Origin of the sequence: Bacillus sp. CGMCC 1.16607 (assembly GCF_042683745.1) — a bacterium.
GTDB lineage: Bacteria > Bacillota > Bacilli > Bacillales > Cytobacillaceae > Pseudoneobacillus.
Window position 1 is genome coordinate 1 of the sequence record NZ_JBHUJX010000007.1, and the last position, 115,343, is coordinate 115,343.

The 115,343-nt window shown below is 36.1% G+C and carries 108 protein-coding genes and 3 pseudogenes (1 of these 111 running past the window's edge); 8 read left to right on the top strand and 103 right to left on the bottom strand.

Going from position 1 to position 115,343, the window contains the following annotated elements; all coding sequences use genetic code 11:
• Positions 1 to 208: 208 nt before the first annotated feature.
• From ACFSO7_RS01360 to ACFSO7_RS01385, 6 genes are all read right to left on the bottom strand, one after another.
• A complete protein-coding gene (locus ACFSO7_RS01360; RefSeq protein WP_377874654.1) occupies positions 209 to 1,882 on the bottom strand; it encodes an IS200/IS605 family accessory protein TnpB-related protein in 1,674 nt (557 codons plus the stop codon).
• A 485-nt stretch (positions 1,883 to 2,367) separates the two neighbouring features.
• The gene (locus tag ACFSO7_RS01365) at positions 2,368 to 3,024 is read right to left on the bottom strand and encodes an HAD family hydrolase (protein WP_377874656.1); all 657 of its coding nucleotides are present in this window, start codon (positions 3,022 to 3,024) and stop codon (positions 2,368 to 2,370) included.
• Positions 3,025 to 3,137: 113 nt separating this feature from the next.
• Positions 3,138 to 3,770, bottom strand: a complete 633-nt coding sequence (locus ACFSO7_RS01370) for a nitroreductase family protein (RefSeq protein WP_377874658.1) — start codon at positions 3,768 to 3,770, stop codon at positions 3,138 to 3,140.
• A gap of 77 nt (positions 3,771 to 3,847) precedes the next feature.
• Positions 3,848 to 4,207, bottom strand: a complete 360-nt coding sequence (locus ACFSO7_RS01375; RefSeq protein ID WP_377874661.1) for a winged helix-turn-helix transcriptional regulator — start codon at positions 4,205 to 4,207, stop codon at positions 3,848 to 3,850.
• 507 nt (positions 4,208 to 4,714) lie between these two features.
• Entirely contained in the window at positions 4,715 to 5,044 is a 330-nt protein-coding gene (locus tag ACFSO7_RS01380) for an HIT domain-containing protein (RefSeq protein ID WP_377874663.1), read from the bottom strand.
• A 75-nt stretch (positions 5,045 to 5,119) separates the two neighbouring features.
• Complete coding sequence (locus ACFSO7_RS01385; protein ID WP_377874665.1) at positions 5,120 to 5,668, bottom strand: SF0329 family protein; 549 nt, start codon at positions 5,666 to 5,668, stop codon at positions 5,120 to 5,122.
• Between ACFSO7_RS01385 and ACFSO7_RS01390 the strand changes: the two genes are divergently transcribed.
• A complete protein-coding gene (locus ACFSO7_RS01390; RefSeq protein WP_377874666.1) occupies positions 5,668 to 5,784 on the top strand; it encodes a diguanylate cyclase domain-containing protein in 117 nt (38 codons plus the stop codon). The genes ACFSO7_RS01385 and ACFSO7_RS01390 overlap by 1 nt on opposite strands.
• A 912-nt stretch (positions 5,785 to 6,696) precedes the next feature.
• Positions 6,697 to 6,960: a hypothetical protein gene (locus ACFSO7_RS01395; protein ID WP_377874669.1), complete on the top strand. Its 264-nt coding sequence runs from the start codon at positions 6,697 to 6,699 to the stop codon at positions 6,958 to 6,960.
• A 264-nt stretch (positions 6,961 to 7,224) separates the two neighbouring features.
• Here ACFSO7_RS01395 and ACFSO7_RS01400 read toward each other — a convergent pair whose 3' ends face one another.
• The 8 genes from ACFSO7_RS01400 to ACFSO7_RS01435 form a co-directional block, all read right to left on the bottom strand.
• Complete coding sequence (locus ACFSO7_RS01400; RefSeq protein ID WP_377874672.1) at positions 7,225 to 8,283, bottom strand: DUF4179 domain-containing protein; 1,059 nt, start codon at positions 8,281 to 8,283, stop codon at positions 7,225 to 7,227.
• Positions 8,280 to 8,849, bottom strand: a complete 570-nt coding sequence (locus tag ACFSO7_RS01405; protein ID WP_377874674.1) for a sigma-70 family RNA polymerase sigma factor — start codon at positions 8,847 to 8,849, stop codon at positions 8,280 to 8,282. The genes ACFSO7_RS01400 and ACFSO7_RS01405 overlap by 4 nt, the downstream gene beginning before the upstream one ends.
• 234 nt (positions 8,850 to 9,083) lie before the next feature.
• Positions 9,084 to 9,677 carry an NADPH-dependent FMN reductase gene (locus ACFSO7_RS01410; RefSeq protein ID WP_377874676.1) on the bottom strand — a complete coding sequence of 198 codons (594 nt, stop codon included), beginning with the start codon at positions 9,675 to 9,677 and terminating at the stop codon, positions 9,084 to 9,086.
• 57 nt (positions 9,678 to 9,734) lie between these two features.
• On the bottom strand, positions 9,735 to 10,583 hold the full coding sequence (locus ACFSO7_RS01415) for a VOC family protein (protein ID WP_377874679.1): 849 nt from the start codon (positions 10,581 to 10,583) through the stop codon (positions 9,735 to 9,737).
• A gap of 379 nt (positions 10,584 to 10,962) precedes the next feature.
• Positions 10,963 to 11,256: a hypothetical protein gene (locus ACFSO7_RS01420; RefSeq protein WP_377874682.1), complete on the bottom strand. Its 294-nt coding sequence runs from the start codon at positions 11,254 to 11,256 to the stop codon at positions 10,963 to 10,965.
• 683 nt (positions 11,257 to 11,939) lie between these two features.
• Positions 11,940 to 12,659: a hypothetical protein gene (locus tag ACFSO7_RS01425; protein ID WP_377874684.1), complete on the bottom strand. Its 720-nt coding sequence runs from the start codon at positions 12,657 to 12,659 to the stop codon at positions 11,940 to 11,942.
• Between the two features lie 394 nt (positions 12,660 to 13,053).
• The gene (locus tag ACFSO7_RS01430; RefSeq protein ID WP_377874686.1) at positions 13,054 to 13,443 is read right to left on the bottom strand and encodes a hypothetical protein; all 390 of its coding nucleotides are present in this window, start codon (positions 13,441 to 13,443) and stop codon (positions 13,054 to 13,056) included.
• A 203-nt stretch (positions 13,444 to 13,646) separates the two neighbouring features.
• The gene (locus ACFSO7_RS01435; protein ID WP_377874687.1) at positions 13,647 to 13,844 is read right to left on the bottom strand and encodes a hypothetical protein; all 198 of its coding nucleotides are present in this window, start codon (positions 13,842 to 13,844) and stop codon (positions 13,647 to 13,649) included.
• Positions 13,845 to 14,496: 652 nt separating this feature from the next.
• Between ACFSO7_RS01435 and ACFSO7_RS01440 the strand changes: the two genes are divergently transcribed.
• Positions 14,497 to 15,045, top strand: a complete 549-nt coding sequence (locus ACFSO7_RS01440; protein ID WP_377874689.1) for a GNAT family N-acetyltransferase — start codon at positions 14,497 to 14,499, stop codon at positions 15,043 to 15,045.
• Positions 15,046 to 15,268: 223 nt separating this feature from the next.
• On the opposite strand, the gene ACFSO7_RS01445 is transcribed toward ACFSO7_RS01440, so the two are convergent.
• The 24 genes and pseudogenes from ACFSO7_RS01445 to ACFSO7_RS01560 form a co-directional block, all read right to left on the bottom strand.
• The gene (locus ACFSO7_RS01445; protein ID WP_377874691.1) at positions 15,269 to 16,282 is read right to left on the bottom strand and encodes a phosphotransferase family protein; all 1,014 of its coding nucleotides are present in this window, start codon (positions 16,280 to 16,282) and stop codon (positions 15,269 to 15,271) included.
• Positions 16,283 to 16,371: 89 nt separating this feature from the next.
• Complete coding sequence (locus tag ACFSO7_RS01450; protein WP_377874693.1) at positions 16,372 to 17,850, bottom strand: SulP family inorganic anion transporter; 1,479 nt, start codon at positions 17,848 to 17,850, stop codon at positions 16,372 to 16,374.
• 274 nt (positions 17,851 to 18,124) lie between these two features.
• Entirely contained in the window at positions 18,125 to 20,515 is a 2,391-nt protein-coding gene (locus ACFSO7_RS01455; protein ID WP_377874695.1) for an Ig-like domain-containing protein, read from the bottom strand.
• A gap of 558 nt (positions 20,516 to 21,073) precedes the next feature.
• Positions 21,074 to 21,493: an arsenate reductase (thioredoxin) gene (gene arsC, locus ACFSO7_RS01460; protein ID WP_377874697.1), complete on the bottom strand. Its 420-nt coding sequence runs from the start codon at positions 21,491 to 21,493 to the stop codon at positions 21,074 to 21,076.
• Between the two features lie 33 nt (positions 21,494 to 21,526).
• Entirely contained in the window at positions 21,527 to 22,825 is a 1,299-nt protein-coding gene (locus ACFSO7_RS01465; RefSeq protein WP_377874698.1) for an arsenic transporter, read from the bottom strand.
• 65 nt (positions 22,826 to 22,890) lie between these two features.
• Entirely contained in the window at positions 22,891 to 24,123 is a 1,233-nt protein-coding gene (locus ACFSO7_RS01470) for an MFS transporter (protein WP_377874700.1), read from the bottom strand.
• Between the two features lie 69 nt (positions 24,124 to 24,192).
• A complete protein-coding gene (locus ACFSO7_RS01475; protein ID WP_377874702.1) occupies positions 24,193 to 25,572 on the bottom strand; it encodes an NAD(P)/FAD-dependent oxidoreductase in 1,380 nt (459 codons plus the stop codon).
• A gap of 75 nt (positions 25,573 to 25,647) precedes the next feature.
• A complete protein-coding gene (locus ACFSO7_RS01480; protein ID WP_377874703.1) occupies positions 25,648 to 26,100 on the bottom strand; it encodes a MarR family winged helix-turn-helix transcriptional regulator in 453 nt (150 codons plus the stop codon).
• 38 nt (positions 26,101 to 26,138) lie between these two features.
• Positions 26,139 to 27,266, bottom strand: a complete 1,128-nt coding sequence (locus tag ACFSO7_RS01485; protein WP_377874705.1) for an NAD(P)-binding domain-containing protein — start codon at positions 27,264 to 27,266, stop codon at positions 26,139 to 26,141.
• A gap of 216 nt (positions 27,267 to 27,482) precedes the next feature.
• Positions 27,483 to 28,148 (bottom strand): NAD(P)H:quinone oxidoreductase, encoded by a 666-nt coding sequence (wrbA, locus tag ACFSO7_RS01490; protein ID WP_377874707.1) that lies wholly within the window; start codon positions 28,146 to 28,148, stop codon positions 27,483 to 27,485.
• Between the two features lie 74 nt (positions 28,149 to 28,222).
• On the bottom strand, positions 28,223 to 28,825 hold the full coding sequence (locus ACFSO7_RS01495) for an alpha/beta hydrolase (RefSeq protein WP_377874709.1): 603 nt from the start codon (positions 28,823 to 28,825) through the stop codon (positions 28,223 to 28,225).
• On the bottom strand, positions 28,825 to 29,769 hold the full coding sequence (locus tag ACFSO7_RS01500; protein ID WP_377874710.1) for a ring-cleaving dioxygenase: 945 nt from the start codon (positions 29,767 to 29,769) through the stop codon (positions 28,825 to 28,827). The genes ACFSO7_RS01495 and ACFSO7_RS01500 overlap by 1 nt, the downstream gene beginning before the upstream one ends.
• A gap of 16 nt (positions 29,770 to 29,785) precedes the next feature.
• Positions 29,786 to 30,394 carry a flavin reductase family protein gene (locus ACFSO7_RS01505; RefSeq protein WP_377874712.1) on the bottom strand — a complete coding sequence of 203 codons (609 nt, stop codon included), beginning with the start codon at positions 30,392 to 30,394 and terminating at the stop codon, positions 29,786 to 29,788.
• Between the two features lie 4 nt (positions 30,395 to 30,398).
• A complete protein-coding gene (locus ACFSO7_RS01510; RefSeq protein ID WP_377874713.1) occupies positions 30,399 to 31,343 on the bottom strand; it encodes a ring-cleaving dioxygenase in 945 nt (314 codons plus the stop codon).
• Positions 31,344 to 31,373: 30 nt separating this feature from the next.
• Positions 31,374 to 31,994, bottom strand: a complete 621-nt coding sequence (locus ACFSO7_RS01515; protein WP_377874715.1) for a nitroreductase family protein — start codon at positions 31,992 to 31,994, stop codon at positions 31,374 to 31,376.
• Between the two features lie 230 nt (positions 31,995 to 32,224).
• A pseudogene (locus ACFSO7_RS01520) lies at positions 32,225 to 32,311 on the bottom strand (ArsB/NhaD family transporter); the annotation flags it as partial.
• 362 nt (positions 32,312 to 32,673) lie between these two features.
• A complete protein-coding gene (locus tag ACFSO7_RS01525; protein ID WP_377874717.1) occupies positions 32,674 to 33,150 on the bottom strand; it encodes a hypothetical protein in 477 nt (158 codons plus the stop codon).
• Positions 33,151 to 33,676: 526 nt separating this feature from the next.
• A complete protein-coding gene (locus ACFSO7_RS01530) occupies positions 33,677 to 34,870 on the bottom strand; it encodes a PDZ domain-containing protein (RefSeq protein ID WP_377875073.1) in 1,194 nt (397 codons plus the stop codon).
• Positions 34,871 to 35,109: 239 nt separating this feature from the next.
• Positions 35,110 to 36,579 carry a S41 family peptidase gene (locus ACFSO7_RS01535; protein ID WP_377874718.1) on the bottom strand — a complete coding sequence of 490 codons (1,470 nt, stop codon included), beginning with the start codon at positions 36,577 to 36,579 and terminating at the stop codon, positions 35,110 to 35,112.
• Between the two features lie 243 nt (positions 36,580 to 36,822).
• Positions 36,823 to 38,079 carry a murein hydrolase activator EnvC family protein gene (locus tag ACFSO7_RS01540; protein ID WP_377874719.1) on the bottom strand — a complete coding sequence of 419 codons (1,257 nt, stop codon included), beginning with the start codon at positions 38,077 to 38,079 and terminating at the stop codon, positions 36,823 to 36,825.
• A 100-nt stretch (positions 38,080 to 38,179) separates the two neighbouring features.
• Positions 38,180 to 39,073, bottom strand: a complete 894-nt coding sequence (gene ftsX / locus ACFSO7_RS01545; protein WP_377874720.1) for a permease-like cell division protein FtsX — start codon at positions 39,071 to 39,073, stop codon at positions 38,180 to 38,182.
• Positions 39,063 to 39,749: a cell division ATP-binding protein FtsE gene (gene ftsE, locus ACFSO7_RS01550; protein WP_377874722.1), complete on the bottom strand. Its 687-nt coding sequence runs from the start codon at positions 39,747 to 39,749 to the stop codon at positions 39,063 to 39,065. Before ftsE ends, ftsX begins: the two co-directional genes overlap by 11 nt.
• 315 nt (positions 39,750 to 40,064) lie before the next feature.
• Positions 40,065 to 40,382: a cytochrome c551 gene (gene cccB, locus ACFSO7_RS01555; RefSeq protein ID WP_377874723.1), complete on the bottom strand. Its 318-nt coding sequence runs from the start codon at positions 40,380 to 40,382 to the stop codon at positions 40,065 to 40,067.
• Between the two features lie 50 nt (positions 40,383 to 40,432).
• Positions 40,433 to 41,302, bottom strand: a complete 870-nt coding sequence (locus ACFSO7_RS01560; RefSeq protein WP_377874724.1) for a YitT family protein — start codon at positions 41,300 to 41,302, stop codon at positions 40,433 to 40,435.
• 268 nt (positions 41,303 to 41,570) lie between these two features.
• On the opposite strand from ACFSO7_RS01560, the gene ACFSO7_RS01565 reads away from it, so the two are divergent.
• Positions 41,571 to 41,852, top strand: coding sequence for a hypothetical protein (locus tag ACFSO7_RS01565; protein ID WP_377874726.1), 282 nt, complete (start codon positions 41,571 to 41,573; stop codon positions 41,850 to 41,852).
• A 94-nt stretch (positions 41,853 to 41,946) separates the two neighbouring features.
• Here the strand turns inward: ACFSO7_RS01565 and prfB are convergent.
• From prfB to ACFSO7_RS01870, 61 genes and pseudogenes are all read right to left on the bottom strand, one after another.
• Positions 41,947 to 43,048 (bottom strand): peptide chain release factor 2 gene (gene prfB, locus ACFSO7_RS01570; RefSeq protein WP_377874728.1). Its coding sequence is split into 2 segments (ribosomal slippage): positions 41,947 to 42,975 and positions 42,977 to 43,048, totalling 1,101 coding nucleotides; the frame shifts between segments, so codons are not numbered across the junction.
• Between the two features lie 166 nt (positions 43,049 to 43,214).
• Positions 43,215 to 45,725 (bottom strand): preprotein translocase subunit SecA, encoded by a 2,511-nt coding sequence (gene secA / locus ACFSO7_RS01575; protein WP_377874730.1) that lies wholly within the window; start codon positions 45,723 to 45,725, stop codon positions 43,215 to 43,217.
• Positions 45,726 to 46,037: 312 nt separating this feature from the next.
• Positions 46,038 to 46,997: a methyl-accepting chemotaxis protein gene (locus ACFSO7_RS01580; RefSeq protein ID WP_377874732.1), complete on the bottom strand. Its 960-nt coding sequence runs from the start codon at positions 46,995 to 46,997 to the stop codon at positions 46,038 to 46,040.
• Positions 46,998 to 47,009: 12 nt separating this feature from the next.
• Positions 47,010 to 47,168, bottom strand: a complete 159-nt coding sequence (gene sda, locus ACFSO7_RS01585) for a sporulation histidine kinase inhibitor Sda (RefSeq protein ID WP_377874734.1) — start codon at positions 47,166 to 47,168, stop codon at positions 47,010 to 47,012.
• Positions 47,169 to 47,718: 550 nt separating this feature from the next.
• Positions 47,719 to 48,432 carry a response regulator transcription factor gene (locus ACFSO7_RS01590; protein WP_377874736.1) on the bottom strand — a complete coding sequence of 238 codons (714 nt, stop codon included), beginning with the start codon at positions 48,430 to 48,432 and terminating at the stop codon, positions 47,719 to 47,721.
• Positions 48,433 to 48,555: 123 nt separating this feature from the next.
• Positions 48,556 to 49,584 (bottom strand): ABC transporter ATP-binding protein, encoded by a 1,029-nt coding sequence (locus ACFSO7_RS01595; RefSeq protein ID WP_377874738.1) that lies wholly within the window; start codon positions 49,582 to 49,584, stop codon positions 48,556 to 48,558.
• Between the two features lie 2 nt (positions 49,585 to 49,586).
• Positions 49,587 to 50,588, bottom strand: a complete 1,002-nt coding sequence (locus ACFSO7_RS01600) for an ABC transporter ATP-binding protein (RefSeq protein WP_377874739.1) — start codon at positions 50,586 to 50,588, stop codon at positions 49,587 to 49,589.
• A gap of 11 nt (positions 50,589 to 50,599) precedes the next feature.
• Positions 50,600 to 51,523 carry an oligopeptide ABC transporter permease gene (gene opp4C, locus ACFSO7_RS01605; protein ID WP_377874741.1) on the bottom strand — a complete coding sequence of 308 codons (924 nt, stop codon included), beginning with the start codon at positions 51,521 to 51,523 and terminating at the stop codon, positions 50,600 to 50,602.
• A gap of 16 nt (positions 51,524 to 51,539) precedes the next feature.
• Entirely contained in the window at positions 51,540 to 52,502 is a 963-nt protein-coding gene (locus ACFSO7_RS01610; RefSeq protein ID WP_377874743.1) for an ABC transporter permease, read from the bottom strand.
• A 207-nt stretch (positions 52,503 to 52,709) separates the two neighbouring features.
• The gene (locus ACFSO7_RS01615; protein WP_377874745.1) at positions 52,710 to 54,353 is read right to left on the bottom strand and encodes an ABC transporter substrate-binding protein; all 1,644 of its coding nucleotides are present in this window, start codon (positions 54,351 to 54,353) and stop codon (positions 52,710 to 52,712) included.
• A gap of 24 nt (positions 54,354 to 54,377) precedes the next feature.
• Entirely contained in the window at positions 54,378 to 55,676 is a 1,299-nt protein-coding gene (locus ACFSO7_RS01620; protein ID WP_377874747.1) for an S-layer homology domain-containing protein, read from the bottom strand.
• A gap of 551 nt (positions 55,677 to 56,227) precedes the next feature.
• On the bottom strand, positions 56,228 to 56,773 hold the full coding sequence (gene hpf / locus ACFSO7_RS01625) for a ribosome hibernation-promoting factor, HPF/YfiA family (RefSeq protein ID WP_377874748.1): 546 nt from the start codon (positions 56,771 to 56,773) through the stop codon (positions 56,228 to 56,230).
• A gap of 323 nt (positions 56,774 to 57,096) precedes the next feature.
• Positions 57,097 to 57,297 (bottom strand): YjfB family protein, encoded by a 201-nt coding sequence (locus tag ACFSO7_RS01630; RefSeq protein ID WP_377874750.1) that lies wholly within the window; start codon positions 57,295 to 57,297, stop codon positions 57,097 to 57,099.
• A gap of 68 nt (positions 57,298 to 57,365) precedes the next feature.
• Entirely contained in the window at positions 57,366 to 57,716 is a 351-nt protein-coding gene (locus tag ACFSO7_RS01635) for a hypothetical protein (protein WP_377874751.1), read from the bottom strand.
• A complete protein-coding gene (gene fliS, locus ACFSO7_RS01640; RefSeq protein WP_377874753.1) occupies positions 57,716 to 58,114 on the bottom strand; it encodes a flagellar export chaperone FliS in 399 nt (132 codons plus the stop codon). Before fliS (ACFSO7_RS01640) ends, ACFSO7_RS01635 begins: the two co-directional genes overlap by 1 nt.
• A 35-nt stretch (positions 58,115 to 58,149) precedes the next feature.
• Positions 58,150 to 60,042, bottom strand: a complete 1,893-nt coding sequence (gene fliD, locus ACFSO7_RS01645; protein WP_377874754.1) for a flagellar filament capping protein FliD — start codon at positions 60,040 to 60,042, stop codon at positions 58,150 to 58,152.
• Positions 60,043 to 60,058: 16 nt separating this feature from the next.
• Positions 60,059 to 60,439, bottom strand: a complete 381-nt coding sequence (gene flaG, locus ACFSO7_RS01650; RefSeq protein ID WP_377874756.1) for a flagellar protein FlaG — start codon at positions 60,437 to 60,439, stop codon at positions 60,059 to 60,061.
• Between the two features lie 184 nt (positions 60,440 to 60,623).
• The gene (gene pseC, locus ACFSO7_RS01655; RefSeq protein ID WP_377874758.1) at positions 60,624 to 61,805 is read right to left on the bottom strand and encodes a UDP-4-amino-4,6-dideoxy-N-acetyl-beta-L-altrosamine transaminase; all 1,182 of its coding nucleotides are present in this window, start codon (positions 61,803 to 61,805) and stop codon (positions 60,624 to 60,626) included.
• Positions 61,806 to 61,831: 26 nt separating this feature from the next.
• The gene (locus tag ACFSO7_RS01660; protein ID WP_377874759.1) at positions 61,832 to 62,773 is read right to left on the bottom strand and encodes an NAD-dependent epimerase/dehydratase family protein; all 942 of its coding nucleotides are present in this window, start codon (positions 62,771 to 62,773) and stop codon (positions 61,832 to 61,834) included.
• A gap of 12 nt (positions 62,774 to 62,785) precedes the next feature.
• Positions 62,786 to 63,838, bottom strand: coding sequence for a pseudaminic acid synthase (gene pseI / locus ACFSO7_RS01665; protein WP_377874761.1), 1,053 nt, complete (start codon positions 63,836 to 63,838; stop codon positions 62,786 to 62,788).
• The gene (gene pseG, locus ACFSO7_RS01670) at positions 63,835 to 64,881 is read right to left on the bottom strand and encodes a UDP-2,4-diacetamido-2,4,6-trideoxy-beta-L-altropyranose hydrolase (RefSeq protein ID WP_377874763.1); all 1,047 of its coding nucleotides are present in this window, start codon (positions 64,879 to 64,881) and stop codon (positions 63,835 to 63,837) included. The genes pseI and pseG overlap by 4 nt, the downstream gene beginning before the upstream one ends.
• A complete protein-coding gene (locus tag ACFSO7_RS01675; protein WP_377874765.1) occupies positions 64,865 to 65,686 on the bottom strand; it encodes a formyltransferase family protein in 822 nt (273 codons plus the stop codon). Before ACFSO7_RS01675 ends, pseG begins: the two co-directional genes overlap by 17 nt.
• Positions 65,683 to 67,047: a DUF4910 domain-containing protein gene (locus ACFSO7_RS01680; RefSeq protein ID WP_377874766.1), complete on the bottom strand. Its 1,365-nt coding sequence runs from the start codon at positions 67,045 to 67,047 to the stop codon at positions 65,683 to 65,685. Before ACFSO7_RS01680 ends, ACFSO7_RS01675 begins: the two co-directional genes overlap by 4 nt.
• Before the next feature lie 23 nt (positions 67,048 to 67,070).
• Positions 67,071 to 67,796 (bottom strand): cytidylyltransferase domain-containing protein, encoded by a 726-nt coding sequence (locus tag ACFSO7_RS01685; RefSeq protein ID WP_377875075.1) that lies wholly within the window; start codon positions 67,794 to 67,796, stop codon positions 67,071 to 67,073.
• Positions 67,797 to 67,812: 16 nt separating this feature from the next.
• Complete coding sequence (gene pseH / locus ACFSO7_RS01690) at positions 67,813 to 68,349, bottom strand: UDP-4-amino-4,6-dideoxy-N-acetyl-beta-L-altrosamine N-acetyltransferase (protein ID WP_377874767.1); 537 nt, start codon at positions 68,347 to 68,349, stop codon at positions 67,813 to 67,815.
• A 5-nt stretch (positions 68,350 to 68,354) separates the two neighbouring features.
• Positions 68,355 to 69,563 carry an acyl-CoA reductase gene (locus ACFSO7_RS01695; RefSeq protein ID WP_377874769.1) on the bottom strand — a complete coding sequence of 403 codons (1,209 nt, stop codon included), beginning with the start codon at positions 69,561 to 69,563 and terminating at the stop codon, positions 68,355 to 68,357.
• Positions 69,564 to 70,634, bottom strand: coding sequence for a LuxE/PaaK family acyltransferase (locus tag ACFSO7_RS01700; protein ID WP_377874771.1), 1,071 nt, complete (start codon positions 70,632 to 70,634; stop codon positions 69,564 to 69,566).
• On the bottom strand, positions 70,631 to 71,992 hold the full coding sequence (locus ACFSO7_RS01705; protein WP_377874772.1) for an AMP-binding protein: 1,362 nt from the start codon (positions 71,990 to 71,992) through the stop codon (positions 70,631 to 70,633). Before ACFSO7_RS01705 ends, ACFSO7_RS01700 begins: the two co-directional genes overlap by 4 nt.
• A gap of 363 nt (positions 71,993 to 72,355) precedes the next feature.
• On the bottom strand, positions 72,356 to 73,099 hold the full coding sequence (locus tag ACFSO7_RS01710) for an SDR family NAD(P)-dependent oxidoreductase (protein ID WP_377874774.1): 744 nt from the start codon (positions 73,097 to 73,099) through the stop codon (positions 72,356 to 72,358).
• 11 nt (positions 73,100 to 73,110) lie between these two features.
• Complete coding sequence (locus tag ACFSO7_RS01715; RefSeq protein WP_377874776.1) at positions 73,111 to 73,350, bottom strand: acyl carrier protein; 240 nt, start codon at positions 73,348 to 73,350, stop codon at positions 73,111 to 73,113.
• Positions 73,351 to 73,398: 48 nt separating this feature from the next.
• Positions 73,399 to 74,280, bottom strand: coding sequence for a UTP--glucose-1-phosphate uridylyltransferase GalU (gene galU, locus ACFSO7_RS01720; RefSeq protein WP_377874779.1), 882 nt, complete (start codon positions 74,278 to 74,280; stop codon positions 73,399 to 73,401).
• 193 nt (positions 74,281 to 74,473) lie between these two features.
• Positions 74,474 to 75,652 (bottom strand): glycosyltransferase, encoded by a 1,179-nt coding sequence (locus ACFSO7_RS01725; RefSeq protein WP_377874781.1) that lies wholly within the window; start codon positions 75,650 to 75,652, stop codon positions 74,474 to 74,476.
• A gap of 16 nt (positions 75,653 to 75,668) precedes the next feature.
• The gene (locus tag ACFSO7_RS01730; RefSeq protein ID WP_377874783.1) at positions 75,669 to 77,207 is read right to left on the bottom strand and encodes a glycosyltransferase; all 1,539 of its coding nucleotides are present in this window, start codon (positions 77,205 to 77,207) and stop codon (positions 75,669 to 75,671) included.
• A gap of 49 nt (positions 77,208 to 77,256) precedes the next feature.
• Complete coding sequence (locus ACFSO7_RS01735) at positions 77,257 to 78,207, bottom strand: hypothetical protein (RefSeq protein WP_377874785.1); 951 nt, start codon at positions 78,205 to 78,207, stop codon at positions 77,257 to 77,259.
• Entirely contained in the window at positions 78,197 to 79,441 is a 1,245-nt protein-coding gene (locus ACFSO7_RS01740) for a glycosyltransferase (protein ID WP_377874787.1), read from the bottom strand. The genes ACFSO7_RS01735 and ACFSO7_RS01740 overlap by 11 nt, the downstream gene beginning before the upstream one ends.
• A gap of 7 nt (positions 79,442 to 79,448) precedes the next feature.
• Positions 79,449 to 80,522, bottom strand: coding sequence for a non-hydrolyzing UDP-N-acetylglucosamine 2-epimerase (gene wecB / locus ACFSO7_RS01745; protein ID WP_377875077.1), 1,074 nt, complete (start codon positions 80,520 to 80,522; stop codon positions 79,449 to 79,451).
• A 13-nt stretch (positions 80,523 to 80,535) separates the two neighbouring features.
• Entirely contained in the window at positions 80,536 to 81,432 is an 897-nt protein-coding gene (locus ACFSO7_RS01750; protein ID WP_377874789.1) for a dTDP-4-dehydrorhamnose reductase family protein, read from the bottom strand.
• Positions 81,433 to 81,453: 21 nt separating this feature from the next.
• Positions 81,454 to 82,626: a glycosyltransferase gene (locus ACFSO7_RS01755; protein WP_377874791.1), complete on the bottom strand. Its 1,173-nt coding sequence runs from the start codon at positions 82,624 to 82,626 to the stop codon at positions 81,454 to 81,456.
• Between the two features lie 46 nt (positions 82,627 to 82,672).
• On the bottom strand, positions 82,673 to 83,833 hold the full coding sequence (locus tag ACFSO7_RS01760) for a glycosyltransferase (RefSeq protein WP_377874793.1): 1,161 nt from the start codon (positions 83,831 to 83,833) through the stop codon (positions 82,673 to 82,675).
• Positions 83,834 to 83,941: 108 nt separating this feature from the next.
• Positions 83,942 to 84,805: a methyltransferase domain-containing protein gene (locus ACFSO7_RS01765; protein WP_377874795.1), complete on the bottom strand. Its 864-nt coding sequence runs from the start codon at positions 84,803 to 84,805 to the stop codon at positions 83,942 to 83,944.
• An 18-nt stretch (positions 84,806 to 84,823) separates the two neighbouring features.
• Positions 84,824 to 87,676, bottom strand: coding sequence for a motility associated factor glycosyltransferase family protein (locus ACFSO7_RS01770; protein WP_377874797.1), 2,853 nt, complete (start codon positions 87,674 to 87,676; stop codon positions 84,824 to 84,826).
• Positions 87,677 to 87,944: 268 nt separating this feature from the next.
• Positions 87,945 to 88,958 carry a polysaccharide biosynthesis protein gene (locus ACFSO7_RS01775; protein ID WP_377874799.1) on the bottom strand — a complete coding sequence of 338 codons (1,014 nt, stop codon included), beginning with the start codon at positions 88,956 to 88,958 and terminating at the stop codon, positions 87,945 to 87,947.
• 8 nt (positions 88,959 to 88,966) lie between these two features.
• On the bottom strand, positions 88,967 to 89,566 hold the full coding sequence (locus ACFSO7_RS01780; protein ID WP_377874801.1) for a hypothetical protein: 600 nt from the start codon (positions 89,564 to 89,566) through the stop codon (positions 88,967 to 88,969).
• Between the two features lie 691 nt (positions 89,567 to 90,257).
• On the bottom strand, positions 90,258 to 91,376 hold the full coding sequence (locus ACFSO7_RS01785; RefSeq protein ID WP_377874803.1) for a flagellin N-terminal helical domain-containing protein: 1,119 nt from the start codon (positions 91,374 to 91,376) through the stop codon (positions 90,258 to 90,260).
• A gap of 156 nt (positions 91,377 to 91,532) precedes the next feature.
• Complete coding sequence (gene csrA / locus ACFSO7_RS01790) at positions 91,533 to 91,760, bottom strand: carbon storage regulator CsrA (protein ID WP_377874805.1); 228 nt, start codon at positions 91,758 to 91,760, stop codon at positions 91,533 to 91,535.
• A 3-nt stretch (positions 91,761 to 91,763) separates the two neighbouring features.
• Positions 91,764 to 92,213, bottom strand: a complete 450-nt coding sequence (fliW, locus tag ACFSO7_RS01795) for a flagellar assembly protein FliW (RefSeq protein WP_377874806.1) — start codon at positions 92,211 to 92,213, stop codon at positions 91,764 to 91,766.
• Positions 92,214 to 92,231: 18 nt separating this feature from the next.
• Positions 92,232 to 92,813: a DUF6470 family protein gene (locus ACFSO7_RS01800; RefSeq protein WP_377874808.1), complete on the bottom strand. Its 582-nt coding sequence runs from the start codon at positions 92,811 to 92,813 to the stop codon at positions 92,232 to 92,234.
• Between the two features lie 99 nt (positions 92,814 to 92,912).
• Positions 92,913 to 94,061 (bottom strand): flagellar hook-associated protein FlgL, encoded by a 1,149-nt coding sequence (flgL, locus tag ACFSO7_RS01805; protein WP_377874810.1) that lies wholly within the window; start codon positions 94,059 to 94,061, stop codon positions 92,913 to 92,915.
• Between the two features lie 15 nt (positions 94,062 to 94,076).
• On the bottom strand, positions 94,077 to 96,116 hold the full coding sequence (gene flgK, locus ACFSO7_RS01810; RefSeq protein WP_377874811.1) for a flagellar hook-associated protein FlgK: 2,040 nt from the start codon (positions 96,114 to 96,116) through the stop codon (positions 94,077 to 94,079).
• Between the two features lie 15 nt (positions 96,117 to 96,131).
• Positions 96,132 to 96,617, bottom strand: a complete 486-nt coding sequence (locus ACFSO7_RS01815) for a flagellar protein FlgN (protein ID WP_377874812.1) — start codon at positions 96,615 to 96,617, stop codon at positions 96,132 to 96,134.
• An 11-nt stretch (positions 96,618 to 96,628) separates the two neighbouring features.
• Complete coding sequence (flgM, locus tag ACFSO7_RS01820; RefSeq protein ID WP_377874813.1) at positions 96,629 to 96,892, bottom strand: flagellar biosynthesis anti-sigma factor FlgM; 264 nt, start codon at positions 96,890 to 96,892, stop codon at positions 96,629 to 96,631.
• Positions 96,893 to 97,064: 172 nt separating this feature from the next.
• Positions 97,065 to 97,502 carry a YaaR family protein gene (locus ACFSO7_RS01825; RefSeq protein ID WP_377874814.1) on the bottom strand — a complete coding sequence of 146 codons (438 nt, stop codon included), beginning with the start codon at positions 97,500 to 97,502 and terminating at the stop codon, positions 97,065 to 97,067.
• A gap of 105 nt (positions 97,503 to 97,607) precedes the next feature.
• A pseudogene (locus ACFSO7_RS01830) lies at positions 97,608 to 97,859 on the bottom strand (flagellin); the annotation flags it as partial.
• 780 nt (positions 97,860 to 98,639) lie between these two features.
• A pseudogene (locus ACFSO7_RS01835) lies at positions 98,640 to 99,047 on the bottom strand (flagellin N-terminal helical domain-containing protein); the annotation flags it as partial.
• Between the two features lie 36 nt (positions 99,048 to 99,083).
• Entirely contained in the window at positions 99,084 to 99,512 is a 429-nt protein-coding gene (gene fliS / locus ACFSO7_RS01840; protein ID WP_377874815.1) for a flagellar export chaperone FliS, read from the bottom strand.
• 70 nt (positions 99,513 to 99,582) lie between these two features.
• A complete protein-coding gene (locus tag ACFSO7_RS01845) occupies positions 99,583 to 99,882 on the bottom strand; it encodes an EscU/YscU/HrcU family type III secretion system export apparatus switch protein (RefSeq protein ID WP_377874817.1) in 300 nt (99 codons plus the stop codon).
• Positions 99,879 to 105,050 carry a hypothetical protein gene (locus tag ACFSO7_RS01850; protein WP_377874818.1) on the bottom strand — a complete coding sequence of 1,724 codons (5,172 nt, stop codon included), beginning with the start codon at positions 105,048 to 105,050 and terminating at the stop codon, positions 99,879 to 99,881. Before ACFSO7_RS01850 ends, ACFSO7_RS01845 begins: the two co-directional genes overlap by 4 nt.
• A gap of 209 nt (positions 105,051 to 105,259) precedes the next feature.
• Positions 105,260 to 105,667 carry a TIGR03826 family flagellar region protein gene (locus ACFSO7_RS01855; RefSeq protein ID WP_377874820.1) on the bottom strand — a complete coding sequence of 136 codons (408 nt, stop codon included), beginning with the start codon at positions 105,665 to 105,667 and terminating at the stop codon, positions 105,260 to 105,262.
• A gap of 95 nt (positions 105,668 to 105,762) precedes the next feature.
• A complete protein-coding gene (locus ACFSO7_RS01860; RefSeq protein ID WP_377874822.1) occupies positions 105,763 to 106,476 on the bottom strand; it encodes a ComF family protein in 714 nt (237 codons plus the stop codon).
• A 104-nt stretch (positions 106,477 to 106,580) separates the two neighbouring features.
• Positions 106,581 to 107,993, bottom strand: coding sequence for an ATP-dependent helicase ComFA (locus tag ACFSO7_RS01865; protein ID WP_377875078.1), 1,413 nt, complete (start codon positions 107,991 to 107,993; stop codon positions 106,581 to 106,583).
• A gap of 99 nt (positions 107,994 to 108,092) precedes the next feature.
• A complete protein-coding gene (locus ACFSO7_RS01870; protein ID WP_377874823.1) occupies positions 108,093 to 108,932 on the bottom strand; it encodes a DegV family protein in 840 nt (279 codons plus the stop codon).
• 160 nt (positions 108,933 to 109,092) lie between these two features.
• Between ACFSO7_RS01870 and ACFSO7_RS01875 the strand changes: the two genes are divergently transcribed.
• Complete coding sequence (locus ACFSO7_RS01875; protein ID WP_377874824.1) at positions 109,093 to 109,641, top strand: hypothetical protein; 549 nt, start codon at positions 109,093 to 109,095, stop codon at positions 109,639 to 109,641.
• A 61-nt stretch (positions 109,642 to 109,702) separates the two neighbouring features.
• On the opposite strand, the gene ACFSO7_RS01880 is transcribed toward ACFSO7_RS01875, so the two are convergent.
• The 3 genes from ACFSO7_RS01880 to ACFSO7_RS01890 all read right to left on the bottom strand — a co-directional run bounded on the left by ACFSO7_RS01880 (position 109,703) and on the right by ACFSO7_RS01890 (position 112,384).
• Positions 109,703 to 109,846, bottom strand: coding sequence for a YwzD family small protein (locus ACFSO7_RS01880; RefSeq protein WP_377874826.1), 144 nt, complete (start codon positions 109,844 to 109,846; stop codon positions 109,703 to 109,705).
• 660 nt (positions 109,847 to 110,506) lie between these two features.
• Positions 110,507 to 111,193, bottom strand: coding sequence for a response regulator (locus ACFSO7_RS01885; protein WP_377874828.1), 687 nt, complete (start codon positions 111,191 to 111,193; stop codon positions 110,507 to 110,509).
• A 45-nt stretch (positions 111,194 to 111,238) separates the two neighbouring features.
• A complete protein-coding gene (locus tag ACFSO7_RS01890) occupies positions 111,239 to 112,384 on the bottom strand; it encodes a sensor histidine kinase (RefSeq protein WP_377874830.1) in 1,146 nt (381 codons plus the stop codon).
• Between the two features lie 298 nt (positions 112,385 to 112,682).
• Here ACFSO7_RS01890 and ACFSO7_RS01895 point away from each other — a divergent pair, with 298 nt between their 5' ends.
• Positions 112,683 to 113,324, top strand: coding sequence for a YigZ family protein (locus ACFSO7_RS01895; RefSeq protein ID WP_377874832.1), 642 nt, complete (start codon positions 112,683 to 112,685; stop codon positions 113,322 to 113,324).
• Positions 113,325 to 113,524: 200 nt separating this feature from the next.
• Entirely contained in the window at positions 113,525 to 114,550 is a 1,026-nt protein-coding gene (locus ACFSO7_RS01900) for an LCP family protein (protein WP_377874834.1), read from the top strand.
• Between the two features lie 143 nt (positions 114,551 to 114,693).
• Here ACFSO7_RS01900 and ACFSO7_RS01905 read toward each other — a convergent pair whose 3' ends face one another.
• Positions 114,694 to 115,116 (bottom strand): hypothetical protein, encoded by a 423-nt coding sequence (locus ACFSO7_RS01905; RefSeq protein ID WP_377874836.1) that lies wholly within the window; start codon positions 115,114 to 115,116, stop codon positions 114,694 to 114,696.
• 182 nt (positions 115,117 to 115,298) lie between these two features.
• Here ACFSO7_RS01905 and ACFSO7_RS01910 point away from each other — a divergent pair, with 182 nt between their 5' ends.
• Positions 115,299 to 115,343, top strand: the start of a protein-coding gene (locus ACFSO7_RS01910; RefSeq protein ID WP_377874838.1) for a helix-turn-helix domain-containing protein. Its footprint extends 822 nt past the window's final position; 45 of the gene's 867 nt are visible here — the first part of the coding sequence; the start codon lies at positions 115,299 to 115,301; its stop codon lies beyond the right edge, outside the window.

Here is a 115,343-nt window from a genome sequence, read left to right on the forward strand (position 1 = left end):
TATAATCATGATAGATATCAAAAACGATTAAACGGCCTTAGCCCTATGGAATATAGAGCTAAAGCCGCTTAAATCATTTTATTATTTCCACTGTCTACTTGACAGGGGGCAGTTCATTGTTGAGGTGGGGGATTCCTTTGTAAAGGACAGGGACTAGCTGACCACCATTCGTTCAACCAAATGGTGGATTTCTCCCCTTGTTGTTTGCCTACAAACCTTTTTCTTCCCAAGGCGATAAGACCCTAGGCGGAAAGAGTGCCTTCCATGAAGACAACTTGTGACAAACGGTAAGGTCTATACGGTAGAACGACGCTGTTCGTACTCCCGATAGGCGTGAGGAAACCCACTTCCACTGCGCCCCATGAGGCAGACCGATCATCTTCTCTGGTAATAGAGAATGCCAAACAGGTGGAAGTTTTTCTTGAAAGCCCATCGCTCTTCGAGCAATCACATAAGAGGCGGACTGGTGAATCGAAATACCCAATCGTTTCATGTATTTCATTTTGCCGATTTGACTGGTGTACGCAGGATTTACAATGAATACCGCCACCCCTTGCTTCTTGGCACGATTTTGGATGGATTGCTGAAATTTTTTGTACGCAAACAAACTCATCAAGCGATTGGCTTTTTTGTTGCCGTACGGATGACGAGCCTTCGAAAGGGTGGTGTCCAAATTCTCCATGGCAATGGGTTTATTTAGCTTAACGGCTACATCAACCATCGCAACCGCTTTCGCCTCGATGAGTTTGGTGATTTGTCCTGATGTTTTTCCTTGTAGATCAAAGGAGAACTCGCCACTTTTAACGAGTTGTCCTTTACTATTTACATTAGCCCATGCGAGGTGATTGACGTTGAGGTCGATGCCCAATACGCCATCCGTACGACTGTTGTTTACAATCGGATTACTTGGCACATCGACCATACATTTGACGATATAGTACGTTTCATGGTCTTCTAAGGACCACGCAATCGGTTTTCCGTATTTCGTTTTGTCTTTGCATTGCATTTGCGTGGTGATGGCTTGATTCACTTGTTCCTGCCCATACGGAAACAGGAGTTGTGGAATGATGACCGCTACTCCGCTTGGCGTAAGAAAATGAAGTTCTTGTTTATCTGGGAGATACGTAAAGACAAAATTGCCATATTTCGCATCCTTTCGTCCACTAATGGTCATGCGGGAGTAGCGAGCATCCTGCCACTTCTCTCGCCAAGCCGTGTGGTCCTTTTGATAGCATTCTTTCGTATATTGGGATTGGAAGAGTTTCTTTGTGCCAAACACCACACTACGGGTGCGAAGCGCAAGGGAGGCAAGTTGCTTTTGCAGGCGATCCAAACGAAAATGAAGTTGCCCTACTTTCGCTTTTGTTTTTTGTATTTCCAGATTTAAATACGTATGTTCAAAAGAATAGGCATGGTAGTAAAGATCTGTTCTATTTTGAAATTGTACGACAAAGAAACGACCTCGTTGTTGTTCTCTGGATGTTTGATTAAACGTGGGTTTGCCTTTTATAAAAGAGGTTTTGATTTTCTGTAGAGTGGTTAAGCGCCCTTTCGTCGATTTGATTTTCTTTTTGACAGCTTGAATTTGGGAATCTTTCTTATCGATCGAAAGTTTTTGACATTCGTTTTGAGCTTTTAGCATTCCATTCGCTTCCTGAACGGCACTGTTCGCATAATAATCGTTTAAACCAAAACGGTCTTTCACGGTTAAATGGATGGATTGGGTGAGTCTGCTGGAACCAGATCGTTTTTCCATGACCTGTGTTTGAAAAGCAACATGTTTTGCTTGATTAAACATCAAAAGGGCATGAGTGATGGATTCCACCGATGATGGCGGTAAATGGCACTTATCGATACGGTTGGAAAAATAGGTTTTCATCATCGTTCACGCCCTCCTTTTTCAGAACGTTTGTTTGTATGTAGTATATCATACGTCTTCTTCTTTTGCCATGGTCTTGGATGTCGAATCCTTCGGAAAGAACCAAGAGGCGATTCATCCCCTCCTACTTTGTTGAGGAAAGGGGTCTTCTTGCCATAAATGATAAAATCTTGGATAGTGTTAGTGTTACAAATTAAAATGGTGATTACTGATAAAGCAAAAACTTTAGTTTAATACCGACTTCCCTGGCAACAATAAAGCCCCTCCCAAAATTAAATCGGAAGGGCTTTTATACATTTATTAATATTCATCAACTACAAAACTAACGATGTCTTCGAACATAATAGATTCAATTCAAGCTTCAACATTTCCAACAGATATATTTAGATTAAATTTGAAATAAGATTTACCTATATCTTGTTCTCGTCCATCCAGCTTAGTGATGACCTCACTATATGTAAATTCAATTAGGAATATGAATGACTTTACTAGACTTCTACCAATATTCTCGTCAACTCTTCAACACTTTTTACAAGATATGTAGGGTTTGAATGACTCAGTTCTTCAAATGAACCGTATCCATAAGTTACCCCAATAGAGTCTATACCAGTATTCATTGCACCAATAATATCGTGTTTCCTGTCACCAATCATAATGAAATCTTCTAGCTTATACTCTGTGTATTTATCTAATATGTATTGGATTATTTCTGTTTTTGAAGACCTTGTTCCATCAAGATTACTTCCTACAACAAGATCAAAATACTGGTCAATATTAAAATATTTAAGTATTTTCTCAGAAAATACAGTGGGTTTAGAAGTTGCAACTACTAGTGTTAATTGTTGCTCTTTTAACAATTTTAATAGAGTGCTAATGTTTGAATATAATTCATTTTCAAACATGCCCTTCTCTTCAAACCTTTCCCTATAGTACTGGATTGCTTCTTGAGCTTTTTCCTCATTGAAACCGTAAATTTCAGAAAATGAAATTTGAAGTGGAGGTCCTATGAAACATTCAAGTTTTTCAAAATCTTGTTCTATAATGTCCATTTTCTTTAAAGCGTATTGAACCGATTTTGTTATTCCGACCTTAGGGTCAGAAAGTGTTCCATCTAAGTCAAATAAGATTACTTTATATTTTTCCATTTTAAACTCCTTTCTATTTTTTGCAAAGTTGAGAGTTAGAAAAAATGATTTTTTCTGTTTTCTCATAGTCAAGACAAAACATATTTTACTCAACAACAAAACTTCCCAAATATTTAATATTCCTTTAATATTACTTTCTCTACCGGTAGTCTAACTGTTGAATACGCAGGCTGGGAAGCATATCCCAATGAAATCATCATAACTGGTAGATAACGCTTGGGAATCTGTAATTCTTTCATCAACTCATCTTCCTTAAAGCTCAGCATGGGGCAGGAATCGATCCCAAAACTTTTGGCGGCTAACATCAGCTGCATGGCGGCAAGTGAACTATTTCGAATTGCATCGTGAATTTCATACTTTTCTTTATTCGCATGATAAGCATATAAAATATTATCGATTTGAACATTTTTAGCCGATTGCGACATATACCCTTTTTCCACTTGTATCGAGAGAATTTCATATGCATTTTCATATGCTTTTGTGTCACCCAATATGATGATTAAATGGGAACATGTCGTTACTTGCACTTGGTTAAAGGCAATTGGAAAAAGTCTATCCTTCACCTTCTGGTCACTAACGATGATGAACTTCCAGTGTTGAAGATTCCAAGATGACGGAGCAGTAGTGGCTAATTCCATGATCTTATTTATCGTTTCCTGAGTGACTTTTCTCGAGCTATCATACTTTCTTACGCTTTTTCTTGAAGTCATAACTTCCCGAAGAGTAGTTAATCCTGATATAGACATTTCTTTGACCCCCTTTACTTAACCCAAGAGTATCAAAAAAGGAGAATTCAACCAATAAGTTACTTTTTTGTTACCTATTAGATAGATTCATTATCTTTAAGAAAGTTTGTTTCGTTGTTAGTATCTAAGGAAGACCGATGATTTGATCCCCACTCACTCATGTATTCGATTAATGGAATCGTTTCTTTTCCATAGGGAGTTAGTTCATATTGTACCCTTATTATTTTCCCTGGATTTTCGTTTCTTTTTACTAATCCACTCACTTCTAATTCACGCAAACATTGGATAAGCATTTTTTTAGTAATATCAGGAATCATCTTTAATAATTCGTTGAAATAACATTTCTTTTGAAAAAGCTCCCAAAGAATTCTAGTTTTCCATCTTCCCCCCAAAACTTCCATGGCAATTTCAACAGGACAATTATATTTCGCTCTCATCATTTCACCCCCACAGCGTTAGAGAAAAATGGTTAATTACATTAATTTTCTTAAGAATGGCGCTTTCCGCCATACATATTGAGCTAACGTAAAGCTGACTATTACTCCCAAAACAGAAGTGAGGATAAATTTTATCCAAACGGATACTGGAAGAAATGAAATGTTGTATTGAGTAGTTGAGTTTAAGATTTAGAACCACCTTCTGTTGTACGCCATTATTCCCAACATAAAAAAGCCATGGAAGAAAGTATGCGGATAGAAAGAAAAATAAACTCATAAAAAAGGCAGCGTTTATACTGAAAAATCGTTTCAGCCAATTAATTGTTTCACTTTCTTGAAAATACCACTATCCACCAGGACCATATGCTTGACCTGTATGGTGTATAATAACAAGAATGATCAAAGCTATATTTAAATTATCGATAAAATTAAGATGCTCTACCTCTTTTTTCACTGATCGATTCCTTCCAATTCTAGTGGAAAATTAAACTTTTTCCCGATTCAGTACTATTCCAATGGTTTTCCGGAGACTATATGCCAATGAAGATGTTTTGAGTCTTGATATTTACCTAAGTTTGTAATAATCCTACAAGCACCGTTTGATTCCGTTACCAAAGCAGCAACCTTTTTAATCACTCCTAGTAGTTCAAGTAATAATTCGTTATCACTTTCTTCTAATGTAATGAAAGAAGGGATATGTTTCTTAGGTATCGCTATAATATGTACTGGATAAAAAGGTTTTGTATGGTGATAAGCTAATACATTTTCTGTTTCCCATACTTTACTTACTTTTGTTTTACCACTTAATACTTCATCACAGTAAAAATCCTCAGTCATGTGAACCTCCTAAAACGTATTTTCTTCTAATTAAAAGCTATCACTCATGAATAGAAGAAAAGTAAGTAATTCCTATCAAGTATTTATGCCGTCAACGCTGCATCTTATATGGTAAAATTCCAATATCAATGGATGAGTTCCTTCTGGTAAATTCAATTCTTTTAATCTTCTTTTTCCTAACCTTTTATCCAACATTGAAAAAGCCCGAATGATGATATTCTCTGATTTCAATACATCCTCAATAGACAAAGAACTATATTTCATAAAAGGTGCAAAAAGATGATAGCTTTCAAAAATACTTTGTTTGATCAAAATTTCTTCTGCATCATCTGATGCCTTTGTTAATTCTTTTCGCTCTAGTGAGTTATACCTTACATTGAAATCAGTGTTATAAGGAATCCTTTTTAGTTTCCTATCCTCTTTTATCTGTTGATATATTTTTTCATGAGCATTAGAATATGAAACGTCAGAACCACTTAAGATTTCCCTTTTATCAAATGTTATCCAAACTCTACTAGGACCGTCATGAAATTTACGATATATCGTTGCATATATTTTGATACGTCCCCTTAAACTATCACATAAAAAACCTTCAAGTGTTGCTTTCGTCTTACTCCATTGCAATGAAATCACCTCAATTTCTACGTATAATCATTACCATCATTCTTTTTGATCTCGATTATTTTAAGAATTACAATGATACTTATGGACATTTAAAAAGAGTTTTTCTTTTGAAATAGTTTTTCTAACTGGAACGATTTCTTACTGATTTTATTACAAGCCAGCCTGTTACGATTAAAGCTGTAATAAGAATACCTGTAGTAATGATCGTCTCTATCTTAAATAGCAAATGATGAAATTTCATTAAAATAACTCCTCTCTTTTTATAAAAGATTGGTTATTCATATGGTAGCTTCTTAAAGAAAATTACACAGTGTTTTGGTACGGAAATGATTGGAGAAGTGCCCTCCACCAAAGGAATTCACTCCTCCAATCATTTCCTTTAATTCTCATATTATATAGACAAAAAAACGAAATATTTAAGAACCATTTAATCCTCTACTTTAAAACTTTTTGTTGCATCTCTAATGATTCGGCTCCGATAGATCTCTTGATCTCTTAATCATTTATTCCTTTTTATACTAAAGTTAGTTTTGCTTTGTAGCTGTTGTTCAATATATTCTTCTCGAATAACATTGCGTTGAAAAGTTAACTGAACCATTTCAAATTCTTTTTTCAATATAGATCCCCCCTTAATTTTAACATTTATCCTTCTAAACCTTATGTATACATTTGGAAGTTTAAGTTGATTTCAGACCTAGAATTTTTATTAATTAAATCAAGTGAATCAATTATATTATCATTGACTTTGTTACTATTATTATAGCTTTTTGTTAATAAACTGACTAGATAGTTTTTATTTTAAATACCCATTACACCGAGCTTGTGAAGGAATACATCGACAAATTAGCTTAATTATAAAGAAAATAATTTGCATAAAAGTTTCCTTTTTAAGCAAAAATAGACTATCACGTCATTTTAAAGAGAAGAACAAAAATGAAGATTTTATATCCATATTATGATGCTTCTTTCCTTTTTTGTGGTAATGATTTGTGTTTAGCTTAAAAACACTATGAAGGAGAATCACATCATTGAATCCTAAAATATTTTTAACATTTTCTTATTTAGCCGTTATTATCGGAATTCTATCATGGGTTATTGCCATCCCTAATTCCGAAAACTCTCTCGGAACATTGTGGATGGTTACTTGGATCGTTAATCCATTAGGTATTCTTTTTTCCATAATTTCAGCTAAGAAAGGGATACATTGGTCATGGTTATCAGTCATTCTCAATATTTTATTAACCATTAGTGTAGGACCTATGTGGTTCTTAGGTGCCTTATTTGGCCTTTAAAGTAATTTCATGGTCAGAAAAATGTTTCAAGTGAAAAATGATATGGTACACAGAATGAAATAGTGGAGGTTACTATGGATAGGCACTACACCCAAATTCTATTTGTGAGAAATTTTTTAGAAAAAAAGTAAAAGAAGCTGTTCAAAAGAATCAGCTCCATTTACTTGTTCATCAATAGTTAAACCATCACTTCCCAAATACTTTATATGAATATCAGTTTCTGTACAAATCAGAAATATCATTACCTCATCATTTCATTAATTGCTATTTCTTTAAATCAACGATAATGTTTTCCAATATAAATGTTTCTTCACCAATAAATAAATCTTTCCTATTCCAATCTTTATATAATCTTATCTGAGGAGTAATAATAAGTTTTGTTGCTTTCGGATCTAATTTGCCAAATGTTTTGCTACTTCCGTGTATTTCTTTCTCTTCATTTGACCATCCTCCCAATATATCCCCTTGATAACTATTACCTAGATTATCTTTTATTTGGAGATCAGCGATTTCAGCACCTGGCCATTTACTTTTAACCGTTTCGGAAAGCTTTTGGTTGTAATAAACGGTGAACGACATCGGCGTAAATGTTAGTTTCTCAACCTCTACCTCAATTCCATTTTGTTCTGAGCTTTGTTTGATTACCTGCACGTTGTTTTCCGTTGCATTCAATTCAAAATCGAAATTCCAATTACCATTCATCTTTTCCTGTTTATTTTTAATCATATTATCTGGCATATACAACTTCACCTTAACAGCTTTCTTTTCAATATAATTATTTGTACTAGCAGTGCTAATGCCAACATATTGATTTTTACCCACTTCCGATATTTGTGAAGTTACTGACCAGCCTGTTTCTCCCTTTATTATTAATAATGGTACATTATCTATATCTTGTTCTACATCTAATGCATGATCACTCTCGATTGTATAGGTAATGGAAACTGATTTCCCATCAAAAATTGCATCATTAAGTGTGAAATGGATCCCATTACCTTCCTTTGACCTATTTATCTCAGTAGAATACTCCTTATATTGATCATAGGTTCCCGTTTTTGCGTCGTCTAAAAATTTGAAAATATCCCCTATTAGCGGAATATTCACAGCATATGCGGGGAATGTTAGACCTACCGAAAATACAGACAAGCAAATGATAGCAATACCGGCCACTGTCCTTTTCCAACCAATCCCTTTTTTCTTTTGTTGAATGGACTTTTTTAAACTACTTTTAAGTTTTGCCCTTTCAAATTCACTAACTTCCATTTCCTCAAAATCATCTTCATCTATTTCAACATCATTTAATAATTCATAAATATCCTTCATACAGTACTCCCCCCTACATTTAGGTTTATAGCCTTGTTATACAGTTTTTTCTTACCTCGATAAATTCGATTATCAATCGAAAAGTTTGTCATACCAAGTTTTGATGATATCTCCTCCGTTTTTAAACCGAGAAAATATTTCATTATAAAAATATTACGATCAACAGGTTCAAGCAGATTTATTAATTTGATTAACTCAGCCTTGTCCTCCATTAATATAAGTTCATCTTCTGCTGTACTTTCAACAATCGCATCTAAAACCTCTGAACTATACTCCATCTTTTTTCGAGCCTTTCTGTAATAATCTATCGCCTTATATTTGGCAATGCTACAGATCCATTTCTTAAACTCAGTAGTTGATTCTCCTTGAAACTTATTCGAATGATTCCATATTGAAAGAAAGATATCGTTCATACACTCTTCGACAATTCCACTGTTCTCTAAAGGGGAAAGAACTTTATATGTAACCCCTTTTATTAATGGAAAATACTGATCAACGATAAATTCTAAAGCGTCTTCTTTCTGACACTGCAACCGCATTATAAAATTTCTTTCATTACACTGCATGTACAACTCCCCTTGCTTACAATCTAAAAACTTTTATACTTTATATAACGAAAGAAATAATTATTTCTCTCGCATTTTTTCATGAATTTCGGGAAAAAAATTAGAAAATAGAATAGAAAACGCTCTGGACTCTATTTTACTTCAAAATAAGGGGGTTATTGGGGATTGGGGATTTCGGATCGGTGGTGCCACAAAAAAAAGAGCCCCCTCAAGGAGCTTCTACTTCCACCGTAATTATCTTAAAGTTTTTAACGCTCCACTCCAAGCATTCACCTGGTCAAGCATTAAATTCACATTATCAAGGTGTAAATCTTGAGGTTTAAATTCAGAGCCATTTACAAAATCTGTGAATAATGACAATGTTGGGTGTGTACGAACGTCTGCAATCATTAATTCTCCCATGATTCCGCGTAAATGCTCTGCTGCACGAGCTCCACCTGTTGAACCATAGCTTACAATACCAGCCGCTTTGTTATTCCATGCTTCACGTGCTAAATCAAGGGCATTTTTTAGTGCCCCTGTAATACTGTGATTGTATTCTTGAACGATGAATACAAAACCATCCAAACTAGCAAGTTTTTCATTCCAATTAGCTATTCCCGGTGCATCCGCTTCACCTAAAAATGGTAATTTGAAGTCTGCAATATCGACGATTTCATAATTAGCATCACTGCGTTTATCTGCGATACCTTTTACCCATTCTCCTACTTGTGGACTTACTCGTCCTTGACGTGTGCTTCCTAAGATGATTCCGATATTTAATTTTCCATTTGTCATTGTTTTTTCCTCCTTAGATGATTTCCCAAATATTTTGCCTAAAAAACTCATAATCAACACCACCGATTTTTATTAGATTCTCAAACTTTTTAAAGAGCAATGCTTGAATTAAACAAGTAAGTGAATTCGATTCCCCGAAGGGTCTGAGGTAACAAATGAACCATTTTGTTCTGTGATAGATGCACCAATATTCTTTAAATTAGCAATTACATGATCTTTTGCTTCCTCATTTGGCAATATCAATGTATAGGATTCAATTCCAACACTATTTATAGGAGGTGTCGGTGCTCCCACACCATTCCATGTATTTAAACCAATATGGTGATGGTATTTACCAGTTGAGAGGAATAGAGCCTGAGATCCGTAACGGTTAACGACTTCAAAACCGAGCCCCTTAGTATAAAATTCTTCTGTCTTATTTAATTCGGATACATGCAAATGAATATGTCCCATGACGGTACCAGCTGGTAAACCTCTCCATGACTGTTGTTTACCTTGAGATAGTAAATCGACAAAATTCAAGGGATCGACAGTCATTTCCACTTCTCTGTTTTTCCAGTTCCATTCTGAAGGAGCGCGATCCGTATAGATTTCAATTCCGTTTCCATCTGGGTCTGATAAATAAAGAGCCTCACTTACAAGATGGTCTGATGATCCAAATCGCAAACCGATATCGATAAAATGCTGTACAATTTTAGCTAAATCGGACCGTTTTGGTAGTAGAAGGGCAAAGTGATATAATCCCGTAGTCTTTCCGAGCTTCGGTACAATGTTTTCTGGTTGTTCAATGGACAATATAATTGTTTTTCCATCCGCGGTTAGACTAGCCATTCTATTCGTTTGGCTCAATACCTTAAAGCCAATTATTTTCTGGTAAAATTCAAGAGCTCGATTTAAATCTTGTACCTTTAAGTTTACTTGACCTACAAATGTATTAGGTTCGTCATGAAAATTCATTAACTATTCCCCCTATTTTGCTGAATTAAGCTTCTTTTATACGAAGAATGACATTATCTAGAGATAAAGAGGATCTATTGGTATAAGCAAGATAAATAGTTAACTATAATTTGCTTTAAGCACCTTTATTACAAAGATTTTACTCACTAAACTATTTCGTTAGTTAATTACTTTATGTAAGTTATTATATTTTTATAATCTAATTGTGTCAAGTAAGTAAAAAATAATTCAATAAGTTTCATTTTATTTATATTGAAGATCCATTTTATAAATAGATAAAAAAACTGGAGCTGTAATCTTTGATTACAGCTCCAGTTTGCTAATCACAATGATCATAAAAAAATAGTGAGGTCTCATAATAAAAAGACCTCACTATTTTTTATTCGATAATTAAAGTCGCTTTGCCATTTACAAAGGAAACCGTGTCAAAGTTGGAATATACCCAAACCTCGATTGTTTTCCCAAATGAATTACTAATACTCGTAGCAGCTGGAGAACCCCATGACAGCTTTACCTGATCCTTAGTCATCCCAAGAGAAACCTGCTCAGCATTAATCTGATTCCAAATGTAGGAGGACCAATTATGCTTCTTATACGGATCATAGGATACAAAGTTTTTCCCATCAGTAAGTAACTGTGTGACATTACTAGAAGACATCGTATAACTTTTCAATGTACTACTTTTCCACTTTCGTACAATATTGCCACACAATCTTCATAAACAGCTAGTTCTTTGACTGACGATGGTTCGGAAATGGTGACCATTTTTTTAGTTCCCCTTGGAATAACCCTCCCCTTAGAAATATCAAAGGCAACTATCAGTGATAGAGGTGGCATTGTAATCTGGGATGTTTTTCATGCAGATGATAGCTGGGTAGTCGTAAGCCACAATCTTAGAGAAGAAATTCAGGACTTTTTTTAAAATCGGGAGAAAGTATTTCATATGAATTGAAAGATAATGAAGAACTAATATCAATTGATGCAAGGAATCACTTTTATTTTTTGAGATGGAAGAAGGAGGCGTCTTAAATATTTCGGGGGCAATTAAACAGGATGATAATATTCTTTCATTTGATTTGAGAGGAAAAAATGTTTCAAAGGAAATTCTAATTGATTTGATAAGTTCTTATCATTAAAAAATGTAAATCTAAATGGATTATACTACTCTAGACAAACTAGAAATATCTTTAGCCTCTATTAACTGATAATAGAGGTATTTAAATATATAGAAAGAGGTGCCCATTGCTATAGTAATTAAATATCAATATTTATCTTACTTTAGCTATTGAAAAGTACCTCTTAGAATGCACACTTGAACAGTTAAAAATCCATACTCTAAATGAGTAAGGATTTTATCTATTTAAATTGTTCCTCTGTTATTACTTTAACTAGTCCGTCTTCTGGTTCGTCTTGACAACACCATTCCAAAACGGCAATAGAGTAATAACCTTGGACATTAGTCCCATACGCGTCCAATCTAATACCACTATCATTTTCTTCCAATCCTTCTCTTGTTAAACCTACATATTCTGCATTTACTAACAAATCATCCTTAATAAATTCTTCACCAAACAAGTTTACTTGGATAACTTCTGCTCTTCCTTTTACAAAGATAATTTCAACCCGTCCCAGGTTCATTTTATGTTGTTCAATAAGCTCTTTATAGAAATGTTTTGTTACACGTCTTTTTTCATATTTTGGTCCCATTATTAAATCTAGTATCTCAGTATGTAGTGGTTCTCCAAGAATTTTGGCAACTTCTTCTACTGTTCTCCCAGCAATTTGATTTATATCAATTTTGGGCACTACCTTAATTAATTGTTCCGTAGGTTTATTCGTTGTTCCAGTAGTTTCTGTTTCTATTTCCTCTATCTTCTGAGCATCATCGGTAACTTTAGTTTCATTAACTTTAGTCAAAGCAATAGTTTCATTTTTGGTCTTTTGGGGTAAGGAGAAAGCTTCTGTCGTTATCGGTTCACTTTTCTCTTGAATAGCACTTATTGTACCTATAGCTCCTAAAAAAACAATAACAACTAGCCAAAACCACCATTTCTGATAAACAGCTTTTTTTTCCATAATAGCCTCCTTGAATAGTTTACTCGATATACAGACTTATTCGTTCTTAGGTTTATAGTTACATATTATCTTCAATTTAAATTTAAGACAACCAGTCAGTTTTTAAGAAACAGTTAATAGTTTAATTCACTTTAGTTAGCAAAGATCCTTTTTACCATCAGTTATTTAGATATTTTCAATATGAATTTTTTGAATTATGGCAACTATGATAAAAAAGGGAATAATAATTTATTATCCTTCCATTAAAAGTTGTTTATTTATCATCTCAGTACTTAACAGTTGGATTTGCTGATTCGGTGTCTCTTTACGATTGCCTGGTTCATTTCTACATATTTAAAGTAGGCTGCATGCCCAAATTCATGGAGTTTGGTACCCATCCAGTAAACATCATCCTCTAGGTTACTGAGAACTCGAACATCTCCTTCACGATCGATATCTGAACAAAATGCTTGGAATTTTTATTCTCTCTTGGATATAAGCCACTCTTTCCGTAAAGGTCAGGAACTTCAATTCCTATTGCTTGGAACGTATCTGTCGACAACTGTAAGATATCTTTCCTTTTAAATAGTGGATCTAAGTTCGTCTTGTCTGAAGCTGGTACTTCCTGAAAGAAAGGGTCAACATAATGCCAAGGACGGATGTCAGATGGCTTGATACCAAACTTAGCTTCCAACTTTCGTCTAATTCCTGTTTCATCGAACGATAGGCACCATCTGATTGTAATTAAATCTTTGAAAACCTTAAACACTTCTTCCTGATTTAATTCTTGTAGATCAATGCTCATTTGATCGTGGTTCTCATATCCTAGTAATTTAGCAGCCTCAATTCATTTTTTGACGAGCTCAAGCAAGTCTTTTTCAACCACTTTACCGACTTCTATACTTGCATACCATACCTTCTTACGTAACTCTTGATCATTACATCTCATTAGCCGAATATTTCTTTTCATCTACCTTTGGAGTATGTGTTTTAAATAATACAATTAAGTCAGAAGAACGTACTGACAAGTCCGCAATGATTTCCTAAGGTAAATGGTTGAAAAGGAACAATCAGCGTCGTTCCACCTCTGTTAAATTCTCTTCTTCTAAATATTTTCTTTGCTTTTTCATAGATTTCTTTTTGTTCGAAAAATAAGTTATAGCTAGTATCCGCTTCACTAAGCTTTTCAAGCCCATTCCTGGTCACCCTTTGTTTGTGCCTTCCAGCTATCCTCTGTTACATCTGTACAATTTTTGCAATTGGTCATTTAGTTCTTGTAAAAAGGGATTGTACGGTCATAGTCATTAATATTCCTAACCTCCATTACGATTAATTCTAGTTCAAAATAGGAAAGGAAATAGTAAATGTAAAATTCGATCCATTTTGGCTTGTCTAGTTAATTATAGACCAATTGGTCAGTTAGTATATCACAAAATGTTATTTTTCAGGAAAAAATAACAACTCGCAAAAACAATATTCCAATTGTAAAAAGTGTATTTTTAATGAGAAAATATTGCTCATGAAACCTTTATAAAGGTATACAGATGTATCTATACATTGTCCTAAATACTTTTTTTAAACTTCTAAAGGGCAATGATGTTCAGTCAATTGGGAAATTTCTCGTAACATCAACAAAATAGATAAATAGTGTTACCCTTAAAAATCCCTTCACTAATTCTAAATAACCAGCGATATTTTCTTAGGAAAACAGAGAAGAAAAATTAGTATATTTTATTTTATTTTCAGTATAAAATACACTTAAACGAGTAAAAAACTGACTGTATAGTTTAGTAAGGATGGATTCACGCGAATGTACTAGAGTTTTTTCTTAATAATTATGAAAAATGGGGTGTTAAACATGTTGGATTTAGAAAATAAGCCCACATTACTTGGAGAAAAAGTGATTCTTCGACCTTTTAGAGAGGATGATTTTCCTTATATTGAGGAATGTCTAAAGGATCCTGAGGTTATTAAACTAACTGGGAGTTCATCCGATTTTGATAGAGAAACAATTAAACATTGGTATAACACTAGAAATGAACAAAAAGATCGTTTGGACCTCGCGATTGTAGATCCAGCTCAGGATGTTTTGGTAGGAGAAGTCGTCGTCAACATGTATGACGAACAAAATAATAGCATGAATTTCCGAATTCTTATTGGTCCTAGGGGGCGGAATCGTGGTTTAGGTACGGAAGCCACCCAACTAATCATTGATTATGTATTTACACATACGGATATAAATCAAATAACTTTAGGTGTATATGCCTTTAATCCCAGAGCGAAGATCGTGTATGAAAAGGTAGGCTTTGAGTTTGATAGTATCGACGAAAAGGATTTAGAGTTTGAAGGAGAATGGATCGATACTATTATTATGAAATTGACTAGAGAAGCATGGTTGAATAAATAATTCAACCATGCTTCTAGATTTGCCACAATTCGCTAAAGAACTTAAAAGTTAATCTTTAACATTGTTTTTCTGCATCCGGGTAAGCTTAAAAGCGATAAACTGCGGAAAATGAACCCTTATAAACTGGGTGATCCGATAATAACTTCTTTGCAGCCAAAGTATCCGACTAGATTCAATTTTTATTGATACTAACTATAAACAAAATCTTATATATTAGGGTAAATTATTGATTAGGAACTATTACACCACTTAAGACTCGCTTATCATTTACAACATTTTGCATTTGATTGACTTTAAAATTAATCACTTCTACAATCCTACTTTCAGAAACGAGCCCTTTAAAGTATTTTTCAATCTCCCAAGCCAACATCATTAAAGTATGATCAAAGTATAAATAATTAAAATCTTCTTTAAAAATGATATCCTCAGTAAATAAACCTGCGTCCAAAGCTAATTGAAAATATGTATTTTTGACAAATTCTATTGTTTCTACATCATATATATCCTGAAGCAAGATCGTTATATCTCTCAGAGGGGAAGCAATGGCTGCCCATTCCCAATCAATAAACAAAATAGAACTATCTTTTAGAAAAATATTCTCTAGATGAGGATCACCATGCGTTAATACTAAAGGTCCTTTAATCTTGTAATTTTTAGCATTTATCATTTTAAAAGATTGATTTACAATGTCTATCCAAGAATTGTTGTACCACTCTAAGTTTTGTAATTTTAGTTCATTTAATTGTGAGCAAGCCCATTTATACCATTCACTCGTTACTTTATGTGTAGGTAAATCTACATGGGGCAAACATTTGTTTACTTCATTATGTAGAAATAATAGTTTATGTAATATCATTTCTAGCAGGGAATATTTCTTGCTTTTTGATAAATCTTTAAAATTCTCTTTTATTGATTCCCCTAGATCGTCCATGATTACAGCCTCTGGTGCGGATGAAACAACCTGTATAATAGGAACCATCGACTTAATCGTTGGAAGAAGTTTGGCGTATACATCCATTTCATTTTTCCTACTATTAGCAAACTCTTTATAGATTATTTTTTTAACCTTGTTGTTTTCATCTTTAATAGTCATTCTAGCAATATTTCCAGCATGAATTCCCTCTAGCTCTTCTTTATGAATGAGCGTCCAATTGTATTCATAAAATCTATTTTCTATTAAAGTCAAAAATGTAACCTTCCCTCTAATTATTTGAAGTTCCACACTATACTTCTTCATTAAATGGCCAATTCCTTTTCGAAAGGATTTAAAAGGTAGCTATTTTTTTAAAACAAAAACACGCTGAACGAATTCAACGTGTTTTCTCTTTAATGGCTTGATGCTTTCTTAAGTCCACCAGGCTTGTTATGAACGGCCATTTTGTCGATTAGCTTATTGCTTTCCATATTTAATCCTTTTAGATTTACATGTACACCGTTTTGATGGTACTTGATGACCACTTTATCAATAGCTCCAACAGCGGAATCGTCCCATAGGTGAGCGTTGGAAAAATCTAAATCAATTTCTTTTACTTTTTCTTTATAATCAAAACTGTTTACAAAGTCTGTTACGGATGCAAAGAAGAGTTGTCCAGAAATATGATAAACCCTTTTATGAGAAGCTTTTGCTGAAAGACTTGTTACTTTTATCTTTGAAATCTTTGATGCAAAAAATACGGCGCTTAAGAGGATACCAACTAGAACGCCCTTAGATAAATCGTGTGTTTCAATCACAGTAATAACTGTCACGACCATTACAATTGTATCAGTAATAGGAACCTTTTTTAAGTTTGTAAGGCAAGACCAGTCAAATGTTCCTATCGATACCATCATCATTACGCCAACTAAAGCAGCCATTGGGATTTGAATAACAAAGCCTTTTAATGAAACGATTAATATCATTAGAAAGACACCAGCTACTAACGTAGATAATCGACCTCTCCCACCAGATTTAACATTTATGACGGATTGACCAATCATTGCACAACCAGCCATACCACCAAAGAAAGCAGAAACGATATTTGCGATCCCTTGGCCCCTTGCTTCCTTATTTTTATCACTAACAGTGTCCGTCATATCATCCACAATCGATGCGGTTAATAATGTTTCAACTAATCCAACAATAGCAATAGATAAGGAATATGGGAAAATAATTTGTAACGTTTCAAAGTTAAGTGGAATATCTGGAATCAAGAATACAGGTAATTTTGAAGTTAATTCCCCCATATCTCCAACAGTACGAACATCACTTCCTGTAAAAATAGCGATAGCAGTCATCACAATAATAGCAATTAACGGTGACGGAACCGATTTTGTAAAGCGAGGTAGGATATAAATAATAGCAAGAGCACCAGCAACCATCGCATACATTTGCCAAGACTCCCCAACAAAATGGGGTAATTGAGCAGTGAAAATCAAAATGGCAAGAGCATTAACAAATCCTGTCATAACAGATCGAGGGACAAATTTCATTAGACGACCTAATTTTAATGCTCCCATAATGATTTGGATTACACCGGTTAAAATCGTTGCAGCTAATAAATATTGCAAACCGTAGTCCTTCACAAGGGTCACCATTAATAACGCAGTTGCGCCCGTAGCAGCTGAAATCATTCCAGGTCTTCCGCCTACAAAAGCAATGGTAACAGCAATACAAAACGAAGCGTATAATCCTACCATCGGATCGACACCTGCAATTAATGAAAAGGCAATAGCTTCAGGAATTAAAGCAAGGGCAACAACAATCCCTGCCAATACATCCCCTTTAATGTTTCCAAACCATGAATATTTAATTGTACTTAAATTCAATCTCAACACATCTCCCTTTGTTTTGTTTTTTGACTTTCAACTCTCATGAAAGTCGGGTCCGTTGTTAACAAAACAAAGTATAATGGATTGTGATAAATTAGTGAAATACTATGAAAACGGGAACATCTTGAAAAGTTGCGAAAAAATTTTAAATTCAGGAAAGCGAAGGTATAGTATATAAGAATAAAAATGATGGTAACTGATATTATTGTATTTATTTTCTTCACAAAATAAAGATTAAATTGCAATTATCCTCTTATTCGTTATTGCCCACTTACTTAAACCGTTCATCCATCGCCCTTGCCATAAAAGCAGAGAAATCTGAGCGAATCACTACACGCTCTGGTTTAAAGGTTCCATCAGGATAACCAGTTGTAATCCGATCAGCTAATATCCTTTTAATATGGACCGATGTTTTACTAGCTTCTGGAACATCGGGGAAACTAACTTCTGCTTGCAACTGTAGATTAAATGCTCTTGAAATAAAGATAGCCATTTGCCCTCTTGTAACGGGGGCATCGGGGCGATAAGTTTGATCAGGAAAACCCGTGATAATTCCTCGTTCAACGGCAGAAGCAATATACCCAGATGCTTTTGAAGAAGAATCAACATCTTTCAGTCCTGTTTCTCTTTGTGTTCCGTTTAATCCTAATGCGCGGCCAATCATAATTGCTGCTTGAGCACGTGTAACTTGTTGACTTGGTCGAAAAGTTCCATCAGGAAAGCCTGTAATCACTTCTTTTGCTAAAAGGAAGTTAATCTCGTTAAAGAATCGATGCGTACTCAATAGATCATTAAAAGATAGAGTTGCTAGCTTTTGAACCGTTAAAGATTGAGTCGGACTTATATTGCCTGTTACATCTCTTGCTGTAACCTCGAGAACGGTACCTTCTTCTAATGGATTTATTACAACTATAAAGGTCCCATCACTTTTTGTTACGGTAGAAGCAATCTCAACTTGATTAACCTTTATTGAGATTGTGGAGCCTGATTCAGCCAAACCATTTATATTTACACTTTGATTTGTAATGGGACTGATATGCTTAATCGCTGGTGGAGTAACATCACGGACTGTTAACCATTCAGGTTGGCTCACATTCCCTTCACGATCACTTGCGATAACTTCCAGTGTTGAGCCTGCCTTTTGAACGGGAATATGAACGTAAAATGTACCAGTTTGATTGACAATCGCTGTTGCCAGAACCATGCCTGAATTTTTAACAAGAATGGTTGAACCATGTTCACCGGTACCACTAATAATCGTTGTTTGATCTGTCACATCTGTTGTCGTTAAAACCGGTTTGGTAGGTGGCATTTTGTCTGTAACCAGAATAGTGATGGTGTTGCTTTTGTTTCCCGCAGTATCTGTACTGTAAATACTTAATTCCTGACCCAATACTTGTTGAGGAATCGCTATCTCAAAAGTCCCGTCTACTAACGCTACATTACTCCCGATAACCACACCATCTTTAACAACAGTCACATTTGCTCCTGCTTCAGTGATCCCTGTTACTTTTGTTGAAAGGTTCGTTACATCATTTACTTTTAGTATCTTAGGTGGCGTCGTATCCTGAACGGTCAACGTTCCTTCCATACTCTTACGCCCGTAACTATCGACAACTGTAATGGTTAATCTCGTTCCAGCTCTCTGAATCGGAATGGTAACACTAAAGTTTCCATTGGAATCGGCTATTCCGTTTCCAAGCAGCTGTGAGCCGCTATAAATAGAAATCAAACTATCACCATCGGTAAAGCCACTAACTCTTGATTCGTTGTCACCTACTGGTAGAAGTTTTGGTGCAGCAAAAGCCCCATATTCCATTCCGTTTTGAATAGGTTTGTAGGCAATCGTTTCGATATTTAATTTATTTTGGACTTCACCAATTTTTCTACGAATTACTTCTAGGTCTGTTGTTCCCCAATAATTATTTAGACCATTGAAAACCATTTGGTTAAAACCCTCGAGGTTAACAGCCAACTTATTTACATCAAAAAAATTATTTTGAGTGATTTCTACATTTGGGTAATTACCTTCGGGTTCTCGGCTCGAAACTGAAATATCAGCCTGGTTTTTTCCTTCATTTAAAAAGGTATTATTCCGAACGACTACCTTCCCAATTCCATTATTAATATTTAAATATGAACCATTCGTAAAAAGGTTATATTCAACTATTTGTTCATTCGTTGGATAGGAGAGATGAACTAATCCATTTGAAAAACGATTATGACGGAGAATCACTTCTCTACGTAGAGATGAAACTAAAAAACCACCATTAAAGTTCTCATGAAATAGATTCGTATATTCTAAGTGAATCGATTGATTTGCCCAGTCCCAGCCATTTACATAGACATCCCTTAATAGGATTCTTTCTAGAGGAGTCCCAACAGCCTTTAATTTCCCCTGTACGTCAATCACTTTTCCACTTCCAGCAATCACTTCAACCCCTGGTTCTATCGTGAGTGTAACATTAGGGGTAATGATAATGCCCCCACTTATAGTATACGGGGAACCTTGCTTTGTCCAAACCGTATCGGAGGTAATCGTTCCTGAAACGATCGTCCCAGCTGCACTAGTTTGAATTGGATAGGACAGTAGAGAAATAAATGATACTAGAGTCATTAATATCGTTACATATATTTTCATTGAGTAATTAAGTTTTTTCATGATCAACCCTCCAGAGTTGGTTTAGATTAGTAGATTATGAGAGTTCGAGCATGTTTTATTACCTATATCATTTACAGTAAACTCCTATAGTTTAGTAGTAAAAAGTAGAGAAAACAATGGTATTTTTTGTTTAACTTCTTCCCTTCTTTACGTGTATAAATAGATAAAAGGGCAAATATTAGTAGCCTAATGCAAAGAAGTTAGAGAAGTCTACGAGTCAGTACCTGAACTTCGTATTGTACTACCTAATTTGACCTTTGAAGATACACTTATTATCATGGGAGTTCTCGAGTAATTGAAATTTATTGCTATAGTAGCGGGCATACTCCTAGAGAGCATTTTTATATGTACCTGTAGAAAAAAGATGCATTAGGATGACATTGCATTTAGCTTCTCGTAACTATAACTAAACGAGGTATCCCCCTCCTATTTCAGCAAGGCCTGCTACAATAAATAATACCAATGGTAAAACCATGTTAATCACTTCCATATCTAACAATTTAAAAATTAGACTTTAAAATGACTAAGATTAGTTTACTTTCAGTTATTCCCGATCCTTTACTCACCTGTTTTAGCAAAACGCTCCATTCTTTCTCCAATTTCATTACGTACACGTTGGAAGATCGCCCATTTCTCTTCTTCAGTTCCTTCTGCTTTGGCTGGATCGTCGAATCCCCAATGAACTTTCTTTACATGTGGTGGAGTAATTGGACAGTGATCCGCCGCATGACCACATAACGTGACAATTAAACTTGCATGATTTAATATTTCTGTATCAATCTCATCGGATGTTTGGTTGGAAATATCAATACCTGCTTCTCTCATCACCTTTACCGCATTTGGGTTTAATCCGTGTGCTTCAAGTCCTGCACTTTTAACTATCCACTCATCACTTAAATACTTTTTAGCCCACCCTTCCGCCATTTGGCTTCGGCAGGAGTTACCGGTACACAGAAAATAGATTGTTTTTTTAACCATGACGCATTGCTCCTCTTTTGCAAAAATGTATGTCTATGAAATAAGTAACAGCCATATATAAAGACCGACTAAAGTAATAAATAAAGTTGGTATGGTTAATACAATTCCAGTTTTAAAATAAGTCCCCCAAGAGATTTTGACCCCTTTAAGTGAAAGAACATGTAACCATAATAAAGTGGCAAGAGAGCCTATTGGTGTAATTTTCGGACCTAAGTCAGAACCAATTACATTTGCATAAATCAGTGCTTCACGAACAACTCCTGTCGTATTCGTCTCCGCAATCGCTAAAGCATCAATCATTACGGTTGGCAAGTTATTCATAATAGAGGAAAGAATGGCTGCAATGAACCCCATACCAATTGTAGCAGTAAATAATCCTCGATCTGCAGCCATCTGGATTAAATCTGCTAAGACGGTTGTTAGACCAACATTCCTTAAACCATAGACGACGACATACATTCCAATCGAGAAAAAGACGATTGACCAAGGTGCTCCTTTAATAACCAATTTGGTATGAACAGCAGGACTTTTTCTTGCCATAAACAGAAAAGAAATCGCTATAATTCCAGCGATGATGGATACAGGTACACCAGTAAATTCACTTGCAAAATAACCAATCAATAGGATTCCTAACACAATCCATGAAAGACGAAACATTTTGTGATCTTTGATTGCATGGGCAGGCTTTTTTAATTGAGACAGATCATATTGTTTTGGAATACTTTTTCGAAAATAAATATATAAAACCAAGATACTTGCCCCTAGAGAAAAGAAATTAGGAACAATCATTCTAGAGGCGAATTCTGGAAAACTGATTCCAAAATAATCAGCAGAAACAATATTCACTAAGTTACTCACAACTAGGGGAAGCGAGGTTGTATCTGCAATAAACCCACTCGCTATGATAAAGGGAAATATCATTTTTTCTTCAAGCTTGAGGTTTCGAACCATAGCTAGGACAATGGGTGTTAGGATAAGTGCTGCCCCATCATTCGCAAAAAATGCTGACACTAATGCACCTAATACGGAGACATAAACAAACATCAATACTCCATTCCCTTTAGCTGCTCTTGCCATGTGAAGAGCGGACCATTCAAAAAATCCAATCTCGTCTAGAATAAGCGAAATAATAATGATAGCAATAAACGTTAATGTTGCATTCCACACAATCGAAGTTACGTCGATCACATCATGAAAATCAACGACTCCTACGATTAAAGCAAGAATAGCCCCTCCACAAGCTGACCAACCGATCGATAATTTTTTTGGTTGCCATATAACAAGAATAAGTGTAATTAAAAATATCAATGATGCAAGTATAGTTGAAACCAATGGTGCAACCTCCAATTATTTACAAGAATGTCAAATGAAAAAAGGACCTAGTAGGCCTTTTTTGATTACATATTTTGAAAAATGGTCTGCTTTGCTCGTTCATTACTCGGAATGATCCATGTAATGGATAAAAATAAACAAATACCTGCCCCTAACCAGAATAAATTCGTCAATCCGAATTTTTGTTCCAAGGTATAACCAGCAATTGGTCCAAGAGCCGCTCCTAAATCAACAATGATCGTAAAAATGGTCATTATTAATATTTTGTTCGTCACCTTTGATGCATAATCACCAGCAAGAGTATCCATAACCATCGTTAAAATCGAGGCAATTAAAACATGAACAAGCAAAATTGGTAACCAAAGCAATAATGGAATATTTGATGGGATAATCGCAAGCAAAATGAAAGCACTTGCCAGAAAAATAGCTAGCATTTTATTTTTATGTACAGCCTTATCAAGCATGTTCCCGACCTTAGGTACGATAAAAGGTGCTAGTCCCCATCTTAACGCCTGCAGCATTCCAGCAAGCGTAGCCGCTCCTACAATAATACCCAAAATATCTATTTTATTTGTGAATTTAACTTCGATGACGTGACTTAACGTCGCTGTTAACATGCCATCAAGGATCATAGTTAAAAGAAACGCCGTAATCAATATTAGAATGAGCCTTCTATTTAGAATTAATCCGATTTTTGTTATTAATGAAGGCTTTATTCCGATACTATTATCAGATTGTAAGACTTTTGGAATATATTTAAAGATGATAGGAATGCTCATAAATGCAAAGATTCCTAAAACCATACTAATGACTTTTATGCCAAATAAATCAGCAAACAAACCACCTAAAAGCATTCCAAACAGACTACCTAGACGGTACAATCCGTTATAAGTGCCCATGAAATTTCCTCGATTTGTATCCTTAGAAAGTTGTAAAATCAAAAGGAAGGCACCGAGTTTAAAAAGTGACCACGAAAGTCCCCATACAGAGCGAAGAATGATCCAGATACTAAAATCGGCAACGAATCCGTAACTTATCGTAGTTATCCCACTCAATATAACGGCAAGCAAAATTCCATTTCGAAGGTTTACTTTCTTATATATAAATCCAATTAATGGGTTTAAGGGAAGTCTTACAAATCGGTTAACAGAAAGCAGGATGCCTACTTGAACTAAAGATGTTAAACCCACTTCCTTCCAATGCGTTGGTAAAACAATATAGAGCATGGAGTCCCCCGCTAAACAAATAGCGGTGACTAAAGCAATGGCAATAATGGGTTGTTTTGTTTTCAGAACCATTCGACACCCTTCTCCTTGTAAACCTTTAATAGACCAGTCCGTCGTATGGCAGACTGGTCTTTGGCTTCATTATCCACAACAAGAATGACTTTTCACTTCTAATTTAACAGAAATTGGGCTATTACAACAAGAAATTGCATTTGAATCTTGGACAGGACTTTCATCACAACAGCTAGTAATGATATTCGTACTACAAACTCCTGTTTCCGGTAACTCTAAATGCACTTCTTTTGCTCCTTGGAAATCTCCGGTTAAATAGGCGACGATGGATCTTATTTGCTCATAGCCTGTTGCTAATAAAAATGTCGGCGCTCTTCCGTAACTTTTCATCCCAACTATATATAACCCTTTTTCAGGTTGTCTTAACGTCTCTTCACCATGTGGTCGAACAGTGCCACAACTATGAATATTCGGATCTATCAAAGGTGCAAGAGCTTCTACACTTTCAACAGCACTGTCTAGATTCAATCGAACCTCATTCAAGAAAGAGGTATCAGGTCTAAACCCCGTGCTTACAATGATTTCATCGATTTCACGAATAATCTGTTCTTCTCCATTGAACTCACCTTTTACCACGATGGCTTCACCTGATGATATTACCTCACTAATATAGAAGGGTGTAATGACGTTGATCATATCAGACTCAACTAACTTTTGAATTCGAATTCCTAGTTCCCCACGTGCTGGTAGGCCATCTCTTTCTTGTCCTCCGTAAACCGCTGAAACTTGAGTCTTTCTTAATACCCAATGGATAATGGTACTGTTATGCTTTTCCTTTAATTTTGCTAATTCAAGTATGGCATTGATAGCTGAATGTCCACTACCTATAACCATGACCGTCTTGTTCCCATATTTTGCTTCTAAATCCCCTAGAACATTGGGAATACCGTAATGGATTTTGTCTTTTAAATTTCTTTCTGCTTTTGTCCATAACCCATTGGAAAGCATGGGATTAGGATTTTTCCATGTTCCTGAAGCATCAATTACAGCTTTAGCTTCGTATACCTTTGTTTCTTCATCGGTTTCAACGTAAATTTGAAAAGGTCGATCTTCTCTCTTTCTCGTTTTTAATTTATCTAGTCCTTTTTTTGCAACACCGACTACCTTCGCATTCAATACGATGTTTTCTTGAATTTCAGGTAGTTGGCTTAGTGGAAATAAATATTTGTTTACAAGCTCTTTTCCATTTGGGATTTCATCTGGATTGGGTGCGACCCAGTCAGTCTGTTCTAGTAAAACCTTTGCACTTTTATCCATATTGTATTGCCAAGGAGAAAACATTCGAACATGTCCCCATTCTAATATGCTAGAGCCGATTGTCTCGCCGGACTCAAATAGGACAAACTTCTCTCCTTTTATTACTAAATGAGCAGCCGCAGCCAATCCGACAGGTCCTCCACCGATGATAGCGATTGGCAATGAACTATTATTACTTTCATTTAATTTCATTATTTACACTCCTCTACTAATATTTTTTCCATTGCCTTTCGAATGATTAGATCACCCATCTGTTTCTCCCCCTGTTTAACACTTACTCCCATTTTCCGTTTTACATCCGATCGTCGTCGTTCGATTCATGACCTCTGCTAATAACTGAATGGACCTTGCAACAGTTTCTCTTTCAAAATCAGACATTCCATTAAAAATGTCTTTAATAAATTCATTTACCTGACAATCTATATCACAGGCTACATTTTTTCCTAATTCGGTTAACATTAGGATGGTGACCCTTTTATCTTCAGGAGATGGAACCTTTTCGACTAATTCCATTTTAACTAGTGTTTGAATTTGCCTACTGAAAGTAGTAATGTCGATACCCAATAACTCAGCTACTTGTTGCATGGATGGATGATTATTTGAATCAATTTCATAAAGGATATGGCTTTGGATGACAGACAAGTCAATTCCATCCACAGAGCAGCAAGTTTTATTCAGTAACCCGAATTTACGAATGATTGTTTGAAAATGTTCTCTCATTTGATGTCCTCCAATTTTGTACTTTCATATTCACTATTTTACACAGTTATAGCTTCACCCTTCTTTACAATGGAAGGAATAATCGAAAATGATGTTTTTCTTAATCCTAGAATAAATCTAAACGTTGGTCCATGACTATGAGAGGATAAAGGTCCTGCAAAGTATAATCCTGGTACGTTTGATTCAAAGGATTCGTTTAGTTTTGGAAATTGAGAGTAATCTTCTTCACGTTCAATTTTCATTAATAATGATTGATCAAAGAATGGTACTTTATCAATGTTTATATGAAAACCAGTAGCAGCAATAATATGGTTGACGATTTTTTCCGTTCCATTTGAAAGTACTAAACGAATTTCGTTTTTATTTATTTGTTCCATTTTCTCAATTGCCACTCCAGCATTTTGCGGAACAATCCCCTCCACATATGGTTTTAAGAAATGGGCAACACTTCCTGCTGACTGGCCCCAGCCTTGTTTTTTCTCTTCTAAAGGAAGCTGATAAAAAATGTCTCCTACATCACGCAGGGTAATTTCATTCTCTCTGCTTCCTGCGTAATTAGGCCCTTCTTTTCGGTAAACTAATTCGACATCCGCACCATCTCGATGCAGTAAGCCTGCTGCTTCCCATGCGCTTTGGCCGCTTCCAAGAACAACTACTTTTTTGCCTTTAAACTGAGAAAAACTTGTATAACCTGACGTGTGTGAAACAAGATGTTCCGGGAATTCCTTTAAGAAATTCGGAAGATACTTATAATGCTCTACCCCAGTTGCCACAATGATATTTTTTGTTGTAAAAGTTGCCCCATTTTCTGAAGTCACCTCGTAAAACTCTTCTTTGTGCACAACCTTTGTCACTAATTCAGGAGTAAACTCTATTCCTGCCCTTTTAGCGAACCAGCTTGCATACTCAACAAAGATGGGTCTTGGAAGGGGCGTAACTAATTCCTTACCTGTTTCTTTAGAAAACTGTTGAACCGTTAATTCATCCTTTGAGTCTGAGAAACTAACAAACTCGTGTGGAGTTCGAATGAACATATCCTGCGGCATTTGATTTTTCCAAAAGTCCATTGGATACCCGAATAATTTGTACTTAAGATTATTTGCTACTGCATGAGCTCCTAAAGAAATTCCGAATGGACCTGAACCAATAATAATGACATCTAACATCGTGAACATCCCCTTATTAATTGTAAATTACAACTTAAATTTTATTTTAATTATTTATCCAGTTGATTATATACATAATTTATACCATTTATATTTGTAAATTACAAGTAATTAAATTTACTTTTTTATCTAATTTTTTTATTTTTCCTCCAAAAAGGCTAAAAAAAAGCAGATACCCGACTATTTTAAGTCGAGTATCTGCTTTGTGATCATGAATTATTGATTCGCTTTTTTCACCCATTCAGCTACTGTAACCGTACGTTTTGCTTGATGTTTAACAGCGGCTTCTACATCTTCAATCATTTTCCCATCTTGACCAATGGTTACACTTGTCCCATAAGGATTACCCCCTGATCCAAATATAACAGGATCTGTATACCCAGGAGCAACTACAATGGCACCCCAATGGTACATCGTAGTATAAAGAGAGAGAATCGTTGCTTCTTGACCACCATGAGAATTTTGTGCAGAGGTCATCGCACTTACAGCCTTATTAGCTAGCTTCCCGTTAAACCATAAACCACCTGTTGTATCTAGGAATTGTTTCATTTGCGATGGCATATTTCCAAATCGAGTTGGTACGCTGAAAATAATCGCATCTGCCCATTCTAGATCCTCTAGTTTCACTTCTGGAACATTACTTGTAGCCTCCACATGAGCTTTCCATGCGGCATTTCCTTCTATTGCCGATTGTGGAGCAAGTTCAGGTACTTTTAAAACTTTCACTTCAGCCCCTAATTCTTTCGCTCCTTCTTCAGCCCACTTTGATAATTGATAATTTGTTCCACCCATACTGTAATAAATGACTGCTAATTTTACATTTGTCATTTTTTCAATCTCCTCGTTTGACGAATTTCCAAATAGTTTGGACAAGAAGCCCATTACTACACCACCTATTATTTCTTATTTCACATTTAAAATACATTTATCCATTTCCAGTAAATGCTTCATTCGGGTTATAACTTCCGATACCAATGTGCTGCAGCTTCTACTTCTTCCATCGTCAATTGATGACCTCGATTTTCCCAATGAAGTTCCACATTTGCATTCGCCTTATCTAATAATGACTGAAGCTCTGTCGATTCCATTGGTGAGCAAATAGGATCATTCGTCCCAGCTGCAATAAACACAGACTTTCCAGTCAAATCCGGAAGATTGATTCCCCTTCTCGGTACCATAGGATGATGAAGAATCGCGCCTTTTAAAGCATTTTTATAATGAAATAATAAACTTGCTGCGATATTCGCTCCATTGGAATAACCAATGGCAATGATATTATTTCGGTCAAACTCATACTTTTCTGCTGCTTCATCAAGAAACTCATTTAATTCTTTTGTACGGAACACAAGATCCTCTTCATCAAATACACCTTCTGCCAATCTACGAAAGAATCGTGGCATTCCATTTTCAAGGACATTCCCACGAACACTTAAAACAGATGCTTCCTCATCAATTCTTCCCGCTAGAGGTAATAGATCTAATTCATTACCACCTGTTCCATGCAGTAATAGTAAAGTTGGTTTTGATAAATCTTTTCCTTTATTAAAAATGTGTTTCATTACTTATCTTCCTCCAGAACACGAACTTCTACATTCGGTAATGTTTCTTCTAATTTTACTCTATTTGATTCTAACCATGTCGGTAACATTAATTTTTCACCCAGTTCATTGATGGGTTCATCCACCGTAAACCCTGGTGGGTCGGTTGCGATTTCGAAGAGGATTCCCCCTTCTTCATGGAAATAGATAGCTTTGAAATAATTTCGATCACGAACTTCTGTTGGATAATATCCTTTTTCATGAAGAAGCGCTCTCCATTTAAGAAGATCTTCTTCATCCTTTGCTCTAAATGCTATATGATGAACAGTTCCAGCTCCCATTAACCCTCGAACAGAAGGAGTTAATTTAATATCGATCGTATTTCCAAGAGAAGCCTCTGATTTAAATCTTAGGAATCCTTCTTTATCACCAACACATTCTAGTCCTAAAACGTTTTCGAGCACATCCGCCGTTTTATTTGGCTGAGCCGAAATTAATGTCGCTCCACCGAATCCTTTTATCGCATTCTCTGACTCAATTCCTCCAAAAGTCCATTGATTCAAAGGACCTCCTTGTCTTTCTACCAGTTCAAGTTCGAGGCCGTCTGGATCATTAAATGTCAAATATTTTTCTCCAAACCGCACAGAGGAACGATATTCAATGCTAAATTGCTGTAATCGATTTTCCCAAAATTCCGCCTGGCCAGTTGGTATCATATAGCTAGTTGTGCCGACCTGAGCTGTTCCGATTCGTCCTTTAAGCTGCTTAGCCCAAGGGAAAAAAGTAATCACTGATCCTGGTTGGCCCGATTCATTTCCAAAATAAAGATGATAAACTTCAGGTCGATCGAAATTGATTGTTTTCTTAACAAGTCTTAAACCAAGTACACCTGAATAAAAGTCAATATTTCTTTGGGCATCGTTAACCATCGCCGTTATATGATGTATACCTGCGGATTTTTGCAAGTGGATCCCCTCCGGTTTAATTTGGTCGTTCAATTGAAAAAATCTCACCTATTTTGGCATAATTTGTACCTGCTAATCGGCTAACAGCTGCCAGTCTACTTGGATCAATTCTTCCATTTTCATATATATCATTATCAATATGGAATTGAATGACCTTTCCAATAATCAAATCACACCCTGGAGATTCCAAACCTCCCAATTCTAATGAATGTTCTAAAATACATTCCATTCTAATTTTTGCTTCTTTAACCCCTGGGACGGCAACTTTTACACTATCAACTGGAGTTAATTTTGCTAATTCGATCTCACTTTGATCAGGAGGAATACTTGCAGCTGTCATATTTATTTTTTCAACATTCTGTTCATCGACAATATGAACAACAAATTCTGTTGATTCGATAATATTCCTTGCTGTATCCTTCTGTCTCCCCGCTGCACGTTGTATCGATAAAGAAATCAGCGGAGGATTGGAGGAAACGATATTAAAATAACTAAACGGTGCTCCATTTAAAACGCCTTCTTTAGATAAGGTTGTCACGAATGCAATGGGTCTTGGAATAATACTTCCAATTAATAATTTGTAATTCTCTCTTTCCGTATTTGAACTAGGATCAATTGAAAGCATTAAATCATTCCTTTTCGAGTTCTCTCACTTTTATCGGCATTAATCTACGTTCAAGCTGTTCTCGATATTGTTCATACTGGTTAGGTAGCATTAACTGCTCTCCCATTGTCTCTTGCGATTCATCATGGGCAAATCCTGGAGGATCCGTGGCAATTTCAAAGAGAATTTCTCCATGCTCTCTGAAGTAGATGGCATTAAAATAATTTCGATCTTGGACTGGTGTAACACCATATCCGTTCTCTGCCACATACTTTTGCCAATCCAATTGATCCTGATCATCTATCGCTCTCCACGCTATATGGTGGACTGTACCGACACCCATTGTCCCTCGGCCAGTTGGAGTCAATTTTAGATCGATGATATTTCCGATGTCAGCGGATGACTGGAATCGAATAAATTCTCCTTCTTTACCTATTAATTCAAGTCCCATTACCTTTTCTAACAGCTCAGCTGTTTTGTTTGGCTGAGCAGATAATAGGGTGGCTCCACCGAAACCTTTGATCGCTACTTCAGGCGTAACCCCTCCAAATGTCCATGTATTGACTTCGCCTTCTTCTCGTTCAACAATCTCCAAATGAAGTCCATGTGGATCATCAAATGCTAAATACTGCTCACCAAAACGCTCCATTTTAGTAAAAGATATACTAAACTTCTCTAGTCTATTTTCCCAAAATCCAAAAGCACCTTTGGGAACAACATAAGAAGTCACCCCAACTTGCCCGTCTCCTATTTTCCCTTGATACGCATCAGCCCACGGAAAGAAAGTGATTATTGTTCCTGGTTTGCCACCTTCATTACCAAAGTACAAATGATACGTACCTGGATCATCAAAATTGACTGTTTGTTTCACTAAACGCAAACCTAAAACGCCTGCATAGAAATCTACATTCTCCTGCGGATGACCGACAATTGCTGTAATATGGTGAATACCCATTGTCTTTTTACTCATGTTTTTCACTCCTTAAATATTTTTTCAAATTTAGATATATGTTACGAATTCGTTTACTGGCTTACGATACCCACGCGGTTTTCTACTTTGTACTTTTTCTTTCCCTAAAGTAATCATTAATACTACTTCGTATTGCTCATCTATGTTTAAAATATCTTTAATAGCCTCGGTATCAAATCCAATCATTGGACAAGTATCCCAACCTTTTTCCTTAGCTGCTAACATAAATAGCATCGCTGATAAGGAAGCATTTCGAATTGCTTCGTCTTTTTGAAATGCTTCTCCTCTTGATTCATAAAATGAAACCGTATCCTCAACCATTTGATCGTATTCTTGTTTGTTAACGATTCCTAGCATCTGTAAACCTTCGTATATTTTAGATGCCTGTTGAAAAGCTTTTTTATCTCCCAAAACAAGGATAACTGCTGATGCACTGGATACTTTATATTGTCCGTTTGCAGCCACTCTTAATTTCTCTTTCATACTAGGATCAATAACTACTGCATATTTGGAATGCTGAAGGTTAAAAGCAGATGGTCCCAGTTTAACCAATTCAAAGATTTCATTGAGCTCTTCTTTTTTTATCGAATATTCTGGTAGGAAATTACTTGCAGATCGTCTTTCTTTTATCAATTGGATAAAATCAGTCATCGTTGTACATCCTTTTACATTAAAATTTTTCCTATCGAATGATTAATAAACCCACATTCATCCTGTTTATTTCATTCTCAATACTTTTGATTATCTCGAATTCGAGATAATTATTTAAAAAAATTTATTTTCTTCATTTCTTCAAAAATGAGGTTAGCCTCACTTGCAAATTGTTCTTAATTTAAATATCTTGAATATGAGATAATGATACTACCTCAGCATTTTTATGTCAATAGGGTAGCTAAAAAACCTATTAGTGTAATCTTTGGTCCTAAATCAGAACAGATTACATTGGCATAAATGAGTGCCTCACGAAGCCATGCTATTAAATGATGTGAATGACCTTTTTCTTATTGTTGTTTAAAATAAAGTTTGATCAAAAACCCCTTATAATCCTATTTTCTCGGTAAATAAATTTATTCATTTTAAAAATAATGATCAAAATGGATTCTGCTTCCATAGATTTAAGTTTGATTTTTATAAAAAATTTGATCATCTTCTACCTATGCTGTTCAACAAGCGCGCCCGATTGTTGAAGATCAGTGTGAAGATGGCCCGCGCTTATTGAACTTTGGCACCCGTCAGTTTAAGTGAAACCCTTCACAATCTTCTTCTATAGCTTAATATAACTCCAACCCCTAATAAGTTTTATAAGGGGGCATAAACAACATTACTTCTTCTAATATTTCTTTACCTCTTTTACAATAGTTCGTTCCACTAATAATTGATAAATATAAATAACGATTGCTGTTACAACTGACAATATGTAAAAATGTTTTGGTCGCATTTTCTTGAATTCGAATACTCCAATTTTTGTAAAAAATTTTGCTATAGGGAATGCGAGAACATAATCTAGTACAACATTTAATGTTATGTACTTAATAAAGCTACCGTACGTTAATTTAAATACCCAAATAGTGGTTATAAAAAATAAACCTAAAAGGTATGAGAAATCTAAACGATAATTTGGAAATAAAGCATTTTTTACTTTCCACCACTTACGGCTATCAGCAATTTCACTTAACAAACTAAAGATATAACCAATAAAAGTTGCTACTGGAAGAAAGCGAACAAAAGAATTTTTCCCTAGCAATGGAGTAGTTAACCAAGGAATAACTAATGTATTAAATGATAAAGCCTTTCTTTTATTAATCATAGTTGCCTCCACAAGATACAATTTATCATTTAATATTCCCTTTTGTTCAGAAGTTTTATTCCACTAAATGCCCGATTGTCGAACAAGAAAAAAATCCTGTATATCAACACAAGATTTTTAATCAAACTCAATTATAAATTATCAACCTTTTTCAAATAATCAAACTTTGTTTTAAATGATCGATCTTTTTTTAAAACTACACTTGTCATTCGTTTCTCCGATATACCTCTTTTTCGAATTAATAGTTACTTTGATTTTTTTGTATGATTATTTTCTAAATCAAAGTAATCGAATAAATTAAAATCACTATTATTAAAAGGATTTTCAAATAAGGACGTTTACTTAAATTAATTTTTTGATAAGCATATTGAAAATCTACTTCAATTAAACTAACTTTACCGCTCTTAATAGCAAAAACGGCATGTTTTCATTATTTTGTCGTGATGGAATTAATAATTTCATTTCATTAACCCTTTCAATAAACACTAAAAAAGAGCCTAAAGGCTCATTTTTGAAAATCACAAATTTATACAACTTCTGTCTCCCACTTATTCTCATCCACAACGAATAATACACCAAGTTCATGATGTTCCCCTTCGTATAATGCGCGCTGAACGAAACGGATCTGACCATAAACATCAATAACCTCGAGCTTGCAGTGAGCTCGGTTTCGCTGCAACGCTTCGTAGAATTCAGATTCATTGTACACGACGGTACCATTTACTTTTGTTATTAATTCCCCTACTTGCAACGCCATTTTATGTGCTGGCGAGTCAGGGAGAATGCCTAATATCATCACACCTTGATTTTTTTTAGAGAAATAAAAGGGCATACTTTCTTCGGATAAGCGTTGGCGTAATGTTAATGTTTCACGGCCAATCATCGCTAGTGCAACCACGATTATGGTAGCGACGGGAATCCAGTACCCGATGGTAGCCAATAGTAGAGTGAAAACTCCCAGTGTCGTCACTCGTTTTCCAAGTAGCTGTATGGCTTCTTTCGGTAATTGAGCTTGAACTTGCTGATGGAAACCAATCGCAAATGGAACTAGTAATAGAGAATAATTGTCACCACCAATAGAGAACATTGGCCACCAATCAAATGGTAGAGAGAGGGTTCCTTCTGGTATAAGCAAAAACAGCGGCACAGCCCATAGTCGTTTTGCTTCGTGAATACCAACCCATTGGCCTCGTTTACTTTTTACTAGCTTTGGTGAAGTAGCGACCGAGCCATTTCGAATGATTAGAATGCCCTCAACGATAAGTAAGAGAGCTAATAGGATGCCAATGGCAGGGTAAATTTTTTCATCAAGGCTTGTAAAGGTTTTTGAAAATAACGGGATCGGCAGCGTCTGTCCCGCTGCAAAAATCATGGCAAAAAAAGTGGCGCCGACAATGTAAACGGGCGATATCAATCGAACTTTGGTCGTTACACTCCATAAAAACGTAAAGAGAGTGAATAGTAGAACTGCACCAAGTGGAATCACGAGTCCTGCAGCAATCCCTATGATAGACGTTACTAGACCAAGTACGATTCCTAATGGAAGAAGCTGGCGAAGTTCAAAATAAGCATCCTGAATTCGTATATGAAAGTTTCTTCTCTCCCGCTTCACCCGAAGAACCCCAAGAACACCAGCTAGAAAAAATAAATAATAAAACAATGGATTCCCGAATAATTTACCAGTCCCTCTTAACAACTCCCAAAGCCAATCCTGCACCATGTCCATCCGATCCACCTTCTTTCAATCATAAAATAATCTATTAAAACGTTATTTATTTAGTCTATTGAATCTATTAAACCTATTTTACCAAATATATAGAAACTAAGCATCACCTTTAAATAATCCAAATGCAAAAAGAGTACGTAAAAAAGATTAATCCTTTAACGCATCACCGTACCGGGGGTCAGACCCCCGATGCGTGAACGCGTTAAAGCGCTGGGGGACTGACCCCCAACGCTTTAGTGTGTTGCAGTGGTTGTTGCGGCTAGTTTTAGGGCGGTTTGCAGTTGGAGGTCGTTTTGGTCTTTGCGCATTTCCTTTACGACTTCTGCTTCCAAGGCCGCGGCTGTTTGTTTGTCGATTTTTCCAGTTGTTTCTAACCCTGATTGATTTTGAAAGGCTTTGACGGAAAGTTCTGTGCGACTGTTAAAGTAGCCGTCTGTGCGTCCTGGTTCATACCCTAATCCCTTTAAAATAATCTGTGCATTTTTCACTTGCTCATTGTTCATATCAAGCACTAAAGGCTTTTCAACCTGTAACGGGTGCGTCTGATAGAGCTCTGGCTGCTTCACTTCGATATCTGGCTTGATTCCCTTCTTATGAATCCAATTCCCGTCAGGCGTTAACCATTTCATTAACGTCAGCTTGATATTGCTGCCATCCCCCATATCCATCGCCTGCTGAACGGTTCCTTTTCCAAACGTCGTTTCACCAATAATAGGATAATGCTCTGCCTCTTTTAACGCCCCTGCTAAAATTTCTGAAGCAGAGGCACTTCCTTTATCGACTAAAACGACAACTGGATAGTCCTTCTTTTTCTTCAATGTGGAGAAAAAGCGCTTTTTCTTACCATCCCGTGTTTCTGTTTGAACATATGGTTTTTCATCAGTGACTAGCTCGCGTAAAATCTCTTGTACACTAGATAAAAATCCTCCTGGATTTCCACGTACATCAATGACTAGCCCTTCAATACCATCCTTCTCCAAACCGCTAAGCTGTTTCTTAAAATCTTTCGCTGTATCCTCTGCAAACGAGCTAATCTCCATGTACCCAACCTTTTCTCCGCTATCCTTCTTCACATCGGAATGAACGGTTTCTAGCGGAATCTCATCACGCTTTATGTTCACTGTGATTGGATCCTTTAATCCTTCTCGTAAAATTTCCAGCTTCACCATCGTCCCTTTTTTCCCCTTGATTTTCAAGGTTGTCTCCATCAAACCCAGTCCTTCAACAGAGGAATCATCTACTTTAAGAATCTGGTCTTTCGGCCTAATCCCTGCCTTTTCAGCAGGTGAATTTTTAAAAGGAGAGACAATAATGATTTTGCCATCGTTTTCACTCACTTCCGCTCCTATTCCTTCAAACGAAGATTCGAGCGATTGATTGAATTGGGCTGCGGTTTCTTTATTCATGTAGACGGAATATGGATCTTCTAATGTCGTCAGCATTCCTTGAATGGCGCCTTCAATTAGCTTCTTATTGTCCACTTTTTCCACATATTGCTGCCGAATCAGCTCATAGGCTTGCTCGACTTTTTTCAAATCAGTGGAGTTCATCCCATTTGATGCCGATGATCCGGGTAGCTTCATCAGCTGTTGCTCAAGCTCAGATTGAGAAGCACGATCCCACCATTTCATCCCGGCGTAGGTTCCACCAGCACCAGTTATGAGTGAACCCGTCATGAGTATTGCCAACCATTTTCGGTTCATAGTTTATCCCCCTAATCTATTGCCACTAATCGCTGTTCAATTCGCCAACTCGTTACTTATTTTTTTTGGAAAAATGCCACTCCAAACGTGAATAGCTTTGGTTATTAACTTATATGATTCTTCTGGACGAGTTATTCTTACTTAGTGATCTACAATCCTTTTAAGAAAAAGAAAAACGAAAGAATCTATGAAAAGACTCTTTCGTTTTTTAAGCTTTGGTTGGGCCTAAGCTTACTATGGTCCTTACATCGAAATATAATTCAATGGGTTGACGGCATTGGATTTAGCGTCATTCCATGGACCTTTGTGAATCTCGAAATGTAAATGTTGGCCTGTTGAATAACCAGTGTTACCCATTACGCCAATTTGTTGCCCTTTCGAAACGACAGCACCTGTTCCAACAATCCTACTACTCATATGAGCGTACACGGTTGTGTAGATTTGTCCATTGATCGAGTGGGAGATAAAGATCGCATTACCATAGCTACGAGAATAGTAGGACTTAATAACAACGCCATCTGCCGCAGCCACAATTGGCACATCAGATCGATTCGCAATATCAATTCCGAAATGATTTTCTCCCCAACGATGTCCGAAACCAGAAGAGAAACGTCCATTTGCAGGTTTCATGAAACTCCCATCCGTGACAGGTGGAGTGGAATCGGTGCTTCCTCCATTTTTCGCTGCTTCTTGACGCTGTCTTTCTAGTTCAGCTAAACGTGCCTTTTCTAATTCAATCGCTTTCTTAATAGCTAATTCCTGAGCGGCTAATAATTCATTTCGCTCCTGTTTATTTAAAACTAATTCATGCATTTCGTGCTCTTGCATTTTAAGTGATGCCATTAATTTATCTTTATCTGCTTTTTGTGCATTTAATTTTACCTTCATTGATTCTAAGTCTTTAAGCATCTTTTCCAAATTAGCAAGCTTTGTTTCTACTTCTGTTTTCTTTTTCTCAAGAAGTTCTTTATCTTCGGTATGCTTTCGTAAAATATCTTGGTCAGCCTCAACAATTGTTGCAACGGCGCTCACACGGTCAATAAAGTCGCCAAAGGATTTCGCCCCCATCAACACGTCTATGTAACTAACCATTCCTCCTGTTTCCTGGAAGTTTCGAGCACGGTCTTTTAGAAGTTCATTCCGCTTGGCAATACGTTCTTCTAATTCTTTAATTTCAATTTTTAATTGTTCAATTTCTTTGTTTGTATCTTCAATCTGTTTATTTTTTTCACGAATTTTATCCTCTGTGTCATTGACAGCTAAATCCAGTCGCTTAATCTCGTCACGAACCTTTGATTGTTCCCCTTGTAGGCGGTCGATTTCATCGTTTGCTTTATCAATTTCAGATTCCAAATCATTTCGCTCGTTCGTGATTTGATTTTTCTGACCTTTTAAGTCTGACAGTTTACTAGCAAATGCTTTGTCCAAAGGAGTACCCGCTAGTAAACTACCAATACCGATCATCACGGCAATTAGTAGTATATTTAATGGTCGTTTCAAATTCGATTTCTCCTTTCCACTTTCCGAGAGTTGTACAGGTAAATCGTGGTTGGTTTGGCTTGTCCAAGTAAGGAGCAGGGTAACCTACTCCCTTACTGTTTTATATCTTCAAAAACTTTCTTACTGACATTAAGCTTCCCCATACGCCAATCAAAGCACCCATTAATACGAGCAATCCTGAAACTTGATATATAAACGGATCAAAGGCTAGAAGCTGGATAAAATGTCCTTTTAGCTTTGGTGCCATATAGTCGTATGCATAATAGTAGGTTGATGAAACTAAGATAATTGGCAAAACTGAGCCGAGAATACCAAGCCATAAGCCCTCTAGGAAAAATGGCCAGCGAATAAAGGCATTCGTTGCCCCTACTAATCTCATAATCTGAATTTCTCGTCTTCTAGCGACAATCGTTATTTTAATAGTGTTGGAAATGAGGAACATTGCGGTAAATAACAATCCAATGATCAAAGCAATCCCAACATTTCGGCTGGCACTAAAGAATTTAAATAGCTTCTCCACCGATCCTTGACCATATTTTACTTTTGATGCGTATTCTAATTTTTCAATCTGCTTGGCCACCTTCATCGTGTCGGTAGGCTCTTTTGTTTTCACAATGAAGACATCATTAAGCGGATTTTCCTGTTCTATCAGCTTAAATGCCTTTCCCTCTTCACCCATACTTTTAATCAAATTATTGAGCTCGGTTTCTTTAGAGGAAAATACAATCGACTTCACTTCAGGAATATGATCAATCTTTTGCTTCAACGCTTCCTGATCCGTTTTGTTTGCCGCTGTGTCAATATGAACACGAATAACAACGTCTTCTTCAATATTTTTAGCTACTTGATTTAAATTCATCATAATCACGAAAAAGACTCCGACTAAGATAAGTGTGACAGTTACGGAGCTAATGGATGCAAAGGACATCCAGCCGTTACGGGCTAAGCTTTTTAAACTTTCTTTCGTATGACGGCCAATGGTTCTAATTTTCATAGCCGTAATCACCTCTTTGTTCGTCACGAACAATTCTTCCGCCTTCAATGGCTATGACACGGTGTCTGATCGTGTTGACGATTTCTCGGTTGTGGGTGGCCATGACGACCGTTGTCCCTCTTGTGTTGATTTCTTCAAAAATATTCATGATTTCCCATGAAGTCTCTGGGTCCAAATTCCCAGTCGGCTCATCGGCAATGACGACCTTTGGAGAATTAACAATTGAACGGGCAATCGAAATCCGTTGCTGTTCTCCCCCAGAAAGCTCGGTTGGAAATACTCTTGCTTTATGCTTTAAATTAACTAGATCAAGAGTTTCCATGACGGCTCTCTTAATATACTTTGGATTTTCTTCAGTTACTTCTAAGGTAAATGCTACGTTTTCATAAACGGTTAGTTTCGGAAGTAATTTAAAGTCCTGGAAGACGACCCCTATATTTCGGCGAAGTAAAGGGACCTTTTTGGGACGTAGTTTCGAGAGATTGACACCATTAATGATAATATTTCCTGATGTTGGTACTTCCTCACGGTACATCATTTTTATAAAGGTCGATTTACCAGCACCACTAGGGCCAACGACATACACGAATTCACCTTGCTTAATATGAACATCAATCCCGTTAACAGCTCGGACACCGTTAGGGTATTGTTTATAAACATCCTGCATTTCTATCATTTATAATCACCTTATGGGTATTAAGTATTTTTGTTTCGACAATTTTTTCATTTATCATCATAACATGCCGACGTTTTTTTGGCACAAGACCATTATAACATCATAAACTGACAAAATACCCGCCAAAAATATTACAGTTTCTTTTCAAAAAAGTCGAAAACTGGTAAAACCCTCCTACACCACCAATAACATGGCACAAAAATAGGTCCTTTAGCACTTTAAAGAGCCGGGGGACTGACCCCCAGCCCTTTAAAGCGCTAAAGACATTATTTAAATAAAAAGCGCTTTGCGAGGATGCAAAGCGCTTTGTTTCTATTATTTTTTTGATGCAAGCCATTCAGCTACGGCAGATGCTTCGTCACCTTTAATCAGGCCACCAGGCATGCCGCCTTTACCGTTTAAGATGATGTCTTCAATTTCGTCTTTTGAGTAGCGAGATCCGACATCACTGATTTTCGGAGCTCCGCCTCCGCCATTTAGACCTTCACCATGGCAAGATGAGCATTTTTGCGCAGTGATTTTTTCAGCGTCGATTGTATCTCCGCCACCTGTAGCTTCGTCATCACCGCCGCCCCCGCATGCAGCTAAAACTAAACCTGTTCCCATTAATAATGCTAGAAGTTTCTTTTTCACGATAATCCCCCTAAGATATATTTGGTATATCACCCCATATTATACCAATGTTATGCGCGTTTGAAACCCTCTCCTAGCACCTCGGAGGCGTCCATAACGATGATAAATGCAGTCGGATCAATGGTTTTCACTAATTGTTTCAATTTTGTGAACTCAGTTTGATCAACGACGCACATTAATATGGGTCTTTCGTGGTCGGTGTAACCACCATATGCTGATAGTTTTGTCACACCACGGTCAATTTTATTCAAAATTCCTTCTTGAATTTCTGCTTGTTGATTAGAAATAATTAAGAAAGCTTTTGATCTTTTGAACCCGACCTGTATCAGGTCAATAGTTTTTGTGGTGACATAGAGCGCGATTAGGGCGTAAAGGCCTCTCTCAATGTCAAAAACGATCGCAGCTGTTAGTACGATGAGCCCGTCAATTAAAGCGACACAAGTTCCTAAAGTGAAGCCAGTGTACTTATTAATAATTTGGGCGGCTAAATCAGTTCCACCTGTCGAAGCTTTTCCGCGAAAAACAAGACCAAGTCCCAGCCCCACTCCTATTCCTCCAAAAAGGGCGCCTAGAAGTGGCTCCATGGTCCAAGGTTCAAGTGATTTTGTTAAAAAAACAAAAAACGGTAGAAATATCGTTCCTACTAATGTCTTAATCCCAAACTGCTTTCCAAGGAGGATAACCCCAGCAATAAATAAAGGAATATTAAAAGCCCATTGGACAAAAGCAGGCTCCCAGCCTAAGACGGCATCTAAAATGGTACTAATCCCACTAACACCACCTGAAGCAATGCGATTAGGTAATAGAAATACATTGAATACAGTACCGATGATGGCAGAGCCTATTAATATGTATAAGTATTCGGTAATCCACTCCAGTTTCGGAGGAAAAAGTGAGTCAGATCCTCGTTTTCGTTTCATATTGTCGTCCCCTTATTTAGTCGGCTCACCATAGATTAAGTTTTACCAAAATCATTGTTCCGCCGCTATTTTTCATTTTTCACCGAAAGTGAGTATAGCACGGGGCTGTAAGTGTGTAAATAACAATGGACTAACGTGTTAAAGGGTTGAAACAGTATTTTTGTTTGGGTTTAGGATGTGTTGGGTAAGAGGAATTTATCCACAATAATGCAATGGTGACTAAATAGCTTGTATGATATAATTTTTTTCTGAAGGGGAGGTGGAAAAATTGGAAAAACTACTGAACGAATTAATGATGCAAATGAACCGAGGATTTACAAAAATTGATCAAAGATTTGACCATCTTGAAGGAAAAATAGATAAAATTGAAACACGTATGGATGGAATAGAAGGGCGATTTGATGTCCTTGAAGGAAGATTTGATCATTTAGAAATTAAATTGGATGACCACGCTACTGAGTTTCGTAATTATTTTAAATATATTGGGGATCGACTTGATATTCATCAATCGAACTTTATTATTATCGATGATAAGTTGAAGCGTCATTAACCTCAGTTTCCTCGGGATTAACCTCATGGCAAAGCAAAATTAAATCTCAATAAGAAACCTTTGCCGTCATCACTAGGCAAAGGTTTTAAATTTATTAAGCCAACTTAGATCTTAAATAAGCGTTGATAAAGTTATCCAGCTCGCCGTCCATGACTGCTTGAACGTTTCCGACCTCTGTATTGGTACGATGGTCTTTAACAAGGGAATACGGATGGAAAACGTAAGAGCGGATTTGACTTCCCCAGCCAATTTCTTTTTGTTCGCCACGAATTTCTAGCAATTGTTTTTCTTGCTCTTCGATTTCTCGTTGATACAATTTTGCTTTTAACATCTTCATCGCTCGATCGCGGTTTTTGATTTGGGAGCGCTCTGTTTGACACGTCACGACAACCCCTGTTGGAGTGTGCGTAATACGTACAGCTGAATCTGTTGTGTTAATATGCTGTCCACCAGCTCCACTTGCCCGGTACGTATCTATTTTCAGGTCTTCCGTTCGAATATCAATTTCAATTTCATCATTAAATTCTGGCATTACTTCACAAGACACGAAAGACGTGTGGCGACGGCCAGATGCATCGAATGGAGAAATCCTAACGAGGCGGTGAACCCCTTTTTCTGCCTTCAAATAACCATAGGCATTATGTCCTTTAAATAGAAGCGTAACACTTTTAATTCCAGCTTCATCACCAGGTAGGTAGTCAAGTGTTTCCACCTTAAATCCGCGCTTTTCACCCCATCTAGTGTACATGCGAAGGAGCATAGAACCCCAATCTTGAGATTCCGTCCCACCTGCACCTGGATGTAGCTCAAGGATGGCATTATTTTTATCATATGGCTCACTTAAAAGCATTTGGAGCTCGTATTCACCGAGACGTGAAACCAAGTCTTTGATTTCCACTTCTAACTCAGCTTGAAGCTCAGCATCTGGTTCTTCCTTAACTAGCTCATAGGTTAGCTCCAAGTTCTCATGGGACTCGCTAAGTGCATAGTATTCATGTACTTGATCCTTCAGTCCGTTTGATTCATTGATGTATGCCTGTGCCGTCTGCTGATCATTCCAAAAATCAGGCTGCAACATGATGTCATCAATCTCAGCGATGCGCGCCTCTTTATTTTCTAGGTCAAAGAGACCCCCTAAAGTCCGCTAATTTCTTAGCTGTTTTTTCCAATTCATTACGAATCTCTGCTAATTCCATTCTCGTCACCTCATAAAACTTTATTTTCTTATTATAGCGTTAAAATAGTGAAACGACAAAAAGAGAGTCAGCAAGAGCTTAAAAAGCTTTGCTAAACTCTCTTTCTTTAACGCGTTAATGCACTGGGGGTCTGACCCCCACTACTTTACAGTGCTAAAGCACTATATTATTTGCCGCAGCAGTTTTTGTATTTTTCGCCGCTACCGCATATGCAGTCGTCGTTTCGACCGATGTTTAGTTGTTTGACAATTGGCTTTTTCTTGACTTTACCGCCTTCGCCTTCTTTAGGATCAACGGCATGGCCTTGTGCGACTTCTTGACGTTGAAGATTATTGCGAATTTCTGCTTTCATGACGAGCTTAGCTGCATCTTCTTCAATCGACGCAATCATCTCTTCGAACATAGCAAATCCTTCATGCTGGTATTCGCGAAGAGGATCGATTTGTCCGTAAGCGCGAAGGTGGATACCTTGGCGAAGCTGATCCATTGCATCGATATGATCAATCCATTTCGAATCAACTGCACGGAGTACAATAACCTTTTCAAATTCGCGCATTTGCTCTTCAGAAAGAATTTCTTCCTTCTCGTTATAGCGCTCTTTCACCTTAGCAAAGATGGTTTCCACCATTTCCTCAGGCTCTTTGCCACGTAAATCATTTAAGGTAATATCGCCTTCATGAAGTAGATTTCCTTGTACATAATCCACCACACCTTGGAGATTCCACGTATCAGAATCTTCATTTTTAGGCGTATGTACCTCAATATTACGTTCAATCGTTGATAAAATCATCGCTTCAACAATCTCACGTAAATTCTCTGATTCTAACACATCATCACGTTGTTTGTAGATGATTTCACGTTGTTGACGCAATACATCGTCGTAAGATAATAACTGTTTACGAGCGTCGAAGTTATTCCCCTCTACTCGTTTTTGAGCTGATTCAACAGCTCTGGAAACCATCTTACTTTGAATTGGCTGGCTATCATCCATTCCTAATCGTTCCATCATCGTTTTCATATTATCAGAACCGAAACGACGCATTAACTCATCTTCCATGGATAGGTAGAATTGAGTTACCCCAGGATCCCCTTGACGCCCTGAACGTCCACGCAGCTGATTATCAATCCGGCGTGATTCATGTCGCTCTGTACCGATAACAGCAAGACCGCCTAATTCAAACACACCTTCACCTAGCTTGATATCTGTACCACGTCCAGCCATATTCGTCGCAATCGTTACGGCACCACGATGACCAGCTTCGGCAATGATTTCAGCTTCGCGCTCATGATTTTTTGCATTCAAAATATTATGTTTAATCCCTTTTTTCGTTAAATAACGTGAAATTAGTTCAGACGTTTCAATCGCAACCGTACCAACTAAGACCGGCTGCCCCTTTTGATTCCGTTCAGCAATGTCTTCACAAACCGCACGGAATTTTCCGTCAATGGAGGCAAAAATTAAATCTGGTCGGTCGTCACGTAAAATTGGTTTGTTTGTAGGAATAACGACAACATTCATATTATAAATGTTACGGAACTCTTCCTCTTCCGTTTTCGCTGTACCAGTCATCCCAGAAAGCTTTTCGTACATACGGAAGTAGTTTTGGAACGTAATTGTCGCCATCGTCATACTTTCATTTTGTACTTCTAAACCTTCTTTTGCTTCAATTGCTTGGTGCAAGCCTTCGCTATAGCGACGCCCTTTCATTAAACGACCAGTAAATTGGTCAACAATGACAATTTCACCGTCTTGAACTACATAATCCACGTCTAAATGCATACTAACATGTGCTTTTAAAGCTTGGTTAATATGGTGATTAAGTGTCACATGAGTGATGTCAAAAAGATTATCAATGCCAAAAGCCTTTTCCGACTTTGTAATACCTTCTTCAGTCAACTGAACACCTTTTGTCTTTTCATCATACGTATAGTCTATATCCTTTTTTAACATACGAACAAAGGCATTTGCTTGAAAATATAGGGATGTTGACTTTTGTGCTTGGCCCGAAATAATGAGTGGTGTACGTGCTTCATCAATTAAGATCGAGTCAGTTTCGTCGATGACAGCGTAATATAAAGATCGTTGTACTTTTTGATGGTTATAAAGCACCATGTTATCACGCAAATAATCGAAGCCAAACTCATTGTTCGTTCCGTAAGTAATATCAGCTGCATAAGCAGCTTGCTTCTCTTCCTTCTGTAGGCTGTTTAAATTCAATCCTACTGTTAAGCCAAGAAATTCATATAATTGACCCATTTCACTCGCGTCACGACTTGCTAAGTATTCGTTTACCGTGATAACATGAACACCTTTACCGGAAATCGCATTCAAATAAACAGGCATCGTCGCTGTTAGCGTTTTTCCTTCCCCTGTTTTCATCTCAGAAATGTTTCCATCATGCAACGAGGCACCACCCATAATTTGAACAGGATATGGGAACATTCCAAGTACACGTCTAGCGCCCTCGCGAACAACGGCAAACGCTTCCACTAATAAGTCATCGAGCGTTTCTCCGTTTTGATAACGCGTTTTGAACTCCTCCGTCTTTCGACGAAGCTGGTCATCTGATAATTTCTCTGTTTCAGCAGCTAGTGCCTCAACTTGCTCAGCAATTCTCGTTAACTTTTTTATCTCGCGTTTATTTTGATCAAATACTTTATTCAAAATCCCAAGCATGATAAACGCTCCTTTATGTATTAAGATAAGAAGATTCGTTATGAAAAAACATCCACTAGAAAAGATTCTCTCTTTATGTGTAGAATCCTCTTAAAATCATTCGATATATTCTTTATCAATATTACCACTTCCGCCAAAGTGTGACAACAAATGCAAGTTACGGGCAATAATTTTATCTATGTTCTAAAAAAATAAACCAACATCAACCTACTTTAAATAGTTTGATGTTAGTTTATCCATTTTGCAAAAAATTGAACTTAAAAATTTTTATATAACGTCAGATTTCTAACTAAATTCCAATAAAAACTACCCTTATTCCTTGTTAAAAGTTGTCACTTGCTTAATCGCTTCTTCTAGTTTCATATCCACAACATTAGCATCTTCGATATGTTTGATAATCATTTCATTTACATCGTCAAAAATCGATTTAGTGCTAGTAATCTCACGCATGACTTTCTGAGACTGCTCCTTTTGTTCTTCAATTTTTCCAATTACTTCACTTACCTCTGTTTCCACATGATGAATGACCGAGGCAATGTAATCAATTTTATTTGTCGTATTCGTGCTTAATTCGATCCCTTCTCGGATTAACCCTGTACTTGTAGTGGTAGATTGCAATGTCTCTTGGATATCCTTTTGAATATTTTGAGTAAGAATGCTAATGTTGTTCGTACTTACGGCCGTATTTTCTGCAAGCTTACGAACTTCCTCTGCCACAACTGCAAACCCTTTTCCGTGATCTCCAGCTCTTGCCGCTTCAATCGAAGCATTTAAAGCCAATAGATTCGTTTGCTCAGCGATTTCTTTAATAACTTTTACAATTAGTTCAATCTCCCGAGAACGATCATTTAAATGATTCATTTTATTCGATGTTTCCTCGAGCTGATTCCCCAGCTGTGTAATAAGCTGCTCAACCTTATTTACTTGATCTCGACCTTCATCCGATTTCAAAACCATATCTTTAGCTGACTGAATTAAATCATGCCCTTTAAGAGAAAGGTCCTTAGAATTGTCAAAACTTAACTGGCTTAAATCATTTACCTTATCAAAACGTTCTTTAATTCTCCCTACCATTTCACCCATTACATGATGTTGACTGTTCACTTTTTCATGTTGATGAACCGTTTGTGTCAATTCCTGATTAAAACGCTCTAAAAAGACCTCAAAAAATGCCTCTTTTTCCTTACATTCTGAAAATATTCGATCAAATTTCTCTTGTAAATCCTGCTTTTCCACTTCAATTAAGGATAGTCTTTTCTTAGTCGTAAACATAGGTTCCTCCTGTTATCCTAAAGGCGATATGAATTCTTCGTCAAAAGCTATATGTCTTGATAATATTTCCAACTCAAGGATCGAAATAAATTCCGGATCCAAGTTTAACTCTTTGGCTTGATCATATGTTTGCAATAATATTTGGTCGTCTAGGATTGAAAAAGAACTCACTGGACAAAACCTCACAATTTGGGATTTGGAACAAACTGTTTCAACTTTTCCGTTGACAATTTTGTTCCATGTCTTGGATCATTTTAATCCCTAGGTTCATTTTGAAATTCCACCTAGTTTTTAACCATTTTACCAAGTTCCCAATTGACAAAACGTGACAATTATCACAAATAAAAGATTAATAGTAATATAAATATGTCGAAATTACTAATAGAAAAGCGCAGGCGCCTTGATCAGCCCCGATAAAGAAGACTGGTCGATTGGCGAGTGTAGCGAAGCCAGAGACCTAGTCGCACTTATGCAAACTGTTCTTTGATTTGCCAAGCACATGCTTCGCAACCCAGAAAGTCGTTCTTTGACTTTTTGGGTTACGAACATTTGACTTCGAGGTCGACAAGAGCGCGACGTCCTGTCGCATTGTCGACACTAGTACATCCTATACGTCGGGGCTAGGACGCTTGCGCTGGACAATTTTCAAAGTTCAAAAAATGCTTTTTGACCTTATAAAATTAAAACCCTGCTCAAATGGCAGGGCATTTAATAATATTGTTTATTTTTCTGCTACGATTTCAATTGGTTCATTATCATCTACATGTAATTTGTAGCCAATACCCCAAACCGTTTTAATGTTAATGTTAATATGGTTTTGCTTTAACTTTTTCCGAATTCTGTTAAGATGTGTATCAATCATACGGTCGTCATCAAGGTGCTCGTAGCTCCAAACGACGCGAAGTAGTTCTTCACGGGTGACAACCGCATCTTGTTTCTTAACGAGCGTCCAGAGAATTGAAAATTCCTTTTTGGTAAAGTTTAGCACCTTTTTATCATAATGAACTTTATAGGTTATTTTGTTCATCGTTAACTGACCAAATTGTATTTTATCTTCTTCTACTGTTTTTTTAGCGGCAATATGATCGAGCAAAACCCTAATTTTACATAATAAAACCGGAAAGGTTATCGGATAGGTAATTACATCATCCGCCCCTGCTTCGAAATACTTGATTGTCGCCTCTTCTGATAGGGGTTTTCCTAATACGATAATAATAGAATTTAATTTTTGCCTCATTTGTCGACATAGCTCAAGGCTATTTACATTCAATAAGCTGTGGTTGATTACAACGATGTTAGGTTTAGACTCAATCGCGGTAATTAACCCTAATAAACCGTTATTAAATGTATGCACCTCGTAGTAATGTTCGAAAAATTGAGATAATTTATTGCTAGATTGGCTATCTTCTTCGATTATCAACAATTTTTTTTCCATTAGTACTCCCCCATACAGTACTAAAGACAGTTAAGCCTTCGTTTTATCATACCACATTACAGCTTCTTGGTAAATATCACCTTACGCTGATGTGGTATGACACATTTTTTATCTATTCTTTATTTACGCTAACGGATAATGACATGCCACATAATGGTTATCATCCGTTTTTACAAACGCAGGTGCTTCCTCGCGACATTTCGGTTGTGCATAAGGGCAACGTGTATGGAAGTAGCATCCTGAAGGAGGATTGATTGGACTTGGAACGTCCCCTTCTAAAATGATTTTCGGCTTATCGCGCAATCTAGGATTGGCAATTGGATTGGCAGAAATCAACGCTTGTGTATAAGGGTGTTTTGGTGACTCAAACAAAGTATCAGAGTCTGTTAATTCCACCATTTTCCCTAGATACATAACCCCAACGCGGTCACTTATATGACGTACAACATTCAGACCGTGTGAAACGAATAAATATGTTAACCCTAGGCGATCCTGTAACTCCTCAAGCAAATTAACAACCTGGGATTGAATCGAAACGTCAAGAGCAGATACTGGCTCATCCAAAACAATTAATTTCGGATTCAGTGCTAATGCACGTGCAATCCCAATCCGTTGTCTTTGCCCACCACTGAACTCATGTGGATATCTTCTCATATGAAACGGTCTTAAACCAACAAGCTCAAGGAGTTCCTTTACACGATTCTCACGTTCTTGGGCGTTCCCCATTCCATGAATTTTAAGAACACGAGCAATCGTTTCTCCCACACTTAATCTTGGATTTAAAGATGAGAACGGATCTTGGAAAATAAGCTGCATATCACGTCTTGCCACACGCAGTTCCGATTCCGATAATTTATAAATATCTTTTCCTTCGAATTGGACTGTACCGCTAGTCGCATCTAATAGACGCAATAGTGCACGACCAGTGGTTGATTTTCCACAACCACTTTCCCCAACAAGACCAAAAGTTTCGCCTTTGAAAATTTCAAAACTAACACCGTCAACTGCTTTAACATGACCGACTGTGCGGCCAAGTAATCCCCCTTTAATCGGGAAGTGCACTTTAACGTTGTCCGCCTTTAAAAGGACTTCCTGTGACTTTTTACTTTTTTCCTCTGTTGTATGTACTGGTTCTACCACTCCACTTACCATGTCTACGCCTCCCAACGATCCGTGTATTTCCAGCAGCGCACTACTTCGTCATCGTTCATTTTTTGAATTTCCGGCATTTCCTGATGACATAATGCAGTTGCGTATTCACAACGGTCCGCAAAACGGCAACCAGGAGGAAGATTTAATGGATTCGGAACAACTCCATCGATCGCATAAAGCTTCCCTACGCGCTTTTCAGAGCTTGGCATGGATTTAAGCAAGCCTTCTGTGTATGGATGCTTCGGATTTTCAAAGATGGTAAAAATATCTCCTTGTTCCACCACTTGACCTGAGTACATAACGACAACACGATCTGCCATTTCTGCTACCACCCCAAGATCATGGGTAATCAGCATAATCGACATATTTGATTTTTCTTTTAAATTCTTCATTAATTGAAGAATTTGATTTTGAATCGTTACATCAAGTGCTGTCGTTGGCTCGTCCGCAATTAAAAGCTCTGGATGACAAGCTAACGCAATTGCGATCATGACACGCTGTCTCATTCCCCCAGAAAGCTCATGTGGATACTGATTGACACGGCGTTCTGGCTCAGGGATACCAACTAGAGTTAATAGATTAATTGCTTCTTTCAGCGCTTCTTTTTTATTTTTATTCTGATGAAGAATAATCGTCTCTGAAATTTGATCGCCAACTTTATAAACAGGATTTAAGGATGTCATCGGCTCTTGGAAAATCATTGAAATCCGATTTCCACGAATCGTACGCATTTCCTTATCCGTTTTCGTTAATAGGCTTTCACCTTTAAATTTAATATCACCCTCTAGAATTTTCCCAGGAGGTGAAGGGATTAAACGCATGATAGATAGAGATGTCACGCTTTTTCCGCTTCCTGATTCTCCAACAATGGCTAGAGTTTCACCTTGTCTTACTTCAAAGCTCACTCCATCAATAGCAGGAACAGTTCCATCTTCTGTATAAAAATAAGTTTTTAGATTTTCAACTGAGACGAGTGTGTCCGTTTTTGTTAGTGTCGTTGACATGATGGTTCCTCCTATTCTTTCATTCTTGGATCAAGAGCGTCACGAAGACCGTCACCCATAAAGTTAACCGCTAAAACAGTTACGATAATAAAAGTACCTGGGAAAAGGACAATCCAAATATAATCCATTACCGTCGTCAATTCTTGAGCGGATGTTAACATATTCCCCCAGCTTGGTGTTGGCGGTTGAATTCCTAATCCTAAGAAGCTTAGTGATGCTTCTGCTAATATATTTGCAGCAATATCTAATGTCGCAATAACCGTGATTGGGGCAATGGCATTTGGCAACACATGATAAAAGATTGTACTAAACTTCTTTTCTCCTGTCGCTCTAGCTGCTTCTACATAGTCCCGTTTCTTAATCGATAAAATTTCCCCACGAACGATACGAGCCATTCCTGTCCAACCAAAAGCACTTAACACGAGTACTGTTGACCATAAAGACGGTGTAATTAGGGCTGCAACAATTAGTAATAAGAAGAAAGTCGGAATCGATTGAATTGCGTCAACAATACGCATCATCATATTGTCAACGAAGCCCCCAAAGTAACCTGAAACAGCTCCGTAGATGATACCGATTGAAACCGTACATACCATCGCTAAAAGCGCAACACTAAGGGAAATTCTTCCTCCGAATACGATACGTGTCCAAATATCGCCACCCATGGAATCCGTCCCCATAATATGCTTTTTGCTCGGTGCTTGGAATTGATCTAAAATATCATACACATCAGGTCTAAATGGTGTTAGTAGTGGCGCAAAAATGGAAATTATACACATAATCAAAAATACAATCAAACCTGCTACAGCAAGTTTATTTTTACGAAAACGACGCCAAATAACGGTAGCTTTACTTTCAATTTTATAATCTTGCTCCGTTGTTTTAGGAGTTTTAATTTGAATAGGACTGTTAACAGATGGATTTGGTACCCCCATTATTTTTCGCTCCTCTCTAGTTCTTGCCTAATTGGATACGTGGATCCACTATTGCATAGAATATATCTGCGATTAAATTACATAGTACAACGATAACACCAGCGATCATTGTTGTCCCCATGATGACTTGATAGTCACGAATAAAGATCGCATTAACAGTTAATCTTCCCATTCCAGGCCATGCAAATAGCTGTTCAATGAAGAGTGAACCACCAAAAAGGGCTGGAAGCTGTAATGCAATAATCGTAATAAGTGGAATTAAGGCATTTCGTAAAGCATGCTTGAAAATAACTCTTCCTTCTGGTAAACCTTTTGCTCTTGCCGTTCTAACAAAGTCCTGTTTAATAACTTCAAGCATACTTGTTCGTAGAAAACGGGATTTTGATGCGATTAATCCGAATGCAAGGGTTAACGATGGCAAAATTAAATGATGGACTCGGTCCCATAAATCAAAAGTATCAAAGTTTTCTCTCATTCCTGATGCTGGGAACCAGCTTAACTTTAATGAGAACACAAGAATAACCATTAGTGCGATAAAGAACGCTGGAACGGCTATTCCTAAAAAGGAATAAAACGTAAAGAAATAATCAAAAAAGGAATATTTTTTTATCGCTGAGTATACCCCAATTGGAATCGCGATAATAATAGAAACAAGAATAGCTACTCCCATTAATAGCATGGTAGCTGGTACCCTTTGCATGATTTTCTCCATAACAGGCTGTCCATCTTGGAAAGAGTAGCCAAGATTACCCTCTAATACTAGTAATTTCAACCATTTATAGTATTGAATATAAATTGGTTGGTCCACTCCTAATTGTTCTCTGATAGCAGACATATCTTGCTCACTACCTGCCTCTGGATTTTGATACATCGCTGTCGGATCTCCAGGTGCGAGTGACATGAGTAGGAAAGAGATGATTGAGATTATAAATAATAGAGGAATGGCTTGAAGTGTTCTTCGAATAATATATTTAGTCAAAGGTCTCACTACTTTCTGTTAAACTTGTTTAGAATGATTTATTCTTGCAGCTTCTATTTAAATAGAAGACTTTCTTTCAAGGTAAGTTTAAAAAATACAATGAGAAGATAAGGTTTTCTATTTTAAGTACTACTAGTATTCTTTTATTCTCTTAAAAAGAGGGCCGTTAGCGATTCCAGTCGCTAACGGCCGCTTCAAATCTACCTACTATTTTCTTTTCTTTGGATCTCCCCAATACCAATCTGATAGATTGAATAATGCAGAGTTAAGTGTTGTTTTAATACCTTTTAAGTCTTTGTCGTGACCCATGTTTTTCATTGGGTGAACAGTCCAAATTAATGTTGCGTTATCAGCCATGTACTTGTGCATATCTTGGTACATTTTAATACGCTTGTTACGATCTTCTTCTTTTAAGTAATCATCTAACCACTTATTGATTTTCGGATCATTGATACGGTTACGGTTATTACCTACACCACCAGATTTAGGAATACCATCAGAGTGGAAGAATCCTCTGTGCTCAACGTTTCCATCATATCCGCCCCATCCTAGAGCAAATGTGTCTAGTTCCCCAGCAGCATATCTGTCAAGGAAGATTGACCATTCTAGACCACGAACGTTTACTTTCACGCCTAATTTACCCCAGTTTTGTTGAGCAAGTAGACCGATTTTTTCACGTACTTTGTTACCATTGTTGAAGTAGAAATCGAATTCCATCTTCTTGCCGCCTTTTTGGCGAACTCCGCCTTCCATTTTCCAGCCAGCTTTATCTAATAACTCAGCTGCTTTCTTTTGGTCAAATGGAAGAGGTTTTACAGCTTTATTGTATTGTGGAATTTTCGGATGGAATGGTCCGCTTGCCACATACGCTTTACCTAACATAAGCTTAGATACGATTGATTGACGGTCTAAACCATACGTTAATGCTAAACGAACATCTTTATCGTTGAATGGTGCTTTTTCAGCATTGAATCCAACAAAGTCAAATTGACCGTAATCCCACTTCGTAATTTTAAGATCTTTATCCTTCGCAACCTGTGCAACTGTAGATGCTGTTAATGCCTCAACCCAGTCAACATCCCCTTTAATTAAGTTGATTGCTTCAACGTTTGCATCTGGAAGGATACGTGTAACGACTTCATCCATGTAAGGACGGCCATCCCAGTAGTCTTTATTTGCTACTACTACGATACGCTCGTCTGTTTTCCACTCTTTAAATTTGAATGCACCTGTACCGATTGGGTTACGGTGAACCTTTGTATTGTTGTTGAAATCTTCTACCCCTTTAGGGAATTGGTGTTTAGCGATGATTGGAGACGCTGCAAAAATTCTTGAAACGATAAGTGCATTTGGTTCTTTTAATTTAATCGTTACTTTATATGGATCTACTTTCTTCACTTCACCAATAGCTTTGAAGTTAGAGATATAGCTGTTGATTGACTTTGGATTCATAAACGTATTGTAAGAGAACACCACGTCATCAGCAGTAAATGGTTTTCCATCGTGCCATTTTACGCCTTTACGAAGTTCAAATGTATATGTTTGTGTTGCTTTATTAAATGACCATTTTGTAGCCAAGGATGGAACTGGGTTTCCTTGTTGGTCAAGATTTAATAAGGCATCAAACACCATCGCTTGAATACGGCCTGATGCAGAGTCAGAAGTCGTATAAGGAATTAAGCGAACGGCATCCGAGAAAGATGTCATTACTAACTTACCACCGACTTTTTTCGGGTCAAAACCTTTACGTGCTGCGTCCGCTTTATCAGCACCTAAGAATGTGAATCCACTGAATGCAACTGTTGATGCTAATGCTGTCATAGCTAATTTCTTATTGAAATTTTGCATCATTTATTTTCCTCCTTTATTTGATTATTATTTTTTTACAGGATCTGCAGCTTTTACAGTTAAAACAGTTGCTGTACCATCAGCACCAGCTTCAAGATTTGCAGTAATTACTTTACCAGCAGATTGAAGAGCAACGATATCAGCTAAAGTAGCTTCTTTTGCTTTGTCTTCTGTTTTGCCAGTCGCTTCATCTTTAACCGTTTCTACGATATTGAATTTTGCTCCTTCAGCAAACTTGAATGCTAGATTTTTAAGAGCAAATCCACTGAAGTCAAATGTTACTGTATCTCCAGCAATCTTCGCTGGCTTGAATTTCTCAATTTTTGTAACATAAGGCTCAAGCATCGTTACTTCGTCAGTCACTGTACTTGAATATAGAGCACCTTCAAATTTCACATCTGCTTTAGAAGCATAGTTACTAAATTCAGTGAATGTGAAAGCAGCAGTTGGATTATTTGGAAGGTTTGAAACAATCGCATTTAGGTTGAATTTTTTAGCAGCATCGTTAAATGTTAAGTTACCGCCAGCATAACCTAATTTACCATCGACTAATTCAAGTCCATCACCAGAAACATAAGCTACTTCATTCTTGCTATTGAAAAGAATTTGAACATCAGTTCCAGTTGCAAGATTATCTTTTTCACCTTGTTGAGCATCTAAGAAAACAGAAGCATTAGCAGCAAGCTTATAGCTCACAACACCAGATTCATTCTTAAGTGAGAATCCAGTAGCTGTTAAACCAGCAATAATACCTTTTTTCGTTTTGTAGCCTTCTTTAACAAGCATATATTTGTCAATAGCAACAGCTGCTTCTTCTCTTGTTACTGCTGCATCAAGATCTGTATCAATATCTAGAACACCTTTACGCTCTAAATAGAATAGGTAATCGATTGGACGGTTAGACCAAGCCTTTTTAAATCCAAGTCCGTAAGCTAATGCTTTAGCTAACTCGCCTTGTGTAATATTAGACTTTGGTTTGTACTCGCCATTTTTATTAAGGGCTAATAATCCAGTATTAAGAACTTTTAATACTGCTGCATTTTGACCCTTCGTTGTATTAACATCTTTAATTTTTACTGCTTTTGCAGCACTTAAAGGTACAATTCTGCTTGCGATTTCAGCAAATTCAAGTCGCGTTAATCCGCTTTCCGGGTTAAAATATGTATCTTTATCCACGATAATACCCAGAGTTACTAACTTATGAATTGCCATTTCTCCCTCAGAACCACTTAAATCATCAAAATTTGCAGCCATAGCTGAAAAACTGCTGAATGTAAGTGTTGTTGCTAGAGCACCGGTTACGACAAACTTCTTCCAATTTAACATAATTTACCCCCTTAGGAATTTTTCAAAAAAAAGCTGGATCAGTTGTAAAAATGCGTCCTCCTTTGCCTGTGTTTTAAAGTTGTTAGAAAATTAAGATATGTCTACACATATTTATAGCATAAAAGTCTTAGGAAATATTCCTCAAAAAGTCAACATAAAGATAACAATTTACATAACTTTTAGTTACACGAAATATCTGAATTTCGAAATATAATTTACATTTTAGTCGTAGTTTTTTAATAAAAAATTAATAATAATCAAAAAATTATGAATAATTTGTTGCGAAATTCTTACAAAATACAAACATAAATGTAACATTTGGACTTGTAAGGAAATATATGGAGACATGTATTTTTATTATAATCACGGTTATTTATTCTTTTTTTGGTTAGAATATACATTTATTTTGACAATATTTTCTGTTAATAAAAGTTTATGTTTCTAACAATAAGATTTTTTTCGACACGGAAAATGAAGAGGTTTGAATAGAATTGAATAATTTTTTTCATAAAAAAGGTCCACTCCTAAAATAAAGGAGCAGACCTTAATAATTATTGTGCTTCTATTAATCCGTAGCGGCCATCTTTACGTTTGTAAACGACATTTGTTTGGTTTGAATTGGCGTTTGTGAAAACGTAAAAATTGTGACCTAACATGTTCATCTGAAGGATCGCCTCTTCGCTGTCCATCGGTTTAAGATCGAAACTTTTCGTACGAACAAGCTCTAAATCATCTTCTTCAACATGGATCTCAGGAGCTTCTGATACCGCAAAATAAGCTGGAATATCGCCTTTTTCACGGAATTTACGATTTACTTTCGTTTTATGTTTGCGAATTTGACGCTCTAATTTATCAGAAATTAAATCAATGCCCGCATACATATCATCATTTAATTCTTCAGCACGTAAAACTAAGTGCGGAAGAGGAATCGTCACTTCAACTTTAGCCTTTTTATCATGATATACTTTTAAATTCACATGAACATTTGCTTCTGGTGTTTCAGTAAAATAACGCTCTAGCTTAGAGATCTTTTTCTCAACATACTCTCGAATTGCTGGAGTAACCTCAATGTTTTCACCACGAATGACATAATTCATATGTGACTCCTCCTTTAAAAAGACTATGTATTACTAATTCTATTTTACCCTATAGAAATCCTGCTAACACAGTTAAAAAAATTTGTCGTTATTTTGACGATTTTTGGTGAATATTGGGTGAATTGATGGTTGAGACCTTGACAAAGCAGGATTTTAGAATATGAAGTTGTCTTATATGATTATGGTTTATGTGGTCAATATATGACATGATTAAAGGAAAAAGCTTTCCATGAGGGAAAGCTTTTAGGATGATGAGGTTAAAGTTATTATATAAATGTTCTAAGCTAACTGGATAGGAATGAACTCTATTTAAAAGTAATGAATTAGCCTTTAAGGTCGATCGTTCCACCTAAATGTGGTTGTGCAGCGTATTGAAGAGCTCTTAGGTCTGATTCTTCTAACATTTTGTTTACGAAATCAGCATTTCCTTCTGCTTGGTCCATCGCTGTCTTCAAAATCGATATAGAAGCTTGTTGTTGAACTTGTCCTTGGTTTAAAGCCATGGAGAGTAGGGCTACGTCCATATAAACCATCCTCCTTCAATAGATATACACAAAAATCCAACTCAAAGAGACTGAGCTGGATCAATCAATTATTTTCTCTTATCCAAGAACATTCCGTCAGCAGAAATATCTCCATACGGATTAGCATAATGATTATTTTTTTTCTTTTTTAATTGAAGCATTTTCAAATCTTCCTTAATATTCTCCGAAAAGCTGGATAATAAGGCTTGAATCCTTTTTTCGGTCTCAAGCAAGTTATGTTTTACAGTTAAATCTAAAATATTTGTCAAATCTGGAAGACTGTCTAAAAACATCTGCCTTTTCTCTAAAAGCTCGTGAATGACTTGAATAAATTCTTCTCGACTTTCCTCAGGGAGACCTTTTTCCATATGTTCTAGCAGTGCGTTTGATATTTTAATAAATTGAACTAATTCATTCACTAGGCTTGACCACTCTCAGCGTATTGCTTCTTGGTCAGCTTCATAACTTCCTTCCATGTATCACGGAAATCAGTTATGAACCCTTCCGCTTCATTAATAATTTCAATACTATTCTTTGTATTTGCTTCAATTAATCTACGATGTATATAATCATACATTTGTAATAAATGATTAGATACTTCTACATCCATATTGAGGGTGATCATTAATTCATTCACGATATTTTGTGCCTTAACAAGATTCGTGTGACGTTGCTCAATATTATTTTCTTGAATAGCTATTTTTGCTAGTTTCATAAACTTCAAACAACCATTATATAGCATTAATGTTAGTTCCCCTGGTGTCGCTGTATTAACTGAATTCTGCTTATATGCTTGATATGGTTGGTTCATAGCCATATTATTATTCACCTTTCCACTTATATTACTTACTATTATTTATTTCCCATTCCTAACTGCGCCATAAGCTGGGAAGATTGATTATTTAATTTTTGCATAGCACTTTCCATTGCATTAAATTGATTCCAATATCTTTTCTCTCTCTGCCTTAAACGATCTTCAAACGTATCAATATCACTTTTCATTCTTAATAAATCTTTACCCATTGAATAGTTGTGTTCCGTTTTAAACGTATTTCCAGCTTTCGCTTCAACCTTTTCCATTGTAGCTGCTGCGGAATCACGAAGACGACGTGCAAGCCCCTTTTCCTGGTAAGTAGGTCCGTCAGCCATAAACAGTTGATACACTGCCTCAGGATTATCTTCAATCGCGGCTTTTAACTTATCCTCGTCAAGCTCAAGCTTTCCACGTTCTAAATAATCTTTTGTTGTTTTAATTCCAATTTCTGAAAGCTGATTATACTTTTTATCTGTTAATGTCACTGCATTTGAAGTTACCTCAGCGTACAAATCGTTACGCATTTTCTGAAGACCAGTAGTTAATAGGGAGTCTCGTTTCAACAATCCGCTTTTTGCCTTTTCTTCCCATTGTTCGACTTCTTTTTCTTTCATAGCCGCTTTTTGCTCATCAGTTAATGGAGTAAAAGTTTTATAGCGTTCTTCTGTTAATTTTCCGTTTATTTTTCCGATCATTTCATTATATTTATCTACGAAATCTTTCACCTGTTTGACGATTGAATCTGTGTCTGTTTTGATGTTGATGGATGCGGATTCCGTACCAACTGAATTCTTTTTTAGCGTGAAAGTTACGTCGTTCATTGTGAAGGTATTGGATTTACGAGTTGTACTTAATCCATTAATTGTAAAAACTGCATCAGTTCCAGACCCTGGAATGTCTGATGATAAACCTAAAACACTCGTAAAAAATATATGATTACCAATCTCTCCTGTAACTCTACCATTTGCATCACGAGTTACATTAACAAACCCCATTTCATCTCCAGCAGTATTAAAATTTCCAGTCTCTGTTCTTGTTGCTACAACTTTATCTGTTCCACTATCATAAAAGAGATTGACCCCAGCATTCGCTTTATTAACTGTTGAAAACATGCTATTTAAGGAAGCTGTTCCATCTATTTTGAAGTTCTTATATTGAGGTTGACCATTTTCATCAAAAGTTTTAACATCATATTCCAAGTAATTATTTTTAAACTTCACTTCAAATTTATGACCTTCAGCAAGTGTGTCCCCAAAAGCCATTTTGCCTGTATTATCATCTATATAAAGTTTGCCTGTTACTCGTGTTGCCGGTATTTCACCGATAATAACATCACTAGAATTATAAGTTTTAACAGTATTCCCTTGATCATCTTTTACTGTTATTGGAAAAGTAATATCTGAAATAGCACCCTTGTTCAATTGAAAATCTTTTGCACCACCTTCAGGAACAATAAATCCATTAGTGATCTCGGCAGACTTTTTCCAAGGTATCGTTGGTGTAGGCGTTTCTGTAGCAAATTTATCCTTTTGCGACCATATGCTTTTCGTTGGGTCAATTTTATTACTGGGAGACACACTTACTGAAGCTACACTCTGCCTTCTTGCAGCAGTAGCGAGTGTTACGTTCTCAATCTTATATGACACATTTCCAGCAGACGCAGAAGCTGTTGCCGTTACAAACTCTGAATTTGAACTAGTTGATGTTCTAGCTAACATCTTAGATTGCTTATAAACATTATCAAAAATATATTGGTCGAAATCTTTAAGAAGTTTGTTCATGCTACGATAATCGTCACGTTGCCATTCAGTCACTTGTTTTCTTTGCTTTAATCGATCCAATGGTATTCTCTCAGCCTTCATTAAAGAATCAACGATCGACTGTGTGTCCATACCACTGGCTAATCCTGAAAAACGAATAGATTCTACCATTTATATTCCTCCTTCTTTATAACTTTTTATCAATAAATAACCCTAAAAACTCTGTCATTTTCGCATACATGTCTAAAAGTTCTTTTGAAGGGATTTCCCTAATTACTTTTTTTGTTTCTTGGTCGATCACTTCGACGTAGTACTTATCTAATTCCTCGTGCATTTTAAAATTTAACGAAGTATACTGAGGCTTTAAAAACTCATTAATTCCATTAACTATTTGCTCTGCTTCGTCTTTGGTTAAATCTTTTTTCTTATCTTCATCTATTTTAGATTGAATACTCTGCTGTTTATCATGTTGCTGACTTTTTAATGTTGTCTCTTCTACCTTCTGTGTTACATGGTGAGAAAATGAATCTACGGCATTGGAAGAGGACACTAGACTCGTTATTTTCATTTTAAACAACTCCTAGTTAGATTCCTAATCATTATATCGGCTGGAACAAATTGTTTTTTAATATAAATAGGTATTTTTCATAAACAGGTTCAAAAGCACGTTGAAAAAATTTTTAAAATCTATTTCTTTTTCTCAATTCTATATTCAACTTTAGCCTACAAAAAAACGCGGAAATAATCCACGTTTACTTAAGAAAATATTTAGTAACTTTATCAATAGCTATAATCACTGTTTCAATATCATAATTGGTCATTTTCGGATACAAAGGAATTGTTAAAGCCTTTTCATACCAGTTTTCTGCAATCTTGCATAGCCCTTTCTGATAACCCAATCCTTGATAGTAAGGATGCCTATAAACAGGTATGTAATGAACATGTACCCCAATATTCTCCGCTCGTAATGCTTCAAAAATCTCTCTTCTTCCGACATTGAATTTATCTAGTTCGAGGGTGAGCATGTATAAATGCCAACTAGAGTTTGACTCGTCCAATTGATAAGGAATTCTAACCCCTTCAAGTTGGTTGAATTTTTGGTTATATATTTCTGCAATTTCCCTTCTTCTTTGCACGAACTGATCAATTTTCCGCATTTGAGAGATTCCTAGCGCCGCGTTTAAATCGGTCATTCGATAATTATAACCTAGTTCCACCATTTCATAGTACCAAGGACCTTCATCCTTGGATAAATCATGGTTTTTGATCCCATGTGAACGAAACAACCGAAGCTTTTCAGCATACTCTTCTGAATCGGTAGCAATGATTCCACCTTCTGTTGTCGTTATATGCTTTACAGGATGGAAACTAAACATTGTCATGTCAGCTAATGTTCCGACTTTTTTTCCTTTATAGGTAGCACCTAAAGAATGCGCAGCGTCTTCTATGACCACCAAGTTGTGTTCCACAGCTATTTCTCGGATCAGATCCATGTCCACAGGTTGACCTGTAAAATCAACAGGAATAATCGCTTTTGTTTTTGGAGTTATTGCCTGTTGAATTTTATGAGGATCAATATTGTAAGTCCGTTCATCAATATCCACAAAAACTGGCTTGCCTCCACAGTATAAAACGCTATTTGAACTAGCAGCAAAAGTTATTGGTGTCGTAATAACCTCGCCACCTTCACCTATTCCCGCGGCATAGCATGCACCATGTAAAGCGGCCGTTCCATTGGAAAAAGCAACAGCGAATTTAGCTCCGACGTATTGGGCGACAGATTTTTCAAATTCTTCGATTTTAGGTCCTTGTGTTAAAAAAGGACTTTTTAAGGTCTCCATTACCGTTTGAATATCTTCATCATCGATCCATTGTTGACCATAAGATAAGAAGGTATCACGGATTGGTTTTCCACCCATAATGGCTAATGTCATGACAACCCCTCCAAAAAGAGCCACCCTTACATTAGGTGACTCGTCTTAATCCATTCCTCTGTTCTTCTAATTCCTTCTTCTAAGCTAATCTTAGGCTCCCAGTCTAAAAGCTTTTTGGCTTTATCATAGTTACATAAAAGCTTTTGTATCTCACTTTGTGGATGAATATGCTCCATATGCTCAATTCTTGCTGAATCTTCAACTACTAATAAAGCTAAGTCATTAACAGAGATATCTCTACCTAATCCTGCATTGACTATTTCTCCATTCACTTGATCTGAATATCCAGCTTGTACCACAAACTTTGCACAATCATCTACATACAATAGATCCCGAGTTTGCGTTCCATCACCGTAAATATTTAATATTTCACCTGCAAGTTTCTTTTTAATGAAAATGGCAACTACGCCACCTTCTCCTCCTGTTTTTTGAAAAGGCCCATATGTATTAAATGGACGAATGACAACAGTTGGCAACCCGTATGCGTGATAATAGGACAATACCATATTTTCCGCAGCAATTTTTGATCCAGCATAAGGGGAGGCTGGCTTGATAGGATGTAATTCTGTGATTCCTTTTTCATCTAAACAGCGATCATACACCATACATGTACTCATAAACACTACTTTCACTTGGTGTTTGCGACATTGTTCCAAAATGTAAAATGTGCCTAATGTATCATTATTAAAAGTTGTCCTCGGATCGTCAATCGAATCTTGAACATTAATGGAAGCACCAAGATGATAGCAAATGTCAAATTTGTTTTTGTTAAAAAGATCTTCTAACAAGGCTTCATTTTTAATATCTCCAATGATAAAATCCTGTAATTCTTGTTTGAATTCATCCAAATTATCTTCTCGACCATTTGATAAGTCATCTAATACCCAGACCTTATGATTATCAGCAAGAAGCTTTTTCGCGACAGCACGGCCGATGAAGCCTGCTCCGCCAGTTAGCAATATATTCATTTCATTCCCACCTTATATTAGCTCCCATGAGAGTGGAGTCCCTTTTTTCACATCCATTTTAACCTCTTTACCTATTACACTTTTCAAATGTTTAGGAGGTAAGCCAAAGCCTGGGCGAATGGCACGAACATTTTCTTTCGTAAACACTTCTCCAGCCTTTATATCGTTTGCAATATATAATGATCGACGATCCTTTAATGATGGTACTTCAGCGTTGGTTAGTCCATAACTAATATGTCCCATTGCCTGCCAAGCTCTTTCCGTTTCCATCACAAGAGCTTTCATTTCGTCTGGCTCCATTGAAAATGCTGCGTCCGTACCACCTTCAGCTCTTGAAGTGGTAAAATGTTTTTCAATGACTGTCGCCCCAAGAACAACGCTCGCAACACCTACTCCTGTTCCCATTGTGTGGTCAGATAATCCTACCTCACATTGAAAAAGCTCTCTCATATGAGGAAGGGTTAGTAAATTAGAGTTTTCGGGTGAGGCTGGATAGGTGCTCGTACATTTCAAAAGAATGATATCTTTACAACCAGCATTTTTCGCCGCTCTTACGGATTCATCTAATTCCGCAACACTAGCCATTCCTGTTGAAATGATTAAGGGCTTTCCAGTAGAAGCTGCCTTTTCAATCAACGGAATATCGGTATTTTCAAATGAAGCAATTTTATAACAAGGAACCCCTAGGCCTTCTAAGAAATCCACAGCTGTTTCATCAAAAGGAGAGCTGAACGCAATTATTCCTAATTCACGGCAACGTTTAAAAATAGGTTCATGCCATTCCCAAGGAGTATAGGCTTCCTTATATAAATCATAATAGGACTTCCCTTTCCATAAACTATCGGGGTTATCGATAAAAAATTCGCCTTCTTTAATATCTAGTGTCATCGTGTCAGCCGTGTAGGTTTGAAGCTTTAGGGCATCTACCCCCGCTTTCGCTGCAGCTTCGACTATTTGTAAGGCTTTGTCTAATGATTGATTATGGTTGCCAGACATCTCCGCTATAATAAATGGTTTTTGATCTCGTGCAATCAATCTGCCTGCAATATTTATTGTATTTGTCATGATTCTAAAACCTCCATCATTGCTTCCACAACAGGATGAGTTTCGTACTTTCGATCCGATTGCATTAATTGTTTCGCTTTCCTTGACATTTCCTGAAGGTTTCCAGGTTGTTCTAAGGCTCTATTTACTATATCGGCTAAATCGACTACTTTTACATCTTCATACCAGCCTATATTCCATACGGCACCAAATTCTGCTGCAGCCTGGGTAGACTCTAACTGATTCTCGGCAACCACAGTTACAATGGAAGGTAAACCTAGGAAACAACGCTCCCACATCGTCACGCCACCTGCTCCCAATGATAAATCAGCCTTTCTCATTAGTTGTGAGAGATAATTGATTTGAACATAAAAATTGTAGTCATTTTCCATACATTTAAGCTTAATTTCTTCTAGCTTTTCGTTAGACAAACCTACAACTACATGAATGTTGTAGCTCGAACAGTCTACAACCTCTAAAGCTTCTAATGCTTTTAAAGTTTCACCAGTAGGGTCAGAGCCACCATAAAATACTAAAATACTTTTCGTATCATTTTCTTTTATGTACTTTTCTTCTTCGTAAAATTCGGGTCGTAACAGGAGATAAGAAGGACCGAGAAGTTTTTTACAATTCCCAATCAACAAATGCTCATATCGCGTTTCATAATTATTAAAATAGTTTTGATCAAGAAGAAGATCACAATCATGCTTTCGATTAGCTAAATCGTCAATTACCATTATTTTCACATGAGGAAAAGCGATTCTTACTTCCTTTTCCCATTTCCAGTCGAGTTGGTAGTGATCGATAATTAATAAATCAATATTATGGTTTTCTATCAAGTGAATAGTGGATTGAATATCTCTAATAGAATCTTTTGTAGCTCGTATTTTATAAACCTCGAAACCTTCGTTAATTATGTAATCGATTAGGTTTCCAGACCCATTTATACAATTAAAAATTATTTTTGCTCCCTTGTTCCTCAATAAATTTGCTAATGTAAGACACCTCATTACATGGCCAGTTCCAATTTCTACTGAAGCATCTACTCTAATTAAAGTATTCATAGCTTTTAAAAGCCTTCACAAGTGGAGGTTCTTCTATTTCGAATTCACCATCCAGAAACCGATCGATAAGATCATTATTATAATAATTATAAATTGGTCTTAAATGTTGAGGTTTCCAATCTCGACTTACAAATAGTTTACCATTCGAACCTTGTGGGGTTCCTTTCATTTCTTTCCCTTGATCTAATAGTTTTAAAATAGTTACTAGATCCCGAGCTACCTGTAAAACAGCCTTACAAGCAACATCATGAATTCCATCCCCTCTTTCGAGGTCTGGAACTGAATGATGAATGATATCTCCACCATCCAGTTTAGAAGTTAATTGGTGGATAGTCATACCTGCCCAGTTTGGCTGGAGAAAATAGAAAGGCCAGAATAAAGTGATATTGCCTCTATACCATGGAGAAAGTCCTCCGTGGATATTCCAAGCATTTTTCGGGAAATCATCCAGCATATGATTACTAATTTTATGAACACCATATGATACAACCATTTCGACTTTTCTCTCTACTATCCATTTCTTCGTATTTTCACTATTAAGTTCATCTCTACTTACTTCTAATATATAAACGTCTTGAAAATCGGTCAAAGAAATATCTTTAAAAAACTTTTGTTCTGATTGATCGCGATCTTGAAAATGACGGATAAAATTCTCGCGGTCAATCGTTTCTAAATTACTTGGAGGTTGTGGGATAAATTCCTCACGCTGTTCAATTACAAGAGCGTGAAGAAGTCCAGCTTCATATAAAGTCTTCGCTATATATAAATGGCGCGGGTGGGATCCGCACATAAAAATCAGTTTCATTTGTGTAGCCCCCTTTGATTCGTATAAGGACCCTCTAATATTCCTTTACTTTTTAAAATATCGATTACTGGCTCTAAGTCCAAAATAGAACAATTGCATTTTTCTGCAATTTGTAACAACGTATGTTCCCCATCAGAATAATTTAATATAGATAACACCCAGTTTAAGATTTCTCTATGATTAATAGCCTCATTATCAGCTCGAGTCCAGCGATCTTGACTATTAATATCTGGATATAATCCATGTTTATCTAATTTTACTTCACCAAAGGGAGATAGATTGACATAATAACCTTCAAGCTCCAACCCTTGTAATATGCATTCTATCTCGTTAACACTTTTCTGAAGGGATTTAATTGTAATCAATTCTTTATTATCTAATGAAGTATGATATTCCTTATACTGTCCATACGTTAGTCTTGCCATTTGCCCGACAGGAAGGTTAAAACCAGGTGAACAATACTGTCTTTCATCTGATCCATTATTTGGGGTAAATGCTCTGGTACTTCCTTTTAAACCTCCTTCAAAAAAATGATTAACAACTCGGTCAATCGGTGCATTTCCCTGCCTTGAATGCTTGTAGCTTAAATCAACTTTTCCGCCAAGACAAGTTAAGACTAATCCACTATATGTATTCTTTTTAAGCTCGTTTCCAAACTTATATAAATAAGAAATCGAACCTATTGTTTCGGGAACAAAAACGAATCGATAAGTAAACCTTCTTTTTTTCCACTTTTTTAAACGATTGTATAAGAATGTTGCAACAATCGGACCACTTAACTCATTATTCGCCATTGATGGATGGCATACATATGTACTAATTAAGATTTCTTCTTTACTTTCACCAGGCAAAATAGCATGTGCAAAGTTTAATACGCCGTCAACATGCTCGCTATCAATATAAGCATGATATGTTCCTTCCTCTAAGGATTCGTACGTTGAATACGGAAGACATAAACCCCAACGTTCACGATAGTAAGAAATGACATACGGAATTGCTTCAGGCAAATTTGGAATAGTATATAAATTAGGTTTCAACTCTTCTAAAGATAGTTTTCGATCAACAGAAGTACTATAATTCACAACATGCAAATTATGATCTGAAAAATCCACTATCTTCTTACCATCCGGACCTTTTAACCAACCTTCATGAATTTTCCATTCTTTTGGGATTTCCCAATCAAAGACCTTAGTACCTGTAGGAATAAAAAAAACATCCAAGGGGATAATCTCCTTTAATATATTAAAGGTTTGCCTTACCCCTTCACCAGTAATACTTCTATTAATTGGATATAAAAGATCAAATAATTGATCCATTTGTTGTAATTCTTCTATTAATTTTTGTTCAATATGTGTGTCCATGTTTTACCTACCAATTATTTATTTTACTGAACCGGCTTTTGTTCAATGTGAGCATTGATTTTTGCTACATCTGGATTTTCTTTCAGGTATTTTACTACTTCTTCTGTCTTAACAAATAAATCCCCATCAAAATGTTGAGCAATTTTTTTGCAAAGTTCATAGTCTTCTTCTGTATCTAATGTAATCCGCAGTTTAGGCTCTTGGATCAATTCTTTTGCTTTAACCATTACCCAAGAAAATTCCTCTTTACATTCATATCCATAATAAGTAACATGCTCACGGTGACGAGGTTCTTTACCATGTTGATGAATATATTTAAGGGCTCTAAAGGAAAATAATTCAACCGCTAGTCCTCTAGGAAGCTGACCAGCCAATTGAACAAAATCGGCTGGAGCTTCCATCATTTTTTGAACCATTTCTGTTGCCAATTCATAATCTACAAACGGACAATCTGCTGTTACCCTTATGACATAGTCAGGTTGGTGAAGCATGGCCGCTTGGAGATAACGCTCAAGAACATCATCCTCTGACCCTCTAAAATAATCTACTTTGTTTTTTTCACACCATTCTTCCACAACATAATCTTGAGGAAGTACAGATGTAGCCACAATCACTTTGCTAACACCTTTAATTTTTTTGCATCTTTCGACTACATATGTAAGCACATCATACCGACCAAGTGGCTTTAATATTTTTCCAGGTAACCTTGCGGAACCCATTCTGGCTTGAATTATGACAATCGTCTTCATCATTTTCTCCCAACCTTTAAATATGGACAACTGGAACGTATTTTGCAAACTTAGCTCCCGCTTCTTTCCACATTTCTTTTGTCATTTCAAATACATATACATTGTGGTATTTTCCGTATTTATAAATATGATCTGTAAAATAACCAACTTCCCTGGCACCTTGTTTTACATGAAGCTTTCGAACACCTTCATTCTCTTCCATAACCTCACCCATTAGCTTTTGGATATTTAAGTTTTGGAAAACAAAGTTATATACATATGGTCCAATAAAGCCTCCTAGCATACTAAAGGAAGGCTCTCCAATATAAAAATTCCAATACGCCCGCTTATCTCGTTGATTGATGTCGGTAATCGATACTAATCCAATTGGTTCATTTTTATATTCCAGCACCCAGTAATGACTGTTTGGATCACTTTTTATAAACTGATACCAGTTTCTCTGTTTATCCAGATCATACTCAATATCAGAATACATATAGCGTGTAACGAAATCACTCGTACGCCATTTTAAAATTAGTTCTAAATGTTCTTCTTTTACTGGAACAAATTCCATCCCCATCACCTAATCACTATTTCTCTCATAAATCGCATTAATAAATCATGACCATCCCATACACCTTCAAAATCAAGCGCTTGACCAATCGGTACGATACGATCGATGCTTCTATTCACCAATTTCCCCGCAAAGTTCACTAACTGTTCATGAGTAAATCCAAAATAAGATAGTGTTTGATCTTTATCATCAAGAAAAGGGATAAGTGCATTTAATTCAGAAAGTTCTAATTCTAAAAACAAGCCACCACCGCAATGTCTCTCTCTAAAATCTCCGCTCATATGTTGGATTTTTAAGCGGGAGAAATTGGGTTGATGTTGAAAAGCTATCGAGTGATCACTAGCACTTAGTAAGTATCCGGTTGTTAATTTTTGTACTTGTAAAGCCGGAGAAAAATCGGTTAACTGCTCATTTAAATAAGTATCTAAATGATCCCAAAATTTTTGCTGCGCCGCATCGATCTTATTCTTTTCTCCAATCCATCCAATCATCCTCGGTGAAGAACAGGCCATTTGTGCAAACCAAAATCCATCATTATAAAAGCGATGGATTACGTTTTGGAAATCCACCTCATTTGCTGCTAATATCGCTTTGGCATCCAATACAGATAACGAAAATCGGTCTGGAAAAGCAAGCTCTGTTGCTAAAGGAGCTAACGGAATGGCACGAATGGTCTTAACCGTTTCATCTCCACCCCAAATGACACGTATATGACAACGCTCCGATAAAAATTGTGTGATTTCCTTTTGATGCTCGTAGGTTAGAATCGCGGTTCGCTTTGCCACCTCAGGAAATTGATCCAATCCATTTATAATCGCATCAATAAGAAGCTCTGTTTGTTCTTGTTTTCTTCCGGAAATTCTCAAAATATTATTATTGCCAGCAAGCAATGAAAGCACCCATGAATAGACGAAAATCGTATCGACATTAGATGGAGCAAAATGAAGTGCCGTTCCACGTGCTACAACCATTTTTGATTGAGTTTGCTTTTCATATAACTCTTTCATCTCATGTAAATGAGCTTTTCTTAACCAATAAGCTAGAGCAATTAATTCTGGAAATTTCCGATAAGTATGCTCTTTTAGAATCGTTTTTGAGATTGATTGTAAAAACATTAAAACTTCTGGATGAAACGGTGAAAGCGGGGAAGACTTTACTACCGAATCAATCGTTTCTTCCCATTGTTTAGAATAAAGTGGCCAAAAAAACTTCATCTATTCATTCCCCACTTTCTGATCAAACGCAAAGGTATCACTACATCCCCGCAATTCAGCTTTGGGTATACGACCTGCTATGGAAAAATACTTGCCCTTCCACCCACATGGGCAATCATCCTCCCCGTGAATCGTTCCTAAATCTTCTGTTAATAAACTATGTCCTGGGTAGCTTTTAGGAAGTGTACTTAGAACTTGTATCAATCCTTGCTGTCCAAACGAAAGAGGAGTAAAGGAAATGGGGTCTCGGATAATGACATCCGCATACTTCGGAGTATGAAGATGTCCATGCGAGCACTCCACGAATATCGAACCAACCTGCTCTACCATTCCATAATAATTATGAACAGAGCGAATACCAAACTGATTCCGGAGTGATTCTTTAAAAATCTCATTACTTACGGATTCTTCCTTTAACTTTTTCCATCCGCCTCCGTGAATGAGAAGACTATCGCCTAGATCAAGTTTTACCCCTTGCTTAACCGCTTCCTGATAAAAATGCTTCCAAATCATAAAGGTGAATCCAAATAATAATATTTTTTCACCTTGATGTTCTTGTACATACTCGTCTAACCCTTCCCAATCCACACTCATATCCTCATGGAACAAATAAAAAGGACGTCGACCAAAATTAGAAAAGCCTAAAATCCCAGCACCTCTTGCACTAAAAGAATGCCGATCCTTTAACACATTTTTCGTATCAATGATTATCATAGGCATACGTTTCGTTCCTAGTAATGGCTTCATAACGGAGACGAGTGCCTTCGTTTGTGCTTGAGCGGTATCTTTATCTAAGTAAATTTTAGATACTTGCTGACTGGTTGTGCCGCTAGATGTTAGTACCTTAAACACTTCCTCCTTTTTAAACGAATATAAATCCATCAACTTAAATAATTGAACAGGTAAATATGGAATCCGTTCAAGCGTTTCCGCTATTAATGGGCTACCTGTTTTGTTAAGCATATGTTGGTAAGGCTGAGAATGTTGATAATGAAATGCTGTTAATGCATTTAATTCGTTTAATAAATAAATGACTTTACGTTCATGATCTAATTCATATGGCTCTATCATATTACCAATTCCTTTAACGAATCATAATGGACCTTCCCATTTGAGAGACGTGGTATTTCTTCCAATACCTTGACTCGAAACGCACTTCTATGAAGCTTATATACATTTTCTACAAAACACTGAACGGTATCCTTATATTTTTCTTCGTGAACCACTACAACCATTTTATCATCTGTACCTACGCAAACCGCAGCGGACTGTATTTTTAATTCTATTTGCTTTTCAATATCGTCTAAATTTAAACGTAGTCCGAAAAGCTTAATAAACCGTTTCATTCGACCTTTTATATAAAAGTAGCCTTCTTCATCCACTTCTGCAAGATCACCAGTGTGCAACTTACCTTGAAGCTCATCCCCTTTTGCAAGATCCATAAAATGAGTAGCGTAACCAAGCATGACATTTGGTCCTTCATACAAAAGCTCCTCCGTTTCAGGATCAATACTTAACATTCCATCTGGAATCGGTTTCCCAATACTTGATGATTTTTGGAGAAGAGCTTCAGGAGGCACATAACTAATTCGAGCTGTAGCCTCTGTTTGGCCATACATCACATAAAATTTTTTCTCATGTTCTTTCGCGTATTCTCCAAAAAGACGGACAAGTTTTTCATTTAGCCTCCCACCAGCTTGAGTAAAATACCTTAAAGCAGGCAAGTCCATTTTCTGAAAATTGATTCTTTGTAATATTTGATACGTATAAGGAACACCCGCAAACGATGTCGCCTTCTCCTTCTCCATAAACTCCCAAAATGACTTCGTTAGTACACCTTCATTCGTTAATAAAATTGTAGCTCCTGCAAATAGATGGCTATTAATAATCGAAAGCCCGTACGAATAATGAAAAGGTAGATTAGCCAGTCCTCTATCATCTTTTGTAATCTGCAAATATTCCGCAATCGATTTCGCATTTGCCAAAATGTTAGAGTAAGATAATCGGACAAATTTTATGCTTCCTGTTGTACCAGATGTGCTTAATAGGACAGCCAAGTCTGGATGGATCTCATATTCTGGGGCTACCTGCCTTTGCCAAAAGCCTTCTTCCACTTCCGCATAATCATTATGGGGGTAGGAACCCATGATGGTGGTTGGCTTGTACGTATGTATAATCGTTTCGAGTAAATTTTTATCTAGGTCTGCATTTAGTAGCATGACGGCATGGTTAGTGTGTAAAGATGCTAGATACCCCAACAAACTATTGTAATCATTTCGTGCTAATAAGAGTATAAGCACTTTTCTCTTTGTTTGAATTTTTTCGCTCATGCTTTGAACATCTATTTGTAATTGTTCATATGTATATATTTTCCCACCTGGCTCAATAATTGCAATTCTATTTGCCTCAGTAGGAAATTTCCATAACATTTTCATTTTCTCACCTGTTCTATAAGTGATTCGTTTTTTCTATTGGTTTTAATTGGTTTTACCATATAGATTGTTGTTTATAGTCATCATTTTGTCCGTTGATTTCTACTCCAGGCACTTGCTTTCCGCGGGGAGGGATGGGAGCCTCCTCGGCATTCTTCCTGTGGGGTCTCCCACTTCCCTCTTTATCCCGCAGGAGTCAAGTGCCCTCCGTTCCAATCAACTCAGTAAGTTAAAAATAAAGAAGCAAAAGCAACAAAGGTTACAAGAATATTTTTTTCCATAATATGTTATCAGTTTATCCAAAACCCCTTCACTTATTTTCATCGACCAAAAATAAAAAAAGTGTAGAAAAAGCATGGATTAAATCACCATGCCTCCATCTACACCAATCACTTGACCTGTTACGTAGGAAGAAAGGTCAGAGGCTAAAAAAAGTAATACATTTGCAACCTCTTCCGGTTTGCCTACTCTTCTCATTTTTATATTTCCAATCACTTTTTCTAAACGTTCATCTTGATAATGATTCGTCAAATCGGTGTCAATAAATCCTGGAGCCACCGCATTCACTCGGATATTATATGGGGCTAGCTCTTTAGCAACCGATTTTGTAGCACCAATGACACCGGCCTTGCTAGCAGCATATACGGCATTTCCTTCACTACCATTTAGTCCTATTATAGAACTAACATTAATAATAGAACCTTCTTTTTGTTTCATCATTAGACGCGATGCATATTGCATGTGATAAAGAACAGATTGTAAATTCGTCTGCATCGTATTTTCGACCATTTCTTCTCGAATCATTCCAAGTAGGGATTCCTCCATGATTCCAGCATTATTTATAAGAATATCTAGTCTACCTTTTTCTTTTCGAATCTGTTGGAAACAGTCTTTTATTTGAGTATATTCATTCACATCATAAGGAATCACTAGAGGAGTGATACTACTATAATCGCTAACTTTTTCTATCGTTTCTCTAAGTGAGCCCTCATTTCTAGCATGTAAAATAAGCTGTGCACCATATTGTGCAAATAAAATGGCTGCGGCTTGTCCAATTCCCCTGGATGCTCCAGTAATAAAAACTATCTTATTCTCTAAAAGCATTTTAATCTTCCCTATTCAAATTTAATATCATATTTTTGAAGGATTTCCTTTGCCTTTGCAAATGAACTTAAGTCTAATACATCGTCTGTATCGAGCATAATGTCAAATTGATCATCGATTTCGGCAACGAGCGCCATGTGTGCGACGGAATCCCATTCGGGGATACTATTGTATGATAAATCACTTGTAACTATACTTTCATCAATTCCAAGTACTTCTATAAAAATTGCTTTTAATTTTTGGTCTTTCATTTTTTATCCACCACCTAAATATAAATGTTTTTTGTATGTATGTATCTATCATTGATTTATTTCGTAATCCAATAAGTACCTCAAATATTGCAGGAATTCTTCCCTAATTTCCTTTCTTTCTAAAGCAAACTCTACGGTAGCTTTTAAAAAACCTAGCTTATCACCAACATCATATCTCTTTCCTTCAAAAGGAAATGCTATAACTTGTTTCACCCTTGCTAATTGGCAAATGGCGTCTGTCAGTTGTATCTCTCCTCCAACCCCAGGTTCCAAATCTTTTAGAAAATCAAATATCAATGGATCTAGTATATACCTTCCCATAACTGCAAGATTTGACGGAGGGGATACAATAGGTTTTTCAACCATGCCTTTAATTAAAATATACTCATCATATAAAGTTTGAATAGGATCAATAACTCCATATTTATATAACAATTCATTCTCGATTGTCTTTACTCCTAGTACAGAAGATCCAACCTTGTCATAAACCTCCATCAATTGCTTAATACAAGGTTTATTACTAGATATAATATCATCACCCAAAAGAACAGCAAATGGTTCATTACCAATGAATTTCCGTGCACAATAAATAGCATGTCCTAAACCAAGAGGTTCTTTTTGTCTAATATAATGAATATCGGCCATATTTGAAATGGATTTTACTTTCTCAAGAAGGTCGTTTTTTCTGTTATTTTTCAAGTTTAGTTCTAGTTCAACAGAAACATCAAAATGATCCTCAATTGAGCGTTTATTTCTTCCAGTAATAATGATAATATCTTCAATACCAGAGTAAATTGCTTCTTCAATTATGAATTGAATTGTAGGTTTGTCTATTATTGGAAGCATTTCTTTTGGCAGAGCTTTCGTTGCTGGTAAAAACCTTGTCCCTAAACCAGCAGCAGGAATTATTGCCTTTTTTATTCTTGACATTGGAATCACCCTCTTTAAACTAAAACAATAATCTTTTTAAAAGTTTCTGGTTTCTTATTAACCATATATGTATTTATTCTTTGCTTTTACATAGTATAATCTCTTTCAAAACCTATTAACAATATTTTTACATACAAAAAGAGTACAGGCTTTCATATTCAAGTACTCTTTTTGTAATATTTCACCTATCTTCTTATTGTCTATATCTTAATAGTGTTTTTCGAAGTTCTCTCCATGTAAATCTTACATCACTATATTTTATTGTTTTTTTTATTTGGCATAGTTCGAGATTATGGGATGCATCAATATAACCTGGGAAAAAATTAATCGCCTTGTTTAGATAAAAAGTTGCATTATCTAATGAACCATTTAACAGATGAATACAACCCAAATTATTTAAAGCACTTCCATGTTGTGAGTCATATTCTAAAATTCTCTCAAACATTCTAAGAGCTACATTTATTTCTTTTTTTTGTAGGTAATAGATTCCTTGATAAAAATAAATATTATTTGGACAATCTTGTCTATCCTTTATTAGGATAATATATTTACTTACTTCTTCCCAATAATTTAATCTAATAAGCATAGAAATAAAATCAATAGTATTTTGAACAAATGATAAATTTCTTTTATATAGTGCCTCTTTGATTGTGTCAATTCCATATTGATTTAAAATAAATGATTCTGCATTTAGCATTCTGTTTATATTACTTGAAGCGTTATTTTCGTGTCTACGGATTTTCACTAGTGGTTTATCTAGATATGCAAATCCATTTTGTTCAGAAAGCCTTAACCATAGATCCCAATCTTCGCTGTATCTTAGTTCCTCATTAAACCCATCTATTTGTTTTAACTTTTCTTTACTAACTAGGACACCTGAAGGGGAAATTAAGTCATTTCTGATAAGTTCATAACCGAAAACTTCTTCCGGCATCACTTGTTTACTTCTCATTACCCCTAGTGAGTTTCCGTTTTCATCAATTTGTTCGTAGCTTGGATATACTAATACAAGTGAATCTCCCATTTCCATCTGCATAGTATGTAATGTGCAAATTTCCTCTTCTAATAAGTTTGGTAATACTATATCATCTGCATCTAAAAAAAGTACCCATTCTCCTTCTGCAATATTTAAACCTATGTTTCTTGCCTTTGACGCACCAACGTTTTCACTTAATTTTATTATCTTTATTCGCTTTTTAAACGCCTTCATAATTTCTTTTACTATCTTAACCGTTTGATCTGAACTATTGTCATCAATTACAATTATTTCGTGAAGTAAATAAGTTTGCTGTAATAAACTCAATAGAGAATCCCTAATATATTTTTCACCATTAAACACAGGCATAATTGCTGAAATCTTAATTTCACTCATTTTTAATCAACACCGCCTAACACTTTTCTGATAAAAGGCTTTTCCATGAAATAATACGATTTTTATTATAATATCTACTCAATTCTTCTTTTAGTTCTTTATCATGTTTACTTTCAATAGATAATATAATCATGTCAATCAAGTCATTATTCTTGGATAACCATTCATATGGCGTTGCTATGGGTATTCCGTTTATAGTTGAACCAAACAATTCTTTATTATTGTCAAGAAAAACCAGGACATTAATAGACTGTTGATTTAGGTCATGTAATAAATAATGTGAGGTTTTAAGTGTTCCGAATATAGCTACATTTTTTATACCTATTCGACTTAAAGGTGCAGTGATACCTACACCATCTTCATACAGTTTCCTTATCCAAATTCCATAAAGACTAGCTAATTCTAGATCGTTGCTTGTTGAAATAATTTTAATTGTCTTGTCTAACTGAAATTCAGGACATGAATGATACCAGCATGGTTTAGATACTCTTATATCATTAATTAATTTAAGATATTTTGATCCAAACGAATTCATTGAAAACTTTTCAATTGCATTTTTTTGAGCTTTTTCACTCATTAACTTAAGTAGATAATTATTTTCTGTTAACATCATTATTTTTTCAACAAACAAACGTGGATTTCCCATTTCAACTAAAAAGCCATTCTCTTTATCATTAACAATATAATCAGTAACATCTTTAATATAAGATGCAACAGGAACACATCCATAAAGCTGAGCCTCAGCTAACACCAAACCAAATCCTTCTCGTAAGGAAGGAAAGATTAAAATATGGGAATTGCTCATTCTTTCGTATACTTTTTCAATGGGAAGCATTCCAAAAAATTCAACATTTCCTGTTAGACCCAAATTATTAAATTGTTCTTTGAGTTCTCTTTCATCTGTCCCTGCACCAATTATATCTAAAAATACATTATTGTTTTTACTTACAATTTCTTTTAAAATTTCAGGTAATAAAAAGATTCCTTTCTCTTCATGAAAAAGTCTTCCAACAAACAATAACTTAATCTTATTATAATTTGTTTGAAGGATACTTCTATTTTTAGGAAAAATATGTTCATTGATTCCATTTGGAATTAAATATACTTTTTCTTTTGGAATCCTTTTAATTAATTCTTTATAAATGAGAGGACTCACAGCAACATATCCGGAGCATCTTGAACTATAAAATGAATTTAATTCATAAGTTAATGGATCATTATTATGGATAATAGGAATTACAATAATATTTTTATTTATTAAAGGTATGCTTGCTTGAACAAACCTAGCATTATTAATAAATACAACATCATATTTGGAGTAGTTTATATAAGAAGCTACTTTAAATACATGCGAAACTGGACAACTGTACTCTAAGCTATCTATATGGTATGAATTAATACCATTTTCACTTATATTAGAGAACCAGCCACCTTTAACCTCAGTTGTAACGATAGTGATATCAATATTTTTGCTTTTTAAAAATGAAGCAATATTTATTAGAATACTTTCCATACCACCGCCAAGCATACCATAAATAAATAATCCGACTTTCATTTTTTCGCCTCAATTAATTTTATTTGAATTTTGTTATTGTTAACTCAAATTAAATTTCCTCCAACTTCCATAGACCTAAGCTCTTATCCGCAAAACGACCATTATCTTCCGTACATCCCTCATTTATTAACAATATTGGGGATGGGAGATTAAACGGTTCCAGTTCCAAATTTATAGGTCTCCATTCTCCAACCATAATATTTCTATTTTTGGTTACAGAAGGAAATGTAGTTGTTAATAAGTATCGAGAGTTACTTTTTTTAAATAGATCTAATACTTTAAAAATATCTTGATTTGGTAAATGTACAAGACAATCTCTTGAGAATATTAGGTCTACTTTAGGAACAATATTTTTTGTTATATCTAAGCATAAAAATTTTCTATTATTATTTGAATAATTTTTTTTGTTACCCTCAATTAATTCTTCAACAATATCACAACCAAAATAATTTTTAAAAGGATAATTAATATGCTGGAACCAATTGAAATCACCACACGGTGCATCAACAATAGTATGAATATTAAATTTTTGAAATACACCAGGTAAATCTTCCACTAATTTTGATGTTTGCACTCGGTTTGATCCTGTACCAGAAACTGATTCTTCATCTTGCCAATCATTTCTTTTATATATATTTGTAAATACGATTTTATTATCTTCCACTATTTCTATTACTGGTTCAAAATTTAATTCTTCTTGTAATCCATATCCATGCAACTGATCTTTTATATCAGCATAAAAGCTACTCGCAACTAAGAGAAAAAATTCAGATTTATTTTCTAATAATAAAACTTCTGGGTTTTTAATTGGAAACGAATTAAGATTAGTTGACCAATTTGGGGGATTGTTATCCACAAAATAAGCTACTTCTAGTTGCAAACTCTCTAGAACACTTAATGTCATTTCCCCAACACTTCCACATCCAAAGATAATGACTTTTTTATTGATAAGTTTACATTTTATTAAATTCAATTTATTACTAATATCATTAATGTTCATTCTTAACATTCACTCTTTTCTCATTAGACGCTGCAAAAAAATTTATATTTTCTTTGAAATTTATGTTGATTAGTTGCTCAGCAATTTCGAAATAATACATACTAGAGATTAACACTACGAAATTATCATTCCTTTCAAGTAAGGATAATGGATTCTTTATAATATAATTATCAAAATAAGTTCCCCACTTTGTAGAATCATTGTCAACGCAAAATTCAATACAAATTGATTTCTCATTTAATTCATTTATTAGTAATTTGGCACCTCTCCCTGTACCAAAAATAATAACCTTTTTATTATATATAAAATTGAAGATTGAATTTATTTGATTTTTTATCGATAAGGGATTCAATATTATGTAGTTTTGATTATTAAATGCAAAAAATGCCTTTTGGCAAAGTTTCCATGCATATCTTGCTGCCATGGTTAAGTTTTCTTTTCGATAAAATAAGGCTAAATTTAAATATGCAGCTTCAATTGAAGTTTCTTTAGAGATAATTAACAAGTCTTCATGAGAAATTTGATTTAAACAATTAATATAAAAATTATTCTTTTCGACATTAAATTCATTTAGTATGTATGTGCCTTGTTTTTCATGTACCCTAGACTTAATAAGTTCTTCTGAAATAAAATAAAAATCATAATGTTCCGCAAGCCTGAACCACATATCATAATCTTGCGATGTTTTTAACTCTTCATTAAATAATCCCACAATTTCAAAACACTCTTTAGGAATAAGAAATGTACAACCATTAGCAAAATGACTTTTTAATAATTCATATTTAAATGTATTAGAATTTAATTGTTTTAATTTATTAATATCTAACCCACTCTTTGAAAAAAAATTAGAGTTTTTGTCAATATAGAAAAAGTTGCTATACAAAATTATAGGCTTTTGAATAGTTAGTAAAGTATCAACTTGAACTTCCAATTTATTAGTTTGATAAACATCATCATGACTTAGCCATGAGAAATAATCCCCATTCATTTTTTTTATCCCATAATTAAGTGCAGATGCAACACCGCCATTCTCCTTATAAAAATACCTAATTTTGTTACCATAACTTAAAGCTATTGCTTCTGTCTTACCACCATCTGTAGAACCATCATTAATTACTAATATTTCAGTATTTTTATAAGATTGAACTAATGCACTATCAATTGCCTCTTTTAAAAAATTTGCACCATTATAAACAGGTATAACTATCGAGACTTTTGGTGCTTTAGCTTTCATTACATCATCACCGCCAATAACTCAAAACAATTTTTGTAACAATTTCACTTACATTTCTGACTAAGTATTCTTGTGGAGGTGAATAATCATATCTACTAGAAGTAGCAACTGTTATACCTCTAAGAATAGAAGAGCTATTACAACTTGAAATAAAATTACTACCGACTTCCAAAGTCTCTGGGCGCTCTGTGACATCTCTTAGAGTAACATTTGGCACTTGAAAAATAGAACATTCTTCTTGAACAGTTCCACTATCACTAAGTACACAAAAGGCATTTTTTTCTAGTTTCACAAAATCAAATAATCCAACTGGATCTATAGGAATGATTCCATTTATTAATAAATTTTTATTTTGTTTCTCTAACTGTGATTTCATTCTAGGGTGTACAATGCATATAATTGGTAAGTTGTATTTCTCATAAACTTGTTCAAATGCATTTATGAATTGATTAAGACGTTCGCTTATATCCACATTTTCCGTACGATGTAATGTCACTAGAAAGTATTTTTGTTGTTCAATTTCTAATTTTTGTAGTACATCACTTTGATCAATTTCATCACGATAGAATTCAAGAACTTCGAATATTGGATTACCTGTAACATAAACACGATTACTTGAAATACCTTCTTGTAGTAAATTTTCTCGACTTCTTTCAGTATATGGCATTAATACATCACTTGAATGATCGATTATTCTCCTATTCACTTCCTCTGGTACACGATCATCAAAACAACGATTCCCTGCTTCCATATGGAATACAGGTATATTTAATCTTTTGGCAACAAAAGAGCAGAGTGCACTATTGGTATCACCAAGTATTAACAAAGCATTTGGTTTCTCTTGTAAAAATATTTCCTCAACCCCACTTAGTATTTTCCCAACCTGTTGCATAGGTGTGTTAGACTTAGTGTCAAGTAAATAATCAGGTTTACGGATTCCTAGTTCTTCCAAAAAAATATCACTTAAGTTTTTATCATAGTTTTGTCCTGTATGAACAATAACATGTTCACAGACCTGGTCTAAACGTTCGATAATTCTACTTAAACGAATAATTTCAGGTCTTGTTCCAAAAACTGTCATTACTTTCACAGCATTATTCCCTCTTTCTAGACACACTAGATTTATTATAATCCTCAAACATTTTCTTAATTAAATCTTTCCATTGCGGTGGTCTATACCCTGTTTCTTTTTGAAATTTTTCAGAGTTTAAGGACCTGTCACATTTAAATTCATTATTTGGCTCAATTAATATGTCAATTTTATATGTTTCCTTTACTAAATTTAGTAGATCATATTTTGATATTGGATTAGAGGAAACATGATAAACTCCATTTAAGTTTTCATTTGGAATAATATATTCAGAAATAATATGAGCCATTTCTAATGTTGGAAATCCCGAATATATGGCTTTAGTGTATCCCTTTATCTTTCCATGTTGTCCAATAAACCATTCGATTAGTCCATATTTTCCTTTTAGTTCATGTCCAATTATAGATGTTCTTATAGTAAGACTATGAGGATAACTTACTTCTCCAAGGTATTTTGTTCTTCCATATAGATCTTTGGCATTAGAATGATTTTCCTCAATATAATTTCCATCTTTCCCATCAAAAACACAATCAGTACTGAAGTGAATCATTCTTGCACCCGCAGTTCGACAAATTAATGATATGCGATGTGGTAACTGTGCATTAATATTAATTGCTGTTAAAGGGTCATCAGCAATCGGTTGTTGCTTTATTAAACCAATACAGTTAATTACAATATCTGGTTGAACAGACGCAAGTGCTCGAATAATCGAATCAAAATTTGTGGCATCGACACCCGTTCTAATATTCTTTAAAAGTTTTTCATTAAACCAATTATCTTTTTTATCAACTACTCTAGCAGTGCCATAAACTTCATATTTTTCACAATTAGATAACTCTGAAAAAAGAGTATGCCCTAGCATACCGGTTACTCCTAAAATTAGAATCCGTTGTTTTTCCACCAGACTAGTCTCCTTATTTTTTTATTTCACTTGATTATAGAAACCGATAGCTTTTTTCTTTAAAATTTCAGAATCCAAACGTTTTTTTACTATTTCCCAATTCAATATAGAAGCACTGTTAACTAATTCATCATCCAGTAGTACTCTTCGAATTGCCTGTTCTACAACTTCAGGATCATTAGGTGGAACCAATATTCCACTTTTACCATCTTCAATCCACTCATTTGCACAAGATGTCCATGTTTGAATAGGAAAAGCTCCCATTGCAATAGATTCTAAAAAGGATGTGCTTATCCCATCACTTATACTTAATCCAATCGATAATCGTGCTTTAGCATGATAAGACATGATTTCGTTATGGGAGGTTTCTTTGGAAAGTATAGTAACAGGTATCCCTGTATCATGCTCAAATAATTCTGCTGCTATTTTTACATCTTCTGATGCACTATAAATAATAATACGATATCCGTCTAGTATCTCTGCACATCTTTCTAAAGCTCTTAATCCAACTAAGGCTCTACCCGCCCAATGCTGATACCCTTTTAACATAATAAGTTTCCTACTTGATGTAGGAATTTTCCATCTTTCATCTTCTATTTCACAGATTTTGAAACCACCGGTATTAGGAAAAACAGGAAGAATATGTTTATCAAAACCTAAATTAACAGCTAGTTGAGCGTCTCTCTCACATTCACATGAATAATAATCACACTCAGATAAAACCTTCTTTATTTTCGATTTATGCTCAAATAATTTACCAAATAAGTAAATATCACTTCCCCAATTTGTTACAATCCATTTAGGAAAATTAGTAAGTCTACTTTTTGCTTCAAATGCTAAATAACCTGCAGCCTGCATCTCTAAAGAATGAACAATATCAGGTTTTATTTTGTTAATGACATCAACTAACTGTTCAACGCGATAAGAATCATTTTTCTCTTTTAATAATAATCGTTGAATTATACCCATTCTTAATGATTCAACTTGAGTACCACAGACAGTTACTTTAGAATTCTTTCCTTCTTTGGAGGGATAGTAATAAGAATGATGTATTGTCACATTTTTTAAATAATGATGGGTTTGACCATAATCAATACTAGGGAATAAATGAATATCCCAACCCTCATCAATTATTTGTGATATCCAACGTGCAGTATGAATACTGTCAGACATTCCAATAATTAGTATTCTCATAATAACCAACCCTTTATATTGCTGAAATTAAAAACTACCTATTATTTCACAATTTTAAATCTAATAAAGTACAAAATTGATCTTTCTTAAATCCCAATTTTATTAATTGATTTCCTATCTCTAGGTAGTTATCACTAGAAATAATAATAAAGATTTCTTCCTTATTTTCCTCACTTAACCTTGAGGGCGGGCTTATTAAAATATTCCTTATTTTTTTTCCCCACTTCTCATTATCATTATCTACAAAATAACTTATACTTCTGTTTGAATTAATTATGAGATTATAAAATTCACTACCAAACTTTCCAGCACCGAAAATAATTATTTTTTCTTTTTCACTTAGTTTTTCGAAGTTATAATTATTATTCCCTAGACTTTTTTCAAAAATCTCAAGTGCATAGTTAGATGCCTCCATATAACCTTTCCTTTTATATATAATCGCCATTTCTGCGAAAAAAAGTTCTATGTGTTTAATATTTAAGGATTTTTGGAGTTCGTAAATTGAAAATTCCTTCATATAATCAATATAAAATTGATTAGATTCCCTAAGATGATATTCTATTGTTTTGCTCCCTTGCTCACTATGCTGTCTAGATTTTATCAAAGACAGGGGTACGTGGTGAAATTCGAATTTATAAGTTAAGCGAAACCACATATCGTAATCCTGTGTAGTTTTTAATTTTTCGTTAAACAATCCTACCACCATAAAACATAATTTAGGAATTAAAAGTGTACACCCATGAATGGGATGACTTTTTAATAATTCTATCTGAAGTTGAGAATGTTTAATATATGGAGCCTTGTACTTACCAATTACTTTAGATGTTTCATCTATTAAATCATAATCAGTATAGATTATAGTTTTCTTTAAATCATTATCAAATATATAATGAATTTGTTTCTCTATTTTAGTGGGATAATATACATCATCGTGGCTTAACCAGGAAAAATATTCTCCCTTCATTTCTTGGATACCCACGTTTAAAGCAGAAGCAACTCCACCATTAGGTTTGTTAATATATCTTATTTTGTTTTCATAAGACATAGCAATTCTCTCTGTTTTTCCGTTATCATTAGAACCATCATTAATAACAATTACTTCAATATTTTTATATGTTTGAGCCAAAGCACTATCAATTGCCTCTTTTAAATAGTTTGAGCCGTTGTATACAGGGATAATAATCGATACTTTTGGCTGATATTCCATTTCTATCCCCTTTCATATTGTCACTTATTAAAAATTATACTATTTAATACTCTATTGAACTTATTCTATTAATAATAACTATACTATTAGTTAAGGAAATCATATTAACTAATCATCAATAGTTTTAATTCCCCAGAGAGCACTATATGGTTTTACAAATTTTTCACCTTTATTGTTAACTAAGTGGCGTTCTTTATCGATAATAATTTCCCAACTATCATCAAAATCTTCAATAGTCCAACCAGACTTATGCGCCTGCCATTTACCTCCATTCATCCCCCATGCATCTTTACCATTTTTATGTTCTTGAGGCATGAATCCAAAAGGTGTAAAAATAATTATCTGTTTTTTTGCTAAATCCTGTGCCATTTTAAGCAACTCTTTTACTTCTTCTTTTTCGATGTGCTCAATAACATCTAGTAAAAAAATAGTATCAATACTTTTAGGGGGCAATAAATTAAGTATTTGATCAAAAGTTGCCTTAATAAAAATGAATGATGTTTTCCCTTGGTTCTTCTTAACTTTTGTCTGCAGATGTTCAATATACTCATGGAACGGATCGCAGCATATATGAACTTTTGGAACTATAAATTGCTGAGGCCTTATGCCACAACCAATATCTAGAACAATATCAGCACCTTGTATTTTACTTGAAACAAGATTTGCTGTATAAATATTTTCTATATTAATTTCACAACTAAAGAAGTGAATGTTTTCTCTTAATCGAATCTCTTTAAGTTGATTTGAAATCTCTTCATAAAATGAACTTGCAATTATAATTTTACTTTTTTCAAAATTAATATTAGTTAATATACTCGGACTTTGTATGATAAATCCTTCAAAACAGGTACCCCATTTACTCTTATCATTGTCAATTACATAACTTATCTTACAAGTATTTTTTATACTCTCTATTACCTTCTTCGATAATCCACCTGCTCCAAAAATTATTATTTCTATCTCGTCTTTCATAATTTCACTCCATTGAATTTAAATTTTTATCAGTGGACGGAATCCTTTATCCTTATCGGATGAATAGGTAAGAGCTGCAGTCCAAAAACTAAGTTCGACTCCTCCTCTTATTACCTTTGCATTCTCATTCTCTTCCCAAGTAGAATTTGTCCAAGATCCACAAAAATTGTAGTTCCACATAAACATATCAAAATCAATGTTCTCATGAGATGTATGTTCGATATATATATGCCACTCATTTAATTTGTCATAAATTGAAATACCACCAGTTAATAGTCGAATTGTTGCCTGCATTGTTTTATAGAAATCCCCTATAACTTTTCCATCTGTTCCAGTTATACCAGCTTCTTTAAGAGAGTCGTAAGTAACAAAGTTCTGGATATTCCTATCAGAAATTAATATTCGCTCTCCTTTAATTTTATCAACCATGATTAAATAAAAATCACCATTTGGATAAGCAGTAGATTCTATTGGAATAAACTTATTTGTTTCTAAACCCAATCCACTAAATATACCAAATTTGTTAAATTTCGCTTCATATGAGCAGCGTATTCGTTTACCTATTTTTAAGTCTTCTAAATTAAGTACTTCGTCTACATGTAATATCCTTCCGTTTTCTTCTATTTCTGCCCCAGAGAACTCAAATAATTTATCACCTTGAAGTTTTATTTCTACAATATGCTCTCTTTTATCAAGATTCACCTTTTCTAATAACACTTCCGATGGATATGAGTGTTTAGATATTTTTTTCATTATACTCTTTTGTGGTATCACTTCAGATTTGCCGTCTATTGTTATTTGAATTTCACCTAAACTATCTTTATAATTTGAACCAAATAGACGAAGTAAGGATCCTGTAAATTTAAATCTAATTATTGATCCCTTTTTCTTTGAAGTACGCATTAATATTCGATAATCGATCGATTTTCCAGGACCAAGATTAAGTTGTGACCAGTCTCCAATGTATTGAAAGCAACCACAATCACTTGAATAAAATTTATTAGGATTTTCTATTAGTCTTCCTTTATTAATTAACCGATGTATCTTGTAAATACTTCCTTCGATTTGTTCTATCGTTTTATTGCAACGTTCAAGATAAGGTAAAAACGATTCTATTATTAATTTACCTTTTTCTATTTCATTTATTTGTTTTCGAATATTTGCAGATTTTATGCTTAAGGCCTGAAAATGTTCTCTATTGACTGGCTGAATAAATACATTATAGCTATCCATTAAAAGCAGTTTTTTCATTGCTTTATCAAACTTTAAAATATTATTACTAATCTTTTGTTCCTTTTTCATTCTTATGTTTTTCTGTATAGTATCCAAAATATTAATTAGTTCCTTGAAATGCATTTTAATCTCTAGTATAGAACGGTTCATTTTAATTATTGATTCATTTATATTAATTTCCCCATAGTTGTTATTAGACTTATACCATTTTTCAAGAACAACAGGTTCAGTTAAATTATCAGTAATTAAATCTTCCATTGATTTGAAAATTGCACCTTTAATAGCTGCTCCGCCTTTTGTTGTATTCCATACTTTAATATTTGGATATTTTGAAATATACCACTCAATATTCTCCTTCATATTGATGAATGAGGGATTAGACTCCATTTTATTACCCAAAACATCTTCGATAATAATCAGACTTCTTCGATCCCTATCTAATAATTGTTCTGAGCCATTATAGTTTACATCTTTAGAGTAAAACTGGTTATTTTTAAAACCAAGGTTTTGTCCTGAAAAAATAATAGGATTACAACCTAATTTAGCAGCAATTTGAAATGTAACTGCCGCTATTGTAGGTGAGTCTTGCACAACTCTACTTGAAAAATCAATCTGATTATTAAAATAAAATGGTGTCACAGTATCTTGATCAATAATTACATGAACTTTTGGACCTTGATACATCTTTAATGTTTCAAATCCTACACTTGTCCCATATATCATCGGAACTGTTTCTACACCTTTTTCATACATTGTGGAAAATACATTATAGTTATGTTCCTGCGGATCATATGTGCATACTGCATCTGGAATAATATTTTGGGAAATTAATGCCCGATTTGCTGAACCCACCGCAAAGATATAAGCTAACTTATGATTTTTTATGAACCTAAGATTATCATATTCCTCTTCTAAGGATGGCCCAGCAGAAACAATGACTAGAGGTTTATCTTTAAAACAGTAATCGAAACCATCGAAAATATTAGGTGTTGTAGTTGTTGTTGGTAAGTTTAATAAACTATTCAATGTCCATCTAGCACTAAAATTTCTGTTTACAATATGACTTTTCCTCTTTAAATCTAGAACTGATTTGAAATCTTCTAAAAATAATTGGAATTTTTCTTTAAATACTCTTTCATAACTTGGGAGGGTGACAATTAAAACTCTTTCCTGTATATGATTCATTTTTGATGTAATAAATAATTTACCTTTTTCACGTGAAGTTTCTATCAAAACATCCTTCAACCGAGCTAGAGGCAGTTCCTCCAAATGAAAGTAATTCATAAATTGATAAAAAATTTCTACCTCAGGTTCGTATAAAGAGAAAGTAAAGTTAGGAAATTGGGTCATAAAAACTTTAATATGATAACCCAATCCCACACCATAAAATAAAACATGATCATACTGATCTATATTATCTCGAAACTGGGCAATAAATCTTTCTGCTTCATTTTTCGGATCATACTTACTATGAAGTAATTGCATACTGCCATTAACTAATACTTGTAACGTTTTTTGCCCTGATTTTGATTCAAAAACATCTGAATATGCTTCTTGACGATTTTGTTCATAATTATTCAGCGTATTAAATGCATCTTGTGCATATTGACCTAACAATTTAATATTCTCGAGTAACACTTCTCAACGCTCCATCCTTTTTTCCCATAGCACTATTTTTGATTTCACCTTTAATTGCTAACAGGTTATCAAAGATACTCCAAACAAAACAATTCCTATTACAAAAAAGTATTTTCAATTATGACATTTATCTTATTTAAAAATATAAGAAAACAATTTTTAAAATTTTCCAAAAACTAAACTATTATGAAAAAGATTAATGTTTAAATAAAACCCTAGAAAATTAATTTTATAATACAGATTTTGAAAATACCTAACTTAAACTACTTTATTCACCAAGTAAATTTTCTTGTGAAATCCAATTTCTTAGAGTGTTTTTTCCAATTACATGTTCTTCTGAAACAACTGGTATTTCCTTAATAGGGTAGGCGTGTTTATATTTCCGAAAACTTGCAAAAGGCGCATTAATAATGTACATATTTTTTGTCTCAAGTGCTATTCTAATCTCATCTTCCGTCATTAGTTCTTCATACATTTTTTCTCCAGGTCGTAGGCCAATTTGCATTATCTCGATTTCATCTTTTATAGAATTTCTTATAGTTACCTCTTGAATTAATACATCTATAAGATGACTCAGTTTTATTACAGGCATTTTCAAAACAAAAACTTCACCGCCATAAGCCATTTCGTTCGCTTCTAGCATTAAAGCTATTGCTTGAGATGGGGTCATCATATACCTGAGCATATTTTTATCAGTTACAGTAACCATTCTGTTTTCTATAATTTGTTTTCTAAAAAGTGGGATTACTGATCCTCTTGACCCCATAACATTCCCAAATCTTACTGAACTAAAAATTGTCTGTTTAGGTCCTTTTTGATATTCTGCAGAAGATATTAGTCTCTCAGCTGTTAGTTTAGTTGCACCATAAGTATTTGTTGGAGCAATAGCTTTATCAGTACTTGTAAATAAAACTCGTTTTACACCTGCAGATATTGCTGCTTGAATAACATTTTGTGTACCTAATACGTTTGTTTTTACAGCCTCAAATGGATTATATTCACATGAAGGCACATGCTTCATTGCTGCAAGATGAAAAACAAAATCAATATCCTCCATCGCACGTAATAACCGTTTTTCATCTCTTATGTCACCAATTAAGTATCTAATATTTGTGTATTCACGTAATTCCTGTTGCATTTCGAATTGTTTATATTCATCTCTACTAAAAATTCTTATCACACTTGGATTATGCAATAGTAACTCTTCAGTCAAATAACGACCAATTGTACCTGTCCCACCAATAATTAAAATTTTCTTTTGAGAATAAATACTTACTTTCATTGTTTCGCCTACTTTAATATTAATTTTTCTTCAAAAATTTTCTCTGTTTGTACATATATCAATTGAAATTGTGGTAATAGCTCATATTGAATAATATCTGCAATTAGTATTGAATCTTTGACTTCTAGTGCTTCAAGTAAATTAGGAAGTTCGATCTCAAATCTTGCTGCATTTTTAATAAATTCATCCCAACCCAAAATATTGTGTTCTGTTTTATCAATACTTTTTATAGTTTGATAAATCCAATCTACTCCTTCCAATAGTTGATTTAAACTTAACCAACTTTGATTAGAGGGTGTTTGATAAAAATCATTTATTAGTATTTTCACTTCAGGAATAGCTCGATTCAAATAAGTGTTTAGCGAAACCAATAAGCTACCTACAAACTCTTTAATTGAGCAAACAATTATTTTTATTTCGTTAATGTTAGTAATGTTATCCCAAATATAATCTTCAAATTTTTCATATATTTCTTGTCCATTTATAACAAAATGACTGAGGTGTAATTTTTCACCATCAAGTATATGGGAAACCAATTCAATTAATTCCTGAGCACCTTTTTCACTATTTTCATAGGTATAGCTTTTATCTAATATAGTTAGAATCATAATATATCCCTCCGTCATTTCTTATTTATATTATCGACATAACTCAACAATAGTTTACATCAAACGACTAGGTAGTATATGGGTTTCTAAGTATTAAGAATTATTTAAATCAATTAACAAATATATCCTATTTCAATTTGAACATTGAATTACTCTCTTTATTTTTTCACTATTTTGAGGTTCCTAGCGGGATTCACCACATTCACCTTAACGTAATTCCATTAGGCAGATACGGTATCATAATCCTAGTCTTAGTTTCTCATACTTCATAATTGTCTATTCTCCCCTACTACTTCGAGTAGCTAAGGTACCATCACTGCTAACTTCTAACTATTCAACTTCTATTGTTAGTTGGGTTACCACGTGTACCCAGAAAGTAATCTGATCCCCCATTTAAGATTTCAGTATTTTCCTTTATCTGTCTGTTTTAATTAATATATAAGCTTTTGGGAATAAAAATTGTTTTGAATTGTAAAATCATCAATTGTATTTAGCCTAGTATGAAGTTCGTATTTCTGAGGATCGAGGTTTTGCGCCTCCTCTCATTCCAATTTTGCTTCATCACAGACACTCTTGTATATGTCTCAGTTATTTCTATCTTTAAAATCTTGAACTTGCTTCCTTTAGATTTACCCATATATGGAATAAAAATAGAAAAACCCCAACATTTCGCTGAGGTTCTTTCAATTAATTATTGAAGTAATTGTAAAACTGATTGTGGACGTTGGTTTGCTTGAGCAAGCATTGCTTGAGATGCTTGAGAAAGGATGTTGTTCTTAGTGAAGTCCATCATTTCTTTAGCCATGTCTACGTCACGTACACGAGACTCAGCAGCTTGTAGGTTCTCAGAAGAGTTACCTAAGTTACTGATTGTGTGTTCTAAACGATTTTGGAATGCCCCAAGTTTAGAACGCTCTGCAGATACTTGGTTGATTGCTGCATCGATAACAGAAATAGCTGCAGTAGCTTTTTCATGGTTACGGATGTCTAGTGCAACAACTTTTGCACCTGTAGCATTACCTGCATCTGTTAAAACGTTTGCTGAGCCAGAAGCAAACTTCGCATTATCTGATTTAGCAACTAATTCAGCACTAATTGTTGTACCGTTTTCTGTAAGTACACCAGTGCCAGTTGTAGAACCACCGCTTGCTGTATAATAAGTTTCACTTGCAGAAGCTGTCCATGCATTTGTTCTACCAGTAACAGTTGTTACATCACCAATACCTGCATCTCCACCAGAATTAGAAGAAGCTACTCCTAATGCTTCTGCACGCATATCAAATATATCAATTGTAAAGTTTTGGCTTGAGTTTGCTCCAACTTGCATGTGCAAACCGTTCCCACTAGTAGTATTACCAGCAGTTGCAACACGGCTACCAGCATCTAAAGATTGAGAACCATTAAGTAGTTTCTTTTGGTTGAACTCAGTATTGTTACCAATACGGTTGATTTCAGAAGTTAATTGGTTTAACTCTTTTTGAAGCTCGTTACGATCTTGATCTGTGTTTGTATCGTTCGCAGATTGAGTAGCAAGCTCACGCATACGTTGAAGGATTGAATGTGTTTCGTTTAATGCACCTTCAGCTGTTTGGATTAAAGAAATAGCGTCTTGGGAGTTACGTTGAGCTTGGTTTAAGCCACGTACTTGTCCACGCATTTTTTCAGAGATTGCTAGACCCGCAGCATCGTCACCAGCACGGTTAATACGTAATCCAGAAGATAATTTCTCCATAGATTTTGCTGAACTAGCTTGGTTTGCACCTAGTTGGCGATATGAGTTCATCGCTTGTAAGTTATGATTGATAATCATTTTTATTTCCTCCTTGAAATTGGTTTGTTCCACATCCATGTGGTTTTTTATAATTAAGTAACCTACTTTAGTCGGCCGCCTAAAGTAGGTACTACCTTACATTTTTAATATCGGCATGCTTTTGGAGTTGTTTAGTAGTTTTTCTACAAAAAGTTTTTATTTTTTTAATTGATTTGAGAATTGCTTTAGTAGGTCTATTGGTGTATTGGTTGCTTTGTTGTTTTCTTCTTGAATAGCTAGATAAATTTCTTTGCGATGGATTTCGATATTCTTTGGTGCTTCGATGCCGATTTTGATTTGTTCACCTTCTACGGCAAGGATTTTAATTTCGATGTTGTCGCCGATTTGAATGGCTTGGTTTAATTTGCGAGTTAATACGAGCATCCTTTACCCCTCCTTACCTACAGAGGTTAAAGTGCTTGTTAAAAGATGCTTTGTTCGATATGGTGAATCGCTTAAGATGACTTGTTTGCCTAGTTTATTCGCATCATTGATGACGATTGGGCCTTGTAGGTTTGCGGTTGTGTTTTGGAATGGTTCTTGGATAGTTAGGATGGTAAAGATGACGATATCTTCTTGATTTTCAATTTCAAGTGATTCGATGACTTGGTCAGTAAGTTTGACTGAGTAAGCTTTGAAAAAGTCAAATGGACTAACAATGACGAATGCGAGACTTGGTGTTTGGACTGATTGCATAATTAAGAATGGACCTTCATCTGCGAATGGAAGGATAAAAAATTGCTGTTCGTCAAGGAAGCTTGGGATGCCTTGGTGAAAATGGATGATTTTTGATTCATCGATTTGAACTTCACCGTGGTATTTCGTTTGGATTTTCATTTCGTTCACCGTTTTCTGTTATATTTTTTGATCAACAAATGTTCCGATTGCTTTTATATGTATGGATGCTTTTTGCTTTAAATAGATTTGGAGGTCTCCTGGATTGAATTTAATAATAGGATCATGAGTTTTAACGTCTACTTTAAGGTTTTCAGTATTTACTTTTATTTTTATCTCAGATGGTTGATAGTGAAATTTTATGCTGTTAGCTGATTTAGGCATGTTTCCAAAATCGATTTCTGCTGGAGGTGTTTCACTTTCTTGCTTTGCTATTTGTGGAATGACGGTTTCTCTTTGATGTTCGATACTCATTAACTTATTTCCTTCACTTACCTCTTCAGCAATGTTTTGACTTATTTTCCGCTTTGATCTTGCTACCCATTCTTCTATGTTTCGAAAAGCGGTTTTTAGGTTTGCATCTGCAAACGCTTCTGTTTGGTCGATTTCTAATTTACTATTTGAGGTGTACATTTCCACTTCTGGCTGTGGTTGATTCATTTTCACTTCAGCCATTGGTTGTTTGATTTCAATTTTCGTTCTATGTTGGGTTAGTCCTAAAATGGCGTTGGTATTTGTAATTTCTAGACGAGGAAGCTGCATGCTTTCACTCCCCTTCGTTTTAATCTTTATCTCTATTTTAACGAAGTAAATCCTTTATTCAAACTTCTTTAGAAAAAAGCTATCCCATATTGGAATAGCTTAACGTAAAAAGTCCATTAATGTTGGCTGGATGATTCTTGCACCCATTGCTAGAGCAGCACGATGAATACTTTCTTGAACTGTTAGGTCGATAATGGCTTTTTCAAAGTCGATATCTTCATTATCGGAAACGGTTTTTTTCGCGACAACCTCTTGGTGAAGAAGTCGGTTTTGAACCATCTCTGTTCGATTCACTTGGGCCCCAAGCTCTGCTCTTGTTGCTACTACATTATTCATCATACCATCAAGGGAATCTAATGCTTTTGAAATATCTTCCCCTCTTGTTGTTGGATTATTTAGCATTTTTTTGATCGATTCAATTCCGCTAAATAAATCATTCGAAAAAGCATCCTGTGCTCTAATGTTTATCGGAATCGTAACACCTTTCATGACTTCAATTTCAACGTTTTCAGTGTTGGTAGAAACGGCTGTATTTTTAGAAAGTACTAAGTCTGCGCTACTTATTGTTTCTTTAACTGTCGCTTCTTGTCCATCTTGATATTTAAGCTTTTCTTTATACTCGTGATTAATAGCGCCTGTACTAAGATCAATTGAAATTGTATTACCAGTATTAGTCTTAAATGTTGTTCCACTATTATATTTATACGTTTCCCCTTGATAACTAATGACGTAGTCGCTAGGAATGGAAGTGGCCGGTGTTGTTTTTAAACCGTCAACAAATTTTGTGAAATCCATATTCATCTGGTTTGCGTTTATAGGAGCATTGGATGTATCTGTTCCATTAAAAATATAATTGTCCCCAACTTTTGAATTAGCAAGTGCAACTAAATGTTCTTGTAATCGATCAATCTCTTTGGAAATATTTTGACGCGCATTCGCATCGTAACTATCATTTGATGCTTGAACAGTTAGCTCCCTGATCCGCTGAATCACTTGTCCAGCTTCATCAAGAGCAGAGTCCGAATTGTCCATCCAGCTAAAGCCTTCATTTAGGTTACGCTTAAATTGTTCAACCTCAACAACTTGGCTACGGAAACGCATCCCCTTCATAGCGATAACAGGATCATCAGAAGGCTTTGTAATTTTTTTACCTGAATTAATTTGATCTTGAAGTGAACCTAATCGGTTGTAATTTTGACTAATATATTTCAAATTGCTATTTGATAGCATCGATTGCGTTACTCGCATATTCACTCACCTACCTTATCTGCCTACTAAACCCATACCATTAATAATTTTATCTAACATCTCATCAACCAAGGTGATATTTCGAGCTGCAGCATTGTAGGCATGCTGAAATTTAATCATATTGGTCATTTCTTCATCTAGTGAAACGCTACTAATAGACATTCTTCGTTGTTCAACAGAATCCCTTAACACACCTGCCGTATTTTCCATACGATTGGACTCAGAGGCACTGTCTCCTAATCTACCAATCATTCCTTGATAGAAGGTTTGGATGCTCGTTAAATTTCCGCCATAGCTTAAGACAGCATCTTTTACATTGGCTAGTTTTAGGGCGTTTGAACCGTTTCCAATGAAGGCTTCATCACTGGACTTAACACCTTCTGCTTTAAAAGAAGTAGTCCATGTATCACCAGCTGTTTTAGTAGAAACATTAGAAATATCTATTTTAACGCCGAATTTTTCGATAACTTTGTCAGTCGATGATGGGAAGTTTTCAAACGTTCCTGCAGTTGCTGGATACGTTCCCAATACCGTTCCGTCCTCTTTCTTAGCAATCATTTGGTATTGCCAATTACCACTATCAAACTTCACATTCATCTCAATCGTCTTTGCATCTTTCCATGCTAACGGAGCCTCCGTAGATTTATATATTCCTGTGAAAATAGGATTCCCTACAGTTGAGGTTTGAACTTGATTTGGTACACGTGAAAAGGTTCCTGCTAGAACATTTCCTTCCGCTGCGGCAGCTATATTTTGTACATCTTTAATAATAGCGTCGTCTACTTTTATTTTTCCCGCGATACCTTTAAAGCTTGTCTCAGTGGCTCCATTTAGATCAAAGAAATTTTTGTCATCTTGAGCACCATTTCGAATTTCATTTAAACTCCAACCCGCTTTGTGGACTTCGTTAAAATGGTTAGCAAACGTAAAAACCATTTGATCTAATTCCGCTAACATATCATTATAGGTACCTTTTGTTTCTCCGCCTGCTTTATAGCCGTAGCCTTCGATAAAGCCTTTTAATCGACCGTTTGTGTTAAAAGCTGCGAAATCATTTAGTACATAAATTGGATCCTTCGTATCAGAATCTCCAAGTTCTATTTGGTCCGCCTCTGTATCAGTTGCGATGCCAACAAAGCCACTTTTATTCGTTTCTAATTCAAAAAATTTAATCTTTTCAACAGGGCTATCCTGGTCTGTACGATTTTCGTATTGAATGTGAATTCCATATGCCGTTCCACCGTTTAGTTTGGAATCAATGAGTTTAATAGGTTTTCCGGTAGAATCTTTTAATACATCCCCTTGTGGAGTTGTTAAAGAGATATCAAGTAACCCTTCTGCATTGGCAGAAGCCATCCCACCACTCGGTTTTCTATCAACTTTTATATTAACTAATGAAGATAACTCATCTACTAATCGATCTCGTTCATCATACAAATCATTCGGCAAATATCCATGGGGTTCAATCGAAGCAACCTGTTGATTCACCTGATTGATTTGTCGTAAAAGCGAGTTAACTCTTTGCCCAGTGACATCTATTTCTTTGCGATAATCCTTTTGAATCGCCTTCAATGAGTCGTACGTATAGTTAAATGTATTTGCTAGTGAAATCCCACGTTCACGAACAACACGTCTTGCTCCATCATTCTGCGGTTGTACCGCTAAGTCTTGTAAAGAGTTCCAAAACTCGTCCAAAGAATGAGCTAACCCAGTGTCAGAAGGTTCGTTCATGATCCCTTCCATTTGGGATAGCATTTCTGATTTTGCCTGCCAGTAACCTAATTTACTGCTTTCTGTCTGAAATTGCATATCAACAAAATTATCACGTATTCTTTGAATGTCAGAAGCCATTACCCCTGTACCCATTTGTCCAGGAATTTGTGGGCGATTCATAGAGGCAGCAGGATATGGCGTCGTTTGCGTGAAATTCACCCGTTGTCTTGTGTATCCTGGTGTATTTGCATTAGCGAGGTTATGCCCTGTTGTATATAATGCTGATTGCTGGGCCATCATCCCTCGTCTAGCTACTTCTAAACCATGAAAAGTAGAAATCATTCTTTTATACCTCCGTTATGCCTTTGAGTCAAAAATAGAGCGACCCTTTTGTTCCAGCGGTCGTTCATTTGGGTCGTAATTAAAGGAATCTGTATCAGGAATTAATATATCTAATGAAGCATTAACAAATTGTAAGGATTGCTCTAATAATTGCTGATTGACTTTATTTTGTTCATTAACCAAATTGATTTGTTGTGTTAATTCGTTCTTTAAACTAATTAACACAGCTTTTTCATCTGCATCAGCTAGTTCAATGAGTGTATTTAAGTTGTATTGATCATATATTTTGTTATCGGTTTGAAGATGCTTAATCAATTCTTGTATTTCTGCTTCTGTTTTTTTGATTGCTTGAACATGCTTACTTTCTTCTTTTAACAAAGACTGTAAAGCTACTATTTCACCCTTAATGACTATATCCGTTTTATTCTTAGCAAGTTGGTGTAAACTTTTATGCAAGCGAATCATTTCATCTAATGCTTGAATTAAAGGTTCTGTAGACAATCGAAACCCTCCTAGATCAATTCACTCCAATAGGAATACATCTTTTTAGCAACCTCTTTAGCATTAATCTCATATTCACCAGAGTTAACCTTTTGCCTTAATGCTTCGATTTTTTCTTGACGCTCTACATCGAAATCTCCCATTTTTTGAAGTTCAAGTGCTTCAGTAGAAATTTCAATCTTATCTTTACGAACTGCTTTCTCTGTCTTTTCCATTTTTTCCATTTGTTTATTGTAAGGATTGACATTTAGCCGACCTATATGATTAATCTTCACGTTATTCACCTCAGTATTCGATAATTATCTTTACGGATCCGAACACATTCGATCACTTAATTATCATTCTTCTTATTCTTAATATCGGAAAAAAAAACGAATAGTTTAGGTTGAATTATGATTAAAGCTAAAATAATACAAAAAGAACTACTAAATTATTCTCTAGTAGTCCTTACGTATACATATTTATTAATAAACCTTTAATTTCCCCAACCGTCCCCAAAATATCTAAACCTTTTTTCTCCTTGTCAAGAACCATGTTGGTCAAGTCGATTAGTTTTTTGTCCACTTCTTTTACAATTTTGTACACCTTAGTCCGACCACGTCGATTGAAGCCCCTTTGCTCCTCTAACTGCAAGCCGTTTTGTACAGCTTCCTCCATAAAATCTTTTACCATTTTCTTATATTTACGGAGTTCATCTACTGTTCGGTTCTCCGAAAGTTTTTTTCCTTGATCTTCTATTTTCTGAACAAACTGAGTAAGTTTTTCATAGACAGTTTGTTGGCGATTTTTTGACATGACCTCTTGAAAAGAAATACTTTCTGCTGGAACATTTTCTTTTCCTTTTACTCTGTCAACACCTATTTTCCCAACCTTTTGAACTTCCATGCACTTCCCACCTTTTAAGTGCTAATTTATTTTCATTTTATCACAAATTTCATTAAAGATAGAGGCAAGTCCCAAATTTTCAGGACTTGCCTCTTTTACTAAAAATTAACGTTGTAATAATTGAAGAACACCTTGTGGTAATTGGTTCGCTTGAGCAAGCATTGCTTGTGCAGACTGATTAAGAATATTATTCTTTGTGAACTCAGTCATTTCAAGAGCCATGTCAGCATCACGGATACGTGATTCCGCAGCTGTTAAGTTTTCATTTGTTACTTGCAGGTTATTAATTGTATGCTCTAAACGGTTTTGTGTTGCTCCAAGTTTAGAACGGGTTGCAGAAATTTGATTGATTGCTTTTTCAAGTCTAAAGACTGCATCGTTAGCTGATTTATGGTCAAGGACATTGATGTCTTCAATACCAAGCTTCACAGTACTTAATTGTGGTACGTCAATATTTAGATTTTGTCCAGTATTTGCACCAATTTGGAAAGCAAGTGCTTTATTTGTTAATTGGAATCTAGATGTGCTTCCTGCAGCTGTGCTTGGAGCATCAACGTTAACCCCAACTTTAATTTCCAATCCACCATGGGTTATGACACCATTTCTACTTGTAATCTCTTTTTCGAATGTAATTGGTTCAAGAGTGGACGATGAATTTGCAGGATCAACAGCGCGGGATACGGCTACCTTCATTTTCCCTTCAATTTGTACTTTAGCAGTTCCATTTCCAGTTATTAAGGTAGTGTTAATCGTAACTTTTTCCCCTGTTTTTGTTCCGATCGTTAAGGTAGAATTACCAGAAACACCAATTTTTTCAGCCTTTGAACCTACTGAGAAACCGTCTGGATTTAGAACCTCAATGGTTGCACTTTTTGTTGTATCGTCATAATTAGTTACAACAATTGTATATTCACCAAAACTTAAGTTTGAGCCGCTTACACTATTAACTGTGATTACAGATGCATCATTTACCCCTGCACCAGGTTGATTTAATGTATTAACGATACTTCCACTCGTTAATGTGATGGCATATTGCCCTGTTTCTAATGATGGATCCGTTACATTTGGCACATTCTTAATATTTGTTTTAGCCTGTTCACCTGTTAAGTATTGCGTATCCGCCGCACTTGAACCATCTAATAATTTACGTGTGTTGAACTCCGTTTTTGCTGCAATACTATCAATCTCTTTAAGTAATTGATTGATTTCTAATTGAATAGCGTCTCTGTCAGATGTAGTATTCGTATCATTCGCTGCTTGAACAGATAATTCACGCATACGTTGCAGCATGGAGTGAACTTCTGTCATTGCACCTTCTGCCACTTGCATTAATGATACTCCGTCAAGTGAGTTTCTTTCTGCTTGTTTTAGACCGCGGATTTGGGAGCGCATTTTTTCAGAGATCGCAAGACCTGCTGCATCGTCTGCTGCACGGTTGATACGTAGACCTGAAGATAATCTTTCTAAGTTTTTGGAAGTGTTGAATTGATTTTGGTAAAGGTTGCGGTAGGCGTTTAACGCTTGGATATTATGATTAATTTTCATGTTTCTGCTCCTTTTGGTCTATATTCTATTTGAAATTTAGTTATTATCTAGTAAAACATTTTTTTCGTAGGCCATTGCCTTTTTTCTAATTCCAACAGAAGGGTCAGCTGTTTTATTCTTCATCGCCTGATTCCATGCGATTGTTATTTCTTGAAGTGATTGAATGACTTCTTTAATGATTGAGGTATCTTTTTTAAAATTTGCCTCAACAATTTTATCCGCCATATAGTTGTAAAGCATGTCTAACTGATCGGCTATGATTCCAGCATCATAATTAAGGCCTGCTCCCAAACGATGTAAAATATCGTTTGCGTTTTGTAGTTTCTTATTTGCTATAACATAATCTTTATTATTAATATCTTCGATTGCTTCCTCTAAATCTGTTAAACAAGCTTCATATAAAAGCGCTGTTATTTCTTGAGGAGATTTTTGATGGATGGCTGATTCTGTGAAAATACTAGTCAAGTATTTGCACCTCCAATTTAATCATCTGTTTCTTTTATCGGTCTATTATTTAAAGTGTTTAATATTTTTTTTAATAGTTTTTTTCCATTTCCTCAATGAGCAGCAAAATTTCCGCCATCACTGAGTAAAGCTGAGGGGGGATATTGTCCCCCAAGTCCATATCTAGTAGGTTTGCAACTAAAGATGAGTCTTCTTGCATATGAATGTTATTTTTCTTCGCTAGTTCAATAATTTGTTGGGCTACTTGACCTTTTCCTTGAGCGACAATCGTAGGTGATTTTCCAGTTTTCTCGTCATATTTAATGACTGCTGCGGAAGGACCGTTGATTTCTTTACGTTTTTTTTGATTATAAAATTTCGTATAACTCATATTTTGTAGTCCATTCCCTTCTCAGTGAAGACTGGCCGGATTGGTTTTGCGTTTGATTGGGTATCAGAATTATTTTGTTTTTCAACGTTTTGATTTTTAACTGTCATTTTCGCAAAATGAATGCTATGGATATTGTAGCCAATTTCCTGTAGCTTTTCTTTTGCGATCATAGCAACTGGTTGCATCTTTTCCTTAAAGCCAGGTTTGTCGTTCTTGATTGTGATCGATAAATTTCTGTCCGTTGAGTTAAGCAAAATGCCAACGTCGCCAAGTTTTTTTGTTTCTAGTAAGAAGTACAAGTTGCAATTCTCCCAATCTACTTGTTCGCCTTCATTTTTCGAGTTTACGAATACTTGAACGTTTTCTGGTTTTCCTCCAAGCAACATAGGCAAATTGAAAAACATATTTTGCATGCTCCCATTGGAATCCGATTTACTTAATAATTGTTGGCCAGTTAGGTTGTTTAAGGCTTGCTCAGCCTGTTGAGCTACTCTTCCGTTGGTTTCCTCGCCCTGTGTTAGTTTTAGAAGCGCCTCTTTCAAATTGTGTTGCTGTTGTTGCTCCTGTTGGGAGGATTGCTCTCCTTTTTGAAAGACGAGTGAATTGGCTAATTCGTTATCATGATTTAAACCAAGTGATCGAACCATTTCAAACATATTTCTGGCAGTTGGTTCCTGTCTAACAAATGATTGTGTTGTTTCATTAAATTGGCTTAGCAGCTTTTTAGAAGGCTCCATCTCTTCAAGAGCCAAGCTTTCTTTATTTACATAGTGCATAATTTTTTGCTCTGACGGTTTAAATAAGATTTTATCCACTAATGATTTTACGTCTTGAACAATTTTCACTGCTTCTGAATGTTCGCCTTTAGCTAGATGCTTTTTAGCCTGAGCTAATTGGGTACTTGCCTGCATCAGTTGTTTCTCGGTTGTCATATCAGTAAACAGCATCATGTCGCTTTTTAAAATCGCATTGTCTAATTTACTAATCGTCGCTTCTAGCATTGGTTTCACTTGAGGGTAAGCATTTCGTTTAAAAGTTTCCACTAGTCTTTGAACCGTGTCTAAGTTACGGCTAATTTCCCGTTTTAACTCTCTAAATTCATGTGTGGCTTCCGCTAGTTTCTGAGAGACCTTTGTTACTAAAATATCTTTCGATTGGATTTGTAACGGTTGCAGCAGCTCATTGATGTCATACTGAGTTGCAGAATCTTGTGAAATCTGTTGTGTCTGTGCACTTGATTCAGTGCTTGCAAGTTCCTTTTCTAAATCGGTTAGGGCTCCTGCCACTTGCTGGCGAGCAGCAATTTCACGACCCTTTTGTTGTAGCTCCGCAGCATGGTCAAGTGCTTTTTCTACTTTTGAAAGTTTACCAAGATCGATATTCGGGTTTGAAGTGAGTTCTTTTTTCACTTGTTCTAACGCTTTTTCTAAATTTGGTTCGTTTTGTATCGTTTTTAAAGCCTCTTTTAAGAGTTCGCTTGGTTTTTTTTCGATTTGTTCGATTGACTGAAGATTGGCCAGTCTGTTCTGTAATGAACTTTGTACTTCTGCTTTCTGAGTACTATCTTGTGATGCATTAGGTTGCTTTGCGACATTTTGATTTAAAATTTGCTCCGTTTGTTGGAGTATTTTTGTTAATCGATCCCGACCAGATTGATCAAGTTGGTTTGCCTGATTGATCATTTTTTCGATATTGCGCACAATTTCCGGGTCAATACTTTTGTTCGCTGCTAAATGTTCCTTAAGCTTTCCAATAACATTCTGAAGGTTAGGCTCTAATTGTATTTGGTTGCGAACTTGTTTTAATGTTTCACTTTGTTTTTGCTGCTCGGATGGTGATTGAGAATTTTGTGCTGGTTGTTCTGGTCGTGCTTGGTTTGTTTGTTGGCGTGTATCTGTTTGTTCTGATGGTCGAGTTTGGTTCGGCTGTCGCCGCGTTTCCACTTGCTTTAATGTTTCTTCTGCTTCGGTTAGAGCTTGGATGAGGCGCGCTTTGCCTGCTTCGGTTTGACCGATTTGGTTGAGTTGGCGCACTTCCGTTAAAGCCCGCTCTACTTTTTGTGCTACTTCTCGGTCGACTTTTGGATTGTTTACGACTTGCTCTCGGATTTGGTCAACCGCTTTTGGGATATTTGGTTCGCGTTGGACAGATTCCTTTACTTGTTTCACAACTTCGCTTGCGGCTTGTTCCGTCGGGCGTGTTTGGTTTGTTTGTTGACGTGCTTCTACTTGTTTTAAGGTTTCTTCCGCTTCCGTTAGTGCTTGGACGAGGCGGGTACGACCTGCTTCGGTTTGACCGATTTGGTTGAGTTGGCGAACTTCTGCCAAGACTCGTTCTACTTTTTGCGCTACTTCTCGGTCGACTTTTGGATTGTTAACGACTTGCTCTCGGACTTGGTCAACTGCTTTTTGGACATTTGGTTCTCGTTGGACGGATTCCTTTACTTGTTTCACATCGTCGCTTGCGGCTTGTTCCGTCGGGCGTGCTTGGTTCGTTTGTTGACGTGCTTCTACCTGTTTCAATGTTTCTTCCGCTTCGGTTAGAGCTTGGACAAGACGGGTTCGACCAGCTTCAGTTTGACCGATTTGGTTGAGTTGGCGAACTTCTGTTAAGACCCGCTCTACTCTTTGTGCTACTTCTCGATCAACTTTTGGATTGTTGACAAGTTGATCTCGGACTTGGTCAACCGCTTTTTGGATATTTGGTTCTCGTTGGACGGATTCTTTTGCTTGTTTCAGAACGTCGCTTGCTGGTTGTTCCGTCGGACGTGTTTGGTTCTTTTGTTGACGTGCTTCTACTTGTTTTAAGGTTTCTTCCGCTTCGGTTAGAGCTTGGACAAGACGCGTACGACCAGCTTCGGTTTGACCGATTTGGTTAAGCTGGCGGACTTCCGTTAATGACTTCTCTATTTTTTGTGCCACTTCACGATCAACTTTTGGGTTGTTAATGACTTGATCTCGGACTTGGTCAACTGCTTTTTGGATATTCGGTTCGCGTTGGACGGATTCCTTTACTTGTTTCACGACGTCGCTTGCTGGTTGTTCCGTCGTGCGTGTTTGGTTTGTTTGTTGACGTGCTTCTACTTGATTTAAAGTTTCTTCCGCTTCAGTTAGTGCTTGGACAAGGCGGGCTTTGCCTGCTTCGGTTTGACCGATTTGGTTGAGTTGGCGAACTTCCGTTAAGGCCCGTTCTATCTTTTTTGCTACTTCTCGGTCGACTTTTGGATTGTTGACAACTTGATTTCGGACTTGGTCAACCGCTTTTGGGATATTTGGTTCTCGTTGGACGGATTCCTTTACTTGTTTCACAGCATCGCTTGCGGCTTGTTCCGTCGGGCGTGTTTGGTTTGTTTGTGGACGGGCTTCCACTTGCCTTAAGGTTTCTTCCGCTTCAGATAGTGCTTGGACGAGGCGCGTACGTCCAGCCTCGTTTTGACCGATTTGGTTGAGTTGGCGAACTTCCGTTAAGGCCCGTTCTATCTTTTTTGCTACTTCTCGGTCAACTTTTGGATTGTTAACGACTTGATCTCGGACTTGGTCAACCGCTTTTTGGATATTTGGTTCGCGTTGGACGGATTCCTTTACTTGTTTCACATCGTCGCTTGCGGCTTGTTCCGTTGGGCGTGTTTGGTTTGTTTGTTGACGGGCTTCTACTTGCTTTAAGATTTCTTCCGCTTCAGTTAGTGCCTGGACAAGGCGGGTACGACCTGCTTCGATTTGACCGATTTGGTTGAGTTGGCGAACTTCCGTTAAGGCTCGCTCTACTTTTTGTGCCACTTCTCGGTCAATTTTTGGATTGTTAATGACTTGCTCTCGAACTTGGTCAACTGCTTTTTGGATATTTGGTTCTCGTTGGGCAGTTTCCTTTAGTTGTTTTACAACTTCACTTATTTTAATATCCTGTGATGTACCTTTTACCTCCACCACTTGCAGTTCGCTTTCGACACTATTTAATGCTTGAGTCAACGTTTCTTTTCCAGTAGTGATTCTTCCTTGTTTAAGCAATTTAGATACTTCCTGTATATCTTCACTCAATTTCTTTTTTAAATCTTCCGGGAACCTGGAGTTATTTATGATTAAATCATTTACCTTTTGTAGCGATTTTTGTAAATTTGGTTCGTTTAAAATTGAGTTCTTTAGCTCATTTACTATTGAATGAAGTGTTTTTTCTGATTGTGGCTTTTCTATACTTGCCGCTGAAGATGCTTGAACTTGGGTTGATTTTTGTTCTTGATTAGCTAACTGAACTTCAGCTGTTTTCAATGCTTCTAGCAGTCTATCTTTTCCAATCACTTGAAGTTTTTCAGCTTCACTAGCTGCTTTTTCAAGTTGGCTTGCCATTTTTGGATCAAGCTTAGGATTACGAACGAGTTCGTCTCTTACTCGTTGAATGGCTTTTTGTAAATCAGGCTCTGATTGAATCGATTCACGATTTTTTCTCAATAGTTCAATTAATTCTTTTCCCTGTTCCGCTGATACTTTCGGATTGTTATCTTGTTGTACCGATGTGCTTGTGTTCGCAGGTTCTTTCGTTTGAATCGTTTCGCTATTGCTTTTTAAAATGAGCTGTTCACTTTTTGAAAACTCAAAGTTAGGGTCAATTTCCTTCGCGATATTGGTTAGCACTTCCGTCAATGGTTTACCGTGCAATGCTTCATGAATGGCGCGAAGATGTGTTTGAGTGACTTCAAGATTTTTATTACCAAGCGCTTTGACCGTATCTAATTTTGTTTCTAAAGTGCCTGGAGCTTTTTCAAAAAATACTTTTAATTCTGCCACCGCTTCTTTTGTTAATGGCAAACCCTTATCTAATAAAAGCTGAACTGCTTGTTTTAATTGTGGGGACTCTTTCCCTGTTACCCCAAGACTTTGCATCATTTTTAAATCATTAACTTGTTCGGGAACGTCTACCTTAGTAGCCTCGGTCGCAATTGTTTTTACACTGACATTTTGATCATTTTTTTCATTTATTTGGACAGTTACACGATCGTCAGCAGGGACACCGTTCTCGAATTTAACTGTTACGTCTTTTCCTTTTATTTGCAAAACAGCTTCTGAATCTGATAAACGTTCTTTTATTTGAGCGCGATGTATTTCACCTTGCTTAAGTTCTAGAGGGATTTCCGTAGATTTTATTTGAGTTCCAGGAAGATGATTAGTAATCTGCAAAATATTTCTCTCCCTTACAATCGATTAATATCTTTTATATCGGAATCAGAGTCGAGATTATTAACTAATTTGTATTAGTAATATTTTGCTAGAGAGATTTTTGGAGTGTCGTTTCTTTTTTTAAAAAAATTTCTTTAATCTGTTTGCTAAAATTTTTCAATAAAAAAGGCTAAACCGCATTAAGTTGGTTTAGCCTTTGAGTGGAGTAATTACTTTTCTGATAAATATGTACCATGCTCACTTCGCTTTAATTCTTTTTTACGCTGTTCATCAGTATTAAACTGTTTAAGATCTTTACGCAGACTATCCTGACAGCTACCACAAATCTTTCCTGTTCGAATAATATGACCACATTTATCACATGGGTATCCTAAGTTTGGAAAATGAGCCGTTTGTATTCTTCCAGCTCTGACAAACTTATAAATAAGCTCTTCGGAAACTTCTGTTGCTTCAACAACCTGTTCAATGGTTGCCGCTCGATTTTCGCGTTTTCTCATATATTGATAGACGGTTTCATACGCTTTTTCTTCTTCCTTCCAGCAGTTTTGGCAAACGGAGCGGAAGGCTGTTTTCATAAAGATAGCGCCACAATTCGGACAATTGATTACTTCACTCATTGTATGTATACCTCCATGTCGAATAATGTATTACTTATCATTATAGCTTCTAAAGATAACATTGGGAATCGGAATTATTATCCGTCAGAGATTCTCTATCCTCTGGCAATGGTAAGGGAGTAAATCGATTCGGCACCTGCTTTTTCCAGTACTTTGGCAGCATGTCTTAACGTTGACCCTGTTGTATAAATATCATCTACTAGGAGGATTTTCCCTTTTACTTGTTCGGTGGTATGGAACACTCGGGGAAGATGAATTCGCTCCGAGCGAGATTTTTTCGATTGCTTTTCTGAGTGGATTCTTGTTAATAGATTAGCAGATTTGAAGCCTGATTCTATGATTAGGGCTTCTGCTTGATTGAAGCCTCTTTCTTGGAGGCGTTCTTCGCTTAGAGGAATGGGGATGATGAAGTCTGGCTTGATGTTTTTTATTTTATTTTGTATTTCTTCAACGAATATTTTTGCGAGGACATAATCTCCGCGATATTTGTATTTCGCGATGATTTCTTTGAGGAAATCATTGTACTGGTAGATAGAGTGGTTTTGTGTGAGAACCCCTTTATAGTCTGAGTCATCCTCCCAGCGGGTGCAGTCATTACATAGATTTCCGTTCCGATATTGTGGGTCTAATGATTCGAAGGAACGACCACAAATCTGACAAGTCTCTCCTTCCATTCTTTGCAGCTTACTTTTGCACATTTGGCACATGGATTCCTCCTTTTCGGGAAAAAACAAATCCACCCACCCAAACGAAGAATCCATCACCTCCTGACAGACTAAACATCGTTCATGCTGAAATAAATCCAACATCTTACTTCCTCTCCCTTCCTCCTTAGTGCACTGGGGGTCAGTCCCTTTGGCGCTTTAAAGCGCCGGGGGACTGACCCCCAGTGCGTTAATGCGGTAAAGTGATACTAATCCAGAAGTCCTTTTTGGAGGGCTTCTTTGTTCATTTGCTTGATTTGTTTGTGGGCTTTAATCATGGCTTCGGTTTTGCCGTAGTGGAAGAAGGTAATGTCTCCATCTGGATATTGGGCGCTACGACCTACTCTTCCTGCGATTTGGACGAGGGCACTTTCAGTGAAGATGCTTTCTTCTGCCCCTACGACTGCGACATCGATGTTTGGGAAGGTGACACCTCGTTCAAGGATGGTGGTTGTTAGAAGAATCGGTGTTTTCTTGTCGCGCATTGCCTGGACTTTTTCTTTACGAAGTGAATCTTCAGCATGAACTGCTTCGATACGAGAGTCTAGCGCTTGGAAGATTGGCAAGACTTTTTCCATCAATCGGATGTTTGGGAAGAAGAGAAGTGCCTGTTTTCGTTGCTGCAAGCGTGCTATTGTCCACTGGAGTACATTTGGAGGTAGGCTGTTTTTTAACAGCTTCTTTTTCCAATTGCCGCACCAAACGAATTTCGGTATCGGGAGTGAGTGGCGGTGAAATCTGGCGGGGATGGTGACGTAGTTTCGTTTTCCTAATCGACATTCCCGTTGCCATTTTTCACTTGGTGTTGCTGTGAGAAAGATGAGTGAGGATGGTTGTTTCCTTGCTTTTTGGACGGCTTGTTGTAACGATTCATCAGCTGTATAAGGAAAGGCATCCACTTCGTCAACAATCATCATATCGAACGCTTGATAAAATCGGAGCAATTGATGGGTAGTAGCAATGGTTAGCGGGGCAAATACGTGGCGATCCTCACTCCCTCCGTACAGTGATGCAACAGCGATGTTTGGGAATACTTTTCGAAGCCTTGGTGTGAGTTCGAGGACGACGTCGGTTCTTGGTGTGGCAAGGCAGACTCGTTTTCCTAGCTGGAGTGCTTTTTCGATTCCAGCAAACAGAACTTCCGTTTTTCCTGCGCCGCAGACTGCCCAAACCAAACAGTCTTGATTGACTTTTATCGCTTCGACGACTCGATTCGATGCGACTGTTTGGCCAACGGATAATGAACCAACCCAGTCAAGTGGTTTATCTATTGAGGTTATCTCTGCGGGTGGGCCACTCCAATGGAGCAATGACGAACAGGAGCTAACTCGCCCCATCATTATGCATTTCCGGCAATATTGACATGGTTTACAGCATCTTGCGCATGGAAAGATAGCGATCAAACTGGGGTCGTGATTGCCGCAGCGGTTGCATATTGATTTTTTGTTCACTTGAGTTATCCCCTGTTGACTATGCACTAAGCCATGAACGATATGGGACTGAATTTCTTCCTTTGGAAATGGAATTTCATTTAAAAGGAGCTGTCTTCCAGTTAAGAAGAGTTGAAGTTGAGGGTTGAAATCGAAGTTTGTATGCGGGATAAATTCATCTGAATTTTGCAAATGAACACCTACTTTCTTTTTTAATGGAGGCAAAAAAACGCCACTCCAAATAAATATCCGGAATGGCGTCAGTCTAAGAAGTAGTTCTTTCCTTATAAGTTATTTCTTCACCCAACCAAGTCCCATTGAGCCTTCGCCTAGATGGGTACCAATCACTGGTCCAAAATAACTAATCATAAATTCGACGTTTGGAAACTGAGCTTCGAGATCGCTTTTCCACTCGAGTGCTTCCTCCTCACGATTCGCATGAATGATAACGGCGCGATACGCACCACCGCCCATCACAGCGGCACCTAGCAAATCGACAATCCGTTTCATTGCTTTTTTACGAGTACGAATTTTTTCAAATGGCATGATTTTTTTATCAACAAAATGTAACAGAGGTTTAACTTGTAGTAAACTTCCGATAATCGCTTGAGCACTTGAGAGTCGGCCCCCGCGCTGTAAATGAGCGAGGTCGTCTACCATGAAATAAGCTTGAATCGATTTCTTCATTTCCCGGAGGCGATTCATAATCTCGTCTGCTGATCTTCCTTGTTTCGCCCATTCGGCCGCTTCAAGTGCATAAAACCCTTGAACCATGCAGCTTATTTCCGAATCAAACGGGTATACCTTTATGCCTTCCACCATTTCCCCAGCAGCGACTGCTCCTTGGAACGTACCACTGATTCCACTTGAAAGGTGAATGCTAATGACCGCATCATAGTCCTGCGCTAATTTTTCAAAAAGCTCAACAAACTGACCAACTGGAGGCTGCGAGGTTGTCGGCAGCTCCTTCGTCTTAACTTCCTCATAAAATTCAGCTGCACTGATTTCTACTTCTTCTTGATAGGTCTCATTTCCAAAGATGACGCTAAGCGGGATCATATGGATATGAAGCTGCTCGCGCAATTCCTTTGGGATGTAAGCTGTACTATCCGTGACAACTGCTACTTTCATAAAAGAGTTACCATCCTTCACATTTTCTCTGTCCTTCTATTTTAAACGATTGGAAAAGAAATTGCACGGATTTGGATAATCGTACCATACCATACCCTTTTAATAGAAAAATCCAGCATTTTAGGATATATTTTATTAAGAAAAATTTGGAGGGAAAGAGATGAAAAAGCTCAATATAATCGTTTTATTCTTACTCATAGCTATATTGATGTTGGGATGTAATGCTAAAAAGGAGGAATCACCTTCACCTATCCCTGAAAAAACAGCTCCTAAAGAAGAACTTCCAAAGTTCCAAAATACGGGTACCTTTAATGATGTCCTTACTTTTCGTTATCCTAACGGGTTTAATTGGGACAAAGATAACTCACTATTATTAAGTGAAAATGAGGAAAACCCATTATTTAAAGTTTGGTTTATCGAAACGGAAAGTGAAGCAAATAATTTAAGTGAAATTCAGACGGAGTTCCATACGATGATGGAGGAGGAAGGGGATTCAGAACTGATCGAGGAAAAGTTTACTGAAATCAATGGAAAAGAATTTTACTACGCAAAAGAATTCTCAACCTTTGAAACTAGAAGTTACATTATCGGTTTATTTACGATTCACAATGGGAAACAGTATATCATGTTTGGCTACGTAAAAGATACGGAAAAATACGAAGAGGGATTAAAATTGTTAGAAGATATTTATCAAACAGTACAATTTTAATCATTGGACAGTGCTCCAAGTAGCATCGTCTCTTCTTTGCATGAAAAAGAAGCCTATTACCTCAGGCTTCTTTTTCAATGACACGAATTAATTTTTCTTTCATTTCACTTAATAGACCTGCCACCGAAATATCTCTACACGTTGTCCCCTTTTGATAGGCTTCTGTAATTATTTTCAAAAAGAGTTCTTGCTGTTCGTTAGACATTGGCAAAATCCTTCCATATAACAAAATGCGTAAGCGCGCTTGTAAGCCCCGATAAAGAAGACTGGCGATTGGCGAGAGTAGCGAAGCCAGAGGCCTAGTCACACTTATGCAAACCGTTCTTTGGTTTGCCAAGCAAATGCTTCGCGGGCCCGGAAAGTCGTTCTTTGACTTTTTGGGCCCGCGAACATTTGACCTCGAGGGGCTAGGCGCTGGAGCTGGATTCCGAAAAACCACTTCAGAGTTATCCACGACTTATAAGTCTAAAATAAGCTAAGATAGTAGAAATATAGGGAAAAGCTCCAAAGTGTAATCGGAATTTATCGCATGAAATGCTTTCTTATGTGTTTTCTATTTTACCATCGTATTCCATTTTATCTTTTTTGTGATAACTTCTTGAAAAATAGATGCAAAATAAGTCTATTGGACTGCACAAAGGGGATTTTCGGATAGGTTCACAGTTCTATTCGGACTCCTCGAGAGGGTCTATCGAACAATCGAAGTCTTCTATCGGGCTAGTTCACAGTTCTATCGGACATCCCGAAGGCGTCTATCGGACAAGTTCACATTTCTATCGGACTTTGTCACAATTTTGCACAAAAATAGGCCAAACCCCAACAAGTTGGAGCCTAGCCCACACACTACTAGTAACGATACGATTCACTATCTCACAACAACCCAACCATTCTTAATTGCTTCTACCACAGCTTGTGTGCGATCGTTCACGGTCATTTTTTGTAAAATATTGCTTACATGGTTTTTCACTGTTTTTTCACTGATAAATAAGGCTTCGCCGATGCCCCGGTTGCTTTTTCCATCGCAAAGCATTTGCAGTACTTCGCATTCGCGACGGGTTAATAAATGCAGGGGACGACGAATTTCTGTTTGTTGGAATGCCACTACTTCTTCATTACTTTCGCCTACTGCTAAACGGCGGTACTCCTTCACCAAATTATGAGTGACTCTTGGATGTAAATAAGAGCCTCCGTCCGCAACAACTTTCACCGCTTCTACTAGCGCATCCGCATCCATTTCTTTTAACAGATAGCCAGTTGCTCCTGTTTTCAACGCGTGGGAAACATAGTTCTCATCATCATGGATGGATAAAATGATAACCTTTGATTCAGGAAATTTCTCAATTAATTCACGTGTCGCCTCAATCCCATTTAACTTCGGCATATTGATATCCATAAGAATGACATCTGGATGATGCTTCTCCACTAAAGCAAGTGCTTCACTCCCGTCATCGCCTTCAGCAACCACTTCGAAACTAGGTTCGAAATCCAAAATACGTTTAACCCCTTCACGAAACAATTGATGATCATCTATAATTACAATCCTTGTTGTCATCGATTTCGCCTCCCTTTAGCTTCATTTTTTCGTAAAACAAACGATTTATGACTCTACTAACGGAATCTGAATCAACACTATAGTCCCAGCGCCCACTTTCGAGTTAATTGATATTTCCCCATTTAACAGATCCACTCGCTCATTCATTCCTAAAATGCCAAACGATTCAAATTTTACTTGATCTAAATTAAATCCTTTGCCATCGTCCTTTACCATTACCGTGATTCGATCGTGTCCAAGCTCTACCTTCACTTGAATCTCTCTTGCCTCACCATGCTTCAATGCATTTTGGACTGATTCTTGAATTAAGCGAAAAATGGACACCTCATACTTTGTCGCTAAGCGACGATCCTGCCCTACGCTAATAAACGAAATTTTTGAACTTTTATGATATTCTTCGGTCGTTTGTAAGTATTTTTTGAGGGTCGGTATGAGACCTAAGTCATCTAAAGCCATCGGACGTAGGTCATAAATAATCCGCCGTACCTCATAAAGAGCATTACGCACCATTTTCTTAAAGCTTTTAATCTCATCCCATGCCTGTTCGGCCCCTCGTTCACGGTACACTCTTTCGATTAGATCCGAACGCATCATCACATTTGCCAGCATTTGCGCTGGCCCGTCATGAATCTCACGGGATAATCTTTTCCGCTCTTCTTCCTGAGCCTCAATGATTTTCAAGCCAAAATCTTGCTTTATTTGCGCATCCTCAAGGGCTTGTCCCATTTCTTTCAGATCACTAGTTAAATACGACATGACGACTGAAACCTGCGATATTAAAAGATCCGCTCGATCGATCGTTTCTTGTATCCCAATCAATCTTCTTTCCAAATCATCACGCCGATTGCGCAATAATTTTTCTTGTTGGCGACTCAATGACAGGTCCATTTGCAGCTTATGCGCCTTCTCATATGCCTCTCGGACCTCTTCTTCACTATAACGTCCGAAATTACGACTAACATCAGATAATCGATTGCGAGCCTGACGTGCTTGCTCCTCCAATTGATCACCATCATCTATCGCCTTTATCACCGCGATCTTTACTTCTTTTAATTCATCCGAAATGCTTTCGAAATCTTTTCGGCATTGCTCACCAATTTGGAAAATTTCATCTTTACTATTTCCAACAGTATCAATCATATTATTTAATATTGTATCAAGCAGCTTCGAATCGAATTTTTTTTTCGCCATTAGATTACCCTCTTAGCCCTTCGACATTAAAAATATTTTATCGTGAAACCAATGAACTAGCATCATTTACAAATTAAAATATTTCTATATGATACAATTTCGATAGATAGTCACAGTTTACGTCCGTTGCCCATCTATCTTTTTTCCTATTTTTTTTGAAAAATAATCCAAGTAGCTTTTTTTGTTTTTCAGCAATGTTCAACCATTAGTATAGCACGACGCAAAAAGGGCATTACAAACATATGTTTATTCTTCTATAATAAAAGGTAATAATTACAGACTCGAAAGGAGAGATCTTATGCTCTCTCATTATTATACAGTAAAACCTTATGGTGAAAATGAAATTAATATAGAAAGATCTCGTTTTATTGCTTACGTCAGCCGGGCTGAATCAGAGGAACAAGCACAAGAATTTATTCAAACGATTAAGAAAAAGCATTGGGATGCCACACATAATTGTTCAGCTTATTTAATTGGCGAAAACAATCATATTCAAAAAGCAAATGATGACGGTGAACCAAGTGGTACAGCTGGTGTCCCTATTTTAGAAGTATTGAAAAAAAAGAATTTGAAAGACACGGTTGTTGTCATAACCCGCTACTTTGGTGGAATAAAATTAGGAGCAGGAGGACTTATTCGCGCCTATGGTAAAGCCACTTCTGAAGGAATAAAAGCAACAGGTGTCGTTAATCGCCAACTAATGAGAGTCATTCATACACAGGTAGACTATACTTGGCTTGGAAAAATTGAAAATGAGTTGCGAAACTCCATCTACCAAATCAAAGAAATTCACTATCTTGAACAGGTTGAATTCGAAACGTATGTCAAAGAAGAAGAAACAGGGATTTTTACTGACTGGATGATAGAGTTAACAAATGGTCAGTCTCAAATCAAAAAAGGCGATACTACTTATTTAGAAGAGGCAGTAGCAGTAAATTAAGGTAATTAAATCCTCTAAAAACGTAAAAGCACCTAATAATTTGAGTATATTAATTGGAACAATTTGCAAAATTGTGAACTTCGACAATTTCCTCCAAAAAATTTCATTTTACGAAAGTTGAAAAAAACGGTAAAATGAAATTTGGCGAATAAAGAATTTTATTTTGAATTTTATTTTGCTAATAAAGGAGAATAATAGATATGTCTAATGATAGACGCACTCTTAATATACAAAAAAAGAAAAAGGGCCGAAAAAAATGGCTGCTTTGGATATTAACTCCATTACTACTCATTCTAATATCAGGAACTGTTTACGGCACTTACCTATACAATAAAGCTGAAGATGTTGTAAGTAAATCGTACAAACCTATTGATCGAACATCAACTATACGTAGTAAAGATGTTCATCCTGAAGTAGATAATATTACCGTCCTTTTCGCTGGTGTCGATGATAGTGATTCCCGTAATTATAATGCTGGATCACGAACAGACGCCTTAATGATGGCTACTTTTAATAAAAAGCAAAAGTCCGTTAAATTGCTTAGTATCCCACGTGATTCCTACGTGTATATTCCTAGTAAAGGATATGAGGACAAAATCAACCATGCCTATGGCAAAGGTGGGATTGCGTCAACTATTGATACAGTGGAAGGGTTACTAGATATCCCTGTCGATTACTATGTGAAAATGAACTTTGAAGCTTTTATCGATATTGTTGATGCTTTAGGTGGTATCCAAGCTGAAGTACCTTATAACTTAAGTGAAAAAGACTCTAAAGACAGACGTAACGCGATCAACCTAAAAAAAGGGATTCAGAATTTAAACGGCGAACAAGCGCTAGCATTAGCTAGAACACGTCATTATGATAGTGATATTGAACGCGGCAAACGACAACAAGAAATTATTAAATCGATCATGACGAAAGCAACTGCTGCAACTTCAATTACTAAATACTCAAGCATCCTTGAAGCCGTTGGTAATAACATGGAAACGGACCTTTCGTTTGATGAAATGAAATCTTTCTTTGATTATGCTAAAGCTGGTAATCAATTGAACATCGAACAACTTAGTCTGAAAGGCTCTAATTCTACCATTGATGGAATCTACTATTACCAATTGGATGAACCAGAGCTAGAATTAATAAAATCCAAACTAAAGTCACAGCTCGAAATTGGTAGTTCAACCGATAGTAGCGCAAACGACGTAGTAGAAAATACTGCAAGCTAAAGCTGGCCATTGGGTCAGCTTTTTTTCAATTTCGGTTTTGCCCCTCCCCATTTTTCAAAAAAAGATCACTTCGAACTTTCGAAGTGACAAATGAGAGAAATAATAGTGGGTTAATGGAATCACCAATATTAAAAAATTGATAACTATCCATTAAAAACAGATGGCAGCTCTGTCTGAAATACAGACGGTAGTTCCGCTGTAAAAACAGATGGTAGCTCTGTCTGGAACACAGACGGTAATTCAGCTGTAAAAACAGATGGCAGTTCTGTCTGGAACACAGACGGTAATTCAGCCGTAAAAACAGATGGTAGTTCTGTCTGGAACACAGACGGTAATTCAGCCGTAAAAACAGATGGTAGTTCTGTCTGGAACACAGACGGTAATTCAGCCGTAAAAACAGATGGTAGCTCTGTCTGGAACACAGACGGTAATTCAGCCGTAACAGATGGTAGCTCTGTTCCATCGACATCACCATTACCTTTACTTGCTTCAAGTCCACTTGTTGCAGATAAACTTAAAATAGCGAATAGAGCTGTAAATCCGAAAATTAATAAAAGCTTTTTCATTCTTTACCTCCTGCTATAAAATTTTTTAACTACAAAACGACTTAACCTTATTAAACCATAAATTGAAATTAAAGTATTTTGGCGTTATTGACGATTTATTACTATTTTTCGAGTTAAATCTATCATTTACTCTCTAGCATCATCCATAATATAATTATAGGAATATTTAAGAGGTGACATGGATGGATTATTTAGCGATTGGAGAAAAAATTAGAGAACTGCGTAAA

Bases quoted from the DNA above. Each gene is read 5' to 3' on its own strand.
- ACFSO7_RS01525 (WP_377874717.1), bottom strand. From the start codon at position 33,150: ATGATTAATAAAAGAAAGGCTTTATCATTTAATACATTAGTTATTCCT.
- ACFSO7_RS01400 (WP_377874672.1), bottom strand. From the start codon at position 8,283: ATGAAGGATATTTATGAATTATTAAATGATGTTGAAATAGATGAAGAT.
- ACFSO7_RS01590 (WP_377874736.1), bottom strand. From the start codon at position 48,432: ATGGAAAAAAAATTGTTGATAATCGAAGAAGATAGCCAATCTAGCAAT.
- flgK (WP_377874811.1), bottom strand. From the start codon at position 96,116: ATGATTTCTACTTTTCATGGTTTAGAAGTAGCTAGACGAGGGATGATG.
- ACFSO7_RS01370 (WP_377874658.1), bottom strand. From the start codon at position 3,770: ATGTCTATATCAGGATTAACTACTCTTCGGGAAGTTATGACTTCAAGA.
- ACFSO7_RS01725 (WP_377874781.1), bottom strand. From the start codon at position 75,652: ATGAGTGAAATTAAGATTTCAGCAATTATGCCTGTGTTTAATGGTGAA.
- ACFSO7_RS01730 (WP_377874783.1), bottom strand. From the start codon at position 77,207: ATGAAAGTCGGATTATTTATTTATGGTATGCTTGGCGGTGGTATGGAA.
- ftsE (WP_377874722.1), bottom strand. From the start codon at position 39,749: ATGATAGAAATGCAGGATGTTTATAAACAATACCCTAACGGTGTCCGA.
- ACFSO7_RS01895 (WP_377874832.1), top strand. From the start codon at position 112,683: ATGCTCTCTCATTATTATACAGTAAAACCTTATGGTGAAAATGAAATT.
- ACFSO7_RS01765 (WP_377874795.1), bottom strand. From the start codon at position 84,805: ATGAAAGACGAGATAGAAATAATAATTTTTGGAGCAGGTGGATTATCG.
- ACFSO7_RS01410 (WP_377874676.1), bottom strand. From the start codon at position 9,677: ATGAGTTTTTTAGGCAAAATATTTGGGAAATCATCTAAGGAGGAAAAA.
- ftsX (WP_377874720.1), bottom strand. From the start codon at position 39,073: ATGAAAATTAGAACCATTGGCCGTCATACGAAAGAAAGTTTAAAAAGC.
- ACFSO7_RS01620 (WP_377874747.1), bottom strand. From the start codon at position 55,676: ATGTTAAATTGGAAGAAGTTTGTCGTAACCGGTGCTCTAGCAACAACA.
- ACFSO7_RS01425 (WP_377874684.1), bottom strand. From the start codon at position 12,659: ATGGAAAAAAAAGCTGTTTATCAGAAATGGTGGTTTTGGCTAGTTGTT.
- galU (WP_377874779.1), bottom strand. From the start codon at position 74,280: ATGTCAAGAATAAAAAAGGCAATAATTCCTGCTGCTGGTTTAGGGACA.
- ACFSO7_RS01890 (WP_377874830.1), bottom strand. From the start codon at position 112,384: ATGGCGAAAAAAAAATTCGATTCGAAGCTGCTTGATACAATATTAAAT.
- ACFSO7_RS01365 (WP_377874656.1), bottom strand. From the start codon at position 3,024: ATGGAAAAATATAAAGTAATCTTATTTGACTTAGATGGAACACTTTCT.
- ACFSO7_RS01475 (WP_377874702.1), bottom strand. From the start codon at position 25,572: ATGAAATTAAATGAAAGTAATAATAGTTCATTGCCAATCGCTATCATC.
- ACFSO7_RS01845 (WP_377874817.1), bottom strand. From the start codon at position 99,882: ATGAGTTATACGAAATTTTATAATCAAAAAAAACGTAAAGAAATCAAC.
- ACFSO7_RS01695 (WP_377874769.1), bottom strand. From the start codon at position 69,563: ATGAAGTTTTTTTGGCCACTTTATTCTAAACAATGGGAAGAAACGATT.
- ACFSO7_RS01705 (WP_377874772.1), bottom strand. From the start codon at position 71,992: ATGTTATGGAAATTTCCTACTGAGGCAAATAGAATTGCAATTATTGAG.
- ACFSO7_RS01470 (WP_377874700.1), bottom strand. From the start codon at position 24,123: ATGGTTCTGAAAACAAAACAACCCATTATTGCCATTGCTTTAGTCACC.
- ACFSO7_RS01700 (WP_377874771.1), bottom strand. From the start codon at position 70,634: ATGATAGAGCCATATGAATTAGATCATGAACGTAAAGTCATTTATTTA.
- ACFSO7_RS01860 (WP_377874822.1), bottom strand. From the start codon at position 106,476: ATGTTGGATTTATTTCAGCATGAACGATGTTTAGTCTGTCAGGAGGTG.
- ACFSO7_RS01380 (WP_377874663.1), bottom strand. From the start codon at position 5,044: ATGACTGAGGATTTTTACTGTGATGAAGTATTAAGTGGTAAAACAAAA.
- ACFSO7_RS01905 (WP_377874836.1), bottom strand. From the start codon at position 115,116: ATGAAAAAGCTTTTATTAATTTTCGGATTTACAGCTCTATTCGCTATT.
- ACFSO7_RS01755 (WP_377874791.1), bottom strand. From the start codon at position 82,626: ATGAGAATACTAATTATTGGAATGTCTGACAGTATTCATACTGCACGT.
- pseC (WP_377874758.1), bottom strand. From the start codon at position 61,805: ATGACATTAGCCATTATGGGTGGAAAACCAATCCGTGATACCTTCTTA.
- ACFSO7_RS01360 (WP_377874654.1), bottom strand. From the start codon at position 1,882: ATGATGAAAACCTATTTTTCCAACCGTATCGATAAGTGCCATTTACCG.
- ACFSO7_RS01780 (WP_377874801.1), bottom strand. From the start codon at position 89,566: ATGATTCTAACTATATTAGATAAAAGCTATACCTATGAAAATAGTGAA.
- ACFSO7_RS01600 (WP_377874739.1), bottom strand. From the start codon at position 50,588: ATGTCAACGACACTAACAAAAACGGACACACTCGTCTCAGTTGAAAAT.
- ACFSO7_RS01535 (WP_377874718.1), bottom strand. From the start codon at position 36,579: ATGAACCGAAAATGGTTGGCAATACTCATGACGGGTTCACTCATAACT.
- ACFSO7_RS01455 (WP_377874695.1), bottom strand. From the start codon at position 20,515: ATGAAAAAACTTAATTACTCAATGAAAATATATGTAACGATATTAATG.
- fliW (WP_377874806.1), bottom strand. From the start codon at position 92,213: ATGAAAATCCAAACGAAATACCACGGTGAAGTTCAAATCGATGAATCA.
- ACFSO7_RS01855 (WP_377874820.1), bottom strand. From the start codon at position 105,667: ATGAGTGAAGTAATCAATTGTCCGAATTGTGGCGCTATCTTTATGAAA.
- ACFSO7_RS01530 (WP_377875073.1), bottom strand. From the start codon at position 34,870: ATGGTGCAGGATTGGCTTTGGGAGTTGTTAAGAGGGACTGGTAAATTA.
- ACFSO7_RS01760 (WP_377874793.1), bottom strand. From the start codon at position 83,833: ATGGAATATCAGCCAAAAGTATCGATTATTATCCCTGTATACAACGGC.
- ACFSO7_RS01735 (WP_377874785.1), bottom strand. From the start codon at position 78,207: ATGAACATTAATGATATTAGTAATAAATTGAATTTAATAAAATGTAAA.
- fliS (WP_377874753.1), bottom strand. From the start codon at position 58,114: ATGGCTATGAACCAACCATATCAAGCATATAAGCAGAATTCAGTTAAT.
- flaG (WP_377874756.1), bottom strand. From the start codon at position 60,439: ATGAAAATAACGAGTCTAGTGTCCTCTTCCAATGCCGTAGATTCATTT.
- ACFSO7_RS01440 (WP_377874689.1), top strand. From the start codon at position 14,497: ATGTTGGATTTAGAAAATAAGCCCACATTACTTGGAGAAAAAGTGATT.
- flgL (WP_377874810.1), bottom strand. From the start codon at position 94,061: ATGCGAGTAACGCAATCGATGCTATCAAATAGCAATTTGAAATATATT.
- ACFSO7_RS01480 (WP_377874703.1), bottom strand. From the start codon at position 26,100: ATGAGAGAACATTTTCAAACAATCATTCGTAAATTCGGGTTACTGAAT.
- opp4C (WP_377874741.1), bottom strand. From the start codon at position 51,523: ATGGGGGTACCAAATCCATCTGTTAACAGTCCTATTCAAATTAAAACT.
- ACFSO7_RS01825 (WP_377874814.1), bottom strand. From the start codon at position 97,502: ATGGAAGTTCAAAAGGTTGGGAAAATAGGTGTTGACAGAGTAAAAGGA.
- ACFSO7_RS01800 (WP_377874808.1), bottom strand. From the start codon at position 92,813: ATGCAGCTTCCTCGTCTAGAAATTACAAATACCAACGCCATTTTAGGA.
- ACFSO7_RS01630 (WP_377874750.1), bottom strand. From the start codon at position 57,297: ATGGACGTAGCCCTACTCTCCATGGCTTTAAACCAAGGACAAGTTCAA.
- ACFSO7_RS01505 (WP_377874712.1), bottom strand. From the start codon at position 30,394: ATGCTTTCAATTGATCCTAGTTCAAATACGGAAAGAGAGAATTACAAA.
- ACFSO7_RS01445 (WP_377874691.1), bottom strand. From the start codon at position 16,282: ATGAAGAAGTATAGTGTGGAACTTCAAATAATTAGAGGGAAGGTTACA.
- ACFSO7_RS01875 (WP_377874824.1), top strand. From the start codon at position 109,093: ATGAAAAAGCTCAATATAATCGTTTTATTCTTACTCATAGCTATATTG.
- ACFSO7_RS01615 (WP_377874745.1), bottom strand. From the start codon at position 54,353: ATGATGCAAAATTTCAATAAGAAATTAGCTATGACAGCATTAGCATCA.
- ACFSO7_RS01710 (WP_377874774.1), bottom strand. From the start codon at position 73,099: ATGCTTTTAGAGAATAAGATAGTTTTTATTACTGGAGCATCCAGGGGA.
- ACFSO7_RS01900 (WP_377874834.1), top strand. From the start codon at position 113,525: ATGTCTAATGATAGACGCACTCTTAATATACAAAAAAAGAAAAAGGGC.
- ACFSO7_RS01715 (WP_377874776.1), bottom strand. From the start codon at position 73,350: ATGAAAGACCAAAAATTAAAAGCAATTTTTATAGAAGTACTTGGAATT.
- ACFSO7_RS01580 (WP_377874732.1), bottom strand. From the start codon at position 46,997: ATGTTTACGACTAAGAAAAGACTATCCTTAATTGAAGTGGAAAAGCAG.
- pseI (WP_377874761.1), bottom strand. From the start codon at position 63,838: ATGACAAATACAATAAATATTGCAGGCAGATTGATTGCACGAGATCAA.
- ACFSO7_RS01785 (WP_377874803.1), bottom strand. From the start codon at position 91,376: ATGATTATCAATCATAACTTACAAGCGATGAACTCATATCGCCAACTA.
- ACFSO7_RS01870 (WP_377874823.1), bottom strand. From the start codon at position 108,932: ATGAAAGTAGCAGTTGTCACGGATAGTACAGCTTACATCCCAAAGGAA.
- csrA (WP_377874805.1), bottom strand. From the start codon at position 91,760: ATGCTCGTATTAACTCGCAAATTAAACCAAGCCATTCAAATCGGCGAC.
- ACFSO7_RS01495 (WP_377874709.1), bottom strand. From the start codon at position 28,825: ATGAAACACATTTTTAATAAAGGAAAAGATTTATCAAAACCAACTTTA.
- ACFSO7_RS01405 (WP_377874674.1), bottom strand. From the start codon at position 8,849: ATGCAGTGTAATGAAAGAAATTTTATAATGCGGTTGCAGTGTCAGAAA.
- ACFSO7_RS01660 (WP_377874759.1), bottom strand. From the start codon at position 62,773: ATGAATATATTGCTAACTGGCGGAGCAGGCTTCATCGGCCGTGCTGTC.
- ACFSO7_RS01515 (WP_377874715.1), bottom strand. From the start codon at position 31,994: ATGACTGATTTTATCCAATTGATAAAAGAAAGACGATCTGCAAGTAAT.
- ACFSO7_RS01375 (WP_377874661.1), bottom strand. From the start codon at position 4,207: ATGAGAGCGAAATATAATTGTCCTGTTGAAATTGCCATGGAAGTTTTG.
- ACFSO7_RS01510 (WP_377874713.1), bottom strand. From the start codon at position 31,343: ATGAGTAAAAAGACAATGGGTATTCACCATATTACAGCAATTGTCGGT.
- ACFSO7_RS01390 (WP_377874666.1), top strand. From the start codon at position 5,668: ATGAAATCACCTCAATTTCTACGTATAATCATTACCATCATTCTTTTT.
- ACFSO7_RS01415 (WP_377874679.1), bottom strand. From the start codon at position 10,583: ATGAATTTTCATGACGAACCTAATACATTTGTAGGTCAAGTAAACTTA.
- arsC (WP_377874697.1), bottom strand. From the start codon at position 21,493: ATGGTTAAAAAAACAATCTATTTTCTGTGTACCGGTAACTCCTGCCGA.
- ACFSO7_RS01885 (WP_377874828.1), bottom strand. From the start codon at position 111,193: ATGACAACAAGGATTGTAATTATAGATGATCATCAATTGTTTCGTGAA.
- ACFSO7_RS01675 (WP_377874765.1), bottom strand. From the start codon at position 65,686: ATGAAACTGATTTTTATGTGCGGATCCCACCCGCGCCATTTATATATA.
- ACFSO7_RS01680 (WP_377874766.1), bottom strand. From the start codon at position 67,047: ATGGACACACATATTGAACAAAAATTAATAGAAGAATTACAACAAATG.
- ACFSO7_RS01880 (WP_377874826.1), bottom strand. From the start codon at position 109,846: ATGTCTAACGAACAGCAAGAACTCTTTTTGAAAATAATTACAGAAGCC.
- ACFSO7_RS01740 (WP_377874787.1), bottom strand. From the start codon at position 79,441: ATGAAAGCTAAAGCACCAAAAGTCTCGATAGTTATACCTGTTTATAAT.
- hpf (WP_377874748.1), bottom strand. From the start codon at position 56,773: ATGAATTATGTCATTCGTGGTGAAAACATTGAGGTTACTCCAGCAATT.
- ACFSO7_RS01560 (WP_377874724.1), bottom strand. From the start codon at position 41,302: ATGAAACGAAAACGAGGATCTGACTCACTTTTTCCTCCGAAACTGGAG.
- ACFSO7_RS01430 (WP_377874686.1), bottom strand. From the start codon at position 13,443: ATGAGCATTGATCTACAAGAATTAAATCAGGAAGAAGTGTTTAAGGTT.
- secA (WP_377874730.1), bottom strand. From the start codon at position 45,725: ATGCTTGGGATTTTGAATAAAGTATTTGATCAAAATAAACGCGAGATA.
- pseG (WP_377874763.1), bottom strand. From the start codon at position 64,881: ATGAATACTTTAATTAGAGTAGATGCTTCAGTAGAAATTGGAACTGGC.
- ACFSO7_RS01485 (WP_377874705.1), bottom strand. From the start codon at position 27,266: ATGTTAGATGTCATTATTATTGGTTCAGGTCCATTCGGAATTTCTTTA.
- ACFSO7_RS01685 (WP_377875075.1), bottom strand. From the start codon at position 67,796: ATGAAGACGATTGTCATAATTCAAGCCAGAATGGGTTCCGCAAGGTTA.
- fliD (WP_377874754.1), bottom strand. From the start codon at position 60,042: ATGGTAGAATCTATTCGTTTTTCAGGATTAGCCAGTGGTATGGACACA.
- wecB (WP_377875077.1), bottom strand. From the start codon at position 80,522: ATGACAGTTTTTGGAACAAGACCTGAAATTATTCGTTTAAGTAGAATT.
- ACFSO7_RS01595 (WP_377874738.1), bottom strand. From the start codon at position 49,584: ATGGTAAGTGGAGTGGTAGAACCAGTACATACAACAGAGGAAAAAAGT.
- ACFSO7_RS01775 (WP_377874799.1), bottom strand. From the start codon at position 88,958: ATGAAAGTAAGTATTTATTCTCAAAAGAAAATTTTAATTATTGGTGGG.
- pseH (WP_377874767.1), bottom strand. From the start codon at position 68,349: ATGGAATTTGTTCCAGTAAAAGAAGAACATTTAGAACTAATTTTAAAA.
- wrbA (WP_377874707.1), bottom strand. From the start codon at position 28,148: ATGGGCTTCTTGTCCAAACTATTTGGAAATTCGTCAAACGAGGAGATT.